This is a genomic window from Burkholderia sp. Bp8963 (genome assembly GCF_003854275.1).
In the GTDB taxonomy this organism is placed as follows: Bacteria; Pseudomonadota; Gammaproteobacteria; order Burkholderiales; family Burkholderiaceae; genus Burkholderia.
The window spans coordinates 1-115,343 of record NZ_QTQP01000011.1 but is presented as its reverse complement, the minus strand read 5'-3'; the positions used below and the strand labels follow the sequence as shown (position 1 = coordinate 115,343).

The 115,343-nt window shown below is 63.1% G+C and carries 92 protein-coding genes, 2 pseudogenes and 1 riboswitch (1 of these 95 running past the window's edge); of the genes and pseudogenes, 62 read left to right on the top strand and 32 right to left on the bottom strand.

All coding sequences use genetic code 11. The features are described 5' to 3' along the window. From hyfB to DID96_RS11955, 9 genes and pseudogenes are all read left to right on the top strand, one after another. Positions 1-183, top strand: partial view of a hydrogenase 4 subunit B gene (hyfB, locus tag DID96_RS11990; protein WP_124599530.1) — the 3' portion only. It extends 1,824 nt beyond the left edge of the window; 183 of the gene's 2,007 nt are visible here — the last part of the coding sequence; its start codon lies beyond the left edge, outside the window; the stop codon is at positions 181-183. Beyond that, a complete protein-coding gene (locus tag DID96_RS11985; RefSeq protein ID WP_124599529.1) occupies positions 177-1,127 on the top strand; it encodes a respiratory chain complex I subunit 1 family protein in 951 nt (316 codons plus the stop codon). The genes hyfB and DID96_RS11985 overlap by 7 nt, the downstream gene beginning before the upstream one ends. Continuing rightward, positions 1,128-1,787 carry a formate hydrogenlyase gene (locus DID96_RS11980; RefSeq protein ID WP_124599528.1) on the top strand — a complete coding sequence of 220 codons (660 nt, stop codon included), beginning with the start codon at positions 1,128-1,130 and terminating at the stop codon, positions 1,785-1,787. Further along, on the top strand, positions 1,780-3,243 hold the full coding sequence (locus tag DID96_RS11975) for a hydrogenase 4 subunit F (protein WP_124599527.1): 1,464 nt from the start codon (positions 1,780-1,782) through the stop codon (positions 3,241-3,243). The genes DID96_RS11980 and DID96_RS11975 overlap by 8 nt, the downstream gene beginning before the upstream one ends. A gap of 3 nt (positions 3,244-3,246) precedes the next feature. Then, a pseudogene (locus tag DID96_RS39530) lies at positions 3,247-3,651 on the top strand (NADH-quinone oxidoreductase subunit C); the annotation flags it as partial. A gap of 300 nt (positions 3,652-3,951) precedes the next feature. Beyond that, complete coding sequence (locus tag DID96_RS39525; protein ID WP_409333773.1) at positions 3,952-4,806, top strand: hypothetical protein; 855 nt, start codon at positions 3,952-3,954, stop codon at positions 4,804-4,806. Then, positions 4,806-5,315 (top strand): NADH-quinone oxidoreductase subunit B family protein, encoded by a 510-nt coding sequence (locus tag DID96_RS11965; protein WP_124599525.1) that lies wholly within the window; start codon positions 4,806-4,808, stop codon positions 5,313-5,315. The genes DID96_RS39525 and DID96_RS11965 overlap by 1 nt, the downstream gene beginning before the upstream one ends. Then, positions 5,255-5,794 carry a hypothetical protein gene (locus tag DID96_RS39520; protein WP_260463863.1) on the top strand — a complete coding sequence of 180 codons (540 nt, stop codon included), beginning with the start codon at positions 5,255-5,257 and terminating at the stop codon, positions 5,792-5,794. Before DID96_RS11965 ends, DID96_RS39520 begins: the two co-directional genes overlap by 61 nt. Positions 5,795-5,796: 2 nt before the next feature. After that, a complete protein-coding gene (locus DID96_RS11955; RefSeq protein WP_124599524.1) occupies positions 5,797-6,009 on the top strand; it encodes a twin transmembrane helix small protein in 213 nt (70 codons plus the stop codon). A 98-nt stretch (positions 6,010-6,107) separates the two neighbouring features. Here DID96_RS11955 and DID96_RS11950 read toward each other — a convergent pair whose 3' ends face one another. The 5 genes from DID96_RS11950 to DID96_RS11930 all read right to left on the bottom strand — a co-directional run bounded on the left by DID96_RS11950 (position 6,108) and on the right by DID96_RS11930 (position 11,611). Then, on the bottom strand, positions 6,108-7,817 hold the full coding sequence (locus DID96_RS11950; protein ID WP_124599523.1) for a hypothetical protein: 1,710 nt from the start codon (positions 7,815-7,817) through the stop codon (positions 6,108-6,110). Positions 7,818-7,858: 41 nt separating this feature from the next. Further along, entirely contained in the window at positions 7,859-9,094 is a 1,236-nt protein-coding gene (locus DID96_RS11945; protein WP_260463867.1) for an aminotransferase class V-fold PLP-dependent enzyme, read from the bottom strand. Positions 9,095-9,110: 16 nt separating this feature from the next. Then, the gene (locus DID96_RS11940) at positions 9,111-9,560 is read right to left on the bottom strand and encodes a RidA family protein (protein WP_124599521.1); all 450 of its coding nucleotides are present in this window, start codon (positions 9,558-9,560) and stop codon (positions 9,111-9,113) included. Positions 9,561-9,569: 9 nt separating this feature from the next. After that, positions 9,570-10,529, bottom strand: coding sequence for a dihydrodipicolinate synthase family protein (locus DID96_RS11935; RefSeq protein ID WP_124599520.1), 960 nt, complete (start codon positions 10,527-10,529; stop codon positions 9,570-9,572). A 110-nt stretch (positions 10,530-10,639) separates the two neighbouring features. Next, a complete protein-coding gene (locus DID96_RS11930) occupies positions 10,640-11,611 on the bottom strand; it encodes a LysR family transcriptional regulator (RefSeq protein ID WP_124599519.1) in 972 nt (323 codons plus the stop codon). A 210-nt stretch (positions 11,612-11,821) separates the two neighbouring features. Here DID96_RS11930 and DID96_RS11925 point away from each other — a divergent pair, with 210 nt between their 5' ends. The 5 genes from DID96_RS11925 (at position 11,822) to DID96_RS11905 (ending at position 20,440) form a co-directional block, all read left to right on the top strand. Next, a complete protein-coding gene (locus DID96_RS11925; RefSeq protein WP_124599518.1) occupies positions 11,822-15,544 on the top strand; it encodes a hydantoinase B/oxoprolinase family protein in 3,723 nt (1,240 codons plus the stop codon). 84 nt (positions 15,545-15,628) lie between these two features. Then, positions 15,629-16,390, top strand: a complete 762-nt coding sequence (locus tag DID96_RS11920; RefSeq protein ID WP_124599517.1) for a DUF969 domain-containing protein — start codon at positions 15,629-15,631, stop codon at positions 16,388-16,390. Next, positions 16,387-17,352: a DUF979 domain-containing protein gene (locus DID96_RS11915; RefSeq protein WP_124599516.1), complete on the top strand. Its 966-nt coding sequence runs from the start codon at positions 16,387-16,389 to the stop codon at positions 17,350-17,352. The genes DID96_RS11920 and DID96_RS11915 overlap by 4 nt, the downstream gene beginning before the upstream one ends. Before the next feature lie 184 nt (positions 17,353-17,536). Next, positions 17,537-19,087, top strand: a complete 1,551-nt coding sequence (locus tag DID96_RS11910) for a phospholipase D family protein (RefSeq protein WP_124599515.1) — start codon at positions 17,537-17,539, stop codon at positions 19,085-19,087. 138 nt (positions 19,088-19,225) lie between these two features. Next, a complete protein-coding gene (locus tag DID96_RS11905; RefSeq protein WP_260463862.1) occupies positions 19,226-20,440 on the top strand; it encodes an aminotransferase class I/II-fold pyridoxal phosphate-dependent enzyme in 1,215 nt (404 codons plus the stop codon). A gap of 113 nt (positions 20,441-20,553) precedes the next feature. Here DID96_RS11905 and DID96_RS11900 read toward each other — a convergent pair whose 3' ends face one another. After that, positions 20,554-21,180 (bottom strand): NADPH-dependent F420 reductase, encoded by a 627-nt coding sequence (locus tag DID96_RS11900; RefSeq protein WP_124599513.1) that lies wholly within the window; start codon positions 21,178-21,180, stop codon positions 20,554-20,556. 82 nt (positions 21,181-21,262) lie between these two features. Here DID96_RS11900 and DID96_RS11895 point away from each other — a divergent pair, with 82 nt between their 5' ends. Next, entirely contained in the window at positions 21,263-21,643 is a 381-nt protein-coding gene (locus tag DID96_RS11895; protein ID WP_124599512.1) for a helix-turn-helix domain-containing protein, read from the top strand. A gap of 244 nt (positions 21,644-21,887) precedes the next feature. Beyond that, positions 21,888-23,045 (top strand): porin, encoded by a 1,158-nt coding sequence (locus DID96_RS11890; RefSeq protein ID WP_124599511.1) that lies wholly within the window; start codon positions 21,888-21,890, stop codon positions 23,043-23,045. A gap of 97 nt (positions 23,046-23,142) precedes the next feature. Here DID96_RS11890 and DID96_RS11885 read toward each other — a convergent pair whose 3' ends face one another. The 5 genes from DID96_RS11885 to DID96_RS11865 form a co-directional block, all read right to left on the bottom strand. Next, on the bottom strand, positions 23,143-23,517 hold the full coding sequence (locus DID96_RS11885; protein WP_124599510.1) for a copper resistance protein CopC: 375 nt from the start codon (positions 23,515-23,517) through the stop codon (positions 23,143-23,145). A gap of 2 nt (positions 23,518-23,519) precedes the next feature. Further along, a complete protein-coding gene (locus tag DID96_RS11880) occupies positions 23,520-24,428 on the bottom strand; it encodes a hypothetical protein (RefSeq protein WP_260463861.1) in 909 nt (302 codons plus the stop codon). Between the two features lie 154 nt (positions 24,429-24,582). After that, a complete protein-coding gene (locus tag DID96_RS11875; RefSeq protein WP_124599509.1) occupies positions 24,583-25,050 on the bottom strand; it encodes a DUF2946 domain-containing protein in 468 nt (155 codons plus the stop codon). 325 nt (positions 25,051-25,375) lie between these two features. After that, positions 25,376-26,851 (bottom strand): glucose-6-phosphate dehydrogenase, encoded by a 1,476-nt coding sequence (zwf, locus tag DID96_RS11870; protein WP_124599508.1) that lies wholly within the window; start codon positions 26,849-26,851, stop codon positions 25,376-25,378. Between the two features lie 232 nt (positions 26,852-27,083). Continuing rightward, a complete protein-coding gene (locus DID96_RS11865; protein ID WP_124599507.1) occupies positions 27,084-28,499 on the bottom strand; it encodes a TetR/AcrR family transcriptional regulator in 1,416 nt (471 codons plus the stop codon). 499 nt (positions 28,500-28,998) lie between these two features. On the opposite strand from DID96_RS11865, the gene DID96_RS11860 reads away from it, so the two are divergent. From DID96_RS11860 to DID96_RS11780, 17 genes are all read left to right on the top strand, one after another. Next, entirely contained in the window at positions 28,999-30,132 is a 1,134-nt protein-coding gene (locus DID96_RS11860; RefSeq protein ID WP_124599506.1) for a trans-acting enoyl reductase family protein, read from the top strand. Positions 30,133-30,169: 37 nt separating this feature from the next. Further along, a complete protein-coding gene (locus DID96_RS11855) occupies positions 30,170-31,723 on the top strand; it encodes an AMP-binding protein (protein WP_124599505.1) in 1,554 nt (517 codons plus the stop codon). Between the two features lie 14 nt (positions 31,724-31,737). After that, a complete protein-coding gene (locus DID96_RS11850) occupies positions 31,738-32,979 on the top strand; it encodes a thiolase family protein (protein ID WP_124599592.1) in 1,242 nt (413 codons plus the stop codon). 62 nt (positions 32,980-33,041) lie between these two features. Next, a complete protein-coding gene (locus DID96_RS11845) occupies positions 33,042-34,481 on the top strand; it encodes an FAD-binding oxidoreductase (RefSeq protein WP_124599591.1) in 1,440 nt (479 codons plus the stop codon). Between the two features lie 41 nt (positions 34,482-34,522). Then, on the top strand, positions 34,523-35,812 hold the full coding sequence (locus DID96_RS11840) for an acyl-CoA dehydrogenase family protein (protein WP_124599504.1): 1,290 nt from the start codon (positions 34,523-34,525) through the stop codon (positions 35,810-35,812). Positions 35,813-35,880: 68 nt separating this feature from the next. Next, positions 35,881-36,657 carry an SDR family NAD(P)-dependent oxidoreductase gene (locus DID96_RS11835; RefSeq protein WP_124599503.1) on the top strand — a complete coding sequence of 259 codons (777 nt, stop codon included), beginning with the start codon at positions 35,881-35,883 and terminating at the stop codon, positions 36,655-36,657. Between the two features lie 120 nt (positions 36,658-36,777). After that, positions 36,778-37,656, top strand: a complete 879-nt coding sequence (locus DID96_RS11830) for a phytanoyl-CoA dioxygenase family protein (RefSeq protein WP_124599502.1) — start codon at positions 36,778-36,780, stop codon at positions 37,654-37,656. A gap of 109 nt (positions 37,657-37,765) precedes the next feature. Continuing rightward, the gene (locus tag DID96_RS11825; protein WP_124599501.1) at positions 37,766-39,589 is read left to right on the top strand and encodes an acyl-CoA dehydrogenase; all 1,824 of its coding nucleotides are present in this window, start codon (positions 37,766-37,768) and stop codon (positions 39,587-39,589) included. 145 nt (positions 39,590-39,734) lie between these two features. Then, on the top strand, positions 39,735-41,231 hold the full coding sequence (locus tag DID96_RS11820; protein ID WP_124599500.1) for an FAD-dependent oxidoreductase: 1,497 nt from the start codon (positions 39,735-39,737) through the stop codon (positions 41,229-41,231). After that, the gene (locus DID96_RS11815; RefSeq protein ID WP_185732227.1) at positions 41,231-41,917 is read left to right on the top strand and encodes a c-type cytochrome; all 687 of its coding nucleotides are present in this window, start codon (positions 41,231-41,233) and stop codon (positions 41,915-41,917) included. The genes DID96_RS11820 and DID96_RS11815 overlap by 1 nt, the downstream gene beginning before the upstream one ends. A 14-nt stretch (positions 41,918-41,931) precedes the next feature. Then, positions 41,932-42,684 (top strand): hypothetical protein, encoded by a 753-nt coding sequence (locus tag DID96_RS11810; RefSeq protein WP_124599498.1) that lies wholly within the window; start codon positions 41,932-41,934, stop codon positions 42,682-42,684. A gap of 27 nt (positions 42,685-42,711) precedes the next feature. After that, the gene (locus tag DID96_RS11805; RefSeq protein WP_124599497.1) at positions 42,712-43,398 is read left to right on the top strand and encodes a hypothetical protein; all 687 of its coding nucleotides are present in this window, start codon (positions 42,712-42,714) and stop codon (positions 43,396-43,398) included. Between the two features lie 344 nt (positions 43,399-43,742). After that, a complete protein-coding gene (locus DID96_RS11800) occupies positions 43,743-44,573 on the top strand; it encodes a phytanoyl-CoA dioxygenase family protein (protein ID WP_124599496.1) in 831 nt (276 codons plus the stop codon). A gap of 54 nt (positions 44,574-44,627) precedes the next feature. Further along, complete coding sequence (locus DID96_RS11795; protein WP_124599495.1) at positions 44,628-45,047, top strand: RidA family protein; 420 nt, start codon at positions 44,628-44,630, stop codon at positions 45,045-45,047. A 111-nt stretch (positions 45,048-45,158) separates the two neighbouring features. Further along, positions 45,159-46,523 (top strand): DUF1329 domain-containing protein, encoded by a 1,365-nt coding sequence (locus tag DID96_RS11790; RefSeq protein WP_124599590.1) that lies wholly within the window; start codon positions 45,159-45,161, stop codon positions 46,521-46,523. A 78-nt stretch (positions 46,524-46,601) separates the two neighbouring features. After that, positions 46,602-48,446: a DUF1302 domain-containing protein gene (locus DID96_RS11785; RefSeq protein WP_124599494.1), complete on the top strand. Its 1,845-nt coding sequence runs from the start codon at positions 46,602-46,604 to the stop codon at positions 48,444-48,446. A 34-nt stretch (positions 48,447-48,480) separates the two neighbouring features. Further along, positions 48,481-50,841, top strand: a complete 2,361-nt coding sequence (locus DID96_RS11780) for an RND family transporter (RefSeq protein WP_124599493.1) — start codon at positions 48,481-48,483, stop codon at positions 50,839-50,841. Positions 50,842-50,967: 126 nt separating this feature from the next. Here DID96_RS11780 and DID96_RS11775 read toward each other — a convergent pair whose 3' ends face one another. Next, a complete protein-coding gene (locus DID96_RS11775; protein WP_124599492.1) occupies positions 50,968-51,150 on the bottom strand; it encodes a hypothetical protein in 183 nt (60 codons plus the stop codon). Positions 51,151-51,188: 38 nt separating this feature from the next. On the opposite strand from DID96_RS11775, the gene DID96_RS11770 reads away from it, so the two are divergent. The 3 genes from DID96_RS11770 to DID96_RS11760 all read left to right on the top strand — a co-directional run bounded on the left by DID96_RS11770 (position 51,189) and on the right by DID96_RS11760 (position 55,058). Next, positions 51,189-52,166, top strand: coding sequence for a YCF48-related protein (locus DID96_RS11770; protein WP_124599491.1), 978 nt, complete (start codon positions 51,189-51,191; stop codon positions 52,164-52,166). Positions 52,167-52,428: 262 nt separating this feature from the next. Further along, complete coding sequence (locus DID96_RS11765; RefSeq protein WP_124599490.1) at positions 52,429-54,066, top strand: ATP-dependent helicase; 1,638 nt, start codon at positions 52,429-52,431, stop codon at positions 54,064-54,066. A 68-nt stretch (positions 54,067-54,134) separates the two neighbouring features. Further along, entirely contained in the window at positions 54,135-55,058 is a 924-nt protein-coding gene (locus tag DID96_RS11760) for a 5'-nucleotidase (protein WP_124599589.1), read from the top strand. Between the two features lie 263 nt (positions 55,059-55,321). Here DID96_RS11760 and DID96_RS11755 read toward each other — a convergent pair whose 3' ends face one another. After that, entirely contained in the window at positions 55,322-55,660 is a 339-nt protein-coding gene (locus tag DID96_RS11755) for a hypothetical protein (RefSeq protein ID WP_124599489.1), read from the bottom strand. Between the two features lie 18 nt (positions 55,661-55,678). Between DID96_RS11755 and DID96_RS11750 the strand changes: the two genes are divergently transcribed. Together DID96_RS11750 and DID96_RS11745 are read left to right on the top strand one after the other, a co-directional pair. Then, positions 55,679-57,493 (top strand): hypothetical protein, encoded by a 1,815-nt coding sequence (locus tag DID96_RS11750; RefSeq protein WP_124599488.1) that lies wholly within the window; start codon positions 55,679-55,681, stop codon positions 57,491-57,493. Then, on the top strand, positions 57,493-59,202 hold the full coding sequence (locus DID96_RS11745) for a LeoA/HP0731 family dynamin-like GTPase (protein WP_124599487.1): 1,710 nt from the start codon (positions 57,493-57,495) through the stop codon (positions 59,200-59,202). Before DID96_RS11750 ends, DID96_RS11745 begins: the two co-directional genes overlap by 1 nt. Positions 59,203-59,361: 159 nt before the next feature. Here DID96_RS11745 and DID96_RS11740 read toward each other — a convergent pair whose 3' ends face one another. Beyond that, positions 59,362-59,916, bottom strand: coding sequence for a helix-turn-helix domain-containing protein (locus DID96_RS11740; protein ID WP_260463858.1), 555 nt, complete (start codon positions 59,914-59,916; stop codon positions 59,362-59,364). Between the two features lie 269 nt (positions 59,917-60,185). Between DID96_RS11740 and DID96_RS38270 the strand changes: the two genes are divergently transcribed. From DID96_RS38270 to DID96_RS11730, 3 genes are all read left to right on the top strand, one after another. Next, a complete protein-coding gene (locus DID96_RS38270) occupies positions 60,186-60,338 on the top strand; it encodes a hypothetical protein (RefSeq protein WP_185732226.1) in 153 nt (50 codons plus the stop codon). 22 nt (positions 60,339-60,360) lie between these two features. Further along, positions 60,361-60,579 (top strand): hypothetical protein, encoded by a 219-nt coding sequence (locus DID96_RS11735; protein ID WP_124599486.1) that lies wholly within the window; start codon positions 60,361-60,363, stop codon positions 60,577-60,579. Positions 60,580-60,654: 75 nt separating this feature from the next. Beyond that, complete coding sequence (locus tag DID96_RS11730) at positions 60,655-61,716, top strand: YafY family protein (protein ID WP_124599485.1); 1,062 nt, start codon at positions 60,655-60,657, stop codon at positions 61,714-61,716. Positions 61,717-61,824: 108 nt separating this feature from the next. On the opposite strand, the gene DID96_RS11725 is transcribed toward DID96_RS11730, so the two are convergent. Beyond that, entirely contained in the window at positions 61,825-62,355 is a 531-nt protein-coding gene (locus DID96_RS11725) for a hypothetical protein (protein ID WP_260463857.1), read from the bottom strand. Positions 62,356-62,606: 251 nt separating this feature from the next. On the opposite strand from DID96_RS11725, the gene DID96_RS11720 reads away from it, so the two are divergent. The 10 genes from DID96_RS11720 to DID96_RS11675 all read left to right on the top strand — a co-directional run bounded on the left by DID96_RS11720 (position 62,607) and on the right by DID96_RS11675 (position 78,335). Beyond that, positions 62,607-63,359 (top strand): hypothetical protein, encoded by a 753-nt coding sequence (locus tag DID96_RS11720; RefSeq protein ID WP_124599484.1) that lies wholly within the window; start codon positions 62,607-62,609, stop codon positions 63,357-63,359. A 326-nt stretch (positions 63,360-63,685) separates the two neighbouring features. Then, entirely contained in the window at positions 63,686-67,354 is a 3,669-nt protein-coding gene (gene recC, locus DID96_RS11715; RefSeq protein WP_260463856.1) for an exodeoxyribonuclease V subunit gamma, read from the top strand. A gap of 8 nt (positions 67,355-67,362) precedes the next feature. Continuing rightward, positions 67,363-71,154, top strand: a complete 3,792-nt coding sequence (recB, locus tag DID96_RS11710) for an exodeoxyribonuclease V subunit beta (RefSeq protein ID WP_124599483.1) — start codon at positions 67,363-67,365, stop codon at positions 71,152-71,154. After that, positions 71,151-73,274 (top strand): exodeoxyribonuclease V subunit alpha, encoded by a 2,124-nt coding sequence (recD, locus tag DID96_RS11705; protein ID WP_124599482.1) that lies wholly within the window; start codon positions 71,151-71,153, stop codon positions 73,272-73,274. The genes recB and recD overlap by 4 nt, the downstream gene beginning before the upstream one ends. Positions 73,275-73,305: 31 nt before the next feature. Then, positions 73,306-74,883 carry a hypothetical protein gene (locus DID96_RS11700; RefSeq protein ID WP_124599481.1) on the top strand — a complete coding sequence of 526 codons (1,578 nt, stop codon included), beginning with the start codon at positions 73,306-73,308 and terminating at the stop codon, positions 74,881-74,883. A gap of 78 nt (positions 74,884-74,961) precedes the next feature. Beyond that, on the top strand, positions 74,962-75,375 hold the full coding sequence (locus DID96_RS11695) for a hypothetical protein (protein ID WP_124599480.1): 414 nt from the start codon (positions 74,962-74,964) through the stop codon (positions 75,373-75,375). A 13-nt stretch (positions 75,376-75,388) separates the two neighbouring features. Continuing rightward, entirely contained in the window at positions 75,389-76,243 is an 855-nt protein-coding gene (locus tag DID96_RS11690; protein WP_124599479.1) for a Sir2 family NAD-dependent protein deacetylase, read from the top strand. Then, a riboswitch (ZMP/ZTP riboswitch) is annotated at positions 76,230-76,313 on the top strand. (Overlaps the previous gene by 14 nt.) 20 nt (positions 76,314-76,333) lie before the next feature. After that, positions 76,334-76,966, top strand: a complete 633-nt coding sequence (locus DID96_RS11685; RefSeq protein ID WP_124599478.1) for a LysE family translocator — start codon at positions 76,334-76,336, stop codon at positions 76,964-76,966. A gap of 53 nt (positions 76,967-77,019) precedes the next feature. Next, positions 77,020-78,045 (top strand): carboxylesterase, encoded by a 1,026-nt coding sequence (locus DID96_RS11680; RefSeq protein WP_124599477.1) that lies wholly within the window; start codon positions 77,020-77,022, stop codon positions 78,043-78,045. 8 nt (positions 78,046-78,053) lie between these two features. Beyond that, complete coding sequence (locus tag DID96_RS11675) at positions 78,054-78,335, top strand: antibiotic biosynthesis monooxygenase (RefSeq protein ID WP_124599476.1); 282 nt, start codon at positions 78,054-78,056, stop codon at positions 78,333-78,335. Between the two features lie 156 nt (positions 78,336-78,491). Here DID96_RS11675 and DID96_RS11670 read toward each other — a convergent pair whose 3' ends face one another. From DID96_RS11670 to DID96_RS11645, 6 genes are all read right to left on the bottom strand, one after another. Then, complete coding sequence (locus DID96_RS11670) at positions 78,492-79,046, bottom strand: GNAT family N-acetyltransferase (RefSeq protein WP_124599475.1); 555 nt, start codon at positions 79,044-79,046, stop codon at positions 78,492-78,494. A gap of 97 nt (positions 79,047-79,143) precedes the next feature. Then, positions 79,144-80,103 carry a transporter gene (locus DID96_RS11665; protein WP_124599474.1) on the bottom strand — a complete coding sequence of 320 codons (960 nt, stop codon included), beginning with the start codon at positions 80,101-80,103 and terminating at the stop codon, positions 79,144-79,146. A 36-nt stretch (positions 80,104-80,139) separates the two neighbouring features. Next, on the bottom strand, positions 80,140-80,694 hold the full coding sequence (locus tag DID96_RS11660; protein WP_260463855.1) for a flavin reductase family protein: 555 nt from the start codon (positions 80,692-80,694) through the stop codon (positions 80,140-80,142). Between the two features lie 5 nt (positions 80,695-80,699). Beyond that, entirely contained in the window at positions 80,700-81,938 is a 1,239-nt protein-coding gene (locus DID96_RS11655) for a styrene monooxygenase/indole monooxygenase family protein (RefSeq protein WP_124599473.1), read from the bottom strand. Positions 81,939-82,002: 64 nt separating this feature from the next. Beyond that, complete coding sequence (locus tag DID96_RS11650) at positions 82,003-82,791, bottom strand: SDR family oxidoreductase (protein WP_124599472.1); 789 nt, start codon at positions 82,789-82,791, stop codon at positions 82,003-82,005. Positions 82,792-82,831: 40 nt separating this feature from the next. Continuing rightward, a complete protein-coding gene (locus DID96_RS11645) occupies positions 82,832-84,079 on the bottom strand; it encodes a dienelactone hydrolase family protein (RefSeq protein ID WP_124599471.1) in 1,248 nt (415 codons plus the stop codon). Between the two features lie 351 nt (positions 84,080-84,430). Here DID96_RS11645 and DID96_RS11640 point away from each other — a divergent pair, with 351 nt between their 5' ends. The 3 genes from DID96_RS11640 to DID96_RS11635 are packed head-to-tail and all read left to right on the top strand — an operon-like array spanning position 84,431 to position 85,980. After that, positions 84,431-85,456 carry an AraC family transcriptional regulator gene (locus tag DID96_RS11640; protein WP_124599470.1) on the top strand — a complete coding sequence of 342 codons (1,026 nt, stop codon included), beginning with the start codon at positions 84,431-84,433 and terminating at the stop codon, positions 85,454-85,456. A gap of 25 nt (positions 85,457-85,481) precedes the next feature. Continuing rightward, a complete protein-coding gene (locus tag DID96_RS38265; protein ID WP_185732222.1) occupies positions 85,482-85,670 on the top strand; it encodes a hypothetical protein in 189 nt (62 codons plus the stop codon). Then, the gene (locus DID96_RS11635) at positions 85,654-85,980 is read left to right on the top strand and encodes a hypothetical protein (protein WP_124599469.1); all 327 of its coding nucleotides are present in this window, start codon (positions 85,654-85,656) and stop codon (positions 85,978-85,980) included. The genes DID96_RS38265 and DID96_RS11635 overlap by 17 nt, the downstream gene beginning before the upstream one ends. Before the next feature lie 272 nt (positions 85,981-86,252). On the opposite strand, the pseudogene DID96_RS11630 reads toward DID96_RS11635, so the two are convergent. Continuing rightward, positions 86,253-87,249 (bottom strand): annotated as a pseudogene (locus tag DID96_RS11630) (GTP-binding protein); the annotation flags it as partial. On the opposite strand from DID96_RS11630, the gene DID96_RS11625 reads away from it, so the two are divergent. The 7 genes from DID96_RS11625 (at position 87,176) to DID96_RS11595 (ending at position 95,635) form a co-directional block, all read left to right on the top strand. Then, positions 87,176-88,165, top strand: a complete 990-nt coding sequence (locus tag DID96_RS11625; protein ID WP_260463854.1) for a helix-turn-helix domain-containing protein — start codon at positions 87,176-87,178, stop codon at positions 88,163-88,165. The pseudogene DID96_RS11630 and the gene DID96_RS11625 overlap by 74 nt on opposite strands. Positions 88,166-88,830: 665 nt before the next feature. After that, a complete protein-coding gene (locus tag DID96_RS11620; protein WP_260463853.1) occupies positions 88,831-89,148 on the top strand; it encodes a hypothetical protein in 318 nt (105 codons plus the stop codon). A gap of 12 nt (positions 89,149-89,160) precedes the next feature. Next, a complete protein-coding gene (locus tag DID96_RS11615) occupies positions 89,161-90,825 on the top strand; it encodes a DUF2334 domain-containing protein (RefSeq protein WP_124599467.1) in 1,665 nt (554 codons plus the stop codon). A gap of 39 nt (positions 90,826-90,864) precedes the next feature. Then, complete coding sequence (gene wecB / locus DID96_RS11610) at positions 90,865-92,079, top strand: non-hydrolyzing UDP-N-acetylglucosamine 2-epimerase (RefSeq protein WP_124599466.1); 1,215 nt, start codon at positions 90,865-90,867, stop codon at positions 92,077-92,079. A gap of 175 nt (positions 92,080-92,254) precedes the next feature. After that, positions 92,255-92,566 (top strand): hypothetical protein, encoded by a 312-nt coding sequence (locus DID96_RS11605; protein WP_124599465.1) that lies wholly within the window; start codon positions 92,255-92,257, stop codon positions 92,564-92,566. Further along, complete coding sequence (locus DID96_RS11600; RefSeq protein ID WP_124599464.1) at positions 92,563-94,725, top strand: bacteriophage N4 adsorption protein A; 2,163 nt, start codon at positions 92,563-92,565, stop codon at positions 94,723-94,725. Before DID96_RS11605 ends, DID96_RS11600 begins: the two co-directional genes overlap by 4 nt. Positions 94,726-94,759: 34 nt before the next feature. After that, positions 94,760-95,635 (top strand): hypothetical protein, encoded by an 876-nt coding sequence (locus tag DID96_RS11595; protein ID WP_409333772.1) that lies wholly within the window; start codon positions 94,760-94,762, stop codon positions 95,633-95,635. Positions 95,636-95,667: 32 nt separating this feature from the next. On the opposite strand, the gene DID96_RS11590 is transcribed toward DID96_RS11595, so the two are convergent. The 3 genes from DID96_RS11590 to DID96_RS11580 all read right to left on the bottom strand — a co-directional run bounded on the left by DID96_RS11590 (position 95,668) and on the right by DID96_RS11580 (position 97,915). After that, entirely contained in the window at positions 95,668-95,943 is a 276-nt protein-coding gene (locus DID96_RS11590; protein ID WP_124599463.1) for an HU family DNA-binding protein, read from the bottom strand. Between the two features lie 252 nt (positions 95,944-96,195). Then, on the bottom strand, positions 96,196-96,714 hold the full coding sequence (locus tag DID96_RS11585) for a hypothetical protein (RefSeq protein WP_124599462.1): 519 nt from the start codon (positions 96,712-96,714) through the stop codon (positions 96,196-96,198). 271 nt (positions 96,715-96,985) lie between these two features. Further along, positions 96,986-97,915: a LysR family transcriptional regulator gene (locus tag DID96_RS11580; RefSeq protein WP_124599461.1), complete on the bottom strand. Its 930-nt coding sequence runs from the start codon at positions 97,913-97,915 to the stop codon at positions 96,986-96,988. A 93-nt stretch (positions 97,916-98,008) separates the two neighbouring features. Here DID96_RS11580 and DID96_RS11575 point away from each other — a divergent pair, with 93 nt between their 5' ends. Then, a complete protein-coding gene (locus DID96_RS11575) occupies positions 98,009-98,902 on the top strand; it encodes a DMT family transporter (protein ID WP_124599460.1) in 894 nt (297 codons plus the stop codon). Between the two features lie 7 nt (positions 98,903-98,909). Here the strand turns inward: DID96_RS11575 and DID96_RS11570 are convergent, their stop codons facing one another. From DID96_RS11570 to DID96_RS38260, 7 genes are all read right to left on the bottom strand, one after another. Continuing rightward, positions 98,910-100,142 carry an adenylate/guanylate cyclase domain-containing protein gene (locus DID96_RS11570; protein ID WP_124599459.1) on the bottom strand — a complete coding sequence of 411 codons (1,233 nt, stop codon included), beginning with the start codon at positions 100,140-100,142 and terminating at the stop codon, positions 98,910-98,912. Positions 100,143-100,602: 460 nt separating this feature from the next. Beyond that, positions 100,603-104,403, bottom strand: a complete 3,801-nt coding sequence (locus DID96_RS11565) for a hypothetical protein (RefSeq protein WP_124599458.1) — start codon at positions 104,401-104,403, stop codon at positions 100,603-100,605. A 24-nt stretch (positions 104,404-104,427) separates the two neighbouring features. Continuing rightward, entirely contained in the window at positions 104,428-105,330 is a 903-nt protein-coding gene (locus DID96_RS11560; protein ID WP_124599457.1) for a hypothetical protein, read from the bottom strand. A gap of 12 nt (positions 105,331-105,342) precedes the next feature. Then, a complete protein-coding gene (locus tag DID96_RS11555) occupies positions 105,343-106,029 on the bottom strand; it encodes a hypothetical protein (protein WP_124599456.1) in 687 nt (228 codons plus the stop codon). Beyond that, positions 106,022-106,849 (bottom strand): TIGR04255 family protein, encoded by an 828-nt coding sequence (locus DID96_RS11550; protein ID WP_124599455.1) that lies wholly within the window; start codon positions 106,847-106,849, stop codon positions 106,022-106,024. The genes DID96_RS11555 and DID96_RS11550 overlap by 8 nt, the downstream gene beginning before the upstream one ends. Before the next feature lie 1,668 nt (positions 106,850-108,517). Continuing rightward, entirely contained in the window at positions 108,518-113,800 is a 5,283-nt protein-coding gene (locus DID96_RS11540; protein ID WP_124599454.1) for an RHS repeat-associated core domain-containing protein, read from the bottom strand. Between the two features lie 10 nt (positions 113,801-113,810). Beyond that, on the bottom strand, positions 113,811-115,343 hold a 1,533-nt coding region (locus DID96_RS38260), incomplete at its 5' end, for a pre-peptidase C-terminal domain-containing protein (protein ID WP_409333771.1).

Sequence of the window (115,343 nt, the reverse complement as noted above, 5' to 3'; positions counted from 1 at the left end):
CAGCCGGTGTACGGGGTGTCGGTCACCGATCGGACATGGCCCGCGCTTTACGACCGCATCGTCGCGCTGACGCAACGCCTGGCGGAATGCGCGGGCCGCCTGCAGACCGGCAAGATTGCCGTTTACCTGACCTACAGCTTCGCGGTACTGATCCTGCTCCTGATGCTGGTGAGACGATGGTAACCGTATCCGGCGTGATATCGCAGACCCTCGAGATCGTCGTGGCGCTTGCCGCCGCGCCGTTGCTCACGGGCTGGGTCAACCAGTGCCGCGCGTGGCTGCAGAACCGGCGCGCGCCGAGCATCTGGCAGCCGTACCGGATGCTCCACAAGCTGTTCAACAAGGAGTCGGTCGTTGCGTACGGTGCCAGCCCGGTGTTCCGTGGCGCGCCCTACGTCGTGTGGGCCGCGATGACGCTTGCCTGTGCGATCGTGCCGACGCTGTCGACCGAGTTGCCGATGTCGCCCGCCGCGGACGCGATCGCGCTCGTCGGCCTGTTCGCGCTCGCGCGTGTTGCGCTGTCGCTCGCCGCGATGGATATCGGCACCGCGTTCGGCACGCTTGGCGCCCGCCGCGACATGCTGATCGGCTTCCTCGCGGAGCCGGCCCTGCTGATGGTGCTGCTGTCGGCTTCGCTGATCACGCAGTCCACGTTGCTGACGAGCATCGTCGCGACGCTCGGGCGCGGCGAGCTCACGATCTATCCGAGCCTCGCTTTCGCGGGCATCGCATTCACGCTCGTATCGCTCGCCGAAAACGGGCGGCTGCCCGTCGACAACCCGTCCACCCACCTCGAACTGACGATGATCCACGAAGCGCTGATCCTCGAATACTCGGGGCGGCACCTCGCGCTGATGGAATGGGCGGCCAGCCTCAAGCTGTTTGCGTACTCGTGCATCGGCCTCGCACTCTTCATGCCGTGGGGCATCGCCGAGGCCGGCAATCCGCTCGCGCTGCTGCTCGCGGTGCCGGCGCTGTTCGTCAAGCTGATGGCGGGCGGCGCCGCGCTCGCCGCGGTCGAGACCGCCAACGCGAAGATGCGGATTTTCCGCGCGCCGGAGTTCCTGGCGACCGCGTTCCTGCTCGCGGTGATCGGCATGCTCGTCCATCTGCTGCTGGGGGCGTGAATGCACGGCTACGCAACCCAACTGATCAATTTCCTCGCGGCGGTCCTGCTGATGCTGTCGTTCGCGATGCTCAGCCAGCGCCGGATCCTGGCGCTGATCCACCTCTATACGCTGCAGGGCGTCGTGCTCGTGTCGGCAAACCTGATCCTCGGTTTCGTGACCGGTGATGCACACCTGTACGTGTCCGCTGCGATGACGCTCGTGCTGAAGGTCGGCCTGATTCCATGGATCCTGTATCGGCTCGTGCGCAGGCTCGACGTGCAGGCCGACGTCGAATCGCTGATCAACGTTCCGACCACGCTGCTGATCGGCATCGTGCTCGTGATCATCGCATTCAACGTGGCGGCGCCGATCAGCCAGCTCGCGACGTCGGTCGCGCGCGGCACGCTCGGGATCGCGCTCGCGTGCGTGCTGTTGTCGTTCATGGCGATGATCACCCGCGCCAAGGCGATTCCGCAGGTGATCGGCTTCCTGTCGATGGAGAACGGGCTGTTTTTCGCCGCAACGGCCGCCACCAACGGCATGCCGATGATCGTCGAGCTCGGCATCGGGCTCGACGTGCTGGTGGGGATCCTGATTCTGGGCGTGTTCATGTTCCAGATCCGCGAGCAGTTCGACAGCCTCGACATCCATCACCTCGAGAAACTCAAGGATGAATGACGCCCACGTCGTGCTCGCCGTGCTCGGCATTCCGCTCGTGGCCGCCGCGAGTCTTGCGTGCGTGCGACCCAGTCATGTCGCGCGCACGCTGAACGCCGGCTTCAGCTTCGTGACGTTCGCGGCGACGCTCGTGCTTGCCGCACGCACCGTCGAACACGGTCCGTCGTTCGCGTTCGGACGGGCATTTTTCGTCGATCCTCTGAACGTCTATCTGGTCGCGCTGACCGCGTTCGTCGGCTGGACGACGTCGCTGTTTTCGCAACCGTACATGCAGGTCGAGGAGGCCCGCGGCCGGATGACTGCCGCGCGGATGCGGCTCTATCACAGCATGTACCAGCTGTTCATGTTCGCGATGCTCCTCGCGCTGCTGACCGACAACCTTGGCGTGCTGTGGGTCGCGATGGAAGCCGCCACGCTCGCGACCGTGCTGCTCGTCAGCGTGTATCGGACAGCCGCGAGCCTCGAGGCCGCGTGGAAGTACTTCATCCTGTGCGGTGTCGGCATCGCGCAGGCCTTGTTCGGCACGATCCTGCTGTACCTCGCCGCGAGCCGCCAGCTGACCGACGGCGATGCGCTGCTGTGGACGAGCCTTGCCGCGGTCAGGACGCACCTCGATCCGACCATCATGTCGATCGCCTTCGTGTTCCTGCTTGTCGGCTACGGCACGAAAGTCGGGCTCGTGCCCATGCACAGCTGGCTGCCGGATGCGCATGCCGAAGGTCCGACGCCGATCTCGGCGGTGCTGTCCGGCTTGCTGCTGAACGTCGCGCTGTATGCGGTGCTGCGCTGCAAGGTGCTCGCCGACGGCGCACTCGGCAATGGCCTGCCGGGCCGGTTGCTGGTCGGGTTCGGGCTCGTGTCGGTGTTGATCGCGTCGTTCTCGCTGTTCCGGCAGAAGGACGTCAAGCGGCTGTTCTCGTATTCGTCGATCGAGCACATGGGGCTGATGACGTTCGCGTTCGGGCTGGGCGGCCCGGTCGCGACGTTTGCCGGGCTGCTGCACATGACCGTCCATTCCCTCGTCAAGTCGGCGATTTTCTTTGCGGTCGGTCACGCGGCACAGAAGGCCGGCACGCAAGCGATCGACGGCATTCGCGGGCTGCTGCAAGTCAGCCCGACAGTCGGCTGGGGAATGATGCTCGGCACGATCGCAATTCTCGGCCTGCCGCCGTTCGGTGTGTTTGCGAGCGAGTTCCTGATCCTGACGACCGCGATGAATACGATGCCGTGGACGGCGCCGTTGCTGCTGCTCGGTCTCGCCGCCGCGTTCGCGGCGATCTTCGCGCGCGTGCAGCGCATGGTGTTCGGTGGAACGACGACAGCAAGACCGCTCGAGCATCGCCCCGCGCTGCTGCCGGTATTCGTGCATCTGGGGTTGGGGCTGATGCTCGGGCTCTATGTCCCGCCGTACCTGGCGATGTGGTATCGGCAGGCCGCGACGATGTTGGCGGGGTAAGGAATGCGACTCGAATCGATGCAAATTGCGGCCGCCCGCGTGATGCGCGGGGTGGGCCAGATTTCGGCGGGCGTGGTTGACGCCGATGAAGCGGGGTGGCTCGAGATTGCGCGGACGGCGCGATCGGAGCGGCACCGGCTCGTGGCGATGTGGGGCAGCGAAGCCGTCGAAGGCCAGTTTTCGGTGAATGCCGCGTACGAATGCGACGACGGCCTGCTGTGGGTGCGCGTCGCGACCGGGCTCGGGCAGGATGCCAGTGGCGACTACCCCGATCTCGCTGCCATTTTTCCGTACGCGACCCGCATGCAGCGGGCCATCTTCGACCTGACTGGCTTACGGGCGCGGGGCGCCCAGGATACCCGGCCGTGGCTCAATCATGGCAACTGGCCCGACGATTACTTCCCGCTGCAAAAGCAGGCGACGGGCGTCGAATCGTTCGAGTCGAGCGAGGCCGACTACCCGTTCGTGCAGGTCGCGGGCGAGGGCGTGCACGAGATCGCTGTCGGGCCGATCCACGCCGGCATCATCGAGCCCGGGCATTTCCGGTTCTCAGTCGTCGGCGAGAAGGTGCTGCGCCTCGAAGAGCGTTTCGGCTACGTGCACCGCGGCGTCGAGCGGCTGTTCGAACGAACCCCGGCGTCGGGCGGCCATCGGGTTGCCGCGAGGATTGCGGGCGACTCGACCGTTGCGTTCTCATGGGCCTTCTGCATGGCGCTCGAGCAGGCCAGTGGCACGACACTGTCGACGCGCGCGCTCCATTTGCGCACGATCCTGCTGGAACGCGAGCGCATTGCGAACCACCTCGGCGACCTCGGCGCGCTCGGCAACGATGGCGGGTTCGGGTTCGGACTCGCGCAGTTCTCGCGACTCAAGGAAGACTGGATACGCGTGAACGCCCGCACATTCGGGCATCGATACCTGATGGACCGGATCGTGCCGGGAGGCGTGGCGGTCGATGTGCGCGCCGAGGACGCGGCGGTCCTGTTGGAACAATGCGAACGCATCGAACGCGAAGTCCACGTGATGCGGAAAATCTACGAAGACCAGTCCGGGTTGCAGGATCGATTCCTCGGCACGGGGCAATTGACCGCCGCGGTGGCCGAGCATTTTGGCGTGCGTGGCCTCGTAGCCCGCGCCAGCGGCCAGACATTTGATGTGCGCGCGAACTTGCGGCCGGCTCCGTATGACGTCATCGCGGCCAACGCGGCCAGTGACGCGCGTGGCGACGTCGCCGCACGTGTTGCGATGCGCTTCGCCGAAATCGACGAATCCCTGCGCCTGATCCGTGCGCTGCTGGCCGATCTTCCGGACGGCCCCGTCGCCGTCGACCTCACGCCTGCGACGACGCGTTCCCAAGGGGTAGGCTGGGTGGAGGGCTGGCGAGGGGACGTGTTCGTCGCGCTCGATATCGCACCGGGCGACGTGATCGCCCGATGCCATTGTCACGACCCGTCGTGGCAGAACTGGCCGGCGCTCGAGCACGCGATCATCGGCAACATCGTTGCGGATTTCCCGCTGATCAACAAGTCGTTCAACCTGAACTACGCGGGGCACGATCTCTGATGTGGCAACTCATCCGACAATTCTGGCGCACGGATTTTCCCGCCGAACCCGCGCCGATCGCAGAAGATGCGTGGCATCACGAGGAACGGCGGATTCGTCAGGACATACTCGACCTGCTCGGGCGCGCGCTGTGCATCCGGCAGATCGACGCGGGCTCCTGCAATGGGTGCGAGCTGGAGCTCCACGCGCTGAACAATCCGTACTACAACATCGAGGGGCTCGGCATCAAGTTCGTTGCGAGCCCCCGGCATGCCGACCTGCTGCTCGTAACCGGGCCCGTGACCCTGAACATGCGCGAGGCCATGCTCGCCGCGTACGACGCGACACCGAGCCCGAAACTCGTTGTCGCCGCGGGCGAATGCGCGTGCACGGGCGGCATTTTCGTCGACAGTTATGCCGTGTGCGGCCCGGTGTCGTCGATCTTGCCGGTCGACGTGACGATCCCCGGATGTCCGCCGCCGCCGGTCGATTTGCTGCGTGGCATCCTGGCAGCGTGCCGGTCGCGCTGAGCGGGAGGTCGATTTCAGCGAAAATACGGCTTTCACGCGTGTGCGCGACGTGCGCCGCCGCGTTTGACCTGGAATCGGCTCATGCACCTTTTCACAAACCAACCCTTGTCCGCTATGACACACGCTACTGCTTCATGACCCCGATCAAGTTCATTCTCCGTTACACCGCCATCCCGTTCACGGCCATTGTGGCGGTCGTCATCTGGGCTGCGATGCCGTCTTCGAAAGAAATCGATGCAAGGCAATATGCAGCGCTGTCGCACGCGTACACGAGTTTTCCCTCTGCATTCCGGCACGAGATCGCGAATGCGATGGTGCGTGGCCGGATCAGCGATTGGGACTATCAGACGCTCGTTCGCGACTCGCTTTCCAACGGCGTCGCACTGGACTGGCCGGCGACAGGCGTCAGCGATGTCGCGGTCGAGCGGCGAAAGCTGGCTGAAGTGATTCACGCTGATTCCGAACTTGCAGGGCATTGAAAATGAAAACGTTACTGGTTGCTGTCGCATTCATTCTGATTATCGGCAGCCTGATTTCCGCGTTGTACTTCATGAATCGCGACCGCGGGACGACCAAGCGCATGGTGTGGTCGCTCGCGGCGCGCGTCGGGTTGTCGATCACGCTGTTTCTCGCGCTCCTGCTCGCGTACTGGCTCGGCTGGATCGAGCCGACCGGGCTTCCGATCGGACGGTGACGGACGCTCGCTTGTTGTCCAGCACGGATGGTCGCAAGCGGTTCCATGCCCGGCAACCGCCTGGTTTTGCACGAGAAAGGGCAATGACCCGGCCTCGCTCATCGCGCTGAACCCGTGGCGTCCAGCAGGCCGGACCAATACAGATCCGCCGCGATCCTGGCCGCGCGTGCCTGCGTCGTGTGCGCGAGCCGGAAAGCCGAATCGTAGATCGTCTGATCCGGATATTCGGTGACGAGCGTAAACGGCACCGTGGACCGGTGGTCTTCCATGATCATGCACGGAATGCCATGCAGAACCGGATACGGCATCTCGCCGGCGTGTGCATGCCAGGTCCGCAGGTGTTCCGCATTGAAAGCGGCCAGTTCCGGCGACGTCGCCAGTTGCGCGGTGAGCGCCTCCAGGAACGCCATGCCGTCAAGGCCCTGGTGGTGTCGCAGGATCAGGAAGAAACCCTTCGGAATCGTCCAGTGCTCGAAGCCTTGCGGAATATAGCCAGTGGACGCGCGCGTCCATTCGTGCGCGGGATAGCCGTGCATGCTGATATGCAGGCCGGCCTGCGTGCGCTCGATTGCCTCGAGGCGAACGGCCATTTCGCCGAACGGTTCGACTCGTCGTGCTTCGAGATCGTCGCCGAGCGCCGTATAGCGTGCCGCGTGCAGCATGTGATGCGGATTGCGCTCGCGAAGCCGGTGATGAAGCGCATAGCCGTCGGGGTTCTCGACGCCAATGAGCGCGAAGTGCGCATCGTGACGCGTCTTCAGCATGTGAGCGGCGCGCAGCGCGCCGACGATGCCTGAGGTTTCGTTCGCATGCTGTCCTGCCGAGATGACCAGGCCAGGCAGCCCGCCCCGGACATGAATGCCGGTGACCCGGCGCCCTTCGCGGCTCACTGTGCCAAACGGCACGCCGTTCAGGCTGCGAAGCTGTGCGTCGACCTGCGCGAGCGTCAACGGTCGGTCGGCATCATCGAGTTGCGCCGCTTCTGAGAGGGCTGTATCGACGACGGGCTCGGCAACCGTGTCGTACGGACGCAAGCTGACGCGCACACGGGTGGCGCCCGCGCTTTCGACGATCTCGGGGATGATCTGTCCGGGTTTCAGCGTCCGGTCGCCGAGGGGCACACCCGCGCGTGCCTGGAAAAACTCCAGCACGGAAAAGTACAGATCCTCGTGCAGCGCCTCGCGCGTGCTGATGCATTCGTCGTGGTATGGCAGCCGGTGCTCGATGCCGCCTGTTTCGATACCGATGCAAAGCTTCTCGAAGAAAGGCGCTTGTTGCGGCCATGCGTGATTGCGGATCGCGTCGATGGCAGCTGCATAGGCGGCTTCGAACTCGGTGACGAGCGGACCATCCTGTTCGAGCCGGTCGCCTTGCCAGACCCGCAGCCAGCCGCAAGGCGAGTGCTGCGCAGTGTTGGGTGCGAACACGCGATACGTCGCGCCCGGCACGGTCACGACGTAATGCGTGGCATCAGTGCCTTCGCTGAACGTGAGCTTCGCTTGCGGCAACAGGCCCGCAAGCGGAAAGGCTTCGAGCCTGAAGCGGTGCTCCGCGCCGGCGGGCGTTTGAATCGTGACGTCCGTCAAACAGCGTGGGTCGACCTCCTCCAGCAGAAAATGCAGAAGCGGCTTGTACGCACTGCGCAACGTGGCTTGCACGCCGGCAGCCGCAAGCTGCCGCTGCGCGGCTTCGCGTGTTCGCGCATCGTCGAACACCCACGCTTCGATGCGCGTCGCCGGCGTTTTGCTGAAGCGCTCGACCAGTTCGGTCAGCGTGCGAGGAATCGTGGTGTCGAGCAAAAGGGTCATGGTGGCGTCTATTGTGATATGGGTTTCGCTCGCGTGCATGCTTAGCACGCTGTGGCTAGCAACCGGCACTCTTCGCGCAGCGCGTCAAGCAGACGGTCGATTTCTTCGGGCAGCGTGATCGCATGCGGGCTGACCCGCAGCACGCCCGCCGGACTTTTCTCGCCGTCGTGCGCGAGCGGTGCATAGCGCGATGTCGTCACGCACGCCGTGTTGATGCCGCGTCGCCATAGCCGATCCGCCAGTTGGGCGGCATCGACACCCGCAAACGATACGCACAGCAATCCACTGGAGGGACGATCGAGATGCACGCAGTCCCACTGGTCGTCGAGTGCCGCATGCAGCCGCTCGCACAGGCTCCTCGTGTATGCATGAATCCGCTCGACGCCGATGTCCTGCAGCGCGCGGACGGCGGCCAGCATCCCGAGCCGCAGCGCAGGATGGTGTTCGTACAGCTGGAAGCGTCTGGCATCGTCGGCGAAGCGCACCTCGAGATGGCCGCCGGCCGGCGCATGCGTCGTGCAGCCCCCGTAGGTGTCGAGCATCGCGGGCGCTTCGAAACGGGCGAGGGCGCGCTGCGACAGACAGAGCGCCGCGACGCCACGCGGGCCGCGAAGCCATTTTCGGGCCGGGAATACCAGCACATCGGCGCCGAGGGTCTCGGCGTTCACCGGAATCTGCCCGACGGCCTGGCTGGCATCGACGAACAGCCAGCCGCCAGCGTCGCGAACGGCGCTCGCGACCCCGTCCAGACGATGTACTGCACCGCGCGCACTGCCGATCAGCGGTAACGAGACGACGGGCACCGCGTCGCGATCGCGCTGCGCGAGCGCTTGATGCACGATCGCGTCCCATGGTGCATGCGGCGCGCCGGGCATCTGGACCATCGACACGCGCGGTTGCGCAAGCAGCGTGTTCACGTTGCCGCCCCATTCGTGCGCGGACACGAACACCTGTAGCCGGCGACGCGGCGCCACGGCGCTGAGCGCAAGCGCCCAGCCGCGCGAAGCCGATTCGCAGATCGCGATCTGCTCGGCGTGCACCCCGAGCATCGAAGCCACGGCCTGCGGAAGTGCGGCGACGGACGCGTCGATCGTTTCGAGCGCGCGATGCATGCCGACGCGCGCCTCCAGCTCGATAAAGCCGCGCAGCGCTTCGAGCGTGGCGTGGTCCGGCAGACTCGCAGACGCATGATTGAGATGCACGAACGCCTCGGCCGCCGGCGTGGATGCACGGAGCTGCCTGACTTCGATTTCGCTCAACGGCAACGGCGGGAGCATGGGCAAGGTAGCGTCCTCACGGCTGGATTGCAGCGATCAGGTCCAGCTCGACCGGCGCATGGCGTGGCAGCGAGACGACGCCGATCGACGTACGGCTGTGCGCGCCGGCTTCGCCCAGCGCGCCGACGAGATAGTCGGATGCCGCGTCGATCACATCCGCGTGGTCGAAAAACGACGCGTGACAGGCAACATAGCCGGTAACGCGAACGACACGGATCAGGCGATGCAGCCCGCCGAGCTCGCGATCGAGAACGGCCAGGCAATTCGCCGCGCAGAGCCGTGCGGCATCGCGTGCTTCTTCGATGCGCAAATCGACGCCGACGGTTCCCCGGTAGCGCAATTCACCGTCGACCCGGGGCAACTGCCCGCTGACGAACGCGAAGCCGCCTTGCACGACGACTGCCCGATACCGGCCGGTCGGCGTAAAGGGGGCGGGCAGCGACAACTCTGCCGGATTGAATGCCATGGTCGACTCTCAATGAACGAAACGGGAATTGAACGGGGATTCCTCGACCGCCGGCACGCAAGGCGGATTGAAATCCAGTGCCTGCAATTCGGCGATCAACCGCGCTTGTGCATCGTGCGCCAGCGCGAGGAATGGCGGCCGCACATGACACAGCGATGGATCGTCGAGATAAAATGCGAGCGCCGCTTTCAGCGCCGGAATCATCGGATGGCGGGCGAACGCCGCGCGCACCGCGTTCGCGCGTTGCTGGCGGCTCCGCGCATCCGCATGCGTGAAATTGCGATACAAGTCGACCAGACCCGCAGGGTTCACATTGGCCGTCGCGCTGATGCAGCCGGCGGCACCCGCTTCCATGAGCGTGACCAGCTCGGTCTCGCTGCCGGCGAAGACATCGAAATCGTCCGATGCGCAGTTCGCGAGCAACGCCTGCGTATAGGCGGGATCGCCGCCGGTGTCCTTGATGCCGCGCACCGTGCCCGGAAAGTGTTCCAGCAATTGCTGAACCAGCGTCAGCGAAAAGCCGACCTTTGCGACCGGCGGGATGTGATACAGATAAACGGCCAGGCGGTCGTCGCCGACCCGTGCGATGGTCTGCTCATAGAAGCGGAACAGGCCCGCGTCGCTCGGTTCCTTGTAGTAGAACGGCGGCAACATCAGCACGCCACCGCAGCCCAGCTCGACGGCGGCGCGCGTCAGCGTCACCGCGTCGTCGAGCGAGCACGCGCCCGTGCCGGCCATCACGCGGTGCATCGGGATGCCATTGCCGGCCAGTCCTTCGAGCAGCGCGACACGCTCGCGTGTCGATAACGCGTTGCCTTCGGAGTTCGTACCGAACACCGCCAGGCCGACATCATTGGCGAGCAGCCAGCGGCATTGCCTGACAAGGCGCGGCAGATCCGGTTCGAGCGTCGCCGTGAATGGCGTGATCACCGGCGTCAGGACGCCGCGAAAAGACGCATGTCGTTTCATTGTTCGGTGCTCCGAGATCCAGGTTCGAGAGGCACCAGTATGGCAACGCCGCGCCGCGCCGTGGTTGCGCGATGATTCGGGGCCGTTGCGAATTCCGCATCGGCAGCGTGTTACGCGACCTGCCGGGCTTCACGCGTAACCCGGGCGTCGGCGCGGGTACGGCTGCCCGCCTCGAGAAATTGCCAAAGGGCCTCGGAACTGTCGTTCAGCGTCGCTCTGCGACGCGCAAAGGTCACCTGCATCGCGATGTCGAAGTGCTCATCGGCGGCACGCACGAGGCGCGCCGACTGCAAGTCGTCCGCGACCAGCGTGGCGGGCAGCCACGCGACGCCGAGCCCTGCGAGCGCCATGCCGCGCAACCCGTCGGCGAGGGAGTTTTCATGACGGCGCACCAGCACCGGCAGGCCGTCGAGGGTGGCGAGCCGGCTTTCGAGTACCCATGCGAGCGAGCATTCGTCGCTATAACCGAGCAGCGACACCTCGCGGTCACGCGGGCCGCTCAGCGTATGCAGCGGGCGGCCGCGGTCGTCGGGTGCGCAAACGGGAACGAGCGTTTCTTCGCCGACCTTCAGCATCCGATAGTCGATCGAGTCCAGCGAGCGGCCCAGCTTGTCCAGCACCCCATGCGCGTGATCCAGCAGGAATACGACGAAATCCTCCTCGCCCTGGTCGAGCAACGCGAAGCACGACGCCAGATGATCCGACGCGACGGAAAAGCGCGTGCGCCGGAACTGCATGTGCAGCATCGGAAACCAGCGGGGAAAGAACACGACCGACATGATGTGCGGCGCGGCGAAGCGGACCTGTTCGCGACGCCCGGCGGCATTGGCGCGAACGGTGCGTCTGACGCCTTCGAGCGCATACACGACCTCCGTTGTCACCGCCTGCAGCCGCTGGCCGGCGTCGGTCAGTTCGACGCCGTTTGCCGCGCGATTGAAGACCGGCGCGCCGAGCCAGAACTCCAGCGCCTGGATTCGCCGGCTCAGGCCCGACGTGGTGACGTGACATTCTTCGGCCGCGCGGCCGAAATGCTTGAGCCGCGCGAGGACAAGGAAATCCTTCAGGCATTGGATATCTAGCATGGCGTTGCGCCTCGACCGGTGAAAGATGACGACCTGCCGATTCTACTCGCCGGCGGCCATCCTTCTTCGACCCGACGTTGCCGATTCCGCAACGCGCCGATTTTTGACCGCAATGCCGGAACAGGGCCGGCTGCGGATAATCCTCGTCACCAACGAAGCGCCGCGTCGGGTCGTGAATTCAATAAAGGCGATTTGCCAGCCGGAGGAGTCATGAGTCAGTCCGTTTATGAAAACAGCGGGACCAATGGAAGCAACGGGAAATGGCAGTTCTGGATCGATCGCGGCGGCACGTTTACCGATATCGTCGCCAAGGCACCGGACGGCACGCTGGCGGTGAGCAAGCTGCTTTCCGAAAATCCCGAGCAATACGAAGACGCCGCGCTGGAAGGCATCCGGCGCGCGCTGGGCGTCGCGCCCGGCGAGCCGATCCCGTCGGACCGGATCGACGCGGTGAAAATGGGCACGACCGTCGCGACCAATGCGCTGCTGGAGCGCAAGGGCGCGCCGACCGCGCTGTTCGTGACACGCGGCTTTCGCGACGTGCTGCGGATCGGCTATCAGAATCGGCCGCGCCTGTTCGATCTGAACATCAGGCTTCCCGATCTGCTGTATGCGGACGTCTTCGAAATCGACGAGCGCGTCGGCGCGCGTGGCGAAGTGGCTGTGCCGATCGACGAGCGCAACACGCTCGCGCAACTGAAGCGGGCCTGGGAGGCCGGCTTCCGGTCGGTGGCCATCGTCTTCATGCACGGTTATCGCTTTCCTGCGCACGAACAGGCGGCCGCACGACTCGCGCAGGAGATCGGCTTCACGCAGATCTCCGTGTCGCACGAAGTTTCGCCGTTGATGAAATTCGTATCGCGGGGCGACACGACTGTCGTGGACGCGTATCTTTCGCCGGTGCTGCGGCGCTATGTCGACCGCGTCGCCGCCGCGCTCGACGGCGTCAAGCTGATGTTCATGCAGTCGTCCGGCGGCCTGACCGATGCGTCGTTGTTTCAAGGCAAGGACAGCATTCTGTCCGGCCCGGCAGGCGGCATAGTCGGGATGGTGCGAACGGCGGTGCAGGCGGGCTTCGACAAGATCATCGGCTTCGACATGGGCGGCACCTCGACCGATGTGTCGCATTTCGCCGGGGAATACGAGCGTGCGTTCGACACCCAGGTGGCAGGCGTCAGAATGCGCGCCCCGATGATGAGCATCCATACGGTCGCGGCAGGTGGCGGCTCCATCGTTCATTTCGACGGCGCGCGGTACCGGGTCGGCCCCGATTCGGCCGGCGCGAATCCGGGGCCGGCCAGCTATCGTCGCGGCGGCCCGCTGACCGTCACCGATTGCAATGTGCTGCTCGGCAAGATCCGTCCGGACCTGTTTCCGCATGTGTTCGGCGAATCCGGCACGGCGCCGCTCGATGCCGACGCGGTGCGCGAGAAGTTCACGCAACTCGCGCGGGACATCGAAACGGCAACCGGCAAGCGCCGGCGTCTCGAAGAGGTGGCGGAGGGCTTCATCGAAATCGCCGTGCAGAATATGGCGAACGCGATCAAGAAAGTGTCCGTGCAGCGCGGGTACGACGTGACCCAGTACACGTTGCAGTGCTTCGGCGGCGCGGGCGGCCAGCATGCGTGCCTGATCGCCGACACGCTCGGCATGTCGAGCATTTGCGTGCATGCCTACGCAGGCGTGCTGTCCGCATACGGGATGGGCCTCGCCGATCTCACCGCGATGCGCGAATGCGCAATCGAAGAACCGCTCGTGGCCGCGTCGATGCAGAAGTTGGAAGACAGCTTCATCGGCCTCGTGTCTGGCGCGGTTGCTCAGGTCCGCGAGCAGGGCGTCGATGACAGCCGGATCGCGGTGATACGGCGCGTCCACGTCCGCTATGAAGGAACGGATACCTGTCTGATCCTGCCGTACGGCTCGCTGGAGCAGGTCCGCGACGCCTTCGAGCGCGAATACCGGGCGCGCTACGCATTCCTGATGGAAGGCAAGGCGCTCGTGGTCGAAGCCATTTCGGTGGAAATCGTCGGGCGTTCTGGCGAAGCGACCGACGTCAGCGCGGGCACCTCTGCGGAAAGCCGCGATGCGTCGCCCAAGGCGCGGCGAACGGTCGAGATGTTCTGCGACGGCGAATCCCGAGCGGCGCCCGTGTTTCATTACGCCGACCTGCAACCCGGAGATGTGGTCAGCGGCCCCGCAATCATCGCCGACGATCACGCGACGACCATTGTCGAACCTGGCTGGCAGGCACGCGTGGCGGCAGCCGATCACATGGTGCTGCGGCGCGTCGAAGCACTCGCGACGCGTGCCGCGATCGGAACCGATGCGGATCCGGTCAAGCTCGAAGTCTTCAACAACCTGTTCATGGCCATCGCCGAACAGATGGGGTTGACGTTGGCCAACACCGCGTACTCGGTCAATATCAAGGAGCGCCTCGATTTTTCGTGTGCGCTGTTCGATCGGCACGGCAACCTGATTGCGAACGCGCCGCACATGCCCGTGCATCTGGGTTCGATGGGCGAATCCATCCGTACCGTGATCCGTGAGAATGCCGGACGGATGAAACCCGGCGACGTCTATGCATTGAATGCGCCGTACAACGGCGGCACGCATCTGCCCGACGTCACCGTGATCACGCCAGTTTTTGGTGAGGCCGGCGAGGTGTTGTTCTATGTGGGTTCGCGCGGGCACCAGGCCGATATCGGCGGCATCTCGCCGGGATCGATGCCGCCGCGCTCGCGGCATATCGATGAGGAAGGGATCCTGATCGACAACTTCCTGCTCGTCGAGAACGGCCGCCTGCGCGAGCGCGAAGTTCGCGAACTGCTCGGTTCGGGCGCTTACCCGTCGCGCGCCATCGACCAGAACCTGGCGGACTTCCGTGCGATGATCGCCGCGAACGAAAAGGGCGTGCGAGAACTGCACCGGCTGGTGCGCGAATATGGCCTCGACGTCGTCAATGCGTACATGCAGCATGTGCAGGACAACGCCGAGGAGGCCGTACGCCGCGTGATCGATTTGCTGGTGGACGGCGAATTCTCGTATAAAACGGACCGTCACTCGGTGATCAACGTGCGTCTGTCGATCGACAGGCAAACGCGCAGTGCGACCATCGACTTCACGGGCACCACGCCGCAGCAGCCGGACAATTTCAACGCGCCGAGAGCGGTATGCCATGCCGCCGTACTGTACGTGTTCCGCTCGCTCGTCGACGACGATATCCCGCTCAACGCCGGCTGTCTGAAGCCGCTGAACATGGTGATTCCGGACGGCTCGATTCTGAGTCCGCGTTACCCGGCGGCCGTGGTGGCGGGCAACGTCGAGACCTCGCAGAGCGTGGTCGATGCGATCTACGGCGCCTTGTCGGCGTGCGCCGCGTCGCAAGGCTCGATGAACAACTTCACGTTCGGCAACGCGCGCTACCAATACTACGAGACGATTGCGGGCGGTGTGGGCGCAGGTCCGGGGTTTCACGGCTCGACGCCGGTGCAGACGCACATGACGAACTCGCGCATGACCGATCCCGAAGTGCTCGAATGGCGCTTTCCGGTGCAGGTTCAGGAGCATTCGATCCGTCATGGCACCGGCGGGCGAGGGCGCTGGCACGGTGGCCCGGGCGCACTGAGACGGATTCGCTTTCTGGAAAGGATGACGGCCGGGATACTGTCCGACCATCGGCGTGTCAGGCCCTACGGGATGGCGGGGGGCGAACCGGGGCAGCCGGGCATGAACTGGGTCGAGCGCATCGACGGGCGGATCGAGCCGCTCGCCAGTTGCGACGAGGTCGAGATGAATCCGGGCGATGTGTTCGTGGTCCAGACGCCAACGGGCGGCGGATACGGACACGCGGTCGAAGGCCGCGACGAAGGCGAGCGCGAGCCCGGCGGCACCGTCGAAGCCGACCGGCGTGAACCGGCCACGCATCCCGGCTGACGATCGCTGCGTTCGCGTCTTTCCATTCGCTTCTTCCACTCGTCAAGCGAAGCGCCGAGCCGGCGCTTCGAATCGGGGAACCTCATGAATACCATCAACTTATGGCCATTGCTCGGCATTGGCGTGATCGTGCTCGGCTTTGCGATTCGGTTGAATCCGATGCTGATCGTGCTCGTGTCGGCACTGACGACTGCACTGCTGGCCGGCTTTTCGATCGACAAGATACTCACGCTGCTTGGCACGGGTTTCTGCAACACGCGCTCGTTGCCGCTGATCGTGCTGTTGCCGCTTGCGGTGATCGGCATGCTGGAGCGCCACGGCCTGCGCGAGCAGGCGGAACGGTGGATCGCGCGCTTCCGGCGCGCCACCGTCGCGCGCCTGCTCACGACCTACCTCGCCGTGCGCGGCGTGAGCGCAGCACTCGGCCTGGTTGGCCTGGGCGGCCATGCGCAGATGGTTCGTCCGTTGCTGTCGCCGATGGTCGAATCCACCGCGCAACGGCATCACGGCACGCTCGAACGGTCCGCCATGCAGCGGATCAAGGCGATGTGCGCCGCGACCGACAATATCGGCCTGATGTTCGGCGAGGACATCTTCGTCGCGTTTGGCGCGATCCTGCTGATGGTGACGTTCCTCCGTCAGGCCGGCATCGACGTGATACCGGCACACGTTGCCGCGTGGAGCATGCCGACCGCGTTGTGCGCGTTCGTGATCCATACGATCCGTCTGCACCGCTTCGAACGCGCATTGCAGGCTTCTGTCGCGTCAGCCACCCGTTTGGCCGGCGCTCCGATGACGATCGATGCACCGCGCTCAGACGCGATTGCGCAGGGGGAATCACGATGAGCACGAAGATCCTGTCTGTCGACTATCTGTTCTGGCTGACGGGTGGCCTGCTCGCCGTCATCGCGATGCTGATCCTCGCGGATCGGTCGCATCCCCGGCGGCTGCAAACCGGGTCGTTCTGGCTGATCTATGCGCTGCTCTTTCTGGGCGCCGATTTCCTGCCATCGCCGGGTGTGGGTGCGCTGCTTGTCGCGATGACGCTCATTGCCGGATTCGGCGGCGTGGTGGCGGCGCAGAAGACCGCGAACTCGCCCGAGCAACAAACCGCCGGCGCGGCACGGCTGGGCAACCGGCTGTTCATTCCGGCGCTGACGATTCCTGCGGTCACGATCGCCGGCACGTTCGGTGCGCCACATCTGGCGATCGCGGGCCGTTTGCTGATCGACACGCGAAACGCGACGCTCGTGTCGTTCGGACTGGGCTGCGTGCTGGCGACGATCCTCGCGTGCGCAATCACGCGCGACAGTGGCTATCAGGCTGTCAAGGAGGGCCGCCGCCTGACGGAATCGCTCGGCTGGGCGGTGGCGCTTCCGCAGTTGCTCGGCATACTGGGGCTCGTATTTGCCGCCGCGGGCGTAGGGCAGGCCACGTCTCACCTGGTCACCGCGTACGTACCGATGGACAATCGCCTGATCGCCGTCGCCGTGTACTGTCTCGGCATGGCATCGCTGACCATCGTGATGGGTAATGCATTTGCCGCCTTTCCCGTCATGACCGGGGGCGTCGGCATCCCGGTGCTGATCGGACTGCACCATGCGAATCCCGCCGTGGTTTGCGCGATCGGCATGTTCTCCGGCTACTCGGGGACGCTGTTGACGCCGATGGCCGCCAATTTCAACATCGTGCCGGTTGCGTTGCTGCAACTGCCCGACAAGTTCGCGGTGATCAAGGCGCAGGCACCGACCGCTGCGCTGCTGCTGCCGCTGAATATCCTGTTGATGTACTGGTTGGCGTTTGGATGATCCGCTGGTCGGTCGCGTTCATGCAGCCGCCGGGTTTTGCACAAACAGGACGATTCCCCCGGATCGCACGCTGAGCGTTCGAAGATTTCCGTCAGCGCCCGCACAGGCAGGTATGCTGTGCGTCGGCCGGCACGTCCGGCCGACGTAACAGAACACGCTTCGCCGGAGAGGGGGGACGGCAATCATGGTCACGCTGCGTTCGTTGAGTGCGATGCTGTCGCTGCTGGCGCTGGTCGCCTGCGCCAGCCTTCCGCCGCAGGCCGAGCGTGAGCCGACGCATGCGATCACCGACACCGGCAACACGCGCCTCGGCATCGCGTTCCGGCCGCAGGCCGCCGCGCATCCGGGCCAGGATGCGTTTCATCTGCTGCGCGATCCGGTCGACGCGCTGGACGCGCGCGTGCTGCTTGCCGATCGCGCCGACCGTTCGCTCGATCTCCAGTACTACATCTGGCACGACGACCTGACCGGGCACGCGCTGGCTGATGCCGTCCTGCGCGCGGCGGACCGCGGCGTGCGCGTGCGCGTGCTGCTCGACGATCTCGGCACCAACGCGGACGACCGCAAGCTGCTCGAGATCAGCGCGCATCCGAACATCGACATCAGGCTCTTCAACCCGGTCGCCAGTCGCACGTTCAAGAAGCTCGGTGCCGCGCTCGAGTTCGCGCGCGTCAACCGGCGCATGCACAACAAGGCGATGATCGCGGACAACCAGGCCGCGATCGTCGGCGGCCGCAACATCGGCGACGAATATTTCGGTGCATCGTCGATGGTGGAATTCGGCGATCTCGACGTCGTCGTGCACGGCCCCGTCGTAACCGACATCTCGACCGAATTCGATACGTTCTGGAATTCCCCGTACGCGTTTCCGATCAACACGCTCGTCGGCCACGACGCGGCGCCGGGCGGACTGGAAACGCAGCGCGAGCGGTTGCGCGACTACCTGCGAGCAATGGAGGACAACCCGTACGTGCTCGAGGCGAAGCAACGGCTCGACCAGATCATCCATGGTCAGGGTACCGAATTGTCCTGGGGGCGCGCGACCGTGCTGTACGACGATCCGTCGAAGATCGCGCATGCGCCGAACGACAGCGAAGGGCACCTGATGCCGCAACTGCGGGCGCTCGCACTGCAGCCGGAGCACGAATTGCTGATCGTGTCGCCGTATTTCGTGCCGGGCAAGGGCGGTGTCGAGCGGCTGCGCGCGCTCACCGCACGCGGCGTGCGCGTGACGGTGCTCACCAACTCACTCGCGTCGACCGACGTGGCGGCCGTGCATGCCGGCTACCGGCGCTATCGTCGCGACCTCGTCGACGCGGGTGTGCTGCTGTACGAGCGGCGGCCGTCCGGGGATAAAAGCATCTCGAAGCGGATCGTGTTCGGGTCGTCGCGCGCGTCGCTGCACGCGAAGACGTATGTATTCGATCGCAAGAGCACCTTCATCGGCTCGATGAACCTCGATCCGCGCTCGCTGAAGCTCAATACGGAGATCGGCGTGTACTGCGAGAGCCCGGCGATTGCGGCCGACGCGGCGACCGATCTGGAATCGCGGCTCGACCGGATCGCGTGGCGCGTCGCGTTGCGGACCGATCCGGCGGGGAAGGGCCGGCTCATGTGGATTCAGACCGCCGAGGATGGGGCGACGACCGAACTCGATACCGAACCCGAAGTGTCGGCGGCGCGCCGGATGGAAATCTGGTTTCTCGGTCTGCTGCCGATCGAGTCGCAGCTGTGAGCGCGACGCGGTGAGCGTGTTCGCCGGTATCAATAAATCTGATCGACTCATTCAAAACATCGCGTTTGTCCGATCGTCGGATGACTTGCATACTGTCTGCATTCCTTCATGCAGCCGCAAGCGCGGCGGGAGACCAACGTGACGCCGAACACCTACGACGAATTCCGGCAACTGGGCATGCGCCTCGACATGTCGCGCGGCAAGCCCGCGCCCGAGCAACTCGACCTGGCAACCGCGCTGTTCGCCGCGGCCGGCGACGCGGGGCATCTGTCGCGCGACGGCTTCGACTGCCGCAATTACGGGCATGTGCTCGGCTTGCCGGAAGCGCGTGAGTTCGGCGCGGCGCTGCTCGACGTCGAGCCGGCTCAGGTCGTCGCAGCTGGCAACGCGAGCCTCGCGCTGATGCACGACGCGCTTGCGTTCGCGATGCTGTTCGGCATGCCCGATGCGCGCGCGTGGCACACGCAACACGATGTGTCGTTCCTGTGCCCGGTGCCTGGCTACGACCGGCATTTCGCAATCTGCGAGGCGCTCGGGATTCGCATGATCCCGGTGCCGATGCGGGACGACGGTCCCGACATGGACGTCGTCGATCCGCTGGTGCGCGACGATCCGTCGATCAAGGGCATCTGGTGCGTGCCGCTGTACAGCAACCCGAGCGGCACGATCTATTCGGCCGACACGGTGCGGCGGCTCGCGTCGATGCCGACGGCCGCGCCCGATTTCCGGCTGTTCTGGGACGACGCGTATCGTTTCCATCACCTGACCGACGTGTCGCACGCGACGCCGAACGTCATCGGCGCGTGCGCGGCGGCCGGGTATCCCGATCGCGCGCTGGTGTTCGCGTCGCTGTCGAAGGTGACGTTCGGCGGCGCCGGGGTGGCGTTTCTCGCGTCGTCGCGACGCAACGTGGACTGGTGGCAGCGGCATGTGACGATCCGCACGATCGGCCCGGACAAGCTGAACCAGCTGCGCCACGTCCATGCGCTGCGCGATCGCGCGGGGCTCGACGCGTTGATGGCGCGCCACCGCGCGCTATTGCGGCCGAAGTTCGACGCGGTGCATCAGGCATTCGGCGCGCGCTTTGCCGACCTGCCCGACGTGTCGTGGACGCAGCCGGAAGGCGGTTATTTCATCAGCCTGCATGTGCCGCCGGGGCACGCGAAACGCACGGTCGCGCTCGCGGCAGAGGCCGGGCTCGTGCTGACGCCGGCCGGCGCCGCCTTTCCGTATGGCGAGGACCCGGACGACCGGCATCTGCGGATCGCGCCGTCGTTCCCGTCGCTCGACGACGTGCGGAGCGCGGCCGACGGGATCGCGCTGTCGGTGCGGCGCGCGATCGGGGTGGACTGAGCACGCGAACGGTGTGCGCGCGGAAAGCGATGCATCGTTAGCGACAGGAAAGTGTCGATTGTCAGGCTGAGTGCATCCCGTGCACTCAGCCAGTTCGCCGATCAGAACCCGAGTCAGGCACGCACCTGATGGTAGATAAAGCCTGCGTTCGTTCCACCACCTCTTCCAATCGCAATCTGAATGTTGAGGTGCGCGATGGCTTCCAGATAGCGGGCGTTACGCAAGGTGCCGGTAACGACCGGAGCGAGTCCGGCACTGGTTGCAATCGTTGCGACGGTGGCATTGGCCTCGGCATCGTCGCCTGCAATGAACGCCGTGACGGCATGCCCGCCTCGATCGACGCGGTCCGGTGTCATGATGTCGGCGAACACGGTGTTGAAGCACTTGACGAGACGCGCTTGCGGGAGCAGGCGAGCGATCGCGTCAGCGGCTGAACCGTCCTGACCGAGAGGGAGCGGCGACCAGTCATCCTGCAGCGCATTGGTTGCATCAACAACGATTTTTCCAGACAGCAATCGAGTCAGCGGAGGCAGTACTTCCGCGCACGCCTGATAAAGCACGGCAATGATGACGACGTCACCGTGCCTGGCGGCATCTTCCAGCGACGCAATCGCGTATCGCGCGCCCGGCCGCGCCCTCGACAAATCGCGCAATCCGACCACGACGTCGTGTCCTGCCGCAGCCAGGAGCTGGGCCAGATTCCCGCCGAAATTCCCGCCGCCCAAGAATGCAATCTTCATGATGGTGTACCTCGCAATTGATTAGGTCGTACCATTCTTTCAAGGATGGTTTCTGCAATCAATTAGGTACCTGGAAGTAACCATGTCGAAAAAAATCGAGCTGCCGCCGGATGCGTTCCTGAAAGTCTGTCCGTCCCGCACGGTGCTGTCGCGCATCGGGCAGAAATGGACAGTGCTGGCCATGGTCGCGCTGCAGGACGGGCCGATGCGTTTCGGCGACATCCGGCGTCGCCTGGAAGGGGTTTCGCAGAAGATGTTGACCCAGACGCTGCGTGCGATGGAACGCGATGGACTGATCGAGCGAAACGTCTACGACGAGCTGCCGCTGCGCGTGGAGTACTCGTTGAGCCAGCTGGCGGGCACGCTGCTTCCGCTCGTCGTTGCGCTGAAGGCCTGGGCGGAAGAGGCACTCAAGACCATCGAGGCGAACAACCACGCGTTCGACCGGAAATATCCGAACTGACGATTGGGTTGGGTTCATCTCGCGCGCTCGTCGTTCATCGCGTCCTTCGCCATCGCGAGATAGACGCCCAGCGTGTCGTTTGTTTGCATTATGTGTTTTTTTGACACATTTGTGCGTTATCGTGCCTCACGTCGCGCGATGCGGCGCACGTTTCGCGAGCGCGACCCGAGGTTGCCGAAGTCTCCCACCGAAATCATTGGATTCAATAGTTGTCCTTCTTTTCGTCATGAATCTCAGACACAACATGCAACGCATCATTCTGCCCACGCTTTCGCTCGCACTCGCCGGCGTTTCCGGCCTTGCACACGCGCAAACCAGCGTCACGCTGTACGGCGTGGTCGACGACTCGATCCAGTTCATCCACAACGCGACGCCGGACGGACGCAACCAGGTCGGCCTCTACCAGGGCACGCTGTCGGGCAGCCGCTGGGGCTTGAAGGGCGCCGAGGACCTCGGTGGCGGCCTGAAGGCGATCTTCCAGCTCGAGAGCGGTTTCAATCCGAATACGGGCAAGATGGGGCAGGGATCCCGCGAGTTCGGGCGCCAGGCATTCGTCGGGCTGAACAGCGAGCAGTACGGCACGCTCACGATGGGCCGCCAGTACGACCCGCTCGTCGACCTGGTCCAGGGGATCACCGGCGACAACGCGTTCAGCGGCACGTTCGCGACCGCGGGCGACGTCGACAACTACGACAACAGCTCGCGTACCAACAATGCGCTGAAGTACGTGTCGCCCGTGTTCGGCGGCCTTCAGGTCGAAGCGATGTACGCGTTCGGCGGCGTCGCCGGCCAAACCGGCTCGGGTCAGACCTGGTCGGCCGCGGCCGCCTACAACAACGGCCCGCTGTCGATCGCGGGTGGCTATTTCGTCGCGAACAATCCGTCCGTCGCCAGCGCGAAGCGCACGACGTGGGGCGGCACGTCCGACGGCACGTTCGACGGCTCGCTGATCAACCTCGGCTACCAGACCGCGAAGTCGATCAACATCGGCCGCGTGGCCGCGCAGTATGTCGCGGGCCCGTTCACGTTCGGTGTCGGATACAGCAATGCGCAGTACAAGGCGGACGCGCAGTCGGCGTTCGGCGCGACCGAGAAATTCAATACGGGCCAGGGATTCGTGAACTACCAGGCGACGTCGGCGCTGTTGCTGGGTGCCGGGTATAGCTACACGAAATCGAGCGGCGATACGAACGCAACCTATCACCAGGTATCGCTCGGCGCGGATTACCACCTGTCGAAGCGCACCGATGTGTATCTCGTCGGCGCGTGGCAGCATGCGAGCGGTACGACGCGCGCGGAAGACGGGTCGCTGACCGGCGCGCAGGCTTCGGTGGGTTCGTATGGCGTGCCGGGGACGAACACGCAGGAGATCGTCAGCGTCGGGCTGCGGCACAAGTTCTGACGGTAATGCGATGCGGGCATCGGCCGGATGGGCCGATGCCCGGCGCGTGCGAGCGGTTGCAGCGGGCGAAGCGGCTACCCGCGCGCTCGCGGTCCCGTTACTTCACCCTGAACGAGTAGTCGCCGTGCGTGCGATGCCCGTCCGCGGCCACCGCCACCCAGTGCACGGTGTACTTGTCGGGTGGCAACGGCGGCAATGCCACGCTGATCGACTTCCTGTCGTTCGGGTCGACGGCCGCCTTGGCCGTGTTGACTTGCTTGTCCGTCGAGTTGCTGACGCTCAGCGAGCTGAACGCGGGTTCGAGCGGCCCGTCGAACACGATCGTCACCTTGGGCGGAGCCGGCACTTCGGCGCCCGCCGCTGGCGTTTGCGTTTGCGGGAACACATGCGCAAACGCCGCTGACGCGCTCAGGATGCCCGTTGCGATGGCCACGGCGCACAGGCCGCGCCGACGATGCCTGACTTCACGCATTGCTATTCTCCTTTGCCGAAAAGCGGTTTGCCGATCGTGTTCGGAAACACGTCGTCGAGGTAGAGATGCGCCTGCAGCAGCACGCCCACGCCGGTTCCGCTTGCGTGATTGACGGGAATCTGCGCTTCGACGCCGAACTGCCCCCAGCGATTGACCCACATTACACCGGGATTGATCGTCCCGGTCGTCTGGCCCGAACACGGACTGGCGGTGCAGGTGCTCATCGGGAACTCGACGACAGGGATCAGGTAGTTGAACGGCGCCTTGAGCCCGATGTCCTGCACGTGGCTTTGCAGGTACGGCACGCTGTATTGCACGGTGACGCCCCAGCTCAGCGAATTCGGATCGGCGCTGTTCAACGTCAGGCGCGGGCCGACCGTCCCCGTGATCGCCAGAGGCTTCAGGTATTTCAGGCTGTCGGGCAGATCGCCGAAACCCTTGCCGAAGTAGAGCGTCGGCGTCACGGCCGAGTGCGGATTGGCGATTGAATGCGCGCCGGTTCCGCCAAGCTCCATGGCCGCACCGATCGAGGCCATGAACTCGTGCTTCTCGTTCACGTAAAAACGATACTTGGCGCCGACCTGCCAGTTGTCGAAGCCGCGCGCCGAGCTGTCGTTCGGCGCGTTGAGGTTCACGTAGGTGCCCGTCACGGAAAGCTGGAAGCTCGGCGTGATCCGCTTGTCCCATTCGAGCGTCGTCGTGTTGGTGTTCTGCTTGTCGCCATCGTCGGTGTCGGATTGAAGGTGGCCGAAGTTGAGGTTGAGTTCGTCCCCGACACCCGGGTCGTCGACCGCCATCGTCGCCGGAAAAACCCGGTTGCCGGCCACCGCATGAGCCGATGCATCGAGCGGGGAGAGGCAGGGCGCGAGCGCGCACAGCACCGCGGCGCCCCGTTTGAGTAGGGTTCGCATGTTCAGGTCCTGGTCATGTTGTCGCGACGCACAGCGCTGGCGGCCGCACTGCGGGCCGGAAAGGGCTCGCAGGACGCGCGCAGCGCAGGCACGCGCGAACACGGCGACGTCGTGCACCGACATCGCCGGAATCGCTGGAAAGCGTCAATGAAGTTCAGGACCACGCAGGAGGCGCGCGCGGCCGGGCCGAAGTCAGAATCGCGTACGGACGAAACGCGTCGACTACGGCAGGCGGACGGAACGAGATCTTCGGCGGCGCGACGCCGGAACTCGCCACTGCGCTGGGCAAGGTCGGTGCGTGTGCGATCGGTCCGCAATAAGGACACGCGTCGAACAGCGGTGACGAATCGGAACCGTGATGGTGCGCGGCGTGCGCTGCGTGCCCTGCGTGAGTAAGTTGGGCAACCGCCATCGCATGGTGCCCATGATGCGCGTGTTGCGCATGATCATGGACATCGGCATTGGCGCGCTGAAGCACTTGGGAAACGATCGGCGCGACCGTGCTCAGCAGGATCGCGAGCATCCCCAGGAAAGCCCCGACCTTCTGACGGCGGCGGCTGGTCATGGCGCACCAACAAGGCTTCAATGCAAACAGTATGCGGAAAATCTGCGGCAGGTTCACTGCACGTTCGGTTTCTCCCGGGTGGCTGCGACGGCTGCCGCAGCCACGCCCGCAAGCAGGGCCTGTCGGCTGCCGTTGGCACAATCACGCGGCGGTCCGTACGAGGATGACATGACGCGTTTACAAACTCACTCGAGCAGAACCCTACACGGTGGTGGGGACAATCCCGCCAAACAGACGTTGCTCGGATCAGAACCGCGCCAATGCAGGTATTGAGCAGCCTCCACCTTTCCGCCAGTTTGGCGGCAGGTTTTCTGATCGTCATCGCGAGCGGCTCGAGGCGGCCGCCTGCCACGACCGTCTCGGCTGCCCACCGCCCGTCAGGTCAGGCTTCCTCGGCCCACGACATGTTGTCCCGCGCGAGCAGCGCGGACGACGCGGCCGGACCGAACGTGCCGGCCGTATAGGAGCGCGGCCGATCGCCCAGTTGCTTCCAGCCGTCGAGAATCGGCTCGACCCACGTCCACGCCGCCTCGAGTTCGTCGCGGCGCATGAAGTGCGTGAGGCGCCCGCGAATCACGTCGATCAGCAAGCGCTCGTACGCTTCCGCGCGACGTTCCGGCATCGCCTGCTGCAGATCGAGGTTCAGGTTCACGGGCACCATGTTCATGCCGCTGCCGGGCTCCTTCGCGAGCACCTGCAGCTGGATCGATTCCTCCGGCTGAAGCTGGATCACGAGGCGGTTGCCGTAATGACGCGGGCCGCTCGGGAAGATCGAGAACGGCATGTCGGCAAACTCGATCACGATTTCCGACTGGCGTCGTTGCAGCCGCTTGCCGGTGCGCAGGAAGAACGGCACGTTCGCCCAGCGCCAGTTGTTGATGTGCGCGCGCAGCGCGACGAAGGTTTCCGCGCGGCTGCCCGACGGCACGTTGTCCTCTTCGAGGTAGCCCTTGACCGGCTTGCCGTCAACCGCGCCCGCCGTGTACTGGCCGCGCACCGTGTCGCGCGCGACGTCGGACACCGACATCGGCCGCAGCGAGCGCAGCACCTTCAGCTTTTCGTCGCGCACGGCGTCCGGATCGAGCGACACGGGCGGCTCCATCGCGACGATGCACAGCAGCTGCAGCAGGTGGTTCTGCACCATGTCGCGCAGCGCGCCCGTATGGTCGTAGAAACCGGCGCGGCTGCCGACGCCGACCGTCTCCGCGACCGTGATCTGCACGCTGCGGATGGTGGGGGCTTGCCACAGCGGCCCGAAGATCGGATTGCCGAAGCGCAGCACCATCAGGTTCTGCACCGTTTCCTTGCCCAGATAGTGGTCGATCCGGTAGATCTGCGATTCCCCGAAATGCTTGCCGACCGCGTCGTTGATCGCTTTCGCGGACGCGAGATCGTGTCCGAGCGGCTTTTCGAGCACGACGCGCGCGTGCGCGTCGACGAGGTGCGCAGCGGACAGGTTGTCGCAGATCGTCGTGAACAGTTCCGGCGACGTCGACAGGTAGAACACGCGGATCGCGCCGGGGCGCGACGCTTCGGCGAGCCGCGCGTAGTCGCCCGGCGCGCCCACGTCGATCAGTACGTACTGGAACAGGTCGAGGAAGCGGCTCCACGCTTGCGCGTCGAAGGCTTTCTCGTCGATGAACGGACGCGACTGCTCCTCCATGAACGCCCGGTAGCCGTCGATGCCCCAGTCGCGGCGACCGACCGCGATGATGCGCGTGTCGGACGGGAGATTGCAGTGCAGATGCGCCATGTACAGCGCAGGCAGCAGCTTGCGGGCGGCCAGGTCGCCGCCGCCGCCGAAGATGATCATGTCGACGGGCTGATCGGTTGCGGTCCGGGTAGGTTGATTCGTCATGGATCGTTCGCGGTCTGAAAGGGTGAGCGTGAAACGTGCGTCGGGCGGTCCGCGCGACGGCAAACGTCAATAATGCACGGTTTTTGCGGATCGCGGGTGTGTTCGCCGTGATCATGCTCATCAGCGAGCCATCGTGTCGTCGGGAAGCGAACGATCGTACCCGTGAGCGGCTTCGGCCTGACACGCCGCCGTGACCTGTCAGGAGTCGTCGCTGAAAACTTGCCGGCTTGGCCTACACCGCGTCGCTGGTGGCAATTTGCCCATGCGCGACGCGAACCGTTATCGCAAGAATCAGTTCGAATACGCGATCCACGCTCACAGGTTGATTCTGCGCAGAAAAATTCAGCACAAATGCACCGTCCACCAATGCTGCGATGAGTGTCGCGCGAGCGAGGCACTCACGCGCCGTCGCCGACGAATCGATCTCCCGTATGAGATCGGCGCAGACCACCCTGTAGGCGGCGTAGCCGTTCCTCACGATTTCGCGCGTGATATCCGAATGCTGGGCCAGTGCCCACAGCTCTGACCAGAGTCGATACACGGCAAGATCACGGGAATCCTCGAAGAGCGTGGCGATTTCGCACAGACGTTCCAGCGCCGGTTTGTCGCTGGGCTTGCCAATTTCCGCGAAGCTTTCCAGATAAACCTGCCCCAGCGCGCCCATTGTCGTACGGAGCAGGTCATCAAAGGTCGGGAAATAGTTCTGGAGCGCCGATGGCAGGATGCCAAGCTCTTTCGCCACCCGCGCCAAGGTGAAGTTTGCATAGCCTTCCGTCGCCAACAGGTTGGCGGCCGTGGAAACGATCTCGTTGATCTTGACTTCTCTGCGCTTCCCTTGGGCCGTTGGCCGGTAATAGAAGGCGTCTTGCGCCGGTTGCGATACCTGCAGATCCAGTAACCGTGACTGAAGGTACCCTTCAGACCCCAGGCCGGCGACCTGAGCGTCAGTGCGCGAACGACGAAGCGGCGCCTCGCTCTTCAGCATTTGCGGCGAAGCGCTGACAATCATCTTTACCGCGCGCTTCGCCACGCGAACGAACTCGATATAGTCTCTCCCCGGGTAAGCGCCGTGGGAGGCGAATATCGTCATTCCGTCCACCTGCGCGCCGATAACGACGGCACGCACCAGGCACTCTTCGCTAGTCAACGTCGGATGGAGTTCTGACAGCAACTTCACGAAGATGCTTCGAAACTGCGCCTGCATATCCTTCACCAGTTCCGCAACATAGGCTTCGTGCCACGCGAAAGCCCAGAGCTCAACCATGAACTTCGGCAGATCGGTCTCGTTGATGTTCTGAAAAATACGACTGATCAGGGCAGAGCAACGTTGCGCAGCCCCCATACCTGGCCGACGCGCGATCGCCGTGTAGTCCGCCATGACCTGGCTCACATAGGCCGAGAGCGCCGTGCGCAGCAATTCTTCCGTCGTTCGAAAGTAGTACTGGAGATTTCCATGTGTGATGCCAACACGATCCGCTACGCGGCGCGTCGCGAACCTGGCATAACCCTCCTCCTGCAACACCTGGCGCGCGGCATCAATGATCTCCCTGATGCGCAGTTCCCGATTTCGTTGCGATGCCGGCTGCATGCCCGGTTTCGCTTCCTCGGAATGGTCAGGGATTTCTTGCTTGACTGCCCTCTTTTGCACGTCGGCTCTCCTGGAACTCACACAAAACGGTACGAAATTATAGGCCTATCCGATGGAAGAGCAAAACACCGCTGTGCTCTTCCATGCTTGCACGGATGAAAAGTGAGCGCGTGAGTGGGCAGGTGCTCTCCTCAAGCTCCGACTCGAGTGGATTGGGCGGCAGATCCTGCCTTCGTCCCATATTCTCCGGTCAAGGGTTCCAGATGGCCTGTGCCTACGGCCAATCGCCCGAGCGTTTCCGCTGATGCGCCGCCGCACGGCCCCGTCGGCAGATGAAGTTGACCCGACTCGACATCGTTTGTGCCGGGTTCAGTTGGTGTTTCCCCTAGCTTTCGTCGCCTTGAATGTAGGCCGCTTCACCTCTATGATTAGGCCGTCAATACGTAATTGATAGGCCGGTGATACGCATCTAATCTGATTTTTTATGAAGGTCGGGACCTGTACATCGAGTCACGTCTGATTAACCCAACCCTTAACACACAGGTATCAGGAGACAACCATGGCTAAGCACCCCGTCGTCGTCTACGGCGCAAGCGGTTACACCGGCATGTTGATCATGGACTGGCTGATCGACCAGAACATTCCGTTCACCGCTGTGGCGCGCAACGCGGGCAGGGCGAAGGAGATGATGGCGCAGCGCGTCGTGCGCCTCGAGTCGGCGAACTACGAGCTCATCGAAACGGATCACGATGTCGATTCGCTCATCAAGGCTTTCCGCGGCGCGAAGGTCGTGTGCAACACGGTCGGGCCGTTCAGCACTTTCGGGCTCGTTGCCGTCGAAGCGGCGCTCAAGGCCGGCTGTCATTATCTGGACACCAGCGGTGAGCAGAGCCATGTCCGCGCAGTGCGCGACGGGTTTGGCGAGTTGTACCGGCAGGCCGGGCTGCTGGTGTCGCCGTCGACCGCGTACATGTACTCGTTCGCGGAAATCGCCGCCGAACTGGCGCTCGAGACGCCGGGCGTCGATGCACTGGAGACGGCGACCCTGGCGCGCGGCCCGCGTGGTGGCAGCGCCGGCGTGAGCGTGGGGTCCACGGCAACCATCTTCGATACCTATCGCCAGGAAGCGTGCTACCTGTGGGAAAAGAAGCTGGTGCCGCATGACAAGCACGCTTCGTTCAACGTCTCCTCTCCTGACTTCCTGCAACCGGTGTTTGCGCTGCCGTGGAGCGGCACGTCGCTGCCGGTGTACTTCGAGAACGATCCGCGCGTGCGCAGTTGCATTTCGTGCGTGGGCTTCTACGACAACAACGTGATGCAGACGGTGCATGCACTCGGCCAGAAGTGGGAGGCGGAGTACGCGAACCTGCCGCGCGAGCAGCAGGATGTGGTGCTCAAGCAGATCGTCGATTCGACCACGCCGGCCATGCCGCCGCGCGAGCGCACGTCGCTGCATCGCACTGTCGATTTCGCAATCGGACGCGGTCAGATTGCGGCGGTGCGGGCGACCTTGCACGGCACCACGCCGTATATCTCGACCGGGGCGCTTCAGGTTGCCGGCGCCATCAAGCTCATCGACGGCGAGATGGCCAAGGTCGGTTTCGCGTCCGGCTCCAAGGCGTTTGGGCACCGTTACCTGCTCGGTTTCCTGGAGCAGCGCGGGCTGGCGCGCGCCACGATCTCGCAGCTGTAACCCGATCGACCCGGTATGGATTCCGAGGCATACGTAAATGGCAATCATTGATTTTTTCGACCGTGGATGGCGCATCAATCCCCACGGCATCGCGTATATCCAGGGCGAGCGCAGATTCTCGTTCCAGGAGATTGGCGAGCTTTCGTGCCGCATCGCCCATGGCTTGCTTGCGGCCGGGTTCGAGAAGGAAGCGAAGTCGGCGGTATGGTCGGATAACGACGTGACCGGCTGGGGCTGCGCGCTCGGCATGTGGCGCGCCGGCATGGTGTACATCCCCGTCAACGGGCGCAACGCACCCGCCGAGAACCAGTACGTGCTCGACGCCTTCGACTGCGAGGCACTGTTCTTCACCCAGGCCTTCGCATCGATCATCGAAGAACTGCGCGCCAGCTTGCCGAAAGTGAGGCTCTGGGTGTGCGTCGATGCTGAACTGCCGTGGGCACCGTCGCTTGCAACGTGGAGCGCAGGCCAGCCGGCGACCCTGCCGCGCGTCGATTACGACATGGACGACATCGTCACGCTGTCGGCCACCGGTGGCACGACAGGCGCGCCGAAGGGCGTGATGAACTCGCATCGCGCGTTTCAGGCCTACTTCGCGCAGTCCATGATCGCGTTCCCGTATGGCACGCAGCGCCCCGTAAATCTTGCCGCGGCACCGATGACGCACACCGCCGGAATGTTGTCGCTGCCCTGTACCGCACGTGGCGGCACCGTGGTCGTGCTCCCGAAACCCGATCCCGTTCTGCTGCTCGCCGCCATCGCCAAGCACCGGGTCACGGAATTCTTCCTCCCGCCGACGGTCATCTATCGCCTGCTCGATATTCCGGGTATCGAGCAGCAGGATTTCTCGTCGCTCAAGTACTTCTTCTACGGTGCCTCGCCGATGTCGGTGGAGAAACTCAAGCGCGCGATCGAGGTGTTCGGCCCCGTCATGGCCGGCGGCTACGGCCAGACAGAAGCCCCGGCTTCGATCTCGTATCTGACGCCGGCCGAGCATTTTGTTGACGGGAAGATCGCGTCCGATGAGCGGCTGTCCTCGGTCGGCCGTCCGAACCCGCTGATCCGCGTCGAGATCCTGAACGATCAGGGCGATGTGCTGCCGCAGGGTGAGACGGGTGAAATCTGCGTGCGTGGCGATCTCGTGATGAAGGGCTATTTCAAGGCGCCGGACAAGACCGCCGAGACCATCGTCAACGGCTGGCTGCACACCGGCGACATCGGCCACCTGGATGCCGAGGGCTACCTGCACATCACCGACCGCAAGAAGGACATGATCATCAGCGGCGGCTTCAACGTGTACCCGAGCGAAGTCGAACAGGTGATCTGGGCACACCCGGCGGTGCAGGACTGTGCGGTGGTCGGCGTGCCCGACGAGAAGTGGGGCGAAGCGGTGAAGGCGGTCGTGGAACTCAACGTCGGACAGAGCGTGAGCGCGGACGAACTGATCGCGCTGTGCAAGGAGACGCTTGGCTCGGTCAAGGCGCCGAAGAGCGTGGACTTCGTCGCCGCGCTGCCGCGCAGCACGGTCGGCAAGGTATTGAAGAAGGACTTGCGCGAGCAGTACTGGCAAGGCCTGCAACGCAAGATCTGAGCCGAGCGACAACCATGACCAACATTTACATTGCCGGTATCGCCATGACGGTATTCGGCCGGCACCTCGAACGCAGTATCGATGACCTTGCAGGCGAGGCGCTGCGTGGTGCGCTGCAGGACGCGGGCTGCAGCGCCGATGCGATTGGCACGGCTTACTATGCCGGCATGACGAATGGCCCGCTCCAGGGGCAGACAGGGATCCCGGGTCAGGTGGTGTTCAGCAAGATCGGGCTCGAAGGCATCCCGATGTTCAACGTCGAGAATGCCTGCGCCTCCGGCAGCACCGCCGTGCACCTGGCAATACAAAGCCTGAAGGCCGGCGCGTGCGATACGGCGCTGGCGATCGGCGCGGAGAAGATGAACGTTCCGGACAAGGCGAAGGCCTTCGCGCTATTCGACGGCGGGTGGGATGTGTCGCGCGTCGAAGAAAACTTCGCGACGCTGGTGAAGCTGGGCGAGGGCGTCGAGCCGCCCCCTGGCTCGGAATCCGAACTGCCCTACAGCCGCTTCATGTCGATTTATGCCGCACTGTGCCGGTATCACATGAAGACCTATGGCACGACGCAGCGCCAGATCGCGGCCGTCTCGGCGAAGAACCACGGGCACTCCGTGCACAACCCGTACTCGCAGTTCCGCAAGCCGTTCACGATCGACGAGGTGCTCGCGGCGCCGCCGATCACCTACCCGATCACGCTGCCGATGTGCGCGCCGATCTCGGACGGCGCGGCTGCGGTGATCCTCTGCACCGAAGCGGGACTGCGGCGCATTGGTGCCGATCGCAGCCGTTGCATCAAGGTCGCGGCAAGCGTGATGCGCAGCTTCACGCATCGGCGCATCGACGAGCCCGAGAAGAACATCGGCCGCCTGGCTGCACTGCAAGCCTATGAGCAAGCCGGTTTGAGCCCGGAAGACATGGACGTTGCCGAGGTGCACGACGCATCGGCCATGGGGGAAATCATCCAGGCCGAGAACCTCGGTCTGGTGCCGCTGGGTGAAGGCGGCCCCGCTGCCGAGCGCGGGGACTTCACGATCGGCGGGCGCATCCCCATCAATCCATCTGGCGGCCTCGAATCGAAAGGACACCCGTTGGGTGCGACCGGCATCGGCCAGCTCTACGAACTGGTCACGCAGTTGCGTGGCGAGGCCGGCGCGCGTCAGGTGCAGGGCGCGCGTCATGCGATTCAGGAAAACGGCGGCGGGATGCAGGGCATCGACGAAGCCGCACTGGCCGTGCACATCTTGAGCAAGGATTGAGGGAGTTTGAAATGAGCACGGATCTCGACACAAAGCAGGAAGGGCGGGCCGACGGGGCAGAAATGGCCCGGCGCAATTTAGTGAAAGGCGCGGCAGCCGCACCCGTTGCCGCGCCAGCCGTAGCGGCGAGGCAAAGTGCGCGCACGAAACGGGCGGAGGACGGCAAAGAGCGAGCCGACCTGGAGAAATATCGTGCGCTGGGTGGCTGGGTGGAAAAGCCTGATGACATGCAGCCCGCGCTCGAGGGCGATGTCAGCGCTGACGTGGTGATTGCCGGCGCGGGGTTCGCGGGCCTTTCCGCGGCACTGGAGCTCGCCAGGCAGGGCGCGAACGTGGTTGTCATTGAGCGTGAGTTTCCGGGCTTTGGGGCAAGCGGACGCAACGCGGGCTATCTGGCCGGCGCCATGGCGCTCGAATACGACCTCATGTTCAAGGGCGTCAGCAAGGAGCGCGCGACGCAGATCGTCCGCTACTACGACGACGCCGTCGGCTTCGTCGAAGGCAAGCTCAAGGAACACGATATCGACTGCGAATACGTCCAGTCCGGCTGGATCCGTGCGGGCGTCCATCCGGCGCAGGAAAAAAGGATCCGCGCGGATATGCGGGTTGGCGCCGAGCACGGCCACCAGTCGGAGTTTCTGGATCAGGCGCAGATGCGTGCGCGCGGGATCCCGTCAGCGTTTCTGTTTGGCGAATACACACCGATTGGCGGCACGCTCCACCCCGGCAAATACGTGATGGGGTTGCGGCGTGCAGCGCTGCGGGCTGGCGTGAAGCTTTACGAGAACACGCCGCTGCTGTCTTACAGCGAAGGCCCGGTCATCCAGGTGAAAACCCCGCGCGGCAGCGTCAGCGCCCCGGTGCTGATGTTTGCCACCAATGCCTACACCCCGCAGCTCGGTGTGCTTGCAAACAAGGTGGTGCCATTGCGGATCTCGGCGATCGAGACCGAGCCGCTGTCCAAAGAGCAACTGGCATCGCTGGGCTGGCCAAGGCGCGAAGGCATCGTGACCGGCCACTGGAGCATGGAGAGCTTCCGCCTGACGGCACGCAACACGATCATCTCGACCGTCAAGCGTATCCACTATCCATACGGGTCAGAGACGCCGAATGTGCCCGCCTACGATCAGTATCGTGAGTTGAGGACGGGCCTCCATGAGCGCTTGCCGACCTTGAAGGACGTCGCATTGCGGCACTGCTGGAGCGGCTATATCAGCTCCGCCGGCAACGCGCTTCCCGTGGTCGGCACAACCGGGGCGAACCAGAACATTTACTACACCGCCGGGTGTTCGGGTCATGGCTTGGCAAGTCAATCCATGGTGGGTCACATGATTGCCCAGCAGATTCACGGTACCGAGCCGCCGCTGCTGACAGCGTTGCGTCACGACACGCCCTCGCTACCGCCTGAGCCGTTCCGGTGGTGTCTCATCAATGGGGTACTGGCCGCAGCGAACACATTGGACGATCGGTTGAACCGTAAGGTGCGCGACGCTGCAGCCTGAAGGCGAGCGCTTTAACTGCAAAAGGAAAGGAGGAGCACGACATGATTCGCCTGAAAAAAAACGTGGAGTTGCCGTCGGTCTGGCCGACCGGTTTCGAGACGCCGTTGAGCGAAGAGGAACGCGCGATCCAGGGCACCGTCCATCGCTTTGCGCGAGACGTATTGCGCCCGATTGGCCGGGAGCTCGATCGCATGACGCCGGAGGACGTGATTGCGCCCGGGTCTCCGTACTGGACGGCCCTGATCGAGGCCACCAAGCTCGGGCTCGACCCGCAACTGATCGCGCAGTTTCCGCCCGAAGTCGCCATCCGGATCGAGTCGATCATTGGTGAGGAGCTCGGGTGGGGCGATTCGGGCCTCGCCATTTCGATTGGCGTGGCGGGTCTGCCGCTGACGATGGCCCAGGCAGTCGGCAACCAGGAACTTATCGACATGTGCACGGGCAAGATCGGCTGCTGGTCGAGCACGCAGCCCGACCGCGGTTCCGATGCCGTGACGCTCTACCGCGAGGAAATCAGCGCGCACGGAAAGCAGCCGGTGGGGAACATCACCGCGAAGGTGGGTGCCGACGAAATCACCATCAACGGGCAGTATTCGTCGTGGGTGTCGAACGGCTCGGTGGCGCAGGTCGCGCTTGCCTACATGGCGGCCGATTACGGTGACGGCTTCTACCGCACCGGAGAAAACAGCACCCAGACGAATGGCATCGGGCTGATCATTCCGCTCGATTTGCCGGGCATCTCGCGCGGCAAGCCGTTGGACAAGATCGGCCAGCGCGCGCTGCCGCAGGGTGAAATCTTCTTTGACAACGTCAAGGTGCCGAAGCGCTTCGCCATTGCGCTGAAGGATGAATTCCTCGGCACCCTGGCTACGACGTGGTCGTACGCCGGAACGCATATGTGCCAGGTGTTCACCGGTGCTGCTCGCGCTGCATTCGAACTGGCGCTGGCCTATTGCCACGAGCGCAAGCAGGGCGGGGGCTTCCTCATCGAGCATCAGATGACGCAACTGCGCTTGGGCGACATGCTGCGCCGACTGGAAATGGCGCGTGCTGTTGCGCGCCGCAGCCTCGCGTTCGCACGGATGTCGCCGCAGACCCATCCTTACGCGAGCGCGCAGGCCAAGGTCAGCGTGACGGAAGAGGCGATGAAGATCGCGCATGAAGCGTTCCAGCTGTTCGGCGGCAATGGCACCACGCGCGAGTATCCGATCGAGAAGGTCTTCCGTGATGTCCGGTCCGCGCTGATCGAAGACGGTGAAAACACTATCCTCACGGCGCGCCTGGGCGGTCTGGCAAGCCAGCTCTATCAAAACGGGTGGACGAAGGAGTAAGTGTCGCGAGTGGGCACGGCAGCCGCAACCGCCAGGAAGTGACCAAAACGATTCATGAAGAGACATCGATGAACAACATTCAATCCTTGTTCAGTTTGCATGGCAAGGCGGCCTTCATCAGCGGTGCTTCCAGTGGCATTGGCTTGCATGTTGCGGAGTTGATGGCGAAGGCGGGCGCAAGCGTTGTTCTTGCCGCCCGACGTGCCAGTCTGCTGGAGGCCCATGTGGAACGCCTGCGCGCAGAGGGGCACGCTGCGTCCAGCGTGCCCCTCGACGTGAGTGACCCCGGCTCGATTGCGCAAGCGTGGGCTCAAGCCGAGAGCCAGGTTGGCGGGCCAATCGACATCCTGTTCAACAACGCAGGTGTCATCTACACCGAGCGCTTTCTTTCTCAGCGAGCGGAAGACATCGATCGGGTTTTCGATATCAACTTTCGTGGCGCATTTCTCCTCGCTCAGCAGGCGGCCAACAGAATGGCCGCGCGACGCAGTGGCTCCATCATCAATGTCGTTTCGACGTCCGGCTTGCGTGCGGGTGGATACATGACGAGTTATGGCGCCTCCAAAGCCGCGCTGATCAGTTTGACGCAATCCATGGCGCTCGAACTCGCAGGAAAGGGGGTTCGGGTCAACGCACTGTGCCCCGGAAACTTCAGGACGGAAATGCATGCGTCTTTCGAAGAGAAGGGGCTGGAGGAGAACCTGATCAAGCGTATCCCGATGCGCAAGATCGGCGAGGTCGAGCAGCTCGACGGGGCGACCCTGCTGCTGTCGTCCGACGCGGGCAGCTACATGACCGGCTCGGTGATTGTCGTCGATGGCGGCCAGGTACTGAGCTGGATGTAAAGGCACTGTCGTCTGACATGCAGCCGACGATGCATACGGCAATTTCGAATGAGCGCGGAAGTCATGAAGCTGAACGCGCTCTCAGTTGTTCAATCATTCACCTCATCGTGAGGTAACACCATGTCCGTCAAGCGATTTTCCAATTCAGCTACGCCCGCAGAACTTGCGTCGGTCATCAAGGACGACGGTGGTGCGATCGTAAAAGGGTTCCTCAGCCAAAGCCTGCTCGAGAATCTGAAGAAGGATCTTCTTCCGTTGCTTGAGACTACCCCGAACGGGGTGGACGAATACTTCGCAGGTACACAAACGCGGAGGCTGTCACGTCTGTTTGCGCGAACCGACCATATGGTCGACGTCGCGCTGAACCCTCTGTATCTCGAAACGGCGCGCCTCATCCTGCAGACGCCGATCAAGGTCTGGAGCGGTGAAAACCAGGTCGACGTAGCGCCCGATATTCAGGTGGGCGTTACGCAAGCCATTCAGATTCGGCCTGGTCAAGGCGTGCAACCCTTGCACCGTGACGATTCGGTCTGGCTTTGGCGACACCCCGGATACAACCGGGAGGCTCGTGTGCAGATCATGATCGCCATCACCGATTTTTCCGAAGAGAACGGCGGGACCTTGGTCATCCCGGGGAGCCACAAGTGGGATGACGAACGCATGCCAAAGCAAGAAGAGGCGATCCCGACCTCGATGGACGCCGGCGACGCACTGATATTCATTGGGTCGACGTACCACGGAGGTGGTCAGAACCGCAGCAATGCCCCGCGTACGGGACTGACCATGTCGTATGACCTTGCGATCCTGCGACAGGAAGAGAACCACTACCTGACTTTGCCTATCGAGCGAGTCAAGCGCTTTCCTGAGGAAATGCAGCGGCTGCTTGGATGGTCATGCAGCACGACCTATGCGGGGTTCGTCGAACGCAACGGGCTGATGTCTGATCCGCACTCGTTGCTCAAGCAGGACGACTTCGTCGAGGTCGGCTGCTTCGACTAGCGCCAGTGCATCAGTCCCTCCCGCGGGCTGCGCGGGAAGGAGCCGGCGATCGGCGTCGAGTCAGGCATCGACTGCTCGCGAAGGCCACAAAACCCATTCATTCGATTCCATGACTAGCGAACTCATTCTCCCCCGCCGCGATGTGGAGTTCATCCTTTTCGACTGGCTGCAAGTCGAGTCTCTTGCTCGTCGGCAACGGTTTGCCGGGCAGGATCGATTCGACTATACATCCGTGCTGGATGTGTACGAATCGCTCGCCACGGATCTCTTCAAACCACATAACAAGAAGAACGACAGCAACGAGCCCGCATTTGATGGCGAACGCGTCACCATCAACCCGGAGGTGGGTGTCGCATTGCGGGCATTTGCAGACGCCGGCCTGGTCAGTGCCGCGTTCCCTGCCGAGTGGAACGGCATGAGCTTGCCGAGCACGGTGGAACGCGCCGGCATGGCCTATTTGTTTGCGGCGAATACTGGAACGGCAGGCTATCCGCTCCTCACCATCGCCAACGCGAATCTGCTGATTGCCCACGGCGACCGGGCGCGCGTGGCGCACTACGTCAAGGCCATGGCGGATGGCCGATGTTTTGGCACGATGTGCTTGTCGGAGCCGCAGGCCGGGTCGAGTCTTGCCGATATTCGGACGCGTGCGGTCCCAAGCGGCGATGGTCGCTACCGCCTGTTCGGCAACAAGATGTGGATCTCCGGTGGAGATCATGAGATTTCCGAGAACATCGTCCATCTGGTGCTGGCAAAAATTCCCGATGAGAACGGCCAGCTTCCTCCAGGGGTTCAAGGCATATCGCTCTTCACCGTTCCGCGCAAGTTGATCGACGCCGACGGGCAGCCGGGGCAGCGAAATGATGTCGTCCTTGCCGGCATCAATCACAAGATGGGTTATCGCGGCACCGTGAATTGCCTGCTGAATTTCGGTGAGGGTCGCTACCGTCCGGAAGGCGAGGCTGGCGCAATCGGAGAGATCGTTGGCGAGCCCGGCAAAGGGCTGGCTTACATGTTCCACATGATGAACGAGGCGCGCATCTCGGTCGGCCTGGGCGCCGCCGCGATTGGCTATACGGGCTATCTGCACGCACTGGATTATGCGAAAACGCGCCTGCAGGGGCGGACACGCGGCGACCGATCGCCCACATCCGCTCAAGTCTCCATCATTCGCCATGCCGATGTCCGGCGCATGCTGCTGGCACAGAAGGCGTATGTATCCGGCGCGCTCGCGTTATGTCTGTACGCGGCTCGTCTCAGCGACGACATTCATTCGCTGGAAGACGCCCACGGCCGCGAAGAGGCGCAGTGCCTGCTTGACCTGCTCACCCCCGTCGTTAAGAGCTGGTCGTCACAATGGGGCCTCGTCGCCAACGATCTCGCCATTCAGGTGCACGGCGGTTATGGGTACACGCGCGAATACAACGTCGAGCAGTTCTATCGCGACAACCGGCTCAACCCGATACACGAAGGCACATTCGGCATTCAGGCGCTCGACCTGCTCGGCCGCAAGACCCGTGCAAACGGCAATGCCGCCATGACGGTTCTGGACAGGAAAATCTCCGCCACGGTCTCCAGAGCGCGGTCGACCGATGCGCTCCAACGCCATGCCAGCACGCTCGAATGCGCGTGGGAGCGCATCCGCATCGTCACCGGCAAGCTCCACCGGCTTGACGACCCGGAGCTCCAGCTGGCGAATGCGGCCGCCTACCTTGAAGCATTTGGCCATGTCGTCGTCGGCTGGATCTGGCTCGATCAGGCGATTGTGGCCAACACGCTCGAGAGCGGCCCGACCGGAAGCGACTTCCATCGCGGCAAGCTCGCGGCGTGCGACTACTTCTTCGGATGGGAAATGCCCAAAGTAGCCGCATGGCTCGCCGTGCTCAATCCGGTGGAAACAACCCCTTTGACCATGCCGGAGCAGTGGTTCTGAGTAATGCGCTGCGGCACGCGCCGCGATGCCACCGGGGCGATGGTGGCGATGGCCGGTCCGTTGTCGCAACGGGCTATCGATGACCTGGCGCAATACATCGCAAGCCGATAGTACTCCAGATTTTTCAAGGTAAGCAGGAGACAAGATGGACGATGTTGTAAAGAAACGCGATGAGGCGCCGGAGACGGCCGCGCTCACGCGTCGCGGCTTTCTCGGTATGGCCGCGTCGGTGACGGCAGCGGCGACGGCAGCGGTACTGCCGACGTTGGCGAGCGCGGCGAGTGCCGCAAGCGATGAGCGCGACGTGCTCGAGGTTGCCATCATCGGCGCCGGGCTGGCAGGCCTGACCGCGGCACGTGACCTGAAACGTGCCGGATGCGAGTCGTTCGTCGTACTCGAGGCGCGCGACCGTGTCGGCGGACGCACCCTCAATCACGACCTCGGCAACGGCTATTTCTCGGAAGCGGGCGGCCAGTGGATCGGGCCGGGGCAGACCGCGGTCGCCGATCTGGCCCGCGAGCTGGGTGTCGGCACGTTTCCCACGTACTGGCAGGGCAAGTCCACGATGCTGGCCGGTGGCGCTCGTGCCGTAGTCGATACCGAGGGTGGATTCGGCACGGATCCGAAGATTGCGCATGAACTCGAGGAGATGGCCAGGAGCGTGCCGTCCGGCGCGCCATGGAAGGCGCCGCGCGCCGCCGAATTCGACGCGCTGTCGGTCGGCGACTGGCTGGCGAAAAAGAACATTGCACCGGCAGACCAGATCGGTTGGTCGACCGGCCTGGAGATTACCGGCGGCACCACGCCGGCAAGGCTGTCGCTCCTGCACTGGTTGTCGATGGTCAATTCGGCCGAATGCAATTACGACCGGCTCGAAGCGGTCAAGGGCGGTGCGCAGGAGACCCGTCTCTCGGGTGGCTCGCAGATCCTGTCGATCAAGATGGCGCAGGCGCTGGGCGACAAGGTCCGCCTGTCGACCCCCGTGCTGCGCATCGAGAACTGGCAGAACGGACCGGTTGCCATCCACACCCCGAATGGCGTGATCCGTGCGCGCAACGTGATCGTCGCGCTCTCGCCGACGCTGTGCAACCAGATCGCGTTCGACCCGCCGCTGCCGGAAAAACGCCGCGAAATGCAGCGCCGCTGGCCTGCGTTTGCGCCTGGACGCAAGACGACGCATGTCTACAAGAAAGCGTTCTGGCGCGACAAGGGCTTGAACGGCTGGATCTTTCAACCGAAGGGGCCGGTGTTATGGGCCTACGACAACTCGCCGGAGGATCTCTCGTTCGGCGTGATCAACGCGTTCGTGCACATCAGCATGCTGCCGGCCGACCCGAAGGCGGCCGAGGCCGAGCTTTCGCGCATCTATGCCGACGCGTTCGGCGACGAAGCACTGCATCCGATCGCGTTCCACCAGCGCGACTGGCTCAAGGCAGATAAATGGACGCTGACCTGCGTCTCGCCGATGCCGCCCGGTTTTCTCACCACGTACGGTGAAGCCTTGCATCCGTCTGTCGGCCGGCTGATCTGGTCGGGCACGGAAACGGCGGAAATCTGGGCGGGCTACATGGATGGTGCAGTGCGTTCCGGCCATAAGGCGGCATTGCAGGCGCTGCAGGCCGTGGCTGGGGGGAGGGCATGATGAATACCAATACCACAGCGAAACCACGCAGCCGCGGCAAGCGGATGTTCATCCTGTCGGGCTGGCTGCTGTTAGCTGTCGCCGTGGTCGCCGGCATCGTCTACGGACCGGAAGTCTATGGCTTGCTGCGAGTGAGCAACGAAATCGACCAGATCTCGAGCGACAACGCACGCGTGAACGGTCCATGGCCGCGCGCCAGCGATGCCTGCATTTACTGCCACGGCTTCGAAGGCAACGCGCGCACCCAGGCCTATCCGCGCCTGGCGGGTCAGAAAGAGGCTTATCTCAGGAAGCAGCTCACGGCATTCGCCAGTGGCGAGCGCAGCGATCCGACCATGACGCCGTTTGCACTCAGCCTGTCGGAGCGCGAGTTCGAGTCTTTGGTGACGCATTTCTCGCAGATGACGCCGTTGCCGAACACGTCCTTCCATGCCGATGCGGCGCGCGTGGCACGTGGCGAAGCGCTGGCCAAGGCCAACAATTGCGCCGCCTGCCACGGACAGCAGCTGGAGGGGAAGGACGCGTATCCGCGATTGGCCGGGCAAGGCTACGACTACCTGGTCGATCAGCTTACGAACTTCAAGAGCGGCACGCGCCGCGATGCCGCCGGTGTGATGGTGGCGATGGCCAGTCGGTTGTCGCAACGGGATATCGAAGACCTGGCGCAATTCATCGCCAGCCGATAAGAAGGAGCAAGACCATGACACAACACATGACACAACACATGACGCAACACGTGATGGTTAGCGACCCGCGCCGCTTCGTCGGCTGGCTGGCCGTGATCGGCGCGGTGCTCGGCTGGGGCATGGCGGTGCTGTATGCAGCCGCGGCCAATTTCGACGCCGAGGTTTTCGAACGTCCCGCCGCGATGCTTTCATTCGCTCCGGCGTCGCAGAACCTTTATCGATTGTCGATGTGGGCCGACATCCTCGGCTGGTATCTGCCGTTCCTGGCCGTTGGCGGCTATCTCTGGGGGCGGATGCGGCAGCGCGTGGGCGTACTGGCCGACATTGCCCTGACCGGGGTCGCCGCGTACGCCATCCTGGGGATCGTTGGCGCAGGCATGCTGAACCTCACGCTCGCACCGCTGGCCGGCCTGCATGCGGGCAACGACCCGATGGCCAGGATGGCAGCCGAAGCCATCTGGCCCACCCTGCAGAATGCCGCACAAGGTATCTGGAACGCTGAAGCACCGGTCCTGCTGCTGTGGGGAATCGTCGCAGCACGCTTCCTGCGCGCCGAGAAATGGGGCTTCGGCCGTCTGCTCACGTTCGATCTTTGCGTGTTCGGCATCGAGTTCATTCTCAATCTCATCGGCTGGCGGGATCTCGGCGAATTGGCGCTGCAGCTCACCCTCGCGATTCATCCTCTGTGGCTGTTTCTCTTCGGCAGCAGCTTACTGCGCGAACGCGCCCCGGCTCTCGTGGGCACCGGGATGGCGTCGGTCGCCTGACATGCCAGTTAATCATTGGAATTCATCATGGAATTAAAATTTTATCTTTATTGTCTTGCTGATCTTGCATTGATAGCGACCTCCCTCGTCTATGGTGTGAAACTCCTCAAGAAACGTAACTACCTCCTCGGGATCGAGTGGCTGGTTGTGACGTTCTCGGCGACGAATTTAATGATCAATGCCTTAACCGGCGCGCAGGTCTTTTATAGCATCTCGCTTTTTTGCGATGCGTTTTCCAGAGCTGTCGGCGTACCGGTTATCGCCATCGCGGGCATGATGGCTGTTACGCATCGATACAAGCCATCGATTTTCGCTGATGTCGTGTATGTGGTGGGTGCATTGGCGGCAGCCGTTATTGTGTGGGCAGCGGACTTTATGATTGAACCCAAGCCCTACTTCTATCTGGTGATGTGGTCTTTGTTCTCGATTTACCTCGCTTACTTTGCCAAGAGATTGCTGAGCGTCGGAGAAAAGCTTAACGCTGTTGGCGTGATCCTGGCACTGGTATCCGCGCAGACTATTGCGAGCATTTATGACTTCTACCATATACCTGGTGACGACGATCACGTGATTTTCTATATATTCGCGTTGCTTACCTGGTCTTACCAATCCGTTTCGTTGTATTACGCCTATTGTGCGTTGGAGCGCGCGCAGGAAAAGGAACCGAACCTCAATCGCGGTTATACCCTTCCTGACCTGGAGCACCATCGTTAACGGCCGCTTCGCTTGGCGGTATGTCCGACTTTGCTGCGACGCACCCTTCGAGACGGTGAAGCCGTTCAGTTGAGCACTGAACGGCACGTTTGCTTTGAATGGGAGAAGCCCATCCCATCGTCTTGATGCGACCGAAGCCCGAAGCGCTCCGGCTGCCGCCACACGCCCCTGCGGCACGCGAATTCGACTCGATTCGACATCGATTGCGCCGGGCTCCGTTGGTGTTTCCCCTATCTTCCTTTGTCTTGATTGTAGGCCGATTCGCCTCTACGATTAGGCCATCAATACGTAATAGATAGGCCATAGATACGCATCAATAGCTATTCACAACTGAGGAGATTCACATGCAGGCGACTGAGCAGATGAGGCTGGACCTGGCGCGTGACGGTGCCACCGTCGCACGGGGCTTGTTTTCCCCCGAGCGGCTCAAGCGGATGCGTGAGGCTTTCGATTACGGGGTCGCCCACCCGAGCCCGCAGCACGGCTACGCCTTCGAAGGCACGCCGGATGAGCATTTCAACGACTACGGCAACTTTGACAACCGCGACGTGCACGTCGCGACGATCAAGGCGTTGGCACTCGATGAATTTGTGGCGTCGCTTTGGGACTCCGAGCACGTGTGGTTTCTCGGCGAGGAAATCTTCATCAAGAAGGGGGGCAGGGCCGGCCGATCGCCGTGGCACCAGGACACCTCGTACTATCCGTTTAGCGGGCCACAGTTGCTCAACATCTGGACCTGTTTTGAGAGGATGCCCCGCAAGAATTCGCTCGAAGTCGTCCGAGGCTCCCACCTCGGCGTCCAGTACAACGGCACCTCCTACAACGACCCGCACGACCACACCAAGCCGTTGTGGGCGAACACCGACTGGCCCCAACTGCCCGACATCCAGGCCGACCGCGCGAAGAACCCTGCGTCGTGGGATGTCCTTTCCTGGGATCTGGAGCCCGGCGATGCGCTGTTGTTCCAATCCGGCTCCCTGCACGGTGGTGCTCCCGTGACCCCCGACTGTCCGGACCGCCACACACTGGTCTACCGGTTCTACGGCGACAAGCTGTTCTACCGGCCCTTGCCGACCGGGGGATGCAACTACCCCTATGACATCAGCGAGCTCAACGACCCATCGCTGACGCCGGGTGAGCCGTTCCGGGCCGCCTACTGCACGCAGTTGCGCTGACCCGTTCCGCGCGGCCTGTTTTCATCACACCATCCGAGTCAGAAGGCTTACATCATGACAGCAACTCACACACGGCAATCGATCGTTCCGCCCGCTTTCCAGGCGTTCCACGACGCCTATCACTTTTCGCCCGCGACCCGCGTGGGCGACACGATCTGGGTGTCCGGCCAGGTCGGAGCCGATGCCCAGGGGAACGTCGGCGAGGGCATGCAAGCGCAGGCACAGATTGCCTTCGAATCCCTGAAGATGGTTCTCGAGGCGGCGGGCGCGAGCCTGGCCGACGTAGTCGAGCTGACGACCTTCCACACCGACCTTCACGGGGAAATGGAAGCGTTCGCGACCGTCAAGGACCAGTACTTCCCGAGCCGCTATCCGTCGTGGTCGGCAGTGGGCGTGACGCAGTTGGCTCTCCCGGAGTTGTGCATCGAGATTCGGGCGGTGGCGGTGGCCGGTGCCGGGGCCGGCAAGGACTGAGTCTGGCGCGGAGTGGCGATGACCGACGGTGAAACCACCATCGACGACATCACGCTCCGCACGGCCTGCCACGCAGGCCACGAAGCGTATGGAATCGGAAGGAGAACGAAGATGAAGCAGCGCAGTATCGGAGCCGTGTCCGTCATCGCGGCCGCAGTATGTCTTGTGATCGGAACAACGGCCATGGCGGAGGACCTCACGCCGACAGGCGCAGAGCGCGCGGCCAGCAAGGACGGACTGGTGCCGGCGTTTGCCGGCAGGCAAGCCTCGCCTGCGGGCTGGGAGTGGGGCAAGGTTCGCGGCGACTTCTGGAAGCACAAGAGCGAAAAAGCCCTGTACACGATCGATGCGTCGAACGTCGATAAATACGCCGACAAACTGACGCCGGGGCAGATCCAGCTCGTCAAGCAGCTGAAGGGCTACCGCATGGACGTCTATCCGTCCCACCGCGAATGCCAGCCGCCGGAATTCGCCGAGCAGAATTCGAAGGCGAATCTCACGGCAGCGAAACTCGCTTCGGATGGCGAGAAAGTGCAGGCAGCGATGCTCCCGGGCGTGGCGTTTCCGCAGCCGAAGAACGGCGCCGAGGCGATCCTCAACTATGAGACACGGTACCGCGGCGAAGGCGTGGAGTGGGCGCCGGGTGTCACGGCCATTTCCCCGCGCCCGGGCGGTAACGACTGGATCGACAGCATCGGCCCGCAGGTCTTCTATTTCCCGGCGGGCAAGGAAGGCAAGACCACGCCGCAGGACGTCGACCAGTTCAACCTGGGCGCCTATTTCTCGGTCAACTCACCCGCGGCGCTGGCCGGACAGGCGTTCGTGCAACGCCAGTACTTCGACAAGGACTCGGAGACCTACTACTACTTCCCCGGACAGCGGCGCGTGCGACGCATGCCGGCTTATACGCATGACGCGCCGCTGATCGGCTACGAAAACCAGTATCTGATCGATGAATCCAACATGTTCAACGGCTCCATCGACCGCTTCAACTGGAAGCTCGTCGGCAAGAAGGAAATGATCGTCCCGTATAACGCGTTCGGCATGTACACCTTCAAGGACAAGCTGCACGATGTCGCTACGCCCAATGGCATCGCGTCCGATCATCGCCGCTACGAGGTGCACCGCGTGTGGGTCGTGGAAGCGACGCTCAAGTCCTCGGCGCGTCACGTTGCGTCGAAGAAAACCTTCTATCTGGACGAGGACAGCTGGCTTGCGCTGGTCGGCGAGGACTATGACGCGCAGGGCAAGCTCTGGAAGGTGCGCGAAAGCTATCCGATTCCGGTGTGGGAGCTGGGCGGCGCCTGTGATAACGAGCCGATGGCGCAGTACGACCTCAACAACGGCCGCTACGTGTTCGACGCATCGTCGATTGGCCAGGGCAAGGATATCCACTGGTACCAGCATATCAACGACCCGCGCTACAAGACGGACTTCTACACGGCCGAATCCCTGCGGTCGGTGAGCGAGCGCTGACGGTCGTCGAACAGATAAAAAATACAGAGCCGGCGTGTGCGGATGCGTCGCCGGCATCCGGTTTGGAGGAGTGGGGCGATGAAAGCGAAGAAGGTCGTTAGACGTACTACGGTTTCGATTGCTGTTCTGGGTGCGACGGCATCGGCCGCGTACGGGTATGACTTCACGACAGGGTTCAACGATCTGCAGGGCTCGTGGGTGACCAACCTGACGGCAGGCATGGGGATCCGCACCAAGAGCCCGAGCTGCTCGCTCACGGGCGACCCGAATGCGAACGGTTGCGGCGCGGCGGCCAACACCAATCAATGGGGGAACGCCGACAACGGCGACCTGAACTACCGCAAGGGGCAGCCGTTCAGCACCTACATCAGCGCGACCAGCGAACTGTTGCTGAAAATGCCGAGCGAAGGGCTGAAGTTCATGGTGCGCGGCACGGGGATGTACGACTTCATGGCGAAGAACACCGAGAGAACGCCGCTGTCGAGCACCGCGGCGGCGCAGGTGGTCTACAACGCGCAATTGCTCGACCTGTGGGCGGAGAAGGATTTCACGATCGGCGGGCGCAACGCGCACGTGCGGCTCGGCAACCAGGTGATCAACTGGGGCGAGAGCATGTTTGCGCAGAGCGGCATCAACTCGACCAATTCGCTCGACACCCAGAAGCTGCTGATTCCGGGCTCGCAGCTCAAACAGGCGCTGCTGCCGGCGCCGATGCTGAGCGTCGCCGCGGACCTGTCCCACGGCTTCAGCACCGAGGGCTACTACCAGTTCCAGTGGAACGGCAACCGCATCCCGCCGGTCGGTTCGTACTGGTCGGTCACGAACAGCCTCGGCCGTGGCACGGAACCGTTCACGCTCAACTCGACCAACCTGAACGTGGCCGGGCCGAGCGCGGGCACGATCGCGAACGCGATCGGCGGGCCAGGCGCAGCAGGCAACCAGGATACGCTGAACGCGATCAGGAACGGGCTCGTGAACGGCACCTACGCCGGGCCGCCGTTCAACGACATCGGCATTCCGATCACGACGAACCTGCCGGCTAAGTACCGGCCGCAGTTCGGCGTGAAGTTCAATTACTCGCCACGCTCGTTCGATGCGAACTTCGCGTTCTATTACGAGAACTACATCGACAAGTCGCCGGTGCTCGCGTCGCTGGCGAATGGCGCCGCACAGTGGTCGTATCTCGGCAATCGCCAACTGTTCGGCGTCAGCGCGAACTTCGGCCTTGGCCCGTGGGCGATCGGCACCGAACTGTCGTATCGGCCGCGCGACGCCGTCGCATTGTCGAGCTGCTTTGGCGCGGGCGGCCCGCTCGACCTGAACACCAACGGCGTGCCGGGCGTCGACTGCCAGCAATGGGCCGACAAGAAGAAATTCCAGCTCGACGTTAACGGCCTGCTGGCGCTCACGCGCAGCGAGTATCCGTTCCTGAAACTGCTCGGCGCGGATTCGGCCACGTTGACGTGGGAGCTGACGTGGATTCATTACCCGGGCCTGAATGCCAACGGCGTCACGCGCACGATCAACGGGCAGACGGTCACGCAGGTGCCCGCCGCCGGCTATCTGCCGTGGCTGAACAACAGCTCGGGGCTCGGCTATCCGATCGTGGCCGCGCAGGGCACGGCGAGTTCGGTGGGCGCGACGATCGATTTCAACTGGACCTACGACGGCACGCTGATTCACGGCTGGCAGGTGACGCCGGGCATCACGTTCTCCGACGGGCTCTATGGCTACACGCCGACGTTCACGGGCAACTACATGCAAGGCGCGAAGTCGGTGAACGTCTACGTGCTGTTCAACCAGAATCCGCCCAACTGGCAGGCGGGTATCAACTTCACGGCGTTCTTCGGCGGGCACCAGACGGTGGGGAACCCCTACTCGGATCGAAATTTCGTCGGGGTGTTCGTCACCCGGAACTTCTGACGCGCTAACCCGTGACATTTGAAGAGGTAATGCTGTGCTCAATCGTCTAGTCAGTGACCTGGAAAAACTCTTCTTCGGCCATCGTGCGATCGTGCTCGCGGTGATCGGCCTGTTCACCGTCGTGATGGCGGTGTTCGCGGTGCAGTTGCGCATGGACGCGGGCTTCGAGAAGCAGATGCCGATCGGCCATGAATACATCCGGACGTTCCAGAAATACCGGAACGATCTGCTCGGCGCGAACCGGATCACGGTTGTCGTGCGGGCCCGCAAGGGGGCGATCTGGACGCCCGACGGATTGACGCGCTTATACAAGGTGACGCAGGCGGTCACGTACCTGCCGAATGTCGACCGGATCGGCGTGCGCTCGCTGTGGACGCCGAATGCGTTCGTCAACGAAATCACCGACGAAGGGTTCCGTGCGGAGCCGATCATCTCGGGCAACATCACGCCCGACCAGTTGACGCCGGAGATCGTCGAGAAGATCCGTCGAGCCACGACGCTCGGCGGCTACGTCGGCACACTCGTGTCGCATAGCGAGGACAGCGCGATGATCACGGCCGAGCTGAACGAGCGCGATCGCGCGGGCAAGGTGCTCGACTACGTGGCGTTCAACCATCAGCTCGAAGCGCAGATCCGCAAGCCGTTCGAGGACGCCGGCTACGAAGTGCAGATCATCGGCTTCGCGAAGCAGATCGGCGACATCGCCGACGGTGCGACCGCCGTGCTCGGCTTCTGCGGGGTCGCGTTGCTGCTCACCGCGCTCGCTGTCTACTGGTATTGCCATTCGGTTCGCTTCACGGTGCTGCTGATTCTCTGCTCACTCACGTCGCTCGTGTGGCAGTTCGGCACGCTGAAGCTGCTGGGCTTCGGCCTCGATCCGCTCGCGGTGCTGGTGCCGTTCCTGGTGTTCGCGATCGGCGTGTCGCACGGCGTGCAGCAGGTGAACTTCATCGTGCGCGAGATCTCGCACGGGCATAGCTCGTATGAAGCGGCGCGGCGCAGCTTTAGCGGCCTGCTGATCCCGGGCGTGCTGGCGCTCATCACCGCGTTCGTGTCGTTCATCACGCTGCTGCTGATTCCGATTCCAATGGTGCGCGAGTTGGCCATCACCGCGTCGCTTGGCGTGGCGTACAAGATCGTGACGAACCTGATCCTGCTGCCGGTTGCCGCATCGTGCTTCAACTTCACGAAGACCTACGCGGACAACTCGCTGAAGCGCGCGCAGCAGCGTGCCAAGCCGCTGCGGGTGCTGGCGAAGGTGGCCGAACCGAATTATGCGGGCCTCACGCTTGCATTGACGGTGGTGGTGTTCGCGCTGGCCGCCTGGCAAAGCCGCGATCGCGTGATCGGCACGCTGCAGCCCGGTGCGCCGGAACTGCGCGCGGACGCGCGTTTCAACCGCGACGCGACGTCGATCGCCAGCAACTACGACATGGGCCTCGACTGGCTGACGGTCGCGATCGAGTCGAGCGGCACCGCGTGCGACAACCCGGCGGCCGGGCTGTATGAAGACGAGTTCTCGGCCGCGATGCGCACCGAGCCGGGCGTGGTGTCGGTGCAGTCGTATTCCGGGATGCTGCGCGCGTACAACCGGGGCTACAACGAGGATTATCCGAAGATGAACGTGGTGCCGATCGCGTCCGAAAACTACGGCGCGGTGTCGGTCGATGTGGGTCGCATCAAGGGCTTCATGAAAGCCGATTGCAGCATGACCGCCGTGCACCTGTTCCTGACCGACCACAAGGCGACGACGATCAACCGGATTCTCGACGACGTGAAGCAGTACCGCGCATCGCACGTGTTCCCGGGCATCAACGTCCGTCTCGCGGCAGGTAATGCCGGCGTGCTCGCGGCGACCAACGAAGAGGTGGCCGGCAGCGAATTGCCGATGATGCTGTATGTGTACGCGGCGATCCTGATTCTCGTGTTCCTTGCGTACCGCGACTGGCGCGCGATGATCGCGTGCTGCGTGCCGCTTTCGGTCGCGACCTTCATCGGCTACTGGTTCATGAAGGAACTGCAGATCGGTCTGACCGTAGCGACGCTGCCGGTGATGGTGCTGGCCGTCGGTATCGGCGTCGACTACGCGTTCTACATCTACAACCGGCTGCAGGTACACCTCGCGGGCGGGCAGACGATCGTGAAGGCGGTGCAGCACGCGATGCTCGAAGTCGGCGTGGCGACGATCTTCACGGCAATCACGCTGGCGATCGGCGTGGCGACGTGGAGCTTTTCGGCGCTGAAGTTCCAGGCCGACATGGGCAAGCTGCTGGCCTTTATGTTCCTGGTCAATTTGCTGATGGCGATGACGGCGCTGCCCGCGCTCGCGTCCGCTCTCGAGCGCTGGTTCCCGCGTCGCACGCCGGCGCGGGCACCGGGCCTGTTCAGTCACTGAAGCTTGCGAACCTCCCGACGGAGACTCAGCCATGATCAAGACATTCGTTGTTTGTACCGTACTTTGCGGTGCTGCAGCGGCATTTGCCCGGCTCCATGGGCCGATCGCGAACGGGGCCGGGCCGATTCACACGATCCCGACCCATGCAAAACCCGCGGGTGCACGCACCGTTGCCGTCGACGAATCGAACGTCGCGCCGTCGTTGAACGACGGCAAAACTCGACGACAGGCTTCGGCCGCGGAGGCGTCGACCGTGTCGTCGACCGTCGCGCTCGGCGAGTCGAAGGCGGGTTGGGCCGTTTTGTTCAACCACTGACGTTCGTGCACATCACGACAGAGATGCATCCATGATCAAGACTCTTTTTGCGTGTACCGCGCTCTGCGCTGCCGCGACCGCGTTCGCACAACCGCCAGGAACCGTTGCGGACTGGGCCGCGGTGCCCGCACATGCGTGGGCCGCGCCGGCCCACATGATGCTGATGGACGCGACGCGCGCCGGAAAACGCATCGTCGCCGTGGGTGAGCACGGCCTTGTTCTGCTGTCGGACGACGACGGCAAGTCGTTCCGGCAAGCCCATGCCGTGCGGAACTCGGCAACGCTGTCGGCCGTCACGTTTGCCGATGAGCAGCACGGCTGGGCGGTCGGTCAATGGGGCACGATTCTCGCGACCCGCGACGGTGGGGAAACCTGGCAGAAGCAGCGCATGGACACGTCGGTTGACCAGCCGCTGTTCTCCGTCATTTTCACGAGCCCGCAGGACGGGATTGCGGTCGGCCTGTGGTCGCTGATGCTGGTGACGCACGACGGCGGCAAGACGTGGAACAAGCAGACGCTGCCGAAGCCACCGGGTGGCGGGAAGGCGGACCGCAACCTGTACCACATCTTCCCGGATGGGAAGCGCGCGCTGTACATCGTGTCGGAGCAGGGGACGGTGCTGAAGTCGACCGACGGCGGTGCGAACTGGACGTACAGCGCGACGGGCGGCAAGGGCACGCTGTGGACGGGCGTGGCACTGCCCGACGGGCGGATCGTCGTGGCCGGGCTGCTCGGCAGCCTGTACCAGAGCAGCGACGGCGGTGCGACGTGGACGGCGCTGAACGTGGGCACGAAGAGCTCGATCACCGATCTCGTTGCGACTGGAAAGGGACTGATGGGCGTCGGGCTCGACGGCCTTGTGTTTCGGCAACGCGAGGGCAGCGCGTCGTTCGAGGTTCATCAGCGCGACGATCGGGCGACGCTCACCGCCGCACTGATCGACGGCGCCGGCAATGCGGTGCTGTTTTCGCAGGATGGGGTGCTCGACGCGCCCGGCGCGAAGCGATAACTCATTACCCGGTTCCGGGCGTGTCAGCGTGCGGGGAGCCATCTAAAGATTCAACCGTCGTTGCCGATATCTGGACATGGGCGAGTCTGGTTCCTCGACAGGTGAGCGTCGGCACATCTGCCCGGCAGCGAATGCCGTGAACGGAAGCGATCGCATCGGTCGCCGATTTGCGAAAGCATGCGCCACGCATCGGACGCACCGACAGCGCGCGAATGCTTGCGCAATCGCCAGGCCCGAACACGAATCGACAACCGGAAACAACATGGCCAACGTCTATCCTCCCCTTTCTGAAATTCACGTCGCGTCCGCGGGCGAGCATGCCGAGGTCGACGTGCTCAGGCAACTGGCCGACAAGCTTCCCGAGAGCTACGAACTGTTTCATGGCGTCGACTGGGCGCGCGCCGAGTCGCATCGCGACAGCCACGGCGAACTCGACATCGTCGTCGTCAATTCCTCCGGCGACATCGCCGTGCTCGAGGTGAAAGCAGGGGAAATCGAGACGAACGCCGGCGGCATGTTCAAGCAGTACGGCGGACAAAGGAAGGATATCGGGCGGCAGGCCGGCTGGCAGTTCAACTCGATCCTGAAGCGCCTGAAAGCCGAAAACCTCGACGTGCGGCTGCTGCATTGTCTCGTGCTGCCGCATTACCGCATCGCGGACGAAGGTACGATCGGCTATCCGCGCGAGCGTATTGCGGATGCGGAGGACTGCACGGATCTGGCGGGCTTCGTCCAGCGCAGGCTCGGGGCGGGCCGGCACGATCCGGCAAAGGAACGGGTGTGCGCGTTCCTGCTCGACCGCATGCCCGTCCAGCCCGACATTTCCGCGCAGGCGCGTGCGCTCCGGCTGCGTGTCGATGCGATCTCCGGCGGACTGGCGAGATGGGTGCCGCGCATTCGCGTCGCGAGCGGCGTCGTGCACGTGCGGGCGACGGCCGGGTCGGGCAAGACGCAACTGGCGCTCGCGTTGCTGCGACACGCGCATGTCGCCCGCAAGAAGGCGGCTTACGTGTGCTTCAATCGTCCGCTCGCCGATCAGATGCGCGAGTTTGCGCCATCGGGCACCGAGGTCGCGAGCTTTCACCTGTTGTGCTGGGAGTCGGCGGATCGTCCGCGCATCCAGCCCGACTTCGACGCACTCGCGAAACGCTACCTCGACGAGCGCGAGCGCGCGACGCCGGATCTCGACGTGCTCGTGATCGACGAACTGCAGGACATGCAGGCGGAGTGGGTACAGGCGCTGATTTCGCGCGTGCATGACGACGGGCGCATTTACCTGCTCGACGACCCGGAACAGTGCGTTTATCCGGATCGTGCACAGATCGAATTCGACGATGCGGTCGAGATTACCGCACGGGAGAATTACCGAAGCCCTCGCAAGGTCGCCGAGGCCATCAATCTGTTCCAGCTGACTGACGAACCGATCGCGCCGTGCGCACCGCTGACCGGCGTGCCGCCGGAATTCACGGTGTACGGCCCCGGCAGCAAGAACGTTGCGCGTGCGACGGCCGACGCCGTGCGCCGATGCCTGCAGCACGGCTACCCGCTGCAGGATATCGTCGTGCTCTGCTGGCGCGGTCGCGAGCATTCGGACCTGCTCGCCAACGACAGCCTCGCGGACTGGACGCTCGCGAAATTCACGGGCGCATACGACGAGAACGGGCATCCGGTCTGCTCCGATGGCGAACTGACGATCGAGACCGTGCGGCGCTTCAAGGGCCAGTCCGCGCCGGCGATCGTGCTCACCGAGGTCGACTTCGATCAGACCGACACGCTGTGGCCGCGTTTGCTGTTCGTCGGCTTGACGCGGGCGCGCATGCACGTGGAAGTCGTGATCTCCGAGACGGCGGCACGGACGCTGGAGCAGCGCCTGATGGCCGACGGAAGTCGCGACGTGTGATCCTGTCCGGGCGATCGGCGCGTTGCGAGCGCGGAACGGGACACGAAATGTCCCGCGTGCACCGTACGATGCGCGACGAACAACTGACCGGAGGTTCCGTGAACGCAATCGACAAGGTGACCATTGCCGTCTCCGCACGCGCGCTCTTCGATTTCGAGGAGGAAAACCGGGTGTTCCGCGAGGACGACCCGACTGCCTATCGCGCGCTTCAGGCGGCGCGGCTCGACGTGCCGGCAAATCCAGGCGCCGCCTTTGCGCTCGTGCGCAAGCTGCTCGCGTTCAACGACGGCGGGCGGGAAGACGTCGAAGTTGCGATTCTGTCGCGCAACGATCCGGTGACGGGCCTGCGCGTGTTCACGTCGGCCCGGCATCACGGGCTCTCGATCGGACGCGCGATCTTCACGAGCGGCGCGGCGCCGCATCGCTACCTGGGCCCGATGGGCGCGAGCCTCTTCCTGTCCGCGCACGCATCCGACGTTCGGGCCGCAACGGCGGCCGGATTTCCGGCCGCGCGGGTCTATCCGGCGTCAGCCGTCACGTCGGCATCGGACGACAACGTATTGCGTATCGCGTTCGACGGCGATTCGGTTCTGTTCAGCGACGAGGCGGAGCGCGTGTTTCGCCTGATGCGGCTCGAGCAGTTCATCGCCCACGAGGTTTGCCATGCGCGCACCCCGCTGCCGCCGGGGCCGCTCAAGCCGTTTCTCGACGCGCTGTGCCGGCTGCGTGCGCGGCGCGGCTCGCCGGTTGCCGTTCGGACCTCGCTGGTGACGGCCCGCAGCGCGCCCGCGCATGAACGCGCGATTCGCACGCTGATGGCTTGGGGCGTGACCATCGACGAGGCGATGTTTCTCGGCGGCCTGCCCAAGGCGCCTTTCCTCGCCGAATCCCGGCCCGACATCTTCTTCGACGACCACGTGCGCAATTGCGAGCCTGCTTCGCGACACGTGACGACGGGGCATGTGCCTTACGGAATCAACAACGAGGCGTAGCTTCCAGCGAAAAGGCGGTCAACCACACAAGTAGCTTCGTGGTGCGCGTGATGGCATCGCGACGAGCATTCTTGCATTTCGCGCACTGGTTAATTTCGAATCGCCACCCTCAACTTTTGTGTCGGGTTGCCGAAAAGGATGATATTGCGTGATGTGCTCGCGAGTACGGCATTCGTTCGCGCATCCGTTCGATTTCGTCCATCCAAACCACGAACCAACTACGAATCCGTATGCGACCTACCGCCAGCACGACATCGAACGACCTATACCAAACCGTATTGGATGAAATCGACGATTTGTTGAAGCAGCTCGATTTCGACACGACGGATCCGCGCATCGCGCAAACGATGGCGCAGGTCGAAACGCTCGTCGCCCCGGTTCGCGCCGATCTCGTTCAGCGCATCGACGCGCTCCGGCGACATGCGCGCTGGGACACGTTCACAATCGCGTTCTACGGTGAAACGAATGCCGGCAAATCGACGATCATCGAGACACTGCGCATTCTGCTCAACGAAAACACCAAAGCCGACACGCGTACGAGGTTTCGTGACCTCGAGGCGGAATTCGGACTCAGCGAACCCGCGTTGTCGGCGCTCCGACAATCGATCGACGATAGCAGCATGCGTCTGAATACCTTACGCGCGCAAGCCAGCGAACGTACCGTGCAGCTCGACGCCGACCGGGATGCGCTGGAGCGGGAACTGAATCGCCTGCGCGACCTGATTGCCACCACGAAGCAGGCAGCATCACTCTGGCAAAGATTCCTGCTCCTGCTCCGCAAGCTGCCGGAACAAGCGCTGCTCGCGCGTGGCGAACAGCAGCGACTCGAACTCGGGGCGGCGCACACGGCCGAACGTGAGCAACTGAACACGCAATGCGAGCACGCATTGAGCGCGCATCAGGCGCTAGAAGCTCGTCAGGCGAGCGCGCATGCGCAGATCGACAGCCTTGCACCGCACGCGGACGGGCACATCGTCGGCACCGGTAGTCCCGACTACACACTCGATACGCAAGGCTATACGTTCAACGCGCACGACCAGCGCTTCGAACTGCTCGACGTACCCGGCATCGAGGGCAAGGAAGCCCGTGTGATCGGCAGCATCCTTGGCGCGGTGAAAGCCGCGCACGCGGTCTTTTACGTGACCAGCAAGGCCGCAGCGCCGCAGACCGGCGACGAACACGGGCAAGGTACCCTCGAGAAGATTCGCGCGCATCTGGGTGACCAGACCGAAGTCTGGACGATCTACAACAAGCGGATCACCAATCCGATCCAGCTCGACAAGGCAGAGTTGCTGAGCCAAGGCGAGCGTGACAGTCTCGCGGTGCTCGACGAGACGATGCGTGAGCATCTGGGCGAACGATATCAGCGTTGTATCGCGTTGAGCGCACAGCCGGCGTTTCTCGCGGCGGCCGATTGTCTCGTGCCGCTGTCGGATGTTGCACGCAGTCGCGCGAAGTTTCTCGCGAAGGCGAGCGCCGGGGAACTGTTGTCGAAATCGGGATTCCAGCAGTTCGTCGAATGGCTGACCGGCAGCATGGTGACCGATTGCGACACGCGTATCCGGACTGCGAACGTGAACAAGGTACGCAGCGCCGTGCAGACTGCGACGGGAACCATCACGCTGATCCAACGCGACACCGTCGCGCCGCTCGCCACACAGCTGAAGAACGATTGGACACACGTCATCCAGCAACTTGAATTGGCGGTAGGCGGACTTGGCACCGCGTTGCAGACACTCGCGGATGGCGCGATCCGAACGTTCGAAACGAGCGTGCGCAAGAAGCTTTATAACCGCATCGACGCCGGTATCGACAACGACGATCTGAAGCACGCGCTGGGCGCTGCGATACGTGGCGAACAGGCCGTGCTCGAAGCCGCACTGCCGACGCAGATGAAAGCGCAGTTCGAGCGATTTCAGCAGGACGTGACCGATGTCCTCGAGCGATTCCAGCGGCGCGTCGAGCAGCTTCAGGATGCGTACCGCTCGATCGACGCGCCGGCGCTCGGCAAAGGGTTCGAATTGAACATGAAGTTCGACAGCGGCGTGAACTACATGTCGCTCGTTGCAGCACTCGCGGGTGGCCTGCTGATGTTCTGGAATCCGGCGGGCTGGGTGACGCTCGCAATCGGCGGCGTCACGCTCGTGGTGAGCCTCGCGAAGGCGCTCTGGGGGCTGGTCGACAGCGATTACAAGAAATCGCAGCAGCGCAAAGCCGTGAACGACAACATCGAGCGGATCGTCGATCGAATGCGCGACGAGATGAAACGCAGCAGCGACGACGTGATTGCGAACGTCGGCACACGGATCGACCAGATCGCGGCGGAAGTGGAGCGGTCGGTTGAGCAGGCCGCGCACGTGAACTCGGCGCTGATCCGGGTCTGCGCGAATCTCGCGCACTTGTCCAAAACAATGTCCGAAACAGAGAGGGTGTAATGGAACAAACGCTGGAATCTTTCAAGGAACGGCAGGCAGGAACGTTGAAGGTGCTTCACGCGCTTCAGGCGTTTCTCGCGCAGGGCGAGGCATTCGGAATCGAATCCGATCCGCACGTTAAGGCGAAACTAGACGGTGCGATCCGTAGCATCGAGGACGACAAGTTGCGTGTCGTGCTGATCGGTGGCTTCTCCGAGGGCAAGACGGCGATTGCGGCCGCGTGGCTTGAGCGGCTCGACAAATCGACGATGAAGATCAGCCATCAGGAGTCGTCGAACGCGGTGACGGTCTACGAGGCCGGCACGGATTGCGTATTGATCGACACACCCGGCCTGTTCGGCTTCAAGGAGCAATTCGATGCGCAGACGAACACGATCGAGAAGTACAAGGAGTTGACGCGCAAGTACGTAAGCGAAGCGCATCTGGTCGTGTACGTGATGGATCCCACCAACCCAATCAAGGAGAGCCACCGCGACGATCTGACGTGGCTGTTCCGGACGCTGAATCTGCTGCCGCGCACGGTTTTCGTGCTCAGCCGCTTCGACGCAGTCGCGGATGTCGAGGACGAGCATGAATATGTGCGGAATCTAGCGATCAAGAAGGAGAACGTCGTCAGCCGGTTGCGTGACCTGATCGCACTGAGTGATGCCGAGGCCGCCGAACTTGCGGTCGTCGCAGTGGCCGCCGACCCGTTCGAGATGGGAACCGAGCACTGGCTGTCAGATCTCGATCGCTTCAGGGCGCTGTCGCGTATCGGGCTGCTGCAACGCGCCACGTCGGAGAAGGTATCGGCGGCGGGCGGGGTCTCGGCGGTAGTCGACGAGACCAAGCGCAGCATCGTGCGGGACGTACTCGGCAAGCAATTGCCGATCGCCGTCCATAACGACGACAAGATTGCTCAGGAAGTCGACCGGCTCGAAACGATGAGCAATTTGCTGAAGAAGCAGTTGGTCACGGCCGATGCACGCATCGTCGACGTGCGAATCGGCCTGCGGCGCTTCGTCGTCGATTTCTTCACCGATCTGATTCTCCGGGCCAAAGGGGAGTCGATCCCGACGTTTTCGGAATTTTTCGAGCGGCACGTTGGCGCCGACGGCGCGGTGCTGAACGCGAACCTGCAGAACGCGTTCGAACAGCAGTTGCGCTCGGTGAAGTTCGAGGTCGGCAAGATGGCGGTCGGATTCGACGCGGAGGTCAACCACTTCAACGCGACAGTGCGTGCATACGGAAAACAGGGTATCGACTACGTGGTCAAGAGCGGCGTGATCAACAACACGTCGGTACTGGCCGCGCGCGATGGGATCGTCGGCGTCGCAAAGGTGATCGGGCTCGATCTGGGCAAGATGCTGAAATTCAAACCGTGGGGTGCGGTCAATCTCGCGAAAGGGCTCAACGGGATGCTATCGGTGTTGGGCCTCGCACTCGAGATCTGGGATTCGTGGGAACAGGCGAAGCGCGAGCAGGCATTTCGTGAAGTGATCGAGAAGATGGTCGAAAATTTCGAGAAACAGCGCGCGGAATTGCTTGATCTGATCGACGGGCCGCAGTTCGAAGATCAGTTCTTTCCTGAACTTGTCGAATTGCGCAGCAATGTCGCCGCTGTCGCTCAGAATGTGGCTGCCGGGCGGGCGAGGCGAGAGCAGTTCCATCACTGGCGCGAACGCGGCGAAGCAATCGACGCCGAGTTCCGGATGATCGACGCGGCGTAACTGGCTGCGAGAATACGAGGCGCGTTCTCGCGTGTCGACGGCTTGTCATCTGCCGTCGACACATCGCGCGGCTGCTGCAAACCAACCGGATGGGCGATTGCCGCAGCCTGCGCCCCGGGCAGCGTCTACACTGCTACCGAATGAACCGTGGCGTCCCGGTCAACGTCCGCCCACGCTCACATGTGCTCGCCGATACTCGATCGGGGTCTTGCCGAAGTGCTGGCGAAACAGACGCGCGAGGTACTCGCCGCTCCCGAGCCCGCACCGTCGCGCGATCGAGTCTGCCGGAAGTCCCGTGCATTCAAGCATCGTGCACGCGCGCGCCAGCCGGACATGCATCAGATAGGCACTCGGCGTCTTGCCGATTTCGCGCGCGAAGTGGCGCAGCAGCGTGCGTTCGCTCATCGCAACGAGGTCGGCAGCCTGTCGCATCTTGACGGGCCTGTCGTAGTTGAGCGCAATCCAGTCGGCCACATGCTGCATCTTCTCCGACATGGGCCGCTCGTTCAGCGGAATATTCATTGCGGCGTGTTTGATCGGCCCGCCGTTGCGGCCAAGGTTGTCAGTCATTGCCTGCGCTCGCGGCGCACTGCTCGACGGATGTGCTTCGCAATCCGTATCGTCTGTCGGGAGGCGGTTCCAGGCCGGAAACGTCGAGAACCGCATGTCCGAGGTGAATGGCATCGAGAATATCGTCCTGTCGTTGTCGAGCACGTATTGTCGACGCCCGTTCGGACATACCGTGTCCCGATACCGGAGGCGATGCTGCATCACCGGAGGCCGTGTGGCATCGCGCCTCCCGCAAGCAATTCCAGCCGGGAATCGGATGCCCGAGCGCGACCTGCACGTCGGCAACGTCACCGTCCGGCCCATTGCGACACGAAATGTCGCGACAGACAGCTATCCTCCAACCGGATTCAACGCAACACGCTTGCGCGACCCGCGCCGGCGAAACACGCATGCACAGCAACGGAGAGATCATCATGCTGAACAACAATTCACCGCTCGAGAGCCTGGCCGCATTTGCAATCACGTTCGCGGTCGGAGTACTTTCGACGGTCGCGTTGGGCAAGTATATCGAGAAGGTGCGCCGCGATGCCGCGAACGGCGCAAACGGTGCATCACACGCGGCCTGACCGCCCGGTTGAGGTCCGCACCATGCCCATTCCCGCCCGCCCGATCAGGATGACCTGCCGCGCGTGCGGCTGGCATCGCGTCTTCCGGCCGCGCAGCGACGTGATCATCGCCCCGCCCGAATGTCCTGCATGCGGCAGCGCCGACCTGGATATCCGTCCGGCGGGGCCGCTCGACGCGCCGTCTTCGCTGCTCGACCATCTGCTGCGTTGCCTGAAGCGCTTGGCGCGCAAGAGGCGTTGACCAGGAAGCCCTCAAGAATATCCGTCGCCGGTCGATATACCGAGATCGACTCTTTGCGAGCAACGCTTACCCGTCATGTCCGATCTCGATCGCGAAATCATGCGCGTGCTGCCCGACGCGGCGACGCACAACGACTACATCAGCACCCCCGACATTCATCGATGGCTTTCCCAGAACGCGCTGGACACGCCAACCGTAAGGACGATCAACCGGCGCCTCGCGAAGCTCGAGCAAGACGGCCTCGTCGAAGTGCTGGAGCGCGGCACGGCGCTGGTGTGGCGCAAGAAAGCCGGCGCGAGCGGCATGGCCGCGAAGGCGGGCTCGATGATGACGTTCGACGAGGCGCTCGCGCTGCAGACGTTACGGCGCTTTTCGTCACGACAGATTCCGGAGCTGGTGGCCGAATCGCTGTCGTCGATGTTCAGCGTCGCCGACGCACGGCTGAAGCGGACGAGCAATGAAACCGAGCGACGTTACTCGCGCTGGGCGAGCAAGGTTGCGGTCGAAAGTGGTGGCTTCGCGCTGCATTATCCGGTCATCGACCGGGAACTGTTCGCGATCGTGTCGCGCGCGCTTTTCGAAGAACGCAAGCTCGAAATCGTCTACCGCCCGCGCCACAACACCGACAACGACCGGGCGAAGGTCATCCTGCCGCTCGGATTCGTCGAGGTCGGCGGGCTCGTGTACCTGGTGGGCGGCACGCCGGGCAAGGCCGAACCGACGATGTACCGGATGGATCGCTTCACGCGCGCCAGCGCGCTGCTCGAAACCTTCGACTATCCGTCGACCTTTTCGCTCGATGACTATGTGAAGCAGCAGCGTCGCTTCGATTTCATGGTCGAGAAGGAGGTGACGCTCAAGCTGAAGTTCGTCGAAGGGGCAGGGGAGCATCTGCTCGAAGCGCCCATGGCGAAGGATCAGGCGCATACGCGCAAGGGCGACGCGCTGTTCATTCACGGCACGGTGCTGTTGAGCCAGCGGTTGCGGTGGTGGCTGCGCTCGTTCGGGCCGAACGTCGAGGTGCTTGCGCCCGCCGGCTTGCGCGCCGAGTTCGAGAAGGAGGCGAGCGAGCTGGCCCGCATGTATGGCAAGTCGGCGAGCCCAGGCCGCGCCGACGCAGCCGGGCAGCCGGAATGACCGCGTGACGCGCAGCGACGTGCGCCGCAAGTCGAGACGACCGGGCGGGGCGCGACCTCCCGCCCGCGACTGTCGTCCGACTGCGGCCCGACTGCCGCACGAGGCCGTTCAGGCCAGGTCCAATTGGCCTGCAATCAGGCGCATGAGCGTGCGTCGTACCGGCGCCTGCGTCTCCCGACGCGGTGCCGCGCAAGCGGCGATCAACTGGCCGAGCCGCGCGAGCGCGGTAGCCGGCGGCAACGCGCCGGCGACGACCCAGTGCCCGATGCGCTCGTCCGGCATCTGATCCGCGTCACCGATCAGAAGTGCGAGCTCGGTGCCGCATGCCGCGAGCGATTGCCTCAGCGCATAGTTCGCCCCCACGCTGTTCCAGCAAAACTGACCGGGCGCTGCCGGCGCCGGCCTCACGACGTGGACCACGATATCCGCGCCGGGCGCCCGTCGATCAGTCGCGATCCCCCACGCGATCGTGCGATCCAGCGTGGGCAGCGCATGGATCCACGACTGGACGGTGCGTGCATCGAATCCCCACGGGCGCAATGCGATGCGCAGCGGTGCGCGTTCGTTGCGGTGGCAACGAGCGAGTCGCGCCATGTCGGCGCGCTCGACGCTCGCCGGTTTCGTCATGCGGGTATTCACGTGTGCATCTCCTGTTCCTGACTCTGACGCACAGTGTGCGACGTGCTTGCGACATACGTTGTCGCAAGCGAAACATTCGCTTCCAGGACGTACCACGTAACGTTGCCGTCATCATTCTTTCAATGACCCAACGCGCGCATTCGGCCGCTTGCGGATGTAAGCGACGTGCTCGAACCCGATCCGTAACCCGCGATCGAGACAGCGATTGTCCTGAACGCGATGCATCATGCAACGAAGCAAAAGGAGTCGCGATGAAGGAACTGACGCTTCACCCGGGCGGTACGCTCGAATACGTGCAGTGGGTGCAGGACGAAGACGCGGAAGAAGGGGCCTACGTGCCGGTCGATGTGTCGAACAGTGCGGCCGCGTACGCGATGGAACCCGTGCGCTTCGTCGGCGAGATTTGCGTGCGGGACATCTTTGCGTTGCTCGAACGCAATCCGGTGCTGGTCGAGATGTTCCGGCGCCTGCATTCGGCCGCATACCTGCAGGAAGCCCGCCACGGTCATGCGGTTCCGTACACGGGCGAGTACGACCCGGAAGGTATCGAATATCTCGAGCTGTTTCATGACTGGGAACTGGACCCGCAAACGAACGCACTGGATGGCACTCATAGGCTGTGGGTCTGCGGAGTGGGATACGAACTGCGGGACGATGTACTGGAAGACGGCCATCTCCGCTATGCGAAGGGAACCCGTATCCGCTGGGCAGTCACATATTCGCCGCTTCCCCAGATCATCAATCTTCCGCTGCGCGTCAACCCCGACGCAAACGTGACCGGCAGCCGCGACGTTACGCAGACGCTTCATGCGTTCCAAGTGCCGAATCCGACACTCTTGCAGGTCATTCATGCGGTGCTGTGGGAATTGTCCTGGGCCGGCAGCCCGCAGCAGACGGAGGAATTCGTCGCATTGCTGCGGGCGGCGGACGATGACGCGAACGCGGCAGAACCGGTTCCGGCGGACGAATTCATCCGGATGCTCGGGCGAACGCAGGAAGGCTAGCCCCTGGTTTGGGACGCTGATCTGGCGAGCACACGAATAGAAGCAGCCGACATCCCCGCGCTGGCGACAGGCGCCACGCACAACCCGCATTAAAGAATTCGCGGCGCCTGCCGTCAATTCGTTCGCGGCGCGTCGAACGCGCACCGCCCGCACCGTCGTCTCGCACCGGCCTTTGGCCAGCCTTGCCTGGCCGACCCCGCGCCGCGGTGTGTCGACGGACGCGCGCTGCACGCCCCAATTCAAGACCACGCGTCATTCGCGAACGGATCGTGGCGACGTGTCGATCACGTCGGCCGCGCCGTTCGCCAGCGCTCATGGAGCCATCCTTGATTTCGAATTTCATTTCCCCGGCGCTGATGCTGATCCATGGCAACCGATCCGAGCGGCTGCGCGACCTGCTCGTCGAGTGGATCAAGCATTACCCGCTCGCCCCGCTCGAGAGCGAGACGATTCTCGTCCAGAGCAACGGCATCGCGCAGTGGCTGAAGCTCGCGCTTGCCGCCGATCGCGATCCGGCAAGCGGCGAAGGCGGCTGCGGGATCGCCGCCGCGCTCGATGTCTCGCTGCCGTCACGCTTCGTCTGGCACGCATATCGCGCGGTGCTGGGCGCCGACTCGGTTGCTGAAGTGTCGCCGTTCGACAAGTCGCGGCTCGTGTGGCGCCTGATGCGCGTGTTGCCCGCACTGGTCGACCGTCCCGCGTTCGCACCGCTCAGGCGCTTCATCAGCGACGACGACGATCGGCGCAAGCGGTTCCAGCTCGCCGAGCGCCTCGCGGACCTGTTCGACCAGTATCAGATGTATCGCGCCGACTGGCTGGCGCGCTGGGCGGACGGCGACGCGGTCGTGCTCGATGCGCACGGCGGGGAACAGGCATTGCCCGACGAGCAGCGCTGGCAGGCCGCGCTATGGTACGAACTGGTGAACGACGTGGCGAACGCGCCGGGCGGTGTCGCGTCCCCGGAGATTTCGTCGAAAGGCGGGCGGGCTGCGGTGCACGCAGCGTTCATGAGCAGGATCGCAAACTGGGACGAAGACGGGGACAAAGACGGGAACGACGGCCGGCGCCCGACGGGCATTCCGCGGCGCATCGTGATCTTCGGCATTTCGAGCCTGCCGCACCAGTTGCTCGAAGCGTTGGCCGCACTCGCGCGCTGGAGTCAGGTGATGATGTGCGTGGCCAATCCGTGCGCGCATTACTGGGCCGACATCGTGCCCGACCGCGACCTGCTGGGCCGGCACCAGGCGCGTCAGCAACGGCGCGCGGGCATGCCCGCCGAGCTCGACCTCGACACGCTCCACTTGCACGCCCATCCGCTGCTCGCGTCGTGGGGCAAGCAGGGGCGCGACTTCATCGGCCTGCTCGACGAGTTCGACAGCGCCGATGCGCGCGAGCATTACGGTCCGCAATTCGTGCGCATCGGCCAGCGCATCGACCTGTTCGAGCCGCGCGACGCGTCGACGCTGCTGCAGCAGTTGCAGGACGATATCCGCGATCTGCGCCCGCTGCGCGAGACCCGGGACGAGTGGCCGGCCGTCGATCCGACGACGGACGAATCGATCCGCTTTCACGTCGTGCACAGTGCGCAGCGCGAAGTCGAGATCCTGCACGACCAGCTGCTCGCGGCGTTCAACGCCGACCCGAGCCTGCGGCCGCAGGACATCGTCGTGATGGTGCCGGATATCGAAGCCTACGCACCGCACGTGCAGGCCGTGTTCGGCCTGCTCGACCGAAGCGATCCGCGCCACATCCCGTTCAGCGTGGCCGATCGCGGCCAGCGCAAGGCCGATCCGCTGATCGGTGCGCTCGACATGCTGCTCGGGCTGCCGAATTCGCGCGTCGCGGTCAGCGATCTGCTCGACCTGCTCGACGTGCCGGCGCTGCGCACGCGTTTCGGCATCGCTGAAGCCGACCTGCCGAAACTCCGTGCGTGGATCCGCGGTGCCAATATCCGCTGGGGCTTGCACGCGGAGCAGCGCGCGAGCCTCGGGCTGCCGCTCGACGAGCAGGCCGCGGCGCCCCATACCTGGGCGTTCGGCCTGCGGCGCATGCTGCTCGGCTATGCGGTCGGCAGCGAAGCCGGCGCGTGGCACGACATCGAACCGTTCGACGAGGTGGGCGGACTCGACGCGGCGCTGCTCGGCCCGCTCGTCAGGCTGATCGATGCGCTCGACCACGCATGGCGCACGCTCGCCGAGCCGGCGACCGTCCCGGACTGGTGCGAGCGGCTGCGCGCGCTGAAGCAGACGTTCTTCAGCGCGCACGACGGTGACGACGCCTATACGCTCGCGCGCCTCGACAACGTGCTGCAGACCTGGCTCGATGCGTGCACCGAGGCGCGCCTGACCGACGTGCTGCCGCTGTCCGTCGTCAGCGACTACTGGCTGGGCCAGCTGGACGAGGGCGGGCTCTCGCAGCGCTTCTTCGCCGGCGCGGTGACGTTCGCGACGTTGATGCCGATGCGGGCGATTCCGTTCCGTCGCGTGTGCCTGCTCGGCATGAACGACGGGGACTATCCGCGCGCGCGCGTGCCGATGGATTTCGACCTGATGCGCCTGCATTACCGGCCGGGCGACCGCTCGCGTCGCGAGGACGACCGGTATCTGCTGCTCGAGGCGCTGCTGTCGGCGCGCGACCATCTTCACGTGTCGTGGGTCGGGCGCAGCATTACCGATAACGGCGTGCGGCCGCCGTCGGTACTGGTCGGCCAGCTGCGCGACCATCTCGCCGCCGGGTGGCGTCTCGCCGGCGCGAGCGGCGGCGGTCGCGATGCAAGCGATGCACCCGATGCACTCGTCAATGCACTGACGGTCGAGCATCCGCTGCAACCGTTCAGCGTCGCGTATTTCCCGCCCGGCGCGAACGCGTCGGCGCTGTTCACGTACGCCGCCGAATGGCGCGACGCGCCACTCGCGAGTCGCGACCCCGCGCCGTCGGCGGCGACGCACGTGCCGGCAATCGTCCGCGACGATCCGTTGTCGCTTCGCGAACTCGCGGATTTCCTGAAGAACCCGGTCAAGACCTTTTTCAGTCAGCGCCTGCGCGTGGCGCTGGACATCGAGGAGTCCGCCGTCGACGACGAGGAACCGTTCGAGCTCGATGCGCTCGACACGTGGAAGCTGCAGGACGAGCTGATCGGCGTGCAGGCTGCAGAAATGCACGACGACGATGCGATCGTCGCCGCACGACACGCATGCATGGCCGCCATCCGCCGGCGCGGCGACGTCGTGCCGGGTGGTTTCGGCGATCTCGCGAGCGTAGCGTTGCTCGAGCCGATGGACGACCTGTTCGCCGCCTACCGCGAACAACTCACACGATGGCCGGTGGCCATCGACGGCGAATGCGAGGTCGCATTTCAGATCGCCGGCGAAAGCCAGGCGCCTGGCCTCGCCGACTGGCTCGGTCAATGGCGCGCCGACCGCGAAGGCAAGCGTGCGCGACTGTTGCTCGAGACGAGTGCGCTCGTCGACAAGAGCGCGTATCGATACGACAAGCTCGTCGGACATTGGGTCCGGCATCTGGCCGCGAATCTCGCGGGCCGGCCGGTGACGACCATGATCGTCAGCAAGAAGGGCAGTGTCGAGTTGAGACCGCTCGCCGGCGGCGAGGCGGAAGTGCATCTTGCCGCGTTGCTGAATGCGTGGGAGGCCGGGATGCGCGAGCCGCTGCCGCTCGCGGCAACGACGGCTTTCGCGTGGCTGCTCCAGTGCTTCGGCAAGGACGGCAACGGCGCGCCGTCGGAAGAAACCCGGGCCGCCGCCCGGAAAGCCGCACATTCGAAGTACGAGGGCGACGCATACAACAAGGGCGAAGTCGGCAAGAGCGCGAGCCTGGGCCGCGCGTTTCCGGATTTCGATGCGTTGACCGCGGACGGCCGGTTCGACGCGCTGGCTGAGTCCCTGCTGTTGCCGATGCTGCGCGCAATCGTCAGGAGGGAAAGAAGAGAAACGAGGACTGAAAAGGCCGCGCGCGACGCGGCAGGAGCCAACGAATGAACGTGTCGATGCCAACCCTGACCGCAACGCAAGCGATGCAAGCGCCACAGCCGCTCGACCCGCTGCGCTTCCCGCTGTCCGGCCGCAGCCTGATCGAAGCCAGCGCCGGCACCGGCAAGACCTTTACGATCGCGATGCTGTACGTGCGTCTGGTGCTCGGACACGAGCCGTCGGCTGCGCAACCGAAACCGCTGACGCCGCCCGAAATTCTCGTCGTCACGTTCACGGATGCCGCGACCAAGGAGTTGCGCGACCGGATCCGCGCGCGGCTGAACGAAGCCGCGGCCTGTTTTCAGGTCGCGCCCGATGCGGTGAAACCGCTCGACGCCGGCAAGACGGACCTGCTCCACGCGCTGCGCAGCGAATATCCGCCCGCGGACTGGCCCGCATGTGCACGCAGGCTGCAACTCGCGGCCGAGTGGATGGACGACGCGGCTGTCTCGACGATCCACGGCTGGTGCAACCGCATGTTGCGCGAACACGCGTTCGACAGCGACAGCCTGTTCAGCCAGACGCTCGAAACGGACCAGGGCGAACTGATGGCCGAGGTCGTGCGGGACTACTGGCGCACGTTCATGGCCCCCCTCGACGCGAGCGATGCAGCGGCCGTTGCGGAGTGGATTCCGGGCCCCCGTGCATTGCAGTCGCAACTGCGCAACCTGCTGGCGCTCGCGTCGCAGTTGCCGGCCGCTGCCGCGCCCGAAGCGTCGCTGAAGGCGTCGCGCGACGAGCGCGCGATCTGCCTCGCCCGCATCAAGGCGCCGTGGCATGCATGGCCCGACGGGATGACGGCCGTGCTCGATCACGCGCGGGATCAAAAGCATTTCAGGCCCGCGAACATGCGCAAGGCCGACTGTGACCGCTGGACCAACGCGCTGCGGGAATGGGCCAACGATCCGGCGAGCGAGAAGCCGTCGCTCAATAGCGGCTGGAGCAAGCTGACGCCGGGCGGACTCAAGGAAGTGTGCGCAGAAGGCGCCCCGGTTCCGGCGCATCCGGGGTTCGTCGCGCTCGAGACGCTGAACGCCGAACTCGACGCGCTGCCGACGGCCCGCGCCGCCGTGCTGTCGCATGCCGCGCAATGGGTGGCCGAACGCTTTGCGGCGGAACAGGCACGCCGCGCGCAAATGGGTTTCGACGACCTGCTGACACGACTCGACGCGGCGCTGCACGGCCCGAACGGCGAGCGTCTTGCGGAAGTGATTCGTCAGCAGTTTCCGGTCGCGCTGATCGACGAGTTTCAGGACACCGATCCCGTCCAGTACCGCATCTTCGATGCCGTGTACCGCGCGGAAGCCGCCGCAGCGTGGCGCGCGCTGATCCTGATCGGCGATCCGAAGCAGGCCATCTACGCGTTTCGCGGCGCCGATATCCATACGTATCTTGCCGCACGGCGCTCGTGCGACGGCCGGCTCCATACGCTCGCGAAGAACTTCCGCTCGAGCGACGCAATGGTCGACGCGACGAACCACTGCTTCGATGTCGCGGAAGCGCGCGCCGGCGAAGGCGCATTCCTGTTCCGGCGCAACGGCGACAACCCCGTGCCATTCTCCGCCGTCAGCGCGCAAGGCCGCGCCGACACGTTCGTCGTGAACGGCGCCGCCCCGCGGGCGTTGACCGCCTGGTGGCTGCCGCCCGCCGACGACGGCAAGCCGACGACCAAGACCGCGTATCTGGACCGAATCGCGGCGGGTTGCGCGACGGAGATGGTGCGCCTGCTCAACCTGGGTCAACGTGGCGATGCGGGTTTTGCCAGCGACAACGGACTGCAGCCGCTGCGGCCGGCCGACATCGCGGTGCTCGTCAACAACCGTGGCGAGGCCGACGCGATCCGCGGCGCGCTGGCGGCGCGCAACGTGCGATCGGTCTATCTGTCCGACCGGAGCTCCGTGTTCCAGAGCGCGCAGGCAGCCGAGCTGCAACACTGGCTCGCCGCGTGTGCGGACCCCGACGACGGACGGCTCGTGCGCACCGCGCTCTCGACGGCCACGCTCGGGTTGAGCTGGGCGGAACTCGACGCGCGCTTCGGCAACGAGATCGCGTGGGAGGCGTGCGTGCTGCAGTTCCGCGGCTATCACGAATGCTGGCGGCGTCAGGGCGTGCTGCCGATGCTGCGCCGGTTCCTGAACGATTTCGGCGTGCCCGCGCGCCTGCTCGGCACGCATGCGGACGGCCGCCAGGGTGTGGCGGGCGGCGAGCGAATCCTGACGGATCTGCTGCATCTGGCCGAACTGCTGCAGCAGGCGAGCGCGATGATCGACGGCCTGCACGGCCAGATCCGTTATCTGGCTGATCAGCGTGCCGCGTCGGACGACAGCGATGCCGGCAGCGACGCGGTTCAGACGCGCCTCGAGAGTGACGGCGATCTCGTCAAGGTCGTGACGATCCACAAATCGAAGGGGCTCGAATATCCGCTCGTGTTTCTTCCGTTCGCGTGCGCGCACCGCCCGGCGAAAGCGACGGACATGCCGCTCAAATGGCACGACGAACACGACGAGTTGCGCGTGTCGCTGGACGGCGAGAGCGGTGTGCTGGACCGGGTTGACCACGAACGCCTCGGCGAGGATCTGCGCAAGCTCTACGTGGCACTGACCCGCGCCTGTCACGCGACGTGGATCGGCATGGCGCCGCTCGACGAACTCGAACGTACGGCGATCGGCTACCTGGTCTGCGGCGGGCAGCCGCTCGCGGCCGGCGAGCTGGAAAGCCGTCTGCAAACGGTACTCGGCGCTTCGGCGAACATAGCCGTCGTTCCCGCGCCAGACCCCGGCGACGAGCGATTCGCGCCGCGTGCCGACGAAGCGTGCCACGGCGCCGCGCGGCAGTCGGCGCGCGTGGTGCGCGAACCGTGGTGGATCGCCAGCTATTCGAGCCTCAGGACGACCGGACAAAGCCATCGCGAGCACACTGTGCCGGACACGCCGGGCGAAGACGGATTCAACGAGGCGAGCGACGCCGAGCGCGACGTCGACGACGAACAGGCCGCGCAAGCGCTGCGCGATGCGCTGATGTCGCATGCGAACGCCAGCACGTTGCACGATTTCCCGCGCGGATCGGAGCAGGGCAGCTTCCTGCACGATCTGCTCGAATGGGCTGCGGCACACGGATTCGCACGGGTCGCTGACGATCGCGACGCGCTGCGCGAAGTGGTTGCGCGACGCTGCAGCGTGCGCGGCTGGGCGCGCTGGATCGAACCGCTGACCGATTGGGTCAGGCAAATCGTGTCGACACCGTTCGTGCTGACGGGCGGGCACGGGATCGAGCCGACGTCGATCGCGTTGTCGGCGCTTTCGACGTCGGTCGGTGAAATGGAGTTCTGGTTCGCCGCGCAGCACGTCGATACGGCGGTGCTCGACCGGCTCGTGTGCGCACACACGCTGGACGGGGCCGAGCGTCCGCCGCTCGAGCCTGCGACGCTGAACGGGATGCTGAAGGGCTTCATGGATCTCGTGTTCGAGCACGAGGGCCGCTATTACGTTGCCGATTACAAGTCGAACTGGCTGGGCGCCGACGATACGGGCTATACGACGGAGAAGATCCGCGCGCAGATGCTGCGTTCGCGCTACGAGCTGCAATACGTGCTGTATCTGCTCGCGCTGCATCGCCTGCTGAAGGCGCGGTTGCCGGATTACGACTATGACGAACATGTCGGCGGCGCGATCTACCTGTTCCTGCGCGGCCTGAATGCGTCGACCCAGGGCGTGTACGCCGAGCGGCCGCCGCGCGAACTGATCGAACGGCTGGACGCGCTCTTTGCGGGCACAGCCTACATTCAACATCCTGAAGCGGAAGTCCAATGAACGCGACGTTTTCCGATGCGCCGGTTGCGGCGCGTCACGACCCGGCCTCCCGCGAGCAGATGGAGCAGTTGCTTGCCGAATGGGTCGCATGCGGGTGGTTGCGTGAGGTCGATGCGGCGTTCGCGCGTTTCCTCGCGCACGAGGCGCCGGATGCGCACGCGCTGCTGCTGCTCGCCGCCGCGCTTGCGAGCCACCAGCTGGGGCGCGGTCACGCGTGTCTCGATCTGCAAGCGACGCTCGCCGATCCGGCTTTCGTGCTGTCGCTGCCGCCCGACGGTCTTGGGCCGCGCGATACCGATGCGGCCGTCGTGCTGCCGTCGCACGTGCTGGCCGGTGTCACGCTCGCGCACTGGCAGGCCGCGCTTGCGCACGGCGATCTCGTCGGCGACGGAGCCGGCGCGACGCCGCTGGTGCTGACGGGCACGCGGCTGTATTTGCGCCGCTACTGGCACTATGAGCAGCGCGTATGCGGCGCGCTCGACGAACGGCTCGCGATGTCGGCGCAGCTCGGCGACGCGTTGCCCGACGACCGGCTGCGCGATGCCCTTCGCACGCTGTTCCCGCTTCGGCAAGCGTCCGCCGGCGAGGCTCCCGAGCCGCGCGCTGACTGGCAGAAACTCGCGTGCGCGCTCGCGGCGCGCAGCGCGTTCAGCGTCATCACGGGCGGCCCCGGCACGGGCAAGACGACAACGGTCGTCAAGCTGCTCGCGTTGTTGCAGTCGCTCGCGCTGATGGCCGACAGCGACGGGCGAGCGCTGCGCATTCGTCTCGCGGCGCCCACCGGCAAGGCCGCCGCGCGCCTGAACGAGTCGATCGCGGGGGCGGTCGCGCAATTGCCGCTCGACGGCTTCCCGCACGGCGCCGCAGTCCGCGCGGCGATTCCGGTGTCCGTGACGACGCTGCATCGGCTCCTCGGCACGCGCCCCGACTCGCGGCGCTTCCGGCATCACGCAGGCAATCCGCTGTCGCTCGACGTGCTCGTGATCGACGAAGCGTCGATGGTCGACCTCGAAATGATGCATGCGGTGCTGTCGGCACTGCCCGCGCGCGCTCGGCTGATCCTGCTCGGCGACAAGGACCAGCTCGCGTCGGTGGAGGCGGGCGCCGTGCTGGGCGAGCTGTGCCAGCGCGCGCGTGCAGGACATTACACGCCGCAAACGCAAGCCTGGCTGCAGCAGGTGACGGACGAGCAGGTCGGCGAGAAGCTCGTCGATCCGGCCGGCAGCGCGCTCGACCAGTCGATCGCGATGCTGCGTTTCAGCCACCGTTTTTCGGAGAACAGCGGAATCGGCAAACTGGCCGAGGCCGTCAACTCGGGCGAGCAGGCCAAAGTTGCCGAGGTATGGGCGCATGGTTACGCCGATCTCGCGCTGCTCGACTGCTCGGAGAAGAGCGACGCGGCGCTCGGCGCGCTGGTCGTGGACGGCGTCGCCGGTGACGCCGCCGACAGCGGATCGATGGACGGGAACGGCCGGCACGGCTATCGCCACTACTTGCAGACGCTTCGCCAGGAGAAGCCGTCACCGGGTGCGGACCCGGCGAGCTTCGACCGGTGGGCGAACGCCGTGCTCGATGCGCATGGCGAATTCCAGCTCCTGTGCGCATTGCGTCGCGGCCCGTGGGGCGTCGAAGGGCTGAACCGGCGCGTCGAGCGTCTGCTTCATGCGGCGAACCTGATTGCACCCGCCGGCGAATGGTATCTGGGGCGCCCGGTGCTCGTCACGCGCAACGACTACGAACTCGGCCTGATGAACGGCGACATCGGCATCACGCTCGCGCTTCCCGCGCCGGACGGCGAGATGCGCCTGCGTGTCGCATTTGCGGCGGGTGACGGATCAGGGCGGATCAAGTGGGTGCTGCCGAGCCGCCTGCAGGCCGTCGAGACCGTGTTCGCGCTCACCGTGCACAAATCGCAAGGCTCGGAGTTTGCACACGCGGCGCTGGTTCTGCCCGACACGCTGAGCCCCGTGCTCACGCGAGAGCTCGTGTACACGGGCATCACGCGTGCACGCAGCTTCCTGACGATCGCGAACGCGGGCGGGCGATCGATCATCGAGCAGGCCGTGGAGAAGTGCGTACTGCGCGCGAGTGGTCTGTCGGCCGGGTTTGACGTGCGGTGAATACCATCTACATCGCTGAGGAAAGAAATCAATGGATCGCAAAGCATTTCTCGAGCAATCTCACGTCGCGGAGTTCGTGACCTGGCTCGTCGAGCATCTGCCGACACTGCCTGTGCACTTGCGTTTTGCCAGCAGCAAGTTCGTTCCGGGCGGGCTCGATATCCGCGTGAACGGTATCGAAGCCGTTCTCGCGCAATACTGCTGGCGCAGTGCGTGGATCGATCCGGATACGGAGCGACGGATCGAATCGCAGGACTGGGAAACGACGCGCGCGACGCTCCAGCGCTTGAGCGTCATGCTGCGCGAGGCCGTTGCCAAAGGCGACGACGAGCGAGCTGGCGCGGTGGCGCGCGAGATATTGCGCTGGGGCGGCGTGTTCAGTGCGATTCCGTTCATCGAGTCGAAGGTGCGGCAACGCGCATTCTGCGCGTACCTGAAGTCGCTTGCGCCGCTGTTCGCGCTGGATGGCTCACAGACGACCGACGACTTGCACGCGCGCAATGTCGAGCGCTTCGACGCCGGGCTGACCAAGGTGCATGCGCTGTTCGATACGACCGGATCGCCGATCTACGACAGCCGCGTCGGTGCCGCATTGGCGATGCTCTACGAGCTGTTTCGGCGAGATGCCGAACGCATCGGCGTCCGGTACGATCCGCTCGGCTTCCCGTCGGGACAGGCGCGCGGCGCGCAGATTCGCAATCCGGGGGATCTGGGATTCGCGGCAGCGCCGCAGTTCTACACGAATCAGATGCCGCGCGAGCGTTGGGCAGGCTGGCAAGTGCGCGCAGGCTGGATCATCCGTGCTGTGCTCGAACGAAAGGCGTTGTTTGCGAGCGAGCCGCACGTCGACGGTGCGGACCTGATCGCGGCGCAGTGTCATGCGTTCGAAGCGGCGCTATTCATGATCGGATATGACATCCGGAGCGTGGCTGGCAGCGGTAGTGGCGTGGGTGAGGGCGGTGCGATCGTCATCCCTGACGACGCGCCGATGGTGCCGGGCGAAGGCGGAAACTTCGTGCCGACGGGGCATCCGTTTAGCAAGGTACTGGGCGCATATTGTGCCTATCGCGAAACCGAGCCGGCGAATCCCGATGCAGACAGCTTCAGGCAATGGCTCAACGCACCGACGCACGCCCTTTTGTACAGTGCGTTCATAAAGAACTTCCGGGCCTACTGTTTTCCGTTCGGCGAACGGGAATTCAATCTGCACGAACGCTCGCTCGAGGAGATCCGGTCGATCGAGGGCAGCGGCAATAGCAACGGCAAGGGCGACCTGATCGCGGCGAACTATGGGGAGCCCGAATTCGTCGCTGGTGACGAGCGCGAACAGGTTTGCCTCGTTTGCGCGGGCCTGGCCGGGTATTGCGAGCTGGCCGAAACGGCAGCCGGCGCGCGCACGCAACGCCTCATCAAGTCAGGCTACGCAGGCACACCCAAATCGGCGGCCACGCTGCTATCCGTCGGCCGGGGCGTCGGCCGGCATTTCGGCTTGCTGGACGAGCAGGACCGCCCGACTGCGCTTTTCTTCCACTTCTTCGGCGACGGTTTCGACGATTTCCGCAACCGGATGGGCGTCGACCGCGACGGCCGCGACCTCGGCCCGCGCTGATCGGCTGCGCTGCATCGGGACAGGAAATGTCCCGATGCGCTGGCAAGATGACGTGATCCTTTTCCACGGAGACACATCATGCCACGCACGATCGAGCATATCGACGCAATCGCGCGCCGCAACGCGCGCGATACGCTTTACGTCACGTTCTTCGACAACCCGGCGCGCGAGCGCTCGCCGTACAACTGGCGGGAACATCCGGCGCGAGACGCGCTCATCGCATGGCTCGACGCGCGCGGCATTGCGTGGACGGAGTGCGGCGAGGTGGCGGACGAGCGCGTGATGCGAAGCTATCGCGGATCGATCTACATCGACCTGCCGTTCGACCGCGACGACGCGACCTACCGCGCGCTCGAAGCATTCCTCGAATATCCGGACGGTTCGCTGCGTTTTCCGCACATGCGCTTCCTCGTGATCGGCCTCGACTACGCACGCAAGAACGCTCACCACGACGAGCCCGGGTTCTGGGATCGCTGGGCCGACAATTTCTGAACGGAGCACAACCTTGAACGACCAAGACAATATCCGCCGCGCGGCGGACTGGATCGCCAACGCAGATGGCATCGTCATCGCGGCGGGCGCAGGCATGAGCGTCGATTCCGGGTTGCCGGACTTTCGCGGCACGGGCGGGCTCTGGACTTCGCTGCTGCCTGCCGGAATGAGCGAGCGCGACGTCGGCTCGCTGACCCAGGGCGACTGCTTCGTCGACAGACCTGTCGACGCGTGGCGATTCTACGGGCGCGCGCTTCAGGTATGCCGGCACGCGAGCCCTCATGCCGGTTACGCGATGCTGCGGCGTTGGGCACAGCGCGCGCGTCACGGCGCGTTCGTGTTCACGAGCAACGTCGACGGCCATTTCCAGTCGGCCGGTTTCGACGAGGACAGGGTGCTCGAATGCCACGGCACGATCAACTTCATGCAATGCGGCGAACCGTGCAGCGACGCGATCTGGTCGACCGGCAACACGATGGGTGATGTCGACGTCGATACGCTCGATGCATCCGGTTTGCCGCGCTGCCACGCATGCGGCGGCCTCGCGCGGCCGAACTTCCTGATGTTCGACGATCAGCGCTGGATCGGCACGCGGACGTCGCGCCAATGGACGCGCATGCAGGATTGGCTCGGCACGGTCGCGCGGCCGGTCGTGATTGAAGCAGGGGCCGGGACCGCCGTGCCGAGCGTGCGGATGTTCGCCGAATCCGTGCGCGGGCCGCTGATCCGCATCAACCTCGACGCCGGCGACGTCACGGTCGATGGCGTCGGGGTCGGCATTCGGGGGCGGGCGCTCGCGGTGCTGAGCGCGATCGACGAGGCAATGCGGGCCAACAGAAGACATGCTAGGATCTCTGCACTCATGTGACTGGCGCATACAGATAGGGCACTATCGGGGAGCGTGAGGTTGTTGGCCGCCGCGCGCCTGGGCATTACCTACTATCTTTGGAGATGGGTTATGCCTGATTTCACGCAATTGCTCATGTTCGGTCTTGTGGCGTTGGGGATGGTGTTAACGCCGGGGCCGAACATGATTTATCTAATTTCCCGCTCAATTTGCCAAGGTAGACGCGCAGGCCTCATTTCGTTGGGAGGCGTTGCTCTGGGCTTTGTGTTCTATATGCTCTGTGCGGCATTCGGAATCACGGCATTCATATTTGCGGTACCTTACGCATACGACACGCTTCGCTTTGGCGGTGCTTTGTACCTTCTGTACCTTGCCTGGCAAGCGGTCAAACCGGGCGGACGGTCCGCGTTTGCAGTGCGCGACCTGCCGGTCGATACTCCAAGGAAGCTCTTTGGCATGGGTTTTGTCACTAACCTGGCGAATCCCAAGATCGCCGTCATGTATCTGTCTCTGCTTCCCCAGTTTATTACGCCAGGACACGGTAGTGTTCTTACCCAATCGCTGGCGCTCGGCAGCGTTCAGATTTCGATCAGCCTCGCTGTGAATGCACTGATCGTCGTGACAGCCGGATCGATATCTATCTTCCTGTCAGGACGGCCGTCGTGGCTGTCGGTGCAGCGCTGGCTGATGGGAGGCGTTCTCACAGGTCTGGCGGTGCGGATGGCATGCGAATCCAGGAAATAGCAACGACTCGCACAGCCTGTACGTCGCTAGCGCGTCCCGCACATCATCTACCGATGCCCCAGCCAAGCTACAAGACGGAAATCTATTGGAAGCAGTACCAGTCGTTTTTTCCCGGACATGCGCGAGTAACCGCCGCCAACGGCCCTGATGAAGAGCGGCTCCCCTGGAAAGGAGCATCGATCCATGTTGATCGATTTCCCTGCGCTGCATCGCCGCTGACGGTGATCGTCGTGCATGGAGGTGGAGGGTATGGCCGGCTGTTCGCGCCGATTGGCAAGCTGCTGCACGGCGCCGGCTACGAGGTAGTCGCTCCGGATCTACCGGGATATGGATTGAGTCAGGCGCCTGCTTCACTGGTTACTTACGAGGCGTGGACCGACTTGCTATGCGATCTGGCATCCATCGAATACCGGAACACTGGGCGGCGCGTCGTGTTGTGCGGCGGAAGCCTTGGTGGCTATCTGGCTTACCTGTGCGCGGCGCGAATGGGTGACGGCCCGATTGCTGGCGTGATCGCCACCACCCTTGCAGATCCGCGCTCGCCGCTGGTGAAACGACAGTTTGCCCGCAACGCGCTGGTGCGCCACGTCATGATGCCCCTGTTGCCCTTCTGCACCCCACTGATCGGCAGACTGAGACTGCCCGTGAAGTGGTTTACCAAAATGGGCGCGATGTCGAACGATCCATCGCTAAACCGGCTAGTTGTCGAGGATCCCTATGGTGGCGGCGTACGTGTGCCAGTCAATTTCATGAAGTCAATTTTCGCCGTGCGGCCGGACATTGAGCCCGAGGACTTCGACCACTGTCCTCTCCTGCTGGCACACCCCGAAAACGACCGCTGGACGAATTTCGAATCGAGCCGGCAGTTCTTCGACCGCATCAAGGGCGAGAAGCGATTGGTGATGCTGGAAAATTGCGGTCACTTTCCGGTGGAGGAGCCAGGCATCGCACAACTGGAGCAGGCTTCGATCCGATTCCTGCGGGAGATTGCCAGCAACCCGCTTGCAGCGACACAGCGCATCGCAGCGCAAGGTATGATCCCTGGCATTCATCGACACACCGACTGGAGGAAAGCGTGATACTGGAAATGGCACATATCGAAGTACTCCCGGGAACCCAGGCGCAATTCGAAGCGGGCGTGAAAAATGCGCTGCCGTTGTTCGCGCGCGCGAAAGGGTGCGGCGGCGCGGAATTGCACCGGATCGTCGAGCACGAGACTCGCTATGTGCTGATCGTGCGGTGGGAAACCGTCGAGGATCACACGGTGCACTTCCGGCAGTCGGACGATTTCCAAGAATGGCGGCGACTGGTCGGGGCCTGCTTCGCCAAACCGCCGGAGGCCATTCACACGGAAGTCGCGGTCAAATAGGTCAGGCGGCGATGCCGGGATCCTGACGCGACACAGCCGCAGAGCGCGACGCGCCTTTCGTGTGAGGCGCGCTCATTTCGGACATGAATCGTTCTTGCTAACGTCTTTTTATCGTCTTGTTGACGGCAAGCGGTGTAGCACTCGAGCCGCAATCGTTCACCGGCGGGTTCGCGAATATATCAGCGTGTCCGCGTCGTTGAACCGGACCGGTTCGGGGTCTGCGTAGCCGGCCTTTTCGGCCACGCGGATCGACGCGACATTGCCGGGCGAGATCAGGCATACACTGCGCTCGAAGTGGTGTTGTTCATCCAGCCATGCGAGCGCACACGTCAGCGCTTCGGTCGCGTATCCGTTGCCGTGCGCCCAGGTCGCAAGCGCCCAACCGGCCTCCGGAACGCCCCGAATCGACGGCTCCAGCGTCCGATGGAAATCGGCGAAGCCAAGATCGCCGACGTAACGCCCGGATGCCTTCTCGCGAATCGCCCAGTACCCGTAGCCGATCAACGGCCACAGCCCCCGATACGACAGCATGCGCATCCAGGATTCCCGTGGCGTCGAAGCCGTGCCGGCACCGATATGCGCGACGACCGCGGGTTCCGTCCACATCGCCGCGAGCGCGTCGAAGTCGTCGGCCGTATGACCTGCAAGGACGAGGCGCGCGGTTTCGAGAACGGGTGCGGTGCTGACGGGGGACGGGGAACTCGACGTCATCGTGGCTTGGCGTGGGTTGACGGGATGGCGGCGCGTGCGCGCAGCAGCGGCTACGATACAGCAAAAGGCGCCACCCGCGCCGATTTGGGCCAAAACGTCATTCGAAGTGGTGCACATAGCGCAGCACCATGCGCGTGCCTTGCGGCCGGTTGCGCGCATAGACTTCGAAGTACGCGTTGAACATCAGATGATCTTTCGGCGAGAAGCTATACATCGCACCGGGGCCGATCGCCAATACGGCTTCTCGCGTGCCGGGCACATCCTGGCCGTTTTCCTTCATGTCGGTGGTCTGGCGCAGCCAGTAGCCGTTGATGCCGAGACGCAGACCGGGGCGAACCTCGTACTCGGTCGCGAAATTCGCATGGATCGCCTGGCCAGCCTGGGTCGAGGTCACGTCCGGGCCGAGCGAAGTCGAAGGACGATGGTTGGTCGCATTCCACAGATAGTGCAGGCGCCATGACACCGTCCACTTCGGCGTCAGCCACAGCGTAGCCGCCCAGTATGGATCGAACGACCAGAAATGGCTGCCCGGGTTGATCGCGCGCGACGGATCGTATGCGCCGGTCGGCGCGATGAACTGGAATTCCACGCGCTGGGCAAAGCGCGGACCCTGCGCGCCCATGACCGGATCGAACTGGATGAACGGACCGATCAGCAGATCGCCGAAACCGGCGCGCGAATTCAGCGCCACGTTGCCGATCCCGTCGTCCGTATGCACGGACGCAACCCATGGCAGGATCACGTCGAGCCCCGGATGCAGCCCCGCGAACGTCAGCGGCGACTGATAGACGAGCTGGCTCAAGCCGGCGAACAGGTCGATGTCCTGCTTCGGCAGGCCGACCTTGTTGCCCGCATTGTCGTTGATGCGGCCCGCCGTGTAGTACTCCAGGTACTGCGTGCCGTACCAGCCGGAACCGGCCGGCGGCATGCCGTCGAGGAAGCTGGTCATGCCCAGGTTGACGCTCGGCAGGTCGGCCGCATCGGCCGGAGCGGTTCCGGCGATGCAAGTCGTCAGCACGAGGCCTGCGATGGCGAGCGGGTGAAAGCGGCATTTCATTTGAACCACCTCCTGCATATTTATTTGCATGACTAATCAAACCGGGCACGAAAGAGCCGGGTGAGCCGCAATCGCACGGTACTGCCCCGCGTGGAACACCAGCGGCGCCTTGCCGAACGCGTCGAACTGCTCGATCCGGCCGATGAAGATCAGGTGATCGCCGCCTTCGTACTGGCTGACATTGCGGCAGACGAAGCGCGCGCTCGCGCCTTCGAGGCAGGGCACGCCGCCAGCGCCGGACGCCACGTGAAGCACGCCGTCGAACTTGTCGGCGTGGGGTGTCGCGAAGCGGCGCGACAGGTCGATCTGGTCGTGCGCGAGAATGTTGATCGCGAAATGGGTGGCCGCGACGAAGTCCGTGCAGCTCGGCGCGGCTTTGCGCAGGCTCCACAGAACGAGGGGCGGATCCAGCGACAGCGACGAGAACGAGTTGGCGGTGAGACCGACCTTGCGTCCGTCGGCCGCGCGCGTGGTGATTACGGTGACGCCCGTCGGAAACTGCCCGAACGCGGCGCGCAATTGCGCCGGGTCGACGGCCGGCCGGGGGGTGGCGTCGGGATCGGCGGGATCATGCATGACGGTGGTTTCCATGTCGTTCACTCCGAACGCGCACTGTGTTCGCGAATCAACGCCGCGCACGCCGACGGCTCGAACCACCACGGCGAGAACTGGCGCGGATCGTCGAAGCCGTTGGCGATCGCCGCAGCGAGTGACGGCATGTGGCCGGCCGCGCCGAGCAGTTCGAGGATGTGCGGCGGCGGCGGCGTGAGCAGCGAGTTGGTCCACCGCACGACATGTTGCGCATAGGCCCAGTAGCGTTCGAAGGTGTCGCGCATCCAGTCTTCGCCGAACGGCGCGGATTCGCGCGAGAGGATCGCATCGAACACCACCTTCGCGCATTTCGCGGCGTTGTTCGATCCCTGGCCGGTGATCGGGTCGTTCACGACTACGGCATCGGCCATGCCGAACACCGTGCGGCCCGACGGCAGGCGGAAGAACGGCTTGCGCACCGTCGGCGTGAAGCGGCCGGACAGCGTGCCGTTCGGGTCGGTGAGCTCGACGTCGCGGCACCGTTCGAATTCCCATGGCACGTATTGCTGCAGGAACGACAGGCTCTTGTCGAGATGCTGCTCGGGCGTCTTCACGTCGGCCCAGCAGTCGAGCGGGCCGCCCGGAATGCCTTCGAACACCATGATTTCGCATGGACCGCTCGTGGTGAGCGCCGGGAACGCGAAATACTCGCCGATGCCCGGCAGCAGGTTGAAGCGCACGCGCGAATACGGCTGGCTCGGTGTCATGCCCTTCACATAGGTGAGGGCGAGCGCGCGCTGCGGGCGGTCGAACGCGCTGCGCGCGTCGTCGCGGCCGAGCAGGTTGACGATTTCGCCCTTGCCGGCCGCCAGCAGCACCAGATCGTGGCTTCGGGCCAGTTCCTCCAGTTCGGGCACGCCGACATCGCAGATGCGCACGTCCGCGCCGCGGCGCCGAACGGTTTCGAGCCAGTCGGCCATCTTGATGCGCTGGTCGACGGACTGCGCATAGCGGGTCAGCCGCGACGACCAGTCGATCGCCTTCAGGCCGTTGCGGTCCGGATGCGGCACCGCGAGGCCGATGCCCTCGACGGCAGGACAGGCTTCCTCCCACGTGTTCAGGCCGAGATCGCGCTCGATCTGCAGCGCGGTATGGAACATGCACTGGCTCGACATGACCTTGCCGGTGCGGATCTGTTCCGCGTCGCGGTTGGTCGCGAGCGTGACCTGATAGCCCTGGTCGAGCAGGGCGAAAGCGAGTTGCAGCCCGGACTGGCCGGCGCCGACGATGGCAATGCGTCTCATGAGATGGTCCTTGATTGATGGCGTTCCAACAGGAATGTGATCGATGGCCGGCCGTGGGCGGCGGTCATTCGGCGAGCCGTGGAATGGCCGGCACGGCCTGCTCGGGGCCCATAGCGGAATAACCGCCGTCCACCGCGTAGTCGGCGCCCGTCACGAAGCTCGCGGCGTCGCTGCACAGGAACGTGACCACCTGCGCGACTTCCGACGGATCGCCGACACGCCCGAGCAGATGGAACGGCGCGGCGACGCGATCGGTTTTCGTGCGGTCGCCGTGGGTCAGTTCGTCCATCACGCGCGACCACGTCCATCCCGGCGACACCGAGTTGACGCGAATGCGATCGGGCGCGAGATCCATGGCCATGCTGCGCGTGAGCTGGCGAATCGCCGCCTTGGACGTCGGGTAAAGCCAGCGGCCGGTCTGCGCGCACTGCGCGGAAATCGAGCTGAAGTTCACGATCGCGCCGCCACCGCGCCGGACCATGTGCGGATGCACGGCTTTGGTCAGCATCGCAGCCGACACCACGTTGACGTCCATCGCCGCGAGCCAGTCGTTGCGATTTGCGTGGATGCCGTTGTCGACGTAGCTGCAGGCCAGATTGACGAGCAGGTCGATCGCGCCGAACCGTTCGACGATCGCCGAGACCGCGTGTTCGATCGCGCGGTCGTCGGTGATGTCGGTGGCGATGAACATTCCGTGTGCGCCGAGGGTTTCCGCAACGCGCGCGCCGTTTTGCGCATCGAGGTCGAGCACCGCGACGCGCGCACCGGCGCGGCTCAGATCCTGCGCGACAGCGGCGCCGATCAGCGTGGCGCCGCCGGTGACGATCGCGACTTTGCCAGCAAGGACAGTCATGGGGTGTCTCCCGGAAACGATAGGTGAGGGCAGCGCACGGTCAAAGGAGGTCCGGCGACGGTGCGCTGTGCTGCCAGCGGCGCATCAGTCCGTTCGACGGAACGGTTTCGTCGAGCAGCTTGCGGGCCGTTTCGCCACCCGCGACCGGCAGGCCGGCCGGATCGAGCAGGCCGATCTGCACGAGCACGCTGGCCTGGTCCCAGTAGATATGCTCGTGATAGAGCTTGTCGCCGCGGAACTTGACGATCGCGACGAGCGGGATCTCGACACGCTTGCCGGTGGGCGCGACGCCCGGCAGCATCCAGTCGATCTCGGTGGTGTGCGTGAAGCAGAACAGCAGTTCGTCGACGATCTGGCTTGCGCCGATCGTGCGCGAGATCGGCGTAATCGTCGTGTCGGGCGGATTCGCGTGCACGAAGTGATGCGTGTAGAAGCGCTTGAGTTCCTCGTAGCCAACGCCCCCCGTGAGCGTCGGAATGTGATTCACGTAGGGCTCGGCAACCATCGTGGCCATCGTTGCGTCGACGTTGCGCGTATCGAATTCGTGCTTCAGATGGACTTCCCACAGCGCGGAAAGGTCGTAATGCGGGCCGAGCGTCCGGCGGAATGCGGCGATCGCGCGCTCGTGCGCCATCACCGCGGCCGCCTTGTCCCAGTGATCGCCGCCGACGCGTGCGAACGCATGATCGACGCCAGGATAGACATACACTTCGACATCCTTACGTCCGGACAATGCTTCGACGATGCGCTGCTGCGCGTCGGGCGGGCAGAAGCGATCCTGTCCGGCGATCTGCAGCACGAGACGCCCGTGCAGGTGGGCCGCCTCGTCCAGTGCATGCTCGATGCCTACGCCGTAGTAGCTGACCGCGCAGGCCACGCCCGGCAGCCGACACGCAGCGAGGTAGGCGAGCTTGCCGCCGAGGCAGTAGCCGAGCACGCCGGCCTCGCCGGTGCATTCGGGCAATTGCGTCAACACGTTGAGCGCCGCGCCGATGTCCTCGATCCCCTTGTCCTCGTCGTACTGCCGATAAAGCGCCATCGCGCGCTCGAAATCGGCTGCGGAGTCGCCGAGTTCGATGCCCGGCGACTGGCGCCAGAACAGGTCCGGCACGAGCACCGTATAGCCTTCCTCGGCAAGGTAGTCGGCCGCTTCGCGCATCGTCGCATTTGCGCCGAAGATCTCGTGACACAGCACGATGCCCGGCCCCTTTCCGGCGGCCGGCGTGCTCAGGTAGGCGCGAAACGTCCCGCCGTCCGGCGATGGAATGTCGATGTAACGTCGTTTCATGTGTCCCTCCGTCCCGTTGGTGTTTGTGACGGGCCTAGTATTGGTGGACGAAACTGGCGCTTCTATCCGCTTTCTTCGGCCGGTGTCCACGAATTCCGGAAACCTGACGATCCGGCGGCCGGACCCGCTCAGTTACGTGCCGGACTGCGGGTATATGCGGATGCGGACGCCCCGCGCAGTTTTCTACGATGCGCGAATGGTCCGCTTCTTGCGTTATTTGCGCGGGACTTGCGTTCTATCAGGCCGGACTGTCCGGATACTCCAGACGTTATCCGGTTCGTGTGACCGGATTCACCGGACCGGGAACGCGTGCACCGTGCAGGTGCAATCGAGCATGACGGGAGAACTTCGATGGCGCATTTTTCCGGGACGGGCTGGCTTGCCGAGGCCGCTTGTTTCAACCAGGGCAACCTGCTGCTGAAGTCGAACGATTTCGACGAGGTGCGCGCGCGCGTCGGGGACGTCTTCAAGCCTCATCGGCTCATGCTGACCGGCCATTCGCGCGAGTTGCACAGTTGCCTGCATCACGCGCGCTGCGGCGACCTGTCGCTGAATCTGCTCGACTACGGCAGTGAAGTCAGCATCGAGCCCGGACCACTCGAGAACTTCTTCCTGTTGCAGATCCCGCTGCGAGGCCAGGCCGAGATCGTATGCGGCTCGAAGCACTTCATTTCGTCGCCAGGCACGGCGTCGCTGATCTCGCCGACGCTGTCGCTGAAAATGCGCTGGGGCGATGCCTGTCCGCAGGCGATCCTCCGTATCGAGCGCGCGGTGCTGGAGCGGCATGCGGCGCGACATTTTGGCGACGACCGGCGCTCGCCGATCGAGTTCGACCCCGAGTTCCCGTTATCTTCTTCGCAGGGGGCGTGTCTCACGCAACTGCTGCCGATGCTTGCCGACGTGATCGCAACGGATGCGCATCCGTTGCGTCATCCGTTGGCATTCGAGCAGCTCGAATCGACGTTGCTCAACATCCTGCTTTACGGGCATCCGAACAGCGCGCGGACGGGGGCGCGACGCGTGCCGGCAGCACTCGCGCCGTTCTATGTGCGGCGGGCGGAGGAATACATCCGTGCGCACCTGCACGAATCGCTGACGATCGAACGGCTCGCCGAACTGGCGGGCGTCAGCCCGAGCACGCTGTTTGCCGGGTTCCGGAACCGTCATGGCACGACGCCGATGGCTTACGTGCGGCAGCTTCGGCTGCAGCACGTGCGCGACGAATTGCTCAGCGAGCAGACGCCGGGGCTCGCGTCGGTGACGGACATTGCGCTGAAATGGGGATTCGCGCACCTCGGGCGCTTCTCGATCGAATACAAGCGCGCGTTCGGGGAGTCGCCGTCGGCAACGCTCAGGACGCGACGGGTGCGGTGCTGACGGCGCGCCAGCCCCGAGCAAGTGGGTGACGATGACCTACACTATAAGCCCACCCTTCGCGGGCGAGCTTGCCGCTTTGGCGCAATGCAACATTCCTGCGACCCGGCTGAAGCCTGCGAACGGCAACTTTCATGGCCAGCGCGGCGCTCTGCGCTGCGTCGGCTCGTCTGAAGCGGAGGCTTCGAAAGGAGATCATCATGTTGCAAGCGAGTGAAATGCAGCAACGCTTCACTCATCTTCAGCAAACGGTCAGCGAGGCATCACGGACTTGCCACTCGGACAAGACCATCCCGAAGGATCTGATGAACTGGATGGATGAGTTGGACAAGGAATGCAAGTCCGGCAAGAAGATCATGTCATCCCATGACGAAGATCGCATCCGGAAATGGGTTGACGATCTCGAGCGGATTGGCGATCGAGCCGAGCGGGCTTGCATGCAGGCTGGCGGCCTCGATACCAGGGTAAAGAATGCCGTGAGCTCGATGCACTCTGAGCTTTCGGACCTGAAGCGGCAATTGCACTGAGCGTTTTGGCGGTCCTGGTCCGGGCTGCAGGCTCCACCGTACGGCGTACGGACATCCAGGGTTTTCGCTGTATGGAACGGGTAAGCAGCAAGCGGGTTTACACGTCTCGAATGCGTGATTTTCGGGTAGTAAGATCAACCGTCCTGTTGGACAAGGGTTTCTCAGAGCGAAATTCGCCCGCAGATCGCGGGCTTTTTTTTGTCTGCGCGTTTCGGGCAATTTTCCGAGGAACGTCAGCAAAGCTGATGTGATTCGAACAGGCTCCGGCCGAGCCAGTCCGACGGTGGCACGAACCGCCACCAGCGGCCGACGTAGCCCCACTGGAACTGGCCGCCCGTCTGCACGAGCATGCCGATCTCCGCATGGCGGTGCGCGGCCCAGACATATCCCTTGCAGCGCAGCAGCCGGCCGTTGGTCCACGGTCGGCGCAGCCATGCGAGCATGGCGTGCAGGATGAAACGGTGCGCGTTCGCGATAGACCCACGACGCGACCCCGTACGCGTCCGATTCGGACGGCCGCTCGTCGACCTGCATCTGTTGCATCCAGCCCGGTGATTCGACGAGCGCCGGCAGATCGAAGCGCCGGGTATCCAGCACGTCCGACAGGTCGATTTCATCGTGTCGCATCGGCAGGATCCGCGCGGACGGATTCAGCGACGCAAGCACCGCGCGCAGCCTGTCAAAACCCGTGTCGCCGATCCGGTCGAGCCGGCTGACGAGGATCACGTTCGCGTATTCGACCTGTTCGATCAACAGGTCGGACAGCTTGCGCGGCTGCCCGGTGTCGTTGCCATTCGCTAGCGCGGCGTCCGGTGCGACCGGTTGCACCGACGCGATCATGTCCTCGAACGTCTCGCCGTTGACGACCGTGACGAGGGTGTCGAGTCGTGCGAGTTCGCTCAGGCTGAAGCCGTCGCGGTCGAGGAACGCGAACGTCTCCGCGACCGGCATCGGCTCCGAGATGCCGGTCGACTCGATCAGCAAATAGTCGAAGCGCCGCTGCCGCGCGAGCGTGCTCACCTGCTCGAGCAGATCGGCGCGCAGCGTGCAGCAGATGCAGCCGTTGCTCATCTCGACCAGTTCGTCCTCGCCGCGATGCAGCTCGACGTGGCGTCGCACATCGTCGGCGTCGACGTTTATCTCGCTCATGTCGTTGACGATCACAGCGACCCTCAGGCCGGTGCGGTTGCGCAGGATGTGGTTCAACAGTGTCGTCTTCCCGGCGCCAAGGAATCCGGATAGCACCGTCGGCTCGGTCAGCCAGCGCATCGAATTCTGGCGCGAGATGATCTTGCGCCTGTTCGCGGACGTACAGATCGCGGCCGTGCAGAAGGCCGATTTCTTTGGCCGAGTCCGGCAGCGCAAGTGCGACAAGCTGCGGATCTCGGATATCCACGCGAGCGAGCAGGCGGTGACCCGACGCTATCGTCAGGCGCGTAGCGAGTACGAGGACAAGTATTTCGCGGTGCTGATGCTCGAGGGCAGTCAGTCGGTCGAGCAGGACGGGAAGATCGTGACGCTGCGCCCTGGCGATTTCGCGGTATACGACGCGACGCGACCCCATCACCTGCAATTCGGCCAGTCCTGGCGCGAGATCGTCGTCAGCATTCCGCGCCCGACGCTGAACCAGCTTGTCGTCGGGATGGAACACCGCACCGCATGCCCGATTCCGACCGGGCAGGGAGTCGGCTGCGTGATGCGGGGTTTTCTCGAGCAGATGTCGTCGCAAATCCGCCACGTGTCCGAGGACGAAGTGCTGCAGTTGTCGGATACCGCGATCTCGCTGATCGCGATGACGCTCGGGAGCCTGCAGCGCAACGACTTCGCACAGTCGCGGATAAAGGCGCTGACGCTCACGCGCGTGAAGCGGCATCTGCTCGAGCACCTGCGCGACCCGGACCTGAACCCGATGATGGTCGAGCAGGCGATCGGGATTTCGTCGCGGTACATCAACAAGCTGTTCGAGGTGGAAAACACGTCGCTGATGCGCTACGTGTGGAACCTGCGGCTCGAACGGTGCGCGGAAGATCTCGTGAATCCGCAGTGTGCGGTGTTGCGCGTGTCCGACATCGCGTTGCGCTGGGGATTCAACGACATGTCGCATTTCAGTCGTGCGTTCCGCGAACGGTTCGCGATGTCGCCACGCGCGTGGCGCGGGCAGGGCGGTGCCGGGTCCCCGGCCTGACGCAGGGTTTGACGGGGACGGCCTCCAGTGAAGGCGATATGCGCCTTATCGCTTCCCGTTTATTCGATTCTTGGTACGCCGTGCCCGGAGATGTGAAAACGCCGGGAAGCGCGATGGTATCTGCCCGCATAACGTTATATCCGGAACGATTTCGACCGTAAATTTACGATTACAGCACTTATCGCACGCATCTCGAAAAAGACAAGACATTAACACCTTTGATCTGATTTAAGCGGACCATAGTGGCGTCGCAATTTTTGAACCTGCTTTATTCGTAATACTGATTTCCATACAACGGTCACCAATTATTCGTTTATCCGGAAGCCGTTACAGCGTCGAGATAGGTATGACATGACATGGAGGGGCGGAGACGTTGCCCCCACTCATAAACGAAGCACCTGTCCGTAAATCAGAATTTACGAACATGTTTTGAAGGCTCACTTTCCGGTCGTTCTTTGCATATCCTGATGGTTAGATCTATTAAATGTTGTTCACATGAAAACAAGCTGAGTCGTCATAGGTAAGCTCTCACCGCTCCTGCGTGTCGTGCCACTGCAACTGCTTGTCTGCCACACTGCCTGCGCAAGAGGAAGCGATGTCGGCAAGCCGTGCAATCTCGCGAAGTCGGTCACAGTCGAATGGCTGGGACGTCGAAGGAGTCCACGATGCGTTTCCCAAGCAATCTTTCATACCGGCACCAAATTGGCGCCTTGGCAATTGTCATTCCCATTACCGCCGCGTCGCTCGGCACTTTCATCTTTCAGGACGCGCTTGCCCAAAATAGCGCGGCAACGGCCAAAACCGGAAAGGCGAACCCGACCACCACGTTCAAGGTTCCACCATTGCCCAATGGTTCCGCCCATGTGTCGATAAAACCGGGCATGTCGGATAAGGACTGGGCAAATGCGTACAAGGAAACGGGGCGTCCCAAATTCGATCGGAAAACCGTGAAGCGCGCAGGCGGCAACGTCCAGCGAGATTAAGGGGAGGCAATCGTGAAGAAGATCATTCTGATTGTCGCACTGCTTGCCGGATTCGTGGAGATCACACTGCCGAACACGGCCTGCGCGCAGATCACGAACACGCAACATACGCTGATCTTGTACGACAATCCGCCCAGCGACCCATATTCAAAGCTCGGTCTGATCTACAGCATCATGCTGCGGAACTTGCTAGGCCACTTCAATACCGCGACCGACATTGTGCCCGTGCAGAACTACACCGCCGGTATGGTCGCAAACCATGACGCGACGTTTTACATCGGCGATTATTACAACAATCCCCTGCCGGCCGCATTTTTGAACGACGTGATGTCGTCCACGAAGACCGTGGTCTGGTTCAAGTACAACTTGTGGCAAATCGCATGGAACTCGGCTTATACGTTCAATCAGACCTTCGGCTTCAGCTTTGTCGGACTCGCGGGACTCAATTCAACGCCTTCGTCGAGCAATCCGAATCCGGGTTTCTATGACACGGTCACATACAAGACCATGTCGATGGTCAAGTACTACGCATTCAATCCTTCGACCGGCGTCGTCAGCGCGGATCCGGACGTTGGTCTCACGCAGGTGCTCGATCCATCCAAGGCGCAATCGCTGGTGACGATCACGAACAGTCAGAGCAAAGCGACGGCGCCCTACATCATGCGCTCCGGCAATTTCTGGTATTTCGCTGACATCCCGTTCTCGTACATCGGGCCGACAGATCGATATCTGGTCATTTGCGACGTGCTGCACGACATCCTCAATGACGGGACAAGCACTGCCGCGCCGAATCATCGCGCCCTCGTGCGACTCGAGGACCTCGACGCCTACACGACGATTGGTTCCATGAAGCAGCTGACGGATTACCTTTTCTCAAGGAAAATTCCGTTCACGATGGCGACGATTCCCTTGTACACGGATCCGAATGGCTATTACAACGGGGGGACACCCGAAACCATTCACCTTGCGAACGCGACCGGTTTGCAATCCGAGTTGAGCTATGCGCTGGCTCGCGGCGGATCGATCGTGATGCATGGCTATACGCATCAGTATGACGCGACGCCGAACCTGCAAAATGCCGTCTCCGGTAGCGACTATGAATTCTGGTATGCGGTGCAGAACCGTCCGGTGGACGAAGAGCAGGGCTCGCCGAACTGGGCACTCCAGCGAATGACGGCGGGGCTCGCCGAATTCTCGACCAACGGGTATACGGTGGCCGGCTGGGCGGCACCGCAGTACCAGATGTCTGCGTTGTCCTCACAGGCAGCAGCAAGCACGTTTCCCGCTGCCACGTTCCAGAGAGCGGTCTACTACACGGCGAGCAACCCGCAGCTGGGAACCGGAGCGGCAAATCAGGATTTTTCAGCGGGTCAGTTCTTTCCGTACATCATCAATTCCGACTTCTACGGCGAGCGGATCGTCCCGGAGAATCTTGGAAGTATCCAGTACAACATCTGCAACATCGACCCATTTTCGTGCATCAGTTATACGTGGCAGCAAGTCGCAACGAATGCGAATTACGCTCTTGTGGTGCGAGATGGCTTCGCGTCGTTCTTCTTTCACCCGTACTGGATGGAGCCCGACCTGAATTTACCGGCATTTAGCGACTTCCAGAACCTTGTCACCGCCATCACCAACATGGGCTACACATGGGTAGACGGAACCACGGCCAAATGACCGTCCGAAGTTTCAGTGTAGTGATGGTCGGAGACAGCAATGAAGAAGGTACTAATTGTATTTGGTACGCGACCGGAGGCCATCAAGGTGGCCCCTCTCGTGCACCTGCTTTCGGTCCAACCGAATGTTGACGCAAAGGTTTGCGTGACCGCCCAGCACCGGGAAATGCTCGATCAGGTATTGCATTTGTTCGGCATCTCACCGAGCTTCGATCTGAATCTCATGCGCAAGGGGCAGACGCTGAGCGAACTCACCTCCAACGTACTTCAAGGCGTCGGCGCAATCTATGATGACTGGCAGCCGGAAATCGTCCTCGTGCATGGGGATACCACTACGACGCTTGCTGCGAGTCTCGCAGCGTTCTATCGCTACATCCCCGTCGGTCACATTGAAGCCGGATTGAGGACAGGCAACATTTGGTCGCCGTGGCCGGAGGAACTCAACCGCCGCGTTGCTGACGCCATTTCTTCGTGGCTTTTCGCCCCTACCGAACAAGCGCGGCTCAACCTGTTCTCCGAGGGCGCACTGCCTTCTCGCGTCGTATTGACCGGCAATACGGTTATCGATGCGTTAATTCAAGTGAAGCGAAAACTGGACGACGATCCGTCGCTCAGCGCGCGCATCGGGTCGGCCTATCCGTTTCTCGACGTGGCCCGGAGATTGATACTCGTTACCGGACACCGGCGCGAGAGCTTCGGCGAGCCCTTCAAGAATTTCTGCAAGGCATTGCGCCAACTGGCTGCAATGCGCGATGACATACAACTGGTTTACCCCGTGCATCTGAATCCAAACGTTCAGCAACCGGTGCGGGCGATCCTTGGCGGGCAACCTAACGTGCACCTTATCGAGCCGCAAGAGTACCTTCCTTTTGTCTTCCTGATGTCGCGAGCGTTCCTGATCGTCACCGATTCGGGCGGAATCCAGGAGGAAGGGCCGGCGCTCGGCAAGCCTGTCCTCGTGACACGAGATACCACGGAGCGTCCGGAGGCCGTGCAGGCGGGCACGGCTCGACTCGTCGGCACCGACACCGAGCGCATCATCGCGGAGGTGACCCGCTTGCTCGACGACAGCACGCAATACAATGCCATGGCCCACGCTACCAATCCGTATGGCGATGGACATGCAAGCGCAAGAATCGTTGACGCGCTATTGAATATTCCGGCTTTGGAGGAGGAGATTGCGTTGCCCGGCCTGCCGCGCAAGGTGTTCGATAGTGCGATTGCTTCAGGGCTGCATGCTTTGCGCTCGAATTAGGTCATCACGGTAGTTCGACATTGCTTTAATGATACGTTTAACCGGTTTGCAACGACGAAAAGATGAAAGCGACTCATGCACATTCGGTATCGGATTAAAGATTGACATCGCCAACATAATTTAATGGACTGTGGGTCGATCGATCCTGGTGGCACGGGTTGCGGGATGGATTGGAATGGACGGAACGTCGATTTGGCTTTCGCATTTGCATGGCTTGAATATGGTTGCGATGGTGACGGCGATCGTCGTATTCATCAGCTCAATCGACGACCTTCTTCTGGCTGAGTACGACTTTGTTCGGTTGCCCGTTCTGTCGCTGCCACGAAAATGGAATGCGTTCGTTGCAGGCACCTATCATCGCAAGCGACGCGCAAATCGCCTCCGCACGCTCGCGGCACGCGTACTTTCAGGAGTTCGAGCGCAGACGCGGTCCGGAGGAAGGTTCTCGCCGGGCTTCCGCGCCGGGACCGACTGGGGGACGGCATGAGACACGCGCGAAATTCGGCCGCCGTGCAATGGGGGCGGCTGGCGAGGGTGGGATGGATTGCCGCCGTCGCGTCGCTCGCCTGGCCGGTACCGGGGAACGGCGCCGAGTCGCTTGCGCCCAAAGCGTATCGCCTCGCGGATGCCGCTTACAAGGCGATTGCCTCGGGTGACCTGCCGCACGCGGAGCGCTACGCGTCGGAAGCGCTCAAGGTGCAGCCGACCAGCCTGCAGCTCGGGCTCTTGCGGCTTGACGTGCTCATGCGGGAGGGAAAGATCGACAAAGCCGACGCGCAAGCCGAGAGCCTGTTACGGCGCCATCCAGAAAGCGCGCGGGTGCGGGCGCAGCACGGCTTTCTTGCGCAGAGGCAGCACAGATACGAAACGGCCGCCCGCGATTTCGCTGCCGCCATCGCGAAGGGTGGATGGAGTCGCAGAGAGGAACGCAATCTGCGCCTTGCCTGGGCAGACAGTGCGCTCGCCGCGCATGAACCGGATCAGGCGAGCGCAGCCTTGCGGCCGCTTCAGGGTCATCCGGATAGCGCCGTGCAGTTGCGGATTGCGCAGCTGCGGCTGCGCAACGGCAACCGGAAAGCCGCATTGCTCGCAGCGCGGCTTGCACAGCACCACGCGGCAACGAACGACGAGAAGCAAAGTGCGGCCGAGTTGATCGCTTACGCGAAACAGCCGCCGCCGGCCAACGACAGGGCCATGAAAACACTGCAGACGGCCTACGATTTGCTGCGAGAAAACAAGGATGACGAGGCACTGAGGCGGTTCGAAGAAGGCTTCGCCGAGGGCGGCGGCAACGCAGGCAACTTTGCCGACGCTGGCTACGCCGCCAAGCGCCTCAGCAAGAATGAAGAAGCGATCGAGCTGTTCAAGCGCAGTATCGATGCCGACGATGCCGAGCAGACATTGGACCGGCAACGCAAGCGCAATATCAAGACAGACGATACCGGGCAGAGATCCGACGTGCCACGCAAGCGCAGTACCAATGCAGGCGATGCCGAGCAGCCATTGGACGTGCAACGCAAACGCAATATCAATGCAGACGATACCGAGCAGACATCGGACACGCAACGCCAGCGCAGTATCGATGCAGACGATACCGAGCAGACATCGGACACGCAACGCCAGCGCAGTATCGATGCAGCCATTACCAAGCAGGCATGGAACGCGCCACGCCAACGCACTCTCGATGCAGCCGTTACCGAGCAGACATTGAACGAGCAAAGCCAGCGCAGTCTCGATGCAGACGTTACCGAACAGACATTGGACCAGCAACGCCAGCGCAGTACCGATGCAGACGTTAACGAGCAGGCATTGGACCGGAAACGCAAGCGCAGTATCGATGCAGACGTTAACGAGCAGACATCGGAGCAGACATCGGAGCAGACATCGGACCGCCAACGCCGATTCGGCTACCGGCGCGAAATCCAGCAGCTTGAGCGGCACTGGGGCTTTGTCATGAGCTTGCCGTACCAGGGGTCCGCGTTCTCGCCGCAAGGCACGGTCCGCGTCCTGCAGCCCGGTATCGAGGCCTATTGGCAGCCACCCCGCATCGGCTACCGGAACGGGCGAATTCTGCAGTTTTTCGTACGTGGGTATGGCACTGCCTATGACGGCACAGGAAACGTGACTGGAATGCCGACGGTGCAGGGGTCGGTCGGCGTGCGCTACAAGCCGATTCCCGACCAGAATCTCTTCGTGACCGCGGAGCGACTCGTCCACATCGGCCGGCTGTCGACGAACGACTGGCTCGCGCGCCTTGGTTACTCATCGGAGGCCGGCAATGATTTGCGCATGACGGAGCCGAGCTGGCGAAGCTGGCAAGCCTATGCCGAAGCAGACTACTTCTTTCATCAGGGCCGCTATATCTTGTATTCGCAGTTGCGCTACGGGCATACGTGGGCCATTCCATCGGTCAGCGATCATCTGACCGTCTATCCGCACATCGCCGCGGCGTTCGATCATGACAATCGCGAGAAGGACAAGACGGCGATCGGTATCGGCCCGGGTGTGCAATTTCGCTTCTGGTTTCGCGAGAGCCGCTACAGCGCGCCGGCCAGCTGGGTCGACCTGACTGTCCAATACCGCTTTCCTCTGACGTCGGCTGCGCGTTCGCGCGGGCTTTTCGTGCAGGCTACGCTCTGGTATTAGCCTTGATCAACAGGGACATCGAGGAGTGCGGCCGATGCCACACCTGTCTTCGTTTTCGGCATTCAAGTGTGCGTTCTCGCTCGGCTGGCTGCTGGCGGCAGCCGGGTGCGCCTTTATGATGCCAGCTGATTCGTACGCGGTCGGAATTGTCTGGCAGATCGATGCGGCAACGGTCGATCCCGTCGGCAATTGGCAATGGCTGGGCGCGAGCGACCTGCTGGTCCAGTGGATCGTTGTCGATGACACTGCCTTTGTGCGGAATACGGGGCTACGCACGGCTGCCCACCTGCCGGATTGGGACCGGATCAGTCGAGAACCGTGGGCAAAGAACGTCATCCTGGGGCTGGCCGGAGATACAGACGAAAGGCGCGCGCGCACGAACTTTGCCAGGCTAGGAGAAATCTCGGCGGCGCTCGTGCGTATGCCGACTCCATTGCATGTCACAGGCTATTACTTTCCGGTCGAAATCGATCCTAGCTGGACCGACGCACCTCGGCTTGTCCCAGTCCTGAATGAATTGCCGCGGCCACTCTGGGTGACCGTCTACGATCGCGCCAACGTCGGCGGCGATACGCTTGGCCGCTGGCTCGCTTCATGGCTACCCGCAGACGTGGGGGTGTTCTTTCAGGACGGTTGCGGCGTCAATGCACGAATACCGCCGGTTGCGCGCAACTATCTCGATGCGCTATCTCACCACTTGGGCAAAGACAGGGTTCGCGTCGTTGCTGAGGCCTTCAGGCCTGCCGTACACGGAGGCTTTCGCGCCGCGACTGCTGACGAACTGCGTGCACAGATGTCAGCCTACAGCGGCTATTCCGTCTATCTCTTTGACGGGCCCCACTACGTGTCGGACGACCTCGCACGGGCACTGGCGCCGCAACGCGCTGCGCCGCCGGGGCCCAGCCGCTGACGACGCGGATGCCTTCGAGATGAGAGGCCCCCTCAGGTGTTCACGGCGTCCTTGAATGCTTTGCCGGCGGTAAATTTAACCGTTTTTGCCGCGGCAATCGTGATGGCTTCCCCGGTCGCCGGATTGCGGCCGGTCCGCTCGGCGCGTGCACCGGTGGAGAAAGAGCCAAAACCGATCAATTGCACCGTATCACCGCGCGTGACAGCGTGCGTCACGGCCGCGAGAATGGCATCAATGGCGGCACCCGTGCTGGCTTTACTGTCGCCCGTTGCAGCCGAAACAGCGTCGATGAGTTCTTGCTTGTTCATTCGTGGATTCCTCAGTCATATCCGCTAAAGGCGGATTTGGCCATTACCCTATAACATCTGCTGCGTAGAACGCAACTTCTGCATCAATGGTTCAGGAACGCACGCAGTTCACGAGTGAACGCTGAGAAAATTGAACAAGCTCTGGACAGGGCGGGGGCGGGGATGACAGCGAAACCCGTCATGCTTTCGGTCGTTATGGTTTTGTATAAGTGCGTCGTTTCGATTGCCGCGGCGTTGCGCGCCGCCCGGCTATCAGATCGCGTCGAGCCGCTGCGCAATCATCGCCAGCAGGTCGCGCCGCACCGTGATCCGTCCGTCCGGAAGACGCCCGGCCGACGCGTGCATCGATCGTCCGAGTGCGTCGAGCGCCGAGCAGGTGTCGAGCGCGCCTGCGACAGCCCAGAAGCCTGAGCGTCGGTCCGGCAACTGGCTCGCGTCGCCGGCAAACAACGCGATTTCGGTACGTGCGCCTTCGAGCGACCGGTTCAGTGCGCCGTTTGCGCCGATACAGTTCCAGCAGAATCCCCCCGGCCGATGCGCGGTCGGTTTGACGACATGCACGACGATGTCGTCGCCGGCGGCCGCGCGGTCGCGGGCGATCCTCCAATCCAGGCGGGTGTGCGGCGACCGCAGTCCCGCGAGCCATGTTTGCGCGTCGCGTTCGTCGATGCCCCATAACCTCAACGCGACCCGAAGCACCGGCCCGCGACTTTGCGGGGCACGCGCATTCAACGCATCGCTGAGGTTGGGCTTACCGGTGGGTCGGGTCATTGGGGGTATGCCGAAGTGAAGGAGCGCAAGCAAAGACAACTTTGGCGCACCGGCCGGTGTATCTCAATGTCAAAACATGGTGTGAATCGGACGAGAGCCGGCGCTGCGCGGAGCGTGTCTGCCTCGCGCAGCGGTTGTGGAGGGCGTGTGTCGGCTATCGGTTGCGCGAGGGCGTCGAGTGGAAATCCGGCGCGCGGGTCGAATGCGGTGCGAGCCCGGGCTGTTGATCGGCGCGTCCAGACGTGAACGGAACTGAACCGCGCCGGATGGCTTACGTTGAAAGGCGTGCTTCAAGGACGGTCGCGGATTCCTGTTTCTTGCCTTCTGGTGTGCCAAGTTCCAGTGTATGCATCAGGAATCGCTGCAACGTCGCGGCAGCAGGTGTCTGGTCATCTGCATCTGTACGGGTGAACAGTCCGAAGCTGGCGACCGGGGGTGTCGGCAATCCGAATTCACGCGGATCGAGCGCACGCATCGTGCCGCGCAGAATATTCCTGTCGAGCAACACCGCGATTCCCAATCCTGCCTGGACAGCCGACTGAATTGCGGACAGGCTCGTGCTCGTGCAAACGACTTTCCACACGATACCGGCTTCGCGCAGTGAAGCAAACAGTTTGTCCTGCCAGGGGCAGCCACCTGCGAACGCGACGATGGGAACCGGCGTATTGCCGAAACGCATTTCCGTCATTTCCGTTGCTGCCCAGCGAAGCGGATGCTGCCACGTGACAATGGGTTCTGCATGAATCAATGCGGGATCGCCGATCACGATATCAAGCTGGCCTTTAGCGAGCTGCTGCCACAAGGTTGGGCTCCTGTCGATCACGATTTCGAGCGTGACACTTTCAAAGGAAGCCGCGAACTGTTTCAGCGCATGCGGCAAATGTCCAACGGCGATGTCCTCGAGCATGCCAAGCCTGACCGCGCCGGAAATCTCTTCTGCGTTGAGCGCGGCGCGCGCCGCCAATCCGACGTTGAGCAGCTTGTATGCGTAGGGCAGCAGCACATTGCCTGCCGCCGTCGGTTTGACTCCGCGCGGTGAACGTTCCAGCAAGCGTTGACCGACCTCTTCTTCCAGCCGGCGCAACGCCATGCTGATCGCAGCCTGCGTTCGATGCAGCACAACGGCCGCGTCACTGACGCCACCAGTTTCGACCACGGTGACGAACGTGCGCAGGAGCGTGCTGTCGAGATCGCGAATCATAAATATTCCTGATGCGGCGATAAAAAATATGAGCTTATACCAAGGCGCTTAGTCCCGTTACCATCGAGCACACATTAACTGGTAAGCCCTGCGATGCGCGATCAATCGAGTATGACCCGGCCCGCGGTGATGGCGAATTATTCGTCCTGGCTGTCGAAAGTCGTGGCGCCGCTGTTCTGCGTTGTTTCGATGTCCAGCATCCAGCTGGGCGGTGCGCTTTCCCGGCCGATATTGACCGAATACGGCACTACCAGCACAACATGGTTGCGTCTATGCGTCGCTGCCCTGGTGCTCGGAATGGTGACTCGGCCGCAACTTCGTACCTATTCGCGCCAACGCTGGCTTGCCGCCATCGTCCTGGGTAGTGCGATGGCCGGAATGACGCTGTGCTATTTCGAGTCGGTCAATCGCGTGCCGCTCGGTCTCGCCGTGGCGATCGGTTTCCTCGGACCGCTTGCCGTTGCGACGATTGGCGTGCGCCGGCCCACGATGCTCGTCTATCCGGTGCTTGCCGCGCTGGGCGTATGGCTACTGGCCCGCCGCGACGGCATCTGGGTCGTGGATGTGCCCTGGGTTCTCCTTTTCCCGGTCGGCACGGCGTTGTGCTGGGCGGCCTATATCGTATTGTTGAAGCATATCGGCCAGCAGTTTAATGGACTTGAGGGACTGGCGATCTCATTGATCGTCGCGGCTGTCGTCATGACGCCATTCGGCCTCGAACAAAGTGGTGGGCATATCTCCGGCAGGCAACTGCTTGACGCCGCATGGTTGGCTCTGCTCGTGCCGTTGTTGCCATACGTGCTTGAACTCAGCGCGCTGCGGCGAATGTCATCCGCATCATTCGGTATTTTGATGAGTGCGGAGCCGGCGATCGCAGCAGCGATTGGTTTCATTGTCCTTTCACAGCCGCTGACACCATTGCAGATCGCCGGCACCTTGTGCGTAATCGGTGCCAGTATCGGTTCTGTCGTACAGGAGAAGTTCTAGTATCGCATCAGGCATCGCTTCGGCCGGACAGAAACCAGGTGTGCAACTTGCCGATTCCCTTCGCCTCGATCGTCCCGCGTTCTTCGAACACGAACGGTTCACCCAACCGGTGCCGGGTCGCATCCGTTACCTGCACCCGTCCCGCCACACCGTGGGATTCCATCCGGCTGGCCGTGTTGACCGCATCGCCCCACAAGTCGTAGATGAACTTGTGCTTGCCGATGACGCCAGCCACCACCGCGCCGCTGTTGATCCCGATGCGCATCTGCAGGTTGTAGCCGCGGCGGTGATTGAAGCGCGCCAGCGCGTCGGTCATGTCGAGCGCCATATGCGCCGCGCGCGCCGCGTGATCTGCTGCCGGTTCCGGCAGCCCCGCGGCTGCCATGTAAGCGTCGCCGATGGTCTTGATCTTCTCGAGGCCACGGATGTCGGCGAGGGTATCGAATTCGCTGAAGATCTCGTCGAGCACGCTCACCAACCGCTCGGGGCTCATGCCCGCCGAAAACCGTGTGAACGCCACGATGTCAGCGAACAGGACGGTCACTTCCGGAAAGCTGTCGGCGATGACTTCCGGGATGCTGTCGGCGAGCAGTGCGTGACGTGCCTTCAGCCGTTCTGCGATCGGGTAGGGCAGCAAATTGAGGAGCAGCCGCTCCGACACCTTCTGCTCGGCCACGATCTTGTCGTAGAGGTGCTGAAGCTCGTCGTGCTGGCGACGGATCAGTTCGCGGCTTGCCTGCAATTCCTCGTTCTTTCGCGCGATCTCCGCTTCGGCGCGCTTCTTTTCGGTGATATTGCGGCCTTCCGGCAGCAGAAACACGACCTTGCCGCTCTGATCCTTGATGGGCAGGAGCGAGAAGTCGACGACGATCGTCTCCTCGCCCGTTGCGTGACCGTAGATTTCGAAATCGCAGCGGACGAATTCCCCCTCGCTTGCGCGTCGGATCAGCTCCCGCAGCAAAGCCTGGGTCTGCGGCGAAACGAGCCACCAACGCGTCTCCCAAAACGGCTTTCCCTGAACATCGTCCATCCGCAGGCCAACCGCTTCGAGCGCTGCACGGTTGGCCTCGAGGATCATGCCGCTCGCATCCAGCAAGCCCACGAACTGGTACATCTCATCCACCATGACGCGTGCGAGCTTGTCCCGTTTCGTCTGGAGATCGTCCGTCGCGCGGAGGCTGACATTGCGCACGCAACACTCCGGCGCGTCCGAAAGCGGCTCGAGGTTGATGTTCGACATGCTTCACCTCATGCGAAAGCGGCGTTGTGTACAGGACATGCACGTCGTCTGTCCGGGCGGCTACAGTCCTGCATCAATCCTAGGAAATCCTGGCGGTGAAGGATGTTCGATGTGCGTGTCCCGGGGTTCGGGGTCTGCGTCGTTTTTTTTCAGCCAAACATGCGGTCTTCTGGGGATCGACCATGGCCGGCGCTCCGTGACGGGTATCGGCAACCATCCTGGAAGCCAAAACACGACATTTGTAAAAAGCTACTACAGTCAAAAAATTGATCATACATATTATGTCAACTTGTGGCGTATCACGCACACTTGATTCCTACTCGTGATCCAAAATATGGTGTCTGCGTGATTCGATCATCCGAACCGCAAGGGCTCAAGAGCCCCACGCTTCCAGCAGGCTGTCGCGTCCAGGTCGAAGCGAGGCCCTGGAAACGTTGAAAATCGCATAGCATTCGACGTCCTATTCGAATCTCTCGCCGCTTTCTCGGTGTCTCTTGGTTTCACTGATCTCGTCTTCGCACGCCTCTTGAATCAGCTCGCTGTGCTTCAACTGGATGAATGAAGACAAGGAAGGATCACCGCGCGTATCGAAACGGGCAAGTAGCGCCGCGTTTTTTCGGACCACCGATGAGCGTGCGCCGCTCCACATTGAAGGACGCAGACGAGCGACAAGCTCGGCCATCACACCTATCGGATCAAGCCCATCATGGACCAGCCGCGCCGCCAGAGGGCGCCAGGTTTGCAACTGATGGTCTGCCGAACCGTCGAACATCGTAGCGACAGCAGCGATGAAGAGAAAACGATCAGCGGGGCGCTCCGAACACCACTCAAGGATGATTTCCTCGCTTATCCCGTCCAAGGGATTTCCGCGATGAAGACTCGCGCGCCGCAGCAGGTCGGCCCCAGCGGCCACTTCCACATGGTCGCCAGCACCGAGAGTATCCAAAAGCGTTCGTGGCTGAGTGTGAGCCAAAACCTTCAACACCTCATGACAGTCTTCCCAAAGCTTGTGATCGAGCTTCGCCCGCCGCATGTTCTCGCAAAGGGCGTGTGCAGTAGTTCTGGCGTCGTCACCAACGGTGCAAGCGTTGAGGACTATCTGTAACTGGTAGTCATTGAGGAAAGAATGGTCAACTTCACTGAAGTCAATCGCGCGCAGGATGCAGCGTCCGGCCTCGACAATGGGTCCTGCGTGAGCTCGACTCTCGCGATCGTCGTCAAAAAACTGGCTACCCAGAATTCGTATAGCTATCGACATGCCTTCTTTCGCCTCGGATACCGCGATGATGAAGTTTGCGATATCGACCGCTGGAAGGATTTCGACAGCACCGCCAAAGTGAATGTCCGCGAAACGTGCGATCGGCGCCTGTCCCAATTTCAGCGACTTCAGCAGTCGCGGGATCCCCCCGGGAACGTTTGCGACTGGAGGCTGCAACTGCGGAAAACGCGACGCAAGCGCCTCATGCTCAACGGCATTGTCCAACATACGTCCCAGGTGAGGTGAATTCTGGTTGGCCAACTCAAGCAGGAATCCGTTGAGGACCCTAAGGTCCCGCTGGCTTTCAGGAATCAGGCCAACGCCCCCGATCATGCGATCCCATAGCTCCTTCGGTTCTCTCACCGCGCGCGCGAGCCCGATTCCGAAATGCCACAAGTTACTCGCAGTGGCGAAGAGCTCGGGCATGAGTTCATCGAACACGGCCGGCTCCGCGACAAGCTCGCCGGCAAGTGCCTCGACTTCAGCATTCTGACAATCAATCGCCTCCCCGAGGCTGCGCGAATTCGTAGGGTCGATCTCGTCGAGGTCGTAGATGCTGCCATTGAAAACGCGAGCCCGGATACGTTGCACGAAGTTTCGAGGGCGAAGCGCAAGTTCGAGCGCGCTGAGCCTCGCATAGTTTTCCGAACTCCTGTTCTTTTCGTCATAGTGACGCGTGACCTTCACCGCGTGCCAGCCTTCTACCCAAAAGTCCCTGACCACTAGTTGCTTCGAGAGGGCATCAAGTTCGTCACGCAGTCCAACCTGGGTCCAGAGGCCACGAAAATGTGCGGCGATGATTTCCCTTACTTCGTACTCTACCGGGTTGGACGAAAGAGCATAATTCGCTGCTACCGAGAGTACCTGTCTGTACCAGCGCAGGACCTCTGATTGGGACTGGGGCTGGTATCCAAAGTCACGGGAATGGGCGCCAAACTGGAACTCGTCGTGAGCAGTGAAGTAGTTGCACTGCAGGAGTGCCTTGAGCGCCGAAAGACCAAGGTTACGTTCCTCTGCACTGCCGGCCTGGAGGAGCTTCTGTGTAACACGCAGCCGCTGGTCTATCGAGGCATGAGTGCCCGAGAGATAAATGGGAAAAAGCGAGCTGTGAATCTCGCGGGCAGCCTTAAAGTCCCCGTCCACGGCCATGAACTGGAGCAATGTAGTACACCGTTCGAACAGGCCTGCGTCCCATGCGAAAGATCGCAACGTGCGGGCAATGTAGTTAACGCCAGCTAGTGAACGACCCGAACCGAATTGCGGCGATGGCCTGTTTGATTCCAGTGCATTCAGTGCAGCTAGAGGTGCCGCAGGGACACAGTTTCGGAAGACGGTCTGCCCAAATTCGCTGAGGTTCCAGACGTGTTCGCCAATCCAGCCGTCTGGAGCCAACCAGTCCTCGACAATCGCCTTTGCGTCCTCGCTCTTCTCGAGATATCCAAGCCGTCTTGCAAATGAACTGACAAGGCGCTCTGGCGCCCCATGCATCAGCGCTGCCTCGATACGATCGCGCGAGATATTTTGCAACGCGGTCGCCGCGAGATAGTTAGCCAGCGCATGCGGAAGGATTGCGCGCCATTTCCCCCGCCGCTGCGCGAGTTCCCGGCGCAGAAGCTCGGCAATGTGCCTGTGGGCTCTTTCGGGTTCCACGCCTGCCAGTCCTGCGATTCGTTGCAGTTCTCCCTCAGGCCCATCGGAAAGGTCCTCTCCATTGAATGAATAGGCGAGCGCACAAACCTGGGCAATTTCCAGCAGCGACTGGTCGTGCCCCTGTCGTTGGGCAAACAGCCGCTCGAACAGCTGGGCATTGTTCAACTTCGCGAGTGTGCCGATGCTATCCACCGTGTCGGCGAGCGCGATTGCAATCCGCGCGTTGCCGCATGAAAATTCCGCGGCGGTCCTAGCGTTCGTGCGCGACAGCTTCGGAAAGCGCAATTGCAACAGCCTTTCGATCAGGTCTACAGAAGCCGCGCGGATCTCGAAGACGGCTGTGTCCTCGGGCAAATCATCTCTGATGTCATATTCGACAGTGAGAACACTTACAGAACTGTCGGACGACTTCACCAAGTCAGTTAGTCTTGCATGCAGCTCCGCAGGACAGTTGTCGACGATCACAACCGCGTGCACGCGATTGGATATGAGATCGGAAGCAAGCTTGGCGGGTTGCGGGTCGGGGTCATCGCTCATGTTGGTGTAGACGGCGAGCGCTGGGGCCAACGCTTCCGCGCCGACGCGGTCGTCGAACAAGGCCTGTACGAACCTCGTCTTGCCAACACCGGAGAGCCCCACCAATCGAATGACGCCCTGTGGCAGGCGCAGAATGTCCCGTATTTTGCGCAGCCCCTCGCCCGCGGAAATCTCTTCGGAACGTGCGGAAGCACGGTCCCGGACTCGAACGCCCTCATCCATCAGATAGCTTGCTTCGACTCCTCCGGCTCGATAAGCCCAGGGACCAAATGGTTGCCATCCCGATATCGCTCGCCCGATAGCCTCGCGGACCCAGACGACAAGGCCTGGATGGTTGCGCACCCAGGTCGCCAGCCGCGTGCGATCGTAAAAGTCGATATGGAGCCTTTCGGCCAGGCCCTCAGCCGCCTTCACCATCGCTTGCCGCCGGGTTTGCAGCGCACTGTCCGCGGTCGTGCCTAAAGAGCTGACGATAACGTATGCGCCGTTGCTCGCAGCGAGATCGCTAATGACCGGGCGGAGTTTCCCATTCGGTCGCATCTCCTGGGCAATTGCGCGCGGTGGCATATCCTGCCGCTTCACCTGAAAGCCCGTGCAGTGCCGTGGGATAAACCCGCCATCCCAGTCGCCGCTGGTCAGGCTGACCCTTACGTCTACCCCACCATCTTTCGCGTTCTGGTCGCCACCCCATGTCACGGCAGAAGTGGAGTGACCGCGGTTGCGTAGTTCTGCTTCGCACAAAAGGCCAACGAGCGTTCTGAGCCGCGTGTCGTCCAGTCTCGCGATATCGTCGGGGGTGATTTCAAACATCGTCAATAGGATCTCTCAACCGCCTTGTCGCTAATGCTTCGTTCGACCCGCCTCAACGCGATACGCATGACCCGACTCGCCGCCCTTCTTCGCCGCCCGCGCGTCGGCTGCGTAGGACACGTCGTCAAACTGCCAGCGGTCGTAGGCGCGCATGTGATGACGTGTGAACTGAGATTCACCAAGGAGTCGGACCGCCTCTACGTCGATGCCCTCGATTCCAACCAGGACCTTTTCGATTTCATCGAGCACCGGCTGCATCTGCTCCCGAAGGCCGGCGTTGCTGAAATCGTCCTCGCGGCACAACAGCACGAGATCGCATGAGTAGTCCTCGCCCTGTCCGAGTTCGACGTAGCGCGGCCTGAGTGAGATGAACGCCTCCGTGACGGCGGGCAGCTTCTCGAGCAGTTTGCGCATCTTGTCTTCGGCCTTCACCGTTGCCAGCCGACCATTGAAGGTGTCCGGCAACGCGGCGCGAACATAGCGCGTCATCAGCCAGTCCATCAGGTCGCGAATGCGTTGGGGCGCGATCGTGACCTCGAAAGGCGGGATATGCGTCACCCATCCGCGAGGAACGAGAAAGCGATTCCACGGCCGGATGCTCAGGTGCCCGTGCCCTCCTTCCAGCTCGACAGCAAATGTCCGGAAGCTCTTCTGGTACGTGTCGGCGGGGTTCGGTGCCCCCTCCCCCCAACTGGCGAGCAGGAACTCGACGTACGGCTCTGCCTCGTCCCTGAACTGGACAATGTCACAGGTCTGGCTGACCGCGATGAAACAGACCTTCGTTGAATCGAGCAACGTCACGAGATCGTCGCGCCCCGCAAGCCCGAGCATTTCCTTGAAGTGCCCGTGTGTGGCTGGGTCGGCGATCATGCCCTGCTGCCACCCCATCCGGGACAGCGTTGTTCCAATGGTCTCGGCAGCCTTGTCACTCAACCTCGCGCCCCTTCACTGACCAAACCCGCGAGCAATCAGGTCGTTAACGCGCCGGTATTCGGCGATCTGCTGGCGCGACAGGTTCGCGATGGACTGCAGCGCGGCGGCGACGCGGTCCTCGTCGATCACCTCCTGCGTCAGAAGCGAAAATAGGTCGCCCCGCTTTCCGTCAGCGTGCTCAATAATCGATGCGTGAAGATGCGCGACGAGGTTGCCGACCTCGTAACCGTTCCATCGCTCGGCGAGGCGCTCGAGAACGGCCAAACGTGCGAGCGTATCTTCACGGACCTGTCCCTGGTACGCCTCGTCGAGCCAGTTGTACAGTGCAGCGCGCGAGCACTGGAGCACAGCAGCCAGCTCCTTGCTCGATAGGCCAAAGGCGGCCTTAACCCGGTTCAGGCGGTCGCGAAGGGGTACTGCACCGGCCCTAGCCTGCGCAGGGGCGACCGCGGGCAACTCGCACGCGACCTGTGGCCCGGCAATCGTTGTGAACAACTCGTAGTTCATGGGAAACACGACGGTCCCCGCATCACCATACACCGGCGTCGGGCTGTAGCCCGTGAGAATGAGAATCTGCGGATTTTCATTTTCCCGGTGAATCATGGACACGTTGCCGCCGGTTGAAATCTCCGGACGGGCGAACAATGGTTGCGCCAGCATCTGGGCCCGCACTACATTCCTGATTGCAATATCAAGCATCGGGGACTCCGTCTTTCCAGATTGTCTGGCCGCGCTCACTGGTGAGTGCCTTGAAAACCGCTGACTGAGACTGATGCAGAATCTTCGCACAGTCAACGAAAGTGTCCGCATCTACAATGCGTTTGATCTCCGCCGAAGCATCGACATCGAGAAAAGCGATCGTGGCATCTTTCTCCCGCTGCGCAAGCGCCGTTGCTCGCTGCAGACGCTCCGATGGGGAAAGTTCGGGAACGAAGAAAAACGCGGGTGGATATGGCTGCACCGCAGGCACCGTCCCAGCCCTGACTACCGTGCTCTGGGTGATGGGCCCGGCGACCTCATAGACTAGTTCATGCGTGTGCCGACTCAAGCGCCCGCCCGGCCAGAGGGTCTCAATCCCTGAAAACGGCGCGGCGAAAAAATCGCCGACCGACAGGCCGCCCTCTGGAAGCACGATATCCCAGTAGCGCATGCCAAGACGCTCGACGAATGTCTTTGGCCACGCGTGCAGCCAGGCCCCCCACACCTCACGCAGGACCTCGGCGAAGTGCGCGGAGTCAACATACGTCGTCGCGTGGACTGCGAGCGTATCGTGGCCAAGGACCACGCCTGTGCGGCTGTCCTCGGACAGAAAGTGAAACCGGGGCACGACCTGCGGCGTCATCACCTGCGCGCCGAAGTTCAAAGCCACCGCCTGCCCCTTGATCAGGCGGGGGAACTGCGAAACGAGGCTTTCTTGAAGGCGGCCGGCTATCGAATCGAGGGACAGGAGACTTCCGAATCGGACTTCCGCCACGACATACGCGAGCGGTGCGTTCTTCCAAGTGCCAAGAGGCTGCATGGTTGTGTTTCCCGAGAGTTTGACTGCATTCTAGACCAGCCACACCCTTTTAGACAGTTTTTTGGACACCACTTCAACCCTGATAGCCCGTATCAGACCAGATGCCAGAAACGAGCGGCGTTTGATTCTTGCTGCTTGTCGGCTGTAGGTACCTGAAATTTCTACGTACAAACCCTTTGTGCCTGCGTGACGAAAATGCAACCCGGAAAAGCTCGCGGTCGGTCGAACTTGCGACCGAGCCTGGCGTCGTGCGGACCGACACCCGGACGCGCTGAGCTATGGGCCGTCAAGGCGCCAGCGTTGCAGACGGAGTTGGCGGCTGAAACCAATAAACGAACGACCGTTCTAAAAAATCGAGAGAAACACTTATGTCAAGTTCGACCGATAGTTTGTACGGGTTGACACCGTGTCTGTGTCCGCATTCTGCAGAACTTTATTCCCAAGCCCCTCGGCGGAAATCGTGAGTCGCGCGTGCGGCACGCCGGAAGCCGTTCAGTGCCCGTCCCGAGATCGAACGGCGCTTCGCATAAGCGGCAACACGCGGTCCCATTGCCCGCCGTCCGGACCAATGTCGTCACGCAGTCCGACTACGAAGCGAGGCGGCCTCAAACTTTTGTCGCATCCTCCCTTGGAGCTGAGCGGACGAGCGCCGCGGTTCGCCCCGGTCTGTCAAGATGCGCGTCAGCCCAACTGTAGTGCCTGTGGCGGGGGGGCGAACAAGGTAAGCGCTTATGCGCTGCAGCGCATAAGCGCTTACCTTGTTCATGCCCCTGGACCCAGCACCTCGGGAGAACGCCCGAAGCGTTCGGCAAAGCGTGAGCTGCCCGAGATAGGCGCGTTGGGTATTGGCCGCGAGGTTGCGCACGCGCATATCCTCGATCATGCGTCGACGTAGGGGTGTCATGGTGGACTCCGCTCAGAGGGGACGTGGACAGCAAACTGCACTGCCATCGTCGCACTCGACCGGACTCCCCACCATCGATCCCGGAGCCGATACCGCCAGCCAACCACCATCTCCCACGTCAGCGGGTTAGTTCAATAACGCTTATCGGTCCATCTGCACTCGAGCGCTGACACGCTCCTTTCAATCATTGTTGTCAAGTGCCCGACGCGGCCGCAATCGTGCGGCGGGACACCAGTACTGCTATATACCTCGTGGACGCCGAGCCCCGTCAGCGGATTCGCGGTGGGCGTGCCGCTCGGCAGTTCCTGCACCACATTCGGCCCGTCGTAGTGAGCAATCGGGTGGTAAATGGGATGCAACTGGAGTGCAAACGGGAGGCAACCAGTGCAACTGGAATGCAGTCAGGCGGCCATCGAGGTGCAGAAACAGCAAAGCCCACCTATTTGATGGGCTTTGCATAATTCGAGAGCTGAGTTAGCAGATTGAATGCCTCTTGAGTCCTGCTTACCCTCCAGCGCTCTTGTCTATTGTAAAGTTCAGAAAATCCTTTAGTTCCGGATTGTACAACGCAAGCACTGATAAAGAGGCTACCCCGAATTTCCTTGCAAACTCATCATCTATATTCCGCCCAAAATCTTCCAGGTTTAGAGGAAGCTCGAACTTTCCAGCAATAGCCGGCTTAATTTTATCCTCCTCGCAAGAGTAAGAGACCAGCCGCTCGTTTTCTGGATCATACGTAATAACTACGCATCGCCTACTCATCTCTAATACCCCCTGCACTCTTGATATATCTGGAAGGCCCTTGCTTTACAGGCTCGGAGCCAATCCGTCCCATAAGCTTTGGAATAGGCCTGACACTCATCCAAGTTCGATTCATACTGAGCATGACACTGATCTTCATGGTCCTCTCTCGAGACGCATTGTTGAAGGCCCGCCTTCGGACCAGAAGGTACGACAAAATCTGATGCCGACAAGCCTAGTGGGTCAACTTTGCTAACTGGGTTACCACCGACATAGGCGTACAGATTAGCTCCCGCCGCCAACGTGATCGGATCCTCGGCCACAAACCGGCTGAACCCGGGGTGATAGTACCTTGCCCGATAGTAGTATAGGCCGGTACCATCGTTCTCCCGTCCCGTGTATTGCGCGGCGTTGGCATTCGCCTCACCGCTGGTCGTGGTGGCGCCATATGGCTCATACCCGTAGCTCGTTTTGACTGCTCCACTGGCGTCGGTGAGCGCGACCGTGCTGCCAAGTGAATCCGTGACGAAGCTTCTGGCCCCGAGATTGTCGGTGCGGCTATAGATCTCGTCGATCCCGAGCCCCGTCAGCCGATTCGCGGTGGGCGTGCCGCTCGCCAGTTCCTGCACCACACTCGGCCCGTCGTAGAGAAAGTTCGTCGCGGTCCCGTTCACCGTCTTGCCGGTTCGCCGCCCCTGTGAGTCGTAGGCAAAGCTCGCGGTCGCTGCCCCAACCAGCGAGACGAGCCGGCCGCGCGAGTCCCACCCATACGTGAAGCTGCCGTCACCGGTTAGATTACCGTTCGCGTCATAAGTCAGCGTGGTACCGGACCAATTGGTCAGCCGGTTATCTGCGTCGTACGTCGCACTCGTCAGCGCCGCCGGCAGGTTCATGCTGGCGAGCGTGCCACCGATCTGTGTGCGCCGTCCCGCGTTGTCGTACGCATAAGTCAGGTTGCCGACGCTGGTGCTCCCGTTCGCATAGGTGATCCCGGTCAACTGGCTCGCTGTGTCGTAGGTGTAGGTGGCGACGATTCCGTTGGGCAGCGTGAGGGTTGACCGGCGGCTGTCAGCATCGTAGGTGACCCCTACCTGCGCGCTGCCCTGCGTGATGCCGGTGAGGCGATCCGCGTTGTCATAGGCATAGGCGACTGCGGTCTGACCTGCCACTTGGAGGGTGGTGCGCCGGCTCGCGGCATCGTACGTGTACGCGACGCTACCCTGCGGTGTGGTCTCGGCGGTGAGGCGATCAAGGCCGTCGTAGGTCCTATTGACGGTACCGCCTTGGGAATCGACGATTTGGGTCGGCCGGTCCCCTGCGTCAAAAGCGATACTCGTGGTTGCATCGGGCGACGAGAGACTACCACCGGTGAGCGTCTGGCCATATGCGGCCGATACCCCGCGGTTGAGCCCGTCGTAGCTGAACGTCGCGACTTTACCCTTGCGATCGGTGTGCTGCGTGAGATTGTCGTTGCCGTCGTAGGCATAGCTCTCGACCGCCTGCAGCGGATCGGTGCGCCTGACGCGCCGATCCTTGGCATCGTACGCGAAGCTCGTGATCCCGCCTCGCGCGTCGGTGAGGCTCGTCAAATTGCCGTTAACGTCGTACGTCAGGCTCGTGACGCCGCCGCGCGCGTCCGTGATGCGAGTCGGTAAATCGCGCCCGTTATAGTCGAAAGTGGTGAGATTGCCCAACGGGTCCGACATGGACAGGAGCCGCCCGATCCCATCCGTGTAGCGGGTCACGGTCCGGCCAGTTGGATCGGTGATCGCGGCGAGATCCCCACCCTGATAGCTGAGCAATGTGATATTGCCCAGTGGGTCTGTGATCCCGGTCATCTGGCCAAGACTGTTGTAGGCGAAATGGGTGGCATCGCCCAGCGGGTCATCCATTTCGATGCAGTTGCCCGAACTGTCGTAATGGTATGTCGAGGAATGCCCAAGACCGTCCGTATATGTGTTCAGGCGGCTATACACGGGCTCGTAGGTATAGGTGACGGCGACCGCCTGCGCAGTCCCCGACAGCGCCGTCACGCTCGCGAGGTTTCCCACGGAGTCGTACGTATAGCTGGTGGTGCGTGAGAGCGCGTCGGTCGAGGAAAGCAACAGGTTAGTGCCGGTGCCTCGGCTGTAGGTGAAGGTCTGCGCTTCCGGCTTGCCCACTGCCCAGGTCGTGCTGGTCGGATAACCGCTCGCGTTGAAGGCGATCTGACGCACGTTGCCTTTCGGATCGGTAATGGCGGTTTGCGTCACGTTGCCGTTGCTATCGAGTGTGTAGGCAAACTGGTACACCCCGCCATCCGCGAGCGTCTGCTTCGTGACCCGGTTGTTGGAGTCGTACTGGTTCGTCACCATCACCTGGCCGCCAGGCCTCGTGACCGTGAGCATGTTGTTGGAAGCGTCGTAAGCGTAGTGCTCCGCACCGCCGTCGGGGTCTGTTACCTGCGCAAGACGTCCGCTCGCATCGTACTGATAGGTGACGGTTCGACCGATATTGTCCTGCGCCTGCGTTACACGGTTGGTACTGTCATAGGTCAGGTTGATGAATCGTCCGTCAGGATTACCAATTTGTGTCAAGTTCCCGTAGGAGTCACGCGTCAGCGTCAGCTTGTTCCCCAGCCGGTCATCGAACTCGCGGAGTGCGGCCATCCTGCTGTTCGAACACCACGCGCATTCGGCAAAGTACATCGTTCGTCCGTCGCGCATCTTCAGCACCCAACCGTTGTTCAACCAGCTGATGGTCGCGCCGTAGTACGCGCTCGGTGTCGCAGTGTGCGTGTAGACCGCATCGGCCCAACTCGTTCCGGAAGAGGTCCGTACGAAGTGAATTCGGCCACCGTCCGGCAGGATCAGGTCCTGGTAGGTGTACGGGTTTATGTCGCCAATCGTGAAAATATCGTACCGGTCGGTGGTGCCAATGCCGAACGCGCGGGACGTGTTGTCACTCTGACGATAAACACGTGTCAATGCTAACGGTATCGTGCCTGTGATTGTCAAATCGGTGCGCGAGAGCACGAAGAGACCCGTCGCGCAGTCCACGGGGTCTCCCCCCTGCGACACGCATCCTGCCTTTCCTCCCGATTTACTGGAACCCGAGGGACCGGCAGGGTGGCCGGGCTGCGGTGGTGGGACATTTTGCGAGCAGTCTTCGCCTGGACCAGGGGGCGGCCCTTGCGGTGCTGCAGTTCCCGGCACGCCACCCGATCCAGGAGAGCCGCCCGCCATCGGGCAACCGCCCGGTGGCGGGCCATTTGCCGGTGCGTTGGTAGATAACGAGACCATCGCCCCGGTGAGCTCGTAGATGGCGACACCCGGGTCTGGGACGATTTGCTGGCCATTGGCGCTAATCTTGCCCTGACCGTACACGTACCAGCCCTTGACGGTCGGGTCGTAGTTCCAGAAGTCCAGACTGCTGCCGGGCGCGCCGTGATGGTAATTCGGGTAGATCACGCGGGCGCCCTGCGCGCTCGCGGCATCGACTCCTTCGACATGCGCCCCGCCGGGCTGCAGGGTGAAGTAGACCGGGACGTAGCGCGTCGGAAGCGGGAATGGTGGTCGGTCCGCCGGTACCGGAGTGATCGATAGTTCATTGATCACATGTCCCGCGCGATCACGCAGCACAGAGCCCTTCGGGAGGTGGACTTCCAGGCCGGGGATGTACGGCGTGGTAATGACCACCTCACTGGTGGTCGGCGAGTCAAATTTCACTGTATGCTGAGTGTCGATCAGCGGCATCCAACTCGTGTACGGCAAGACCGTGGTCTTCCCTGCGTCGACGGTAACTAATGCCTCGAAGTAGCCCAATGTCTTTCCGGGCCGATTCGCACTTCGTCCATCTATCACCAGTGTTTGGGTCCCAGCGCTCACCCCGGGCAGCAGAAAGCGTCCAGTCGCATCCGTTAGCGTACTCTGACTTCCGAGCTTCATGGTCACGTTGGCCGCCGCGGTGCCGTTCATGAACAATACCTGCCCGGACAGCGCAGTCACCCCCGGTGTTGCCATCAAGGCCGGCAATTGCTGCAAGGGTGCCGCGGGGAATTTGAGCCGCCAGTCCCCGGCCAAATGCGGACCATTTGGAATCCAGATAGTGGGCTCCGCCATACCGGCCAAAGCTGCGGGTGACGTAGACTGCGCGGGCGCCTTCGGAGTTGACACCGCGTTTGGTGCGGCGGCACTGACTGGGCTCGTGGCTACCGCAACCGTGCTGCCGGACGACGTGCTCGCGGATGAGGACGCCCCGCTTAGCGTACGTGTAGTAAAGCCGATTGAGGTAAACGGGAGCGGCCTGCCCGTCGCATCGACGGCGCCACTGATGAAGAGCGTGTAATTTGCCCCGGGCCGAAGATCCGTTGCCGGCGTTACGAACAGCATCCGCCCGCCCTCGGCCGGCACCACGTGCACGGCGACAGCGTCGGTCGGCCCCAGGAGCGTCACGGTGCGTGGATTGAGGCTAACGACGGATAGCGGCGTGGAAAAGCGTATGGCGATGGATGCATTGACAGCAACGCCAGCCGTGCCCGGCGTCGGCAAGGAACCCATTACGGCAGGTGCGTCCGCAGCTGAGGGTGCCGCCAGTACATTGTTGCCGGCAGCATCGACCGCAGTAAAGTTCTGCTGTTGCGGGGAGTAGATTTCAGGGGTGGACACGGGCTTGCCCGCGCCATCGCGTCCTCCCGAAAGCAACACGGGCTCGGTCGGCAACACCAGTGCGGTATGGTCCGCGCGCGGGACAACTAGCTGCGCACTGAATGGCCGGGCCTGGCGGGTGGCGGGATCCCAGAGCTCGGCCTGCGGCAGCGGCGTCCCCGCCCCGGAGACGCCACCGGCCACGAGCACCGTACCATCCATGAGGACGGTGGCGGTATGGTGGGCGCGTGCGAGCAGGCCCACATCGCCCAGGGAGGTGAATGACTGGCCGGCCGGATCAAACTGCTCTGCACTATTCAGGATCGTTCCGTCGGTTCCGACACCACCCAAGACAAGCACGCGCCCATCCGGTAGAAGCGTCGCGCTGTGGTACGCGCGCGGCGCAGCCAAACCGGTCGGCAACTTTATGATCTGCTGAGTTGTCGGGTTGAAGATCGACGCCGTCGCCGCAGCGGCGCCCTCGCCACCCACCAGCACCCAACGCCCATCCGGCAGAAGCGTCGCGCTTTGTCCCGGTACCACGGGCAGCGTCACCGCGACTGAGTGACCAATGGTCAAGCTCAGCATCAGTACCACGCTGATCAGCCATCGAAGGAAAAGAGGCCAAACGTTCATGGCGCGCTCCTTGCCGTGTAACCCAATGAATTTTCTGGCAAGCATCGTGGCTCCTTCATTGGCTGCTCAGCGTGAAGGTGGCGCTGCCCGTGACAGTGCCGTCCGGATCCAGCTTGATCGTGTAGGTGCCGGTGGCTGGCAGCGTGAGCGTTCCGCTTGAGTAACTGCCATTGAAGCGCGCGCCGTTCACCAGCAAGGAGCCGTCAGGGTTGACGATCGTGATGGTGTCCCAGGTGCTCGTGAGCGACGTAGTCTCACTGATGGTGAGCGACACACGCTGTCCGGCCGTGCCGCTAAAGGTCAGGCTCATGTCCTGGCCCGGCGTGGTGGTGGTGAGGGTGACCGCCGATCCGCTCGGGGTGATCGTCCCCGTCGGGTCCGGCGGCACGTTGTAGAGCGTAAAGGTGGCGCTGCCGGTGACGGTGCCGTCCGGGTCCAGCTTGATGGTGTAGGTGCCGGTGGCCGGCAGCGTGAGCACGTCGCTATAGTAACTGCCATTGAAGCGCGCGCCGTTCACCAGCAAGGAGCCGTCGGGGTTGACGATCTTGACGGTGTCCCAGGTGCTCGCGAGCGACGTGTTCTCACTGATGGTGAGCGACACACGTTGTCCGGCCGTGCCGCTAAAGGTCAGGCTCATGTCCTGGCCCGGCGTGGTGGTGGTGAGGGTGACCGCCGATCCGCCCGGGGTGATCGTCCCCGTCGGATCGGACGAGACGTTGTAGAGCGTAAAGGCGGCGCTGCCGGTGACGGTGCCGTCCGGGTCCAGCTTGATGGTGTAGGTGCCGGTGGCTGGCAGCGTGAGCACGTCGCTGTAGTAACTGCCATTGAAGCGCGCGCCGTTCACCAGCAGGGAGCCGTCGGGGTTGACGATCGTGATGGTGTCCCAGGTGCTCGCGAGCGACGTGTTCTCACTGATGGTGAGCGACACACGCTGTCCGGCCGTGCCGCTAAAGGTCAGGCTCATGTCCTGGCCCGGCGTGGTGGACGTGAGCGTTACCGGTGAGCCGCCCGGGGTGATCGTCCCGGTCGGATCCGGCGGCACGTTGTAGAGCGTAAAGGTGGCGCTGCCGGTGGCGGTGCCGTCCGGGTCCAGCTTGATCGTGTAGGTGCCGGTAGCCGGCAGCGTGAGCACGTCGCTATAGTAACTGCCATTGAAGCGCGCGCCGTTCACCAGCAAGGAGCCGTCGGGGTTGACGATCTTGACGGTGTCCCAGGTGCTCGCGAGCGACGTGTTCTCACTGATGGTGAGCGACACACGCTGTCCGGCCGTGCCGCTAAAGGTCAGGCTCATGTCCTGGCCGGGCGTGGTGGTGGTGAGGGTGACCGCCGATCCGCCCGAGGTGATCGTCCCCGTCGGATCCGGCGGCACGTTGTAGAGCGTAAAGGTGGCGCTGCCGGTGGCGGAACCGTCCGGGACTAGCTTGATGGTGTAGGTGCCGGTGGCTGGCAGCGTGAGCACGTCGCTGTAGTAACTGCCATTGAAGCGCGCGCCGTTCACCAGCAGGGAGCCGTCGGGGTTGACGATCGTGATGGTGTCCCAGGTGCTCGCGAGCGACGTGTTCTCACTGATGGTGAGCGACACACGCTG

Bases quoted from the DNA above. Each gene is read 5' to 3' on its own strand.
- DID96_RS11985 (WP_124599529.1), top strand. From the start codon at position 177: ATGGTAACCGTATCCGGCGTGATATCGCAGACCCTCGAGATCGTCGTG.
- DID96_RS11980 (WP_124599528.1), top strand. From the start codon at position 1,128: ATGCACGGCTACGCAACCCAACTGATCAATTTCCTCGCGGCGGTCCTG.
- DID96_RS11975 (WP_124599527.1), top strand. From the start codon at position 1,780: ATGAATGACGCCCACGTCGTGCTCGCCGTGCTCGGCATTCCGCTCGTG.
- DID96_RS39525 (WP_409333773.1), top strand. From the start codon at position 3,952: ATGGCGCTCGAGCAGGCCAGTGGCACGACACTGTCGACGCGCGCGCTC.
- DID96_RS11965 (WP_124599525.1), top strand. From the start codon at position 4,806: ATGTGGCAACTCATCCGACAATTCTGGCGCACGGATTTTCCCGCCGAA.
- DID96_RS39520 (WP_260463863.1), top strand. From the start codon at position 5,255: ATGTCCGCCGCCGCCGGTCGATTTGCTGCGTGGCATCCTGGCAGCGTG.
- DID96_RS11955 (WP_124599524.1), top strand. From the start codon at position 5,797: ATGAAAACGTTACTGGTTGCTGTCGCATTCATTCTGATTATCGGCAGC.
- DID96_RS11950 (WP_124599523.1), bottom strand. From the start codon at position 7,817: ATGACCCTTTTGCTCGACACCACGATTCCTCGCACGCTGACCGAACTG.
- DID96_RS11945 (WP_260463867.1), bottom strand. From the start codon at position 9,094: ATGCTCCCGCCGTTGCCGTTGAGCGAAATCGAAGTCAGGCAGCTCCGT.
- DID96_RS11940 (WP_124599521.1), bottom strand. From the start codon at position 9,560: ATGGCATTCAATCCGGCAGAGTTGTCGCTGCCCGCCCCCTTTACGCCG.
- DID96_RS11935 (WP_124599520.1), bottom strand. From the start codon at position 10,529: ATGAAACGACATGCGTCTTTTCGCGGCGTCCTGACGCCGGTGATCACG.
- DID96_RS11930 (WP_124599519.1), bottom strand. From the start codon at position 11,611: ATGCTAGATATCCAATGCCTGAAGGATTTCCTTGTCCTCGCGCGGCTC.
- DID96_RS11925 (WP_124599518.1), top strand. From the start codon at position 11,822: ATGAGTCAGTCCGTTTATGAAAACAGCGGGACCAATGGAAGCAACGGG.
- DID96_RS11920 (WP_124599517.1), top strand. From the start codon at position 15,629: ATGAATACCATCAACTTATGGCCATTGCTCGGCATTGGCGTGATCGTG.
- DID96_RS11915 (WP_124599516.1), top strand. From the start codon at position 16,387: ATGAGCACGAAGATCCTGTCTGTCGACTATCTGTTCTGGCTGACGGGT.
- DID96_RS11910 (WP_124599515.1), top strand. From the start codon at position 17,537: ATGGTCACGCTGCGTTCGTTGAGTGCGATGCTGTCGCTGCTGGCGCTG.
- DID96_RS11900 (WP_124599513.1), bottom strand. From the start codon at position 21,180: ATGAAGATTGCATTCTTGGGCGGCGGGAATTTCGGCGGGAATCTGGCC.
- DID96_RS11895 (WP_124599512.1), top strand. From the start codon at position 21,263: ATGTCGAAAAAAATCGAGCTGCCGCCGGATGCGTTCCTGAAAGTCTGT.
- DID96_RS11890 (WP_124599511.1), top strand. From the start codon at position 21,888: ATGCAACGCATCATTCTGCCCACGCTTTCGCTCGCACTCGCCGGCGTT.
- DID96_RS11885 (WP_124599510.1), bottom strand. From the start codon at position 23,517: ATGCGTGAAGTCAGGCATCGTCGGCGCGGCCTGTGCGCCGTGGCCATC.
- DID96_RS11880 (WP_260463861.1), bottom strand. From the start codon at position 24,428: ATGCGAACCCTACTCAAACGGGGCGCCGCGGTGCTGTGCGCGCTCGCG.
- zwf (WP_124599508.1), bottom strand. From the start codon at position 26,851: ATGACGAATCAACCTACCCGGACCGCAACCGATCAGCCCGTCGACATG.
- DID96_RS11860 (WP_124599506.1), top strand. From the start codon at position 28,999: ATGGCTAAGCACCCCGTCGTCGTCTACGGCGCAAGCGGTTACACCGGC.
- DID96_RS11855 (WP_124599505.1), top strand. From the start codon at position 30,170: ATGGCAATCATTGATTTTTTCGACCGTGGATGGCGCATCAATCCCCAC.
- DID96_RS11850 (WP_124599592.1), top strand. From the start codon at position 31,738: ATGACCAACATTTACATTGCCGGTATCGCCATGACGGTATTCGGCCGG.
- DID96_RS11845 (WP_124599591.1), top strand. From the start codon at position 33,042: ATGGCCCGGCGCAATTTAGTGAAAGGCGCGGCAGCCGCACCCGTTGCC.
- DID96_RS11840 (WP_124599504.1), top strand. From the start codon at position 34,523: ATGATTCGCCTGAAAAAAAACGTGGAGTTGCCGTCGGTCTGGCCGACC.
- DID96_RS11835 (WP_124599503.1), top strand. From the start codon at position 35,881: ATGAACAACATTCAATCCTTGTTCAGTTTGCATGGCAAGGCGGCCTTC.
- DID96_RS11830 (WP_124599502.1), top strand. From the start codon at position 36,778: ATGTCCGTCAAGCGATTTTCCAATTCAGCTACGCCCGCAGAACTTGCG.
- DID96_RS11825 (WP_124599501.1), top strand. From the start codon at position 37,766: ATGACTAGCGAACTCATTCTCCCCCGCCGCGATGTGGAGTTCATCCTT.
- DID96_RS11820 (WP_124599500.1), top strand. From the start codon at position 39,735: ATGGACGATGTTGTAAAGAAACGCGATGAGGCGCCGGAGACGGCCGCG.
- DID96_RS11815 (WP_185732227.1), top strand. From the start codon at position 41,231: ATGAATACCAATACCACAGCGAAACCACGCAGCCGCGGCAAGCGGATG.
- DID96_RS11810 (WP_124599498.1), top strand. From the start codon at position 41,932: ATGACACAACACATGACACAACACATGACGCAACACGTGATGGTTAGC.
- DID96_RS11805 (WP_124599497.1), top strand. From the start codon at position 42,712: ATGGAATTAAAATTTTATCTTTATTGTCTTGCTGATCTTGCATTGATA.
- DID96_RS11800 (WP_124599496.1), top strand. From the start codon at position 43,743: ATGCAGGCGACTGAGCAGATGAGGCTGGACCTGGCGCGTGACGGTGCC.
- DID96_RS11795 (WP_124599495.1), top strand. From the start codon at position 44,628: ATGACAGCAACTCACACACGGCAATCGATCGTTCCGCCCGCTTTCCAG.
- DID96_RS11790 (WP_124599590.1), top strand. From the start codon at position 45,159: ATGAAGCAGCGCAGTATCGGAGCCGTGTCCGTCATCGCGGCCGCAGTA.
- DID96_RS11785 (WP_124599494.1), top strand. From the start codon at position 46,602: ATGAAAGCGAAGAAGGTCGTTAGACGTACTACGGTTTCGATTGCTGTT.
- DID96_RS11770 (WP_124599491.1), top strand. From the start codon at position 51,189: ATGATCAAGACTCTTTTTGCGTGTACCGCGCTCTGCGCTGCCGCGACC.
- DID96_RS11765 (WP_124599490.1), top strand. From the start codon at position 52,429: ATGGCCAACGTCTATCCTCCCCTTTCTGAAATTCACGTCGCGTCCGCG.
- DID96_RS11760 (WP_124599589.1), top strand. From the start codon at position 54,135: ATGCGCGACGAACAACTGACCGGAGGTTCCGTGAACGCAATCGACAAG.
- DID96_RS11750 (WP_124599488.1), top strand. From the start codon at position 55,679: ATGCGTCTGAATACCTTACGCGCGCAAGCCAGCGAACGTACCGTGCAG.
- DID96_RS11745 (WP_124599487.1), top strand. From the start codon at position 57,493: ATGGAACAAACGCTGGAATCTTTCAAGGAACGGCAGGCAGGAACGTTG.
- DID96_RS38270 (WP_185732226.1), top strand. From the start codon at position 60,186: ATGCTGAACAACAATTCACCGCTCGAGAGCCTGGCCGCATTTGCAATC.
- DID96_RS11735 (WP_124599486.1), top strand. From the start codon at position 60,361: ATGCCCATTCCCGCCCGCCCGATCAGGATGACCTGCCGCGCGTGCGGC.
- DID96_RS11730 (WP_124599485.1), top strand. From the start codon at position 60,655: ATGTCCGATCTCGATCGCGAAATCATGCGCGTGCTGCCCGACGCGGCG.
- DID96_RS11720 (WP_124599484.1), top strand. From the start codon at position 62,607: ATGAAGGAACTGACGCTTCACCCGGGCGGTACGCTCGAATACGTGCAG.
- recB (WP_124599483.1), top strand. From the start codon at position 67,363: ATGCCAACCCTGACCGCAACGCAAGCGATGCAAGCGCCACAGCCGCTC.
- recD (WP_124599482.1), top strand. From the start codon at position 71,151: ATGAACGCGACGTTTTCCGATGCGCCGGTTGCGGCGCGTCACGACCCG.
- DID96_RS11700 (WP_124599481.1), top strand. From the start codon at position 73,306: ATGGATCGCAAAGCATTTCTCGAGCAATCTCACGTCGCGGAGTTCGTG.
- DID96_RS11695 (WP_124599480.1), top strand. From the start codon at position 74,962: ATGCCACGCACGATCGAGCATATCGACGCAATCGCGCGCCGCAACGCG.
- DID96_RS11685 (WP_124599478.1), top strand. From the start codon at position 76,334: ATGCCTGATTTCACGCAATTGCTCATGTTCGGTCTTGTGGCGTTGGGG.
- DID96_RS11680 (WP_124599477.1), top strand. From the start codon at position 77,020: ATGCCCCAGCCAAGCTACAAGACGGAAATCTATTGGAAGCAGTACCAG.
- DID96_RS11675 (WP_124599476.1), top strand. From the start codon at position 78,054: ATGGCACATATCGAAGTACTCCCGGGAACCCAGGCGCAATTCGAAGCG.
- DID96_RS11670 (WP_124599475.1), bottom strand. From the start codon at position 79,046: ATGACGTCGAGTTCCCCGTCCCCCGTCAGCACCGCACCCGTTCTCGAA.
- DID96_RS11665 (WP_124599474.1), bottom strand. From the start codon at position 80,103: ATGAAATGCCGCTTTCACCCGCTCGCCATCGCAGGCCTCGTGCTGACG.
- DID96_RS11660 (WP_260463855.1), bottom strand. From the start codon at position 80,694: ATGGAAACCACCGTCATGCATGATCCCGCCGATCCCGACGCCACCCCC.
- DID96_RS11655 (WP_124599473.1), bottom strand. From the start codon at position 81,938: ATGAGACGCATTGCCATCGTCGGCGCCGGCCAGTCCGGGCTGCAACTC.
- DID96_RS11650 (WP_124599472.1), bottom strand. From the start codon at position 82,791: ATGACTGTCCTTGCTGGCAAAGTCGCGATCGTCACCGGCGGCGCCACG.
- DID96_RS11645 (WP_124599471.1), bottom strand. From the start codon at position 84,079: ATGAAACGACGTTACATCGACATTCCATCGCCGGACGGCGGGACGTTT.
- DID96_RS11640 (WP_124599470.1), top strand. From the start codon at position 84,431: ATGGCGCATTTTTCCGGGACGGGCTGGCTTGCCGAGGCCGCTTGTTTC.
- DID96_RS11635 (WP_124599469.1), top strand. From the start codon at position 85,654: ATGTTGCAAGCGAGTGAAATGCAGCAACGCTTCACTCATCTTCAGCAA.
- DID96_RS11625 (WP_260463854.1), top strand. From the start codon at position 87,176: ATGTGGTTCAACAGTGTCGTCTTCCCGGCGCCAAGGAATCCGGATAGC.
- DID96_RS11620 (WP_260463853.1), top strand. From the start codon at position 88,831: ATGCGTTTCCCAAGCAATCTTTCATACCGGCACCAAATTGGCGCCTTG.
- wecB (WP_124599466.1), top strand. From the start codon at position 90,865: ATGAAGAAGGTACTAATTGTATTTGGTACGCGACCGGAGGCCATCAAG.
- DID96_RS11605 (WP_124599465.1), top strand. From the start codon at position 92,255: ATGGACGGAACGTCGATTTGGCTTTCGCATTTGCATGGCTTGAATATG.
- DID96_RS11600 (WP_124599464.1), top strand. From the start codon at position 92,563: ATGAGACACGCGCGAAATTCGGCCGCCGTGCAATGGGGGCGGCTGGCG.
- DID96_RS11595 (WP_409333772.1), top strand. From the start codon at position 94,760: ATGCCACACCTGTCTTCGTTTTCGGCATTCAAGTGTGCGTTCTCGCTC.
- DID96_RS11590 (WP_124599463.1), bottom strand. From the start codon at position 95,943: ATGAACAAGCAAGAACTCATCGACGCTGTTTCGGCTGCAACGGGCGAC.
- DID96_RS11585 (WP_124599462.1), bottom strand. From the start codon at position 96,714: ATGACCCGACCCACCGGTAAGCCCAACCTCAGCGATGCGTTGAATGCG.
- DID96_RS11580 (WP_124599461.1), bottom strand. From the start codon at position 97,915: ATGATTCGCGATCTCGACAGCACGCTCCTGCGCACGTTCGTCACCGTG.
- DID96_RS11575 (WP_124599460.1), top strand. From the start codon at position 98,009: ATGCGCGATCAATCGAGTATGACCCGGCCCGCGGTGATGGCGAATTAT.
- DID96_RS11570 (WP_124599459.1), bottom strand. From the start codon at position 100,142: ATGTCGAACATCAACCTCGAGCCGCTTTCGGACGCGCCGGAGTGTTGC.
- DID96_RS11555 (WP_124599456.1), bottom strand. From the start codon at position 106,029: ATGCTTGATATTGCAATCAGGAATGTAGTGCGGGCCCAGATGCTGGCG.
- DID96_RS11550 (WP_124599455.1), bottom strand. From the start codon at position 106,849: ATGCAGCCTCTTGGCACTTGGAAGAACGCACCGCTCGCGTATGTCGTG.
- DID96_RS11540 (WP_124599454.1), bottom strand. From the start codon at position 113,800: ATGCTTGCCAGAAAATTCATTGGGTTACACGGCAAGGAGCGCGCCATG.